We start from the raw sequence: 114,527 nt of genomic DNA, 5'->3' as shown, positions 1-114,527 counted from the left end.
GGGGTGCGGGCCTCGTCGCGGACGATCGCGGTGGCCTCGAACCCGACATAGCTGATGATCGCGAAGAGCAGCCCGATTCCCAGTGACCCGGAGAAGATGGCACTCGGGTTGACGATGCCCGAAGACAGTCCGTGGTCACCGCCATTGGCCACGATCACCAGGTCGAGCACCAGCACGATCGCGATCTCGGCGGTGAGCAGGACGCCCAGCACCCGGCTGGACAGCTCGATGTTGCGGTAGCCGAGGTAGGTGGTGACGGCGAAGGCCGCCGCGGCGAACACCCACCAGGGCAGCCCCGGCCCGCCGGCCAGCTCGACGACACCGGCCCCGGCGGGGCCGAGCAGTCCGTACACACCCGCTTCCAGTGCCACGTAGCTGACCAGTGCCACGAAGGCGATGCCGATGCCGGTGGGCAAGCCGAGCGATTGACGAACATACGAGAAGAAGGCGCCCGCCTCGCCGACGTACGGAGTCATCGCGGTGAAGCCGACCGCGAACAACAGCAGCACCACGGTGGCGGCGATGAACGTGGCGGGGAATCCGGCGCCGTTGCCCGATGCGATCCCCAACGGCACCACGCCCCCGATCACACCCAATGGTGCGGCCGCGGCCACCACCATGAAAACGATCGAGGCCACCCCCAGGTTGCCGCGCAGCTGCCGACCGCCCGGCGGCGGCTGATAGCCCAACGATTCTGGGGCTGTGGTGGTTTCGGACATGCTCGACCGTCCTTGCTGCAGCGTGCGCGTGAATATGACCCGGGGAACATAGGGCCGGGGTGTGCCGGCTCACCAGGTCTGGCGTCATCGTGCGCAAAAGTCGGTTTGTCTACCGGGCTCCCAGGACATCGAGCATTCCCGCCGCCGACCGCGGCCAGGTGAACTGCTCGGCCCGCTGCCGGGCACTGATGCGTCGCAGCGGTTCGGGCCGGCCGATCACCGAGGTGACGGCCCGCGCGATGGCGTGTGCGTCGTTGTCGGCAGTGGCCCCGCTGTCACAGGTGAGGATCTCGGCCAGCGCGGAGGTCCGCGACACCACCGCCGGAGTTCCACAGGCCAGCGCCTCCAGCGCGGCCAGGCCGAAGGTCTCGTGCGGTCCCGGCGCCAGCGCCACGTCGGCCGAGGCCAGAATGGTCGCCACGGTGTCGCGGCAGCCGATATACCCGGTGAAGGCCACCGGCAGCCCGTTGGCCTGGCGCTCCAACCGCGCCCGCAGCGGCCCCTCTCCGACCACCACCAGCCGCGCATCCACTCCCGAATCACGCAGGGCGGCAATGGCATCGATGCTTCGGTGGGCATGCTTCTCGACCGACAGCCTGCCGCAGTGCACCAGGAGAGTCTGTTGTGGCGCGGCCCAACGGCTGCGCATCGCGGCACACCGCCGGCGCGGGTGGAACTGCTCGAGGTCCACCCCGAGCGGCACGGTGGCCACGTTGTCCGCGCCGATCCGCTCGAATTCCTCCCGGGCGAAACCCGTCGTGCACACGACGGCGTCATAGTTGGCCGCGGTGCGTCGGTTGGCGAAGTCCGCCACCATGACCGCAGCCGAACGGGGCAGCACCTGCCCGACCAGCCGGTCCAGGCGCTCGTGGGAGATCATCACAGTGGCGACACCGTGTTTGCGGCCCCACGGACCCAGCGATCTCAGCGTCAGCCGGTCCGATACCTCGATGGCGTCGGGACCGAGCTGTTGCAGCAACGCCGTCACCGGTCCCGGGAGCACCGCGCGGTAGCCACCGGTCAACGGGATGAGCTTGGCAGGCAAGGAGATCCGCACGACGCCGCTGGTGAGAACGTGGCGCTCCGGGTGTGGGCCCGGGACGATGAGGTACACCTCATGGCCCAGGGCGCAGTACTCCGCTCCCAGGCGGTCGACAGCGGTCCGCAGACCTCCCGATCGCGGGCCGTAGAAATTGGCGACCTGGACAACCCGCATGTCACGATCAGAACCGGGCCGCGTGTGCGGTCAACAACGTCGCCGCAACCGAGACTTGAACAGCCGCTGAACATGCCCGGGCAGGTTCAGGCGAGATGGGTCCCGAACCAGCCCTGGATGCGTCGCCACGCATCCGCTGCCGCCGCCGGGTCGTAACGATCGCCGGTGTCGTTGAAGAAGGCATGGTTGGCATCGGGTTCGGTGATCAGCTCATGCACCAACCCGGCCTTCTCCAGTGCCGCACGGACCACCGGTTCGGTGGCATTGACCCGCTGGTCCAGCGCGCCGTAGAAGGCGAGCACCGCGACATCGCGCGAACCGCCGAAATCCGGATCATCGGGCGCCGGACCGTAGAACGGCACCGCGGCAGCCAGCGCGGGGTTACCCGCCGCCAGGAGCCGCCAGACCAGTCCGCCGCCCATGCAGAAACCGACGGCGGCGACCCTGCGTCCGGGAGCGCGCCGTTGCAGCTCCTCGATGCCGGAGCGCAAGTCGGCGATGAACTGCGGCGGTTCGACCTTGCTCAACGCGGCGGTGGCGTTGGCCGGGTCGGCGAATGCGGCGGTACCGCCCTGCGCCGAGAGCAGGTCGATCGCCAGCGCCGAATACCCGATACCGGCGAAGCGCCCCGCCACCGAACGGATGTGGTCGGTGAGCCCCTTGTTCTCGTGGATCACCAGCACCGCGCCCTTGGGTTCCGGCGCAGCGGCCCAGGCACCCTGCAACTCACCGCCGGGACCCGCCCAGCTGACGGCCGTGGTCGGCAGAGCGCCCTGCAGGCCCGGCGGCTGGGGCGGGGCGGTACCGGGGGCCGCGTTGGGGGTCGTGCTCGGGTTCGCCCGCTTCGACTCACCGCACGCGGCGATCAGTGCTGTCGCCGCGGCGGCGCCGATGCCCAGCAGCCCCAATCGACGCAGCGCCTCCCGGCGCGACAAGAGCCCGTCGAGGTGATCGGTCGCGATTTCCTCGGCGATATAGCGCTGCAGTGGAGTCACCTCCGCAAGTATGCGCCGAAATGCCGAACCGCAGCATGAGAACTGCGCGCGGCGGGATACTCATCGGATGGGCTGGACACCGGACCCGGATGCGCTGCGGGGATACATCGCCGTGGTTGCCGGCGCCACTCGCGGCGCGGGACGCGGGATCGCCGCGGCGCTCGGCGAGGCCGGTGCGACGGTCGTGTGCACCGGGCGCAGCAGCCGATGCGGAAACCGCGACTCCGACTATGACCGGCCCGAAACCATCGAGGAAACCGCCGAATTGGTCACGGAGCTGGGCGGTTCCGGCATCGCCGTACAGGTCGACCACCTCGACGTGACGCAGGTGCGCAAACTGGCCGGACGGCTACAGGCCGACTACGGACATATCGACATCCTGGTCAACGACATCTGGGGTGCCGAGGTGCTCAAGGGTCCGCCCGACACCTGGGGCCGGCCGATGTGGCAGCACGATCTCGACGACGGCTTACGGATGCTCCGGCTGGGGCTCGACACACACTTGATCACCTCCCATTGCATCCTGCCGCTGCTCGCCGACCGGCCCGGCGGCCTACTGGTCGAGATCACCGATGGGACAACCGAGTTCAATGCCGAACACCCACGACTCTCGGTGTTCTACGACCTGGTGAAGACCGCGGTGAACCGACTGGCCTTCAGCCACGGGCACGAACTCGCCGCCTTCGGCGCCACCGCCGTCGCGGTCACCCCGGGCTGGTTGCGCTCGGAGATGATGCTCGACAACTACGGCGTCAGCGAGGCGGACTGGCGGTGCGCCCTCGACCTGGCCCGCACCGACGGCTACCCGGCCGCTCCGCCGGGCTTCGCGGAGTCCGAGTCCCCCAGGTTCGTCGGGCGCGGCGTCGCCGCACTGGCCGCCGACCCGGACCGCGCCCTCTGGAACCAGCGGTCCGTGAGCTCGGCCGCCCTCGCCCGCCACTACGGGTTCAGCGACCTCGACGGGCGGGTACCTGACGCCTGGGCCCCGCTATAACCCCAGTTCAGAACACATCCGTCCCACCCAGTAGACATTTTTTCAAATCTGTTCACTGATTTCATTGACACTGGTGTCACCGGCCCTGTTCTATGGCTGGGTGAGCTTCGACACAATCATTCGCAACGGCCGGTGGTTCGACGGCACCGGCGCCCCGTCAGCAGTCCGCAACATCGGAGTTCGCGACGGACACGTGGTTGCCATCTCCCCCGAACCACTCGACGAGACCGACTGCCCGCATGTCATCGACGCCACCGGCAAGTGGGTTCTGCCCGGGATGCTCGACATCCACACGCACTACGACGTCGAGGTGCTCAACGGTCCGTCGCTGTCGGAGTCACTACGCCACGGCGTGACCACCGCGATGCTCGGCTCCTGCTCGCTGTCGACGGTGCACGTCGGCGGGGTCGACGCCGGCGACCTGTTCGGCCGGGTCGAGGCGATCCCGCGCGACCAGGTCATTGCCGCAGTGGACGACAACAAGACCTGGACCGACTGCGACGGTTACGTGGCGGCGCTGGAGTCGCTGCCTCTGGGCCCCAACCTGGCCGCCTTCATCGGGCATTCCGACATGCGGACCGCGGTGATGGGACTCGACCGCGCGACCCGCAAGGACGAGCGGCCGACCGCCGCCGAGCAGGCCCGCATGGAGCAGATGCTCAAGGAGGCGCTTGATGCCGGCTTTGTCGGGATGTCCTCACAGCAGCTGCTTTTCGACAAGATCGACGGCGACACCTGCCGGTCCCGAACCCTGCCGTCCACCTATGCCAGACCGCGCGAGCTGCGCCGGCTCAAGTCGATGCTGCGCCGGGCCGGCCGGGTGCTGCAGTCCGGGCCCGACATCCAGAATCCGCTCAACCTGGCCTCGCAGGTGGCCCAGTCCCTCGGACTGTTCCGCAACCCGCTCAAAACCAGCCTCCTGTCGGCCGCCGACATCAAGGCCAACCCGTACGCGATCTGGATGATGGGTCCGCTGGCCCGGTTGGCCAACGCACTCGGCGGGAACTTCCGGTGGCAGCACCTGCCGGTGCCCTTCGAGGTGTACGCCGACGGCATCGACCTGGTGGTGTTCGAGGAATTCGGTTCCGGCGCAGCGGCTCTGCACCTACGCGAAGAGGTCGAGCGCAACGAACTGCTGCGCGACGAGGAATACCGGCGCAAGTTCCGCAAGGACTACGACAACAGGTTCGGGGTGCGGGTGTGGCACCGGGACTTCTTCGATGCCGAAATCGTGGCCTGCCCTGACGAATCCGTGGTGGGCAAATCGTTCGGCCAGGTCGGGCAGGAGCGCGGTGAGCTCCACCCCGTCGACACCTTCCTGGATCTGGTGCTCGAGCACGGCACCGCGCTGCGGTGGCGCACCACGATCTCCAACCACCGCCCCGAGGTGCTCAAGAAGCTGGCCCGCGATCCCGGTATTCAGCTCGGCTTCTCGGACGCCGGTGCGCACCTGCGGAACATGGCCTTCTACAACATGGGACTGCGACTCCTGCGACATGTTCGCGACGCCGAACGCGCGGGCACGCCGTTCATGTCGATCGAGCAGGCCGTGCACCGGCTCACCGGTGAGCTCGCCGACTGGTACCGGATCGACGCCGGCCATCTGCGCATCGGGGACCGCGCCGACGTGGTGGTCATCGACCCGGAGCGTCTCGACGACTCCCTCGACGCCTACGCCGAGGAGGCCGTCGACCATTACGGCGGGCTGTCCCGCATGGTGAACCGCAACGACGACACCGTCACCGCGGTCCTGGTCGGCGGACGCACCGTGTTCGCCGACGGCCGGCTCACCGACCTGGTGGGGCGCCGGCGCACCGGCCGGTTCCTGCGCGCCGCGCACCACACGCCCGCTTCGTCCACCGAGAAAGGTGAATTGTCCAGTGTCCGTTGAGGAAACCGCCTGCTCCGTCGAGGAGACCGTCCGCGGTATGTGGAAAGCCCTGTCCGACCGCAACTGGGAACTGCTCAAGACCTACCTCTCGGAGGACTGCATCTACCTGGACATGCCGGTGGGGGCCGCCGCGGCCGCCAAAGGCCCGGAGGACATCGTCAAGCGCCTCAAGATCGGTCTGGAACCCTTGGCGTCGTACGAGAACTTCTCCGGGCTGCTGGTAGAGAACGGCATCGACGCGATGTACGAGCACCACGAGGAATGGCACTGGGTCACAGGAGAATCCGCGGTGCTCCAGTTCGTCACCGTGCACCGGGTCGAGAACGGCAAGGTGACCCTGTGGAAGGACTACTGGGACATGGGCGCCCTGGCCAACCACGCTCCGCCGGACTGGCTGGAGAACTTCGCCACCGCCGACATGTCGTGGGTGTTCGACGCCACGGGCCTGGTCTGACCGTGTGACCGCTCAGCCGATGCCCCAGACGAGGCAGAACGGGTGGCCGGCCGGATCCCGGAACACCCGGAAGTTCTCCTCGCCGACGGCGTCGGTGACCCGCGTGGCGCCCAGGGTCAGGACCTGACGCTCGGCCACGTCCGGATCGTCGACCTCGATGTCCAGATGGATCTGCTGAGACCCCCGCGGGTCAGGAAAATCCGGAGGCTCGTGTTCCGGAGAGTACTGGCACGCCACCCGCCGTCCGGACGGATCCGTGACGACCACCCAGGTGTCGTCCTCTTCGGAGACGTCTCCGCCCAGTAGCTCGGCGTAGAACTGCGCCAAGGCCCGCGGATCCCGACCGTCCAGCACGATGGAGCGAAGTCTTCCGATCATCGCGTCCGTATTGCCTTCGCCGACAACGCTCAAACGCTCCAAGCCATGCGGAACCGCTCGGTGAGCTGCTCGGCGTCCAGAGCACCGAAGTTCTCCTGCTCGTAGTTGCGGACCGCGAGCACCGCGTCCACGGACTGATCGCCGAGTATTCCCCGGATCAGGGCCGAAGAGTCCAGTGCGGCGAGGTTGTCGGCCTGGCGGTCGGACAACAGGACGATGCCCCCTTCGGCGCGCTGGGCGTCGCTCAGCGCGGCCGGGTCGACGCGGACTTCGGGGCCCAGCGCCAGCCCGTCGGCGATTCCGCGCTCGGCCAGGCCGAGAATCGTCGCGGTGGCCAGGTACGGGTTGGCCGACGGATCGATGACCTTCACCTCGACGTTGGCGCCGTACGGATTGCTCGGACCGCCGATCAGAAAACGCACCGCGGCTTCCCGATTCTCGGTGCCCCAGCAGTTGTAGGCACCAGACCAGTAGCCCGGCCGCATGCGCAGCCCCGACAGCACCGATCCGCACAGGACACCTTGTGCGGCCGGCAGACCGGCGAGGAGGCCCGCGAGGGCGGACTCGCCCTGAGGCATCATCCCCCGAACTCCGCTTCCGCCCGAGAACACCGGCGCGTCAACCAGGCTCAACGAGAAATGTTGGTGGGCACCGCTACCCACGCCGGTGGCGAACGGCAACGGTGAGAGGCTCACCCTCAGGCCGTGTCGGCGGGCCACCCGCGCGGCGATGATCCGCATGAGCACGAGCTGATCCGCGGCCGCCACCGGCGGCAACGGGGCCAGCGAGATCTCGAACTGATTGGACCCGTACTCGGGATGGAACTGTTCGATGGCCACCCCGGACCGGTTGGCCGCATCGGTGACATCGCGGACGAATCCCTCGAACTCGAGCACCCCGGCCAGCCCGTACTGCGCCCACAGCAGCGACGGCAACCGGCTGCCGTCCGGCCCGACGAGCACGAACTCCACCTCGTGCCCGACCAGCGCCGTCAGATCGGCGGCCGCCAGGCGGTCCTGGACGCGCTGCAGCACCCCCCGGCTGCAGTACGGATCGGGCACACCGTCCTGGTCGTAGAAAGCCGCCGGCGCCCAGGCCAACCCGTCACCGAGGATGCGCAGCGCGCCGAGATCGATCCTGATCCGCTGATCCCCCACCACCCCGATGGCCTCGCTCATCGCGATGCCCGTCTGGTCGATGGTGAAGGCGTGAAACACCGGGCTGGCGCCCAGGCCGGGATCGGCGAAGATCCCCATCCGGCGCAGCGGAACGGTTTTCGCGTGCGTCAACCCGGCCGGGCTGACGACCGTCCCGATCAGCGTCGCGACACCATCCGATTCCAGCTGGGCGATGGCCGCCGCGGCCAGAGGTTGCGCTGGTCGGGATATTCCAGCTGATCCAGCTGTCACAGCCACATTGTGCGCCGGGCCCGCGCGGGCTAGAGGGTGATCTTGCAGGTTTGGCCGATGTCGAGCGTCCGCAACATCCGGCCCATGCCCAGCCACATCGCACAGGACAGAGCCAGATCGGTCAACAGCTCGGCATCGAACTGCTCGCCGGCCCGCTCCCAGAAGTCCTCGTCGTCCCGCAGTCCGGTGTGATCGGCGGCGAAGCGCTCGGCGAACTCGGCGGCGATCCGCTCCTGCGGGCTGTAGCCGGGCCAGGTCCGCCATTGCGCGGCGTGATCGTAGAGATCCTCGTCGACCCCTGCTGCCGCTCCGTCGGAGTCTCGGGTGTTCTGGCACACCACGCATTCGTTGTTGAGCGCGATCACCATTCGGGCGAGCTCGCGCACCCGCAAGGGCAGCCGCCCCTTGGTGTACACCGCGTTGGTGAAGTTGGCCATGGCGGTGCCGATCTCGGGAGACTTGAGGATCCAGCCGGCCACGTCGTCGTCGGGAAATTCTCCGATACGGCTCATAGGCCGAATCGTACGCAAGTCTCAGCAGTTCTGGAACAAGTTCTAGTTTTTTGTTCCCGCGCCGGTCAGCTCCGCCTCTCGGTCGTCACCCCAGTCCCGTTGCACCACGGCCCGGTGGGCGATGCGCTCGAGCGCGGCCTCCACCTGGGCCCGGTCCGGGCGCCCCTCGAACGACGGCGATTCGCCCAGCTTGTCGACGATCCGCCCGACCAGCGCGGCGGACACGCCGTCCACCTGACGTACCCCCCGCTGCGTCAGCCACAGGCTGTCCCCCGTGCGCAACACGTAACCGTCCTGCACCAGCCGGTTGAAGGTCGGCTCGAGAACCTCGAAGGGCACCACGAGCCGGTCGGCGATCTCGGTCAAGCGGGCGGTGCCGAATATCTGCCCGTGCCGGTAGATCTTGAGCAGCGCCCACAGCCCGGCCACGTCCAGCTCGCATCCCGGCCCGCCTGCGACGTTTCGCAGCCGGATCTCGGGTGAACTGCGCATCAACCGGCTGACCACGGTCTCGAGCACCTGGTCTGCGGACTCGGCACTCGGCATGCCGAAGCCCTCCCCGAGATCGGCCGCCATCGTCGCCTCCGCCTCCAGCAGAGGCACCTCCTTGAGGAACAGCGCGACGATCAAGCCGACCAGCGCCACCGGTGCGGCGCACAGGAACACCAGGTCCAGCGCGTTGGCGTAGGCGTTCACGATCGGGGCGGCAACCTCGGGCGGTAGCTCGTGCAGCGCCTGCGGTGAAGCACCCGCGACCGGTGGGGCGCCGCCGGCCGCGATGGCGCCGGGCAGCCGGTCCGAGAGGAATCCGGCGAACAGTGAACCGAAGATGGCGGCACCGAACGAACTCCCGATGGTCCGGAAGAACGTCACCCCGGACGTCGCGACGCCCAGGTCGGCGAAGTCCGCGGTGTTCTGCACGATGAGGACGAGCACCTGCATGCACATGCCGATGCCGGCGCCCAGGATCAGCAGGTACAGCGACTGCAGCGGGATCGGCGTCGCGGCATTCATCCGCGACAGCAGCAGGAAGCCGACGAGCATGATCGCCGTACCGGCGACCGGGTAGATCTTGTAGCGACCGGTGCGGCCCACCAGGCTGCCGCTGACGGTCGAGGTGATCAGCAGGCCGATCACCATCGGCATCGTTCGCAGTCCGGATTCAGATGGCGATACGCCGTCGACGAACTGCATGAAGGTGGGCATGAAGGTCAGCGCACCGAGCATCGCGAAGCCGACCACCAGCGACAGCACACAACACATGGTGAAGACCGGATTCCGGAACAGCCGCATCGGCAGAATCGGTTCGGCTGCCCTGGTCTCGGCCCGTACGAACATCGCCAGGGCCAGGATCGACCCGACCACCAGACCGATGATGGTCGGCGACGTCCAGGCCAGCTCACCCCCGAGACTGGTGGCGAGAGTGAGACCGGAGGCCCCGATCCCGACCCAGACGATTCCGGCGTAATCGATGACCGGACGTTCGGGGCGGGATGTCAGCGCCGGGATGGTCGCGGCGGCGACCACGAGCACCACGAGGCCGACCGGGATGCTGAGCCAGAACGCCCAGCGCCACCCGAGGTGATCGGTGACGAAACCGCCGAGCAGTGGGCCGGCGACGGTCGTGACACCGAAGACCGCCCCGAGCGCACCCTGATAGCGCCCGCGGTCCCGCAGTGGGATGACCTCCGCGATCAGGGCCGAGGAGGTCACCATGATCGCGCCGCCGCCGATCCCCTGCAGCGCCCGCGCGGCCACCAGCATGGCCATCGACCCGGACAGGCCGCTCAGCACCGATCCGGCGAGAAAGCACAGGACCGCCACCTGGTACACGGCTTTGCGGCCGAAGATGTCGCCGACCTTCCCGACGACCGCGGTGATGACGGTCGAGGCCAGCAGGTAGCTGGTCACCACCCAGGCCTGATGGCCGGCGCCGCCGAGGTCGGCCACCACGGTCGGCAGGGCTGTGGCGACGATCGTCTGGTTGAGCGAGGCCAGCAGCATGCCGAGCAGGACGGCGACGAAAACCAGGTTGCGTCTGCGCACGCTCAGCAGGGCCGCACCAGAGGTCTGCTCGGCGGTGGTTGATGGGCTCGACATGACTTCCTTTCACCTGTCTGCCAGTTCAACCACGATATCGTTAGATAAGCTATGAAAGTTACAGCACGAACAAAACCGCCCCGGGTAACCGGCGTCACCGGGCTACCCAGGGCGGCTCGAACCGAAACTGTCGGCGCTACCGGACCTACTGAGGCGGCCGGGACACGCACTGCGCCGCGTAGAGCGCATCGCCCAGCTTCTCCATGAGCTCCAATTGGGTCTCCAGGTAGTCGATGTGACCTTCCTCGTCGGCCAGGATCGTCTCCAGGATCCCCGCCGATGTCGCATCCTGCTTTTCGCGGCACATGATGATGCCCGGTTTCAGCCGCGCAACCACTTCGTACTCGATCGCCAGGTCGGCCTCGAACTGTTCCCGGAGCGTCTGGCCGACCCGCAGCGAAAACAACCGCTGATAGTTGGGCAGACCGTCCAGAAGCAGGATTCGGTCGGTGATGGTCTCCGCGTGCCGCATCTCTTCAAAAGACTCGGAGCGGGTGTGTTCCGCCAGTTCTGTAAATCCCCAATTATCTTGCATCTTGGAGTGCAAGAAATATTGGTTAATTGCGGTGAGTTCGCTCGTCAATTGCTCGTTGAGCAATTTCAGAACATCTGGATCGCCTTGCATCGTGACTCCTAAGCACCCTTGAGGGCTGGTCAAGTGTTGCCGTGTGCCGTGCACATCCAATCTAGTCCAGAAAGCACGGCGCAGCACAATGATTAACGCCGAATTCGGCGTGTTCGTGCGACATTGTCGGACCCGAGGGGGCGGCGAGACCGAGGCGTGGCCACGAGGAGTGGACTGGCTGTCCTAACTAAGGTTAGACTGCGCTAATCTCTTGCGACAGCACGAAAGAAAGGCCGGTAACGAAATGAGTGAGTACGATCTGCACTCGCTCATCCTTTCTTGCGATTTCCGCGTCGACGACGTCGAACAAATGTGGAAATGGATGGAGAAACACCGTTCCGGCCTTTTGTCTATCGGCGCGCATCATGTGGTGCTCTATAAATCAATTTGGGAACCCGGCCGGGTATTGGTGACGATCGGAATACGGCACGCCCGGTCCATCCGCGACGTGTTGCGATCACCGGCCATATTCGAGTGGTTCGATATTTCCGGCGTCGAAGATATTCCGCCGATATTCGGCGGCGAAGTGGTGGAGAAAATCGACCTCACCGAGCCGTCCCCGGAGGGGCACGTGGCCGGCGTGATCGTGGGAGCGGTGGCCACCGTCGACGACGTCTCCACCCTGATGCGCAAGGTGCACGACGGCCTCGACCGCTTCGAGCAGGGTGGCATCCGCAAGATCTGGGTCTACCAGGCGCTCGACGACGGCCAGGAAGTGATGATCCTGCAGGAGGTCTGCGACGAGATCAGCGCCCGCCAGTGGATCGACCACCCCGATGCGGCCGCCGAGTGGATGACCACCGCCGGCTTCGGTGCGTACCCGAGCCTGTTCGTGGGCAAGTTGGCCTACATCATGAACGTCGACGAGCAGGACGACTGATGTTCGTCTGCCTGTGCACCGGGGCGACCAGCCAGGTCGTCAACGAGATCGTCGAGTCCGGCGCCACCACCTCCAAAGAGGTGGCCGAGGCGTGTGGGGCCGGGGCCGATTGCGGACGGTGCCGGCGCACGATCCGCGCCATCATCGCCGCCCATCAGGCGGCCGAGGACCGGCCCTCGGAGTTCAACGGCTGCCCGTCCCGGGCCACCCGCTAGCCCTTGCGATCGGCGAACTGAGCCAGCGCGTCGACGTTGGCCGCCGCACCCACGAGTTCGACGAACAACGCCTTCTCTCGCTCGACCGCCGCCGCGATCTGGTCACGGATCGGCGCCACCATGGCCTGCTTGACCGCGATCAGGCTCGAAATCGGTTTGGCCGCCAGCGTTTCGGCATACCGCCTGGCCTCGGTCAACAGCTCGTCAGGCTCGCAGACCTTCCACACCAGACCCATCTCACGGGCCTCGGCCGCACTCACCCACTCCGAGGACATCAGCAGCCAGGCGGCGTTCTGCCTGCCCACCAGCCGCGGCATCAGATACGAGGAGGCGGCCTCAGGCGCCACTCCCAGGCTGGTGAACGGACACTTCAACCGCGCCGAGGACGACATGAACGCGAGGTCGGCGTACCCCAGGATGGTGGCGCCGATCCCCACGCCGACGCCGTTCACCGCGCAGATCAACGGCTTCGGAAAGTCCGCGATCACCTCGATCATCCCGTAGAACCCGTGCTCGCCCGGGGTGAATTCCGGGTTGGTGATGCGGGTCTGCATCTCGACGAGGTCGTTGCCCGCGCTGAAGGCCCGGCCGGCGCCGGTCAGCAGCACCACGGCAACGTCGGGATCCTCGGCCGCGGCGCGCAGGGCCACCGTCGTCTCGTCATACAGCGCCTCGTTGAACGCGTTGAGCGCCTCCGGGCGGTTGAGGGTCAGGGTGCGAACCCGATTGGTGTCCTCGATCAGCAGGGTCATCTCTCACTCCTCGCGTGCGCGCCGTGACCGCTGCAGCCTAACTAGAACACGTTCCACTATTGCCGGCCGGGTGCCGGAAAACCCGTGGCGAACGGGCTGGAATAGACGTATCGACTGGTCGGCACGGTGTCGATGTTGCTGCTGGCGCCGAAGGCATCCGTGCTGGCCACCATCTTGCGCATGCGATCGGCCAGATCGTCGTCGTCGGCAGCGCCGAAGAACGCGTACAGGTCCGACACCGCCTCCTGACGGAACAGTTCCTCCACGATGCCGTCGATCGCCGGGGCATCCTCCGTCAGGGCACGCACCACGGTGTTCTGCGTGTAGCCGAAAGTGTCCTGGGTTTCGATGGCCACCGAGGTGTGGTCGATGTGCCACCGGTGCAGCCAGGTGGCCTCCTCCAGGTCGGCAGGACGGCGCAGCAGCGCGATATTGGCCAGGCCGTCGGTACGCTCCCCCGCCGCGGTCGGTGGTGCCGTCATCGGAACCGACTCGGTGACCAGATACGCCGCGAGTGAATCACATTCTGCGGCAAGTACTTCCAATGCCCGGTCGGCCTGTTCACCGTAGTACTGCTGGACCCACAGGCTGACCACCGCGACCACCGGCGGATCCAGGGTCGTCAGCGTCATCAACGAATCCCGCACCGCATCGTCGCGGACATTGACCGCCAGGCCCGGGAGCCCGAGTGCCAGCAGCTGGTCGGCGACGACGGTCCGCAGCCGTTCGCACCACCGCTGATCCGAGTGTGCGCCACGTAGCAGAACGATGACTTTCTCCACGATGGGAGAACCTACCGGCGCACCGATCCGCGCCACGCGTGGGTGGTTGTGCCACCGGCGGCCCACCGCGAGTGAGAATGGTGAGGTGCACACGGGTGGACAGGCAGCCGACGCACTCCGGCTGAGTACCCCCGACGCCGGTGCGGTGGCCCGAAGCCTGATCGGCGTCCTGGCGGTGACTGCGGTCGCGCTGGTGTGGGGTTCCGGCGCGACCGCGATGTGGGCGCTGGGCGGTGGCGTGATCGCCGGTGCGATCGCCCTGCAACGCAGCCCCGGCGGCCGGGTTCCCCTGGTGGTCACCGGCTCCGTGGAACTGGCCATCGCGGTGCTGCTCGGAACCCTGGCCGGGGGGCACAGCCCGCTGTTCATCGCCGTGGTGGCGCTGTGGTGTTTCGCCGCGGGCATGCAGTGGTCGCTCGGGGCCAACGCCGGCCTGGTGGCCTCGGCGGCCAGCGCGCTGCTGGTACTGGCACCGCCGACCGGACCGACGCTGGGCCAGTCACTGGCGGCGCCGACCCTGGTGATCCTGGCCGGAGTGGTGCAGGCGGTACTCATCGCCGTCTGGCCGCCGCGGCGCTGGCGGGCCCAGCGCGACGGACTCACCCGCGCTTACCGGTCACTGGCCACCGATTCGCGCAACGTCGCGGCCAACAGCGCCGCCGCCGTCGACGACGCGCCGCTCACCTGGCTGCGTGAGGTGTTCGCCGACAGCCAGGTCAGCCAGCGGCCGCGGGCCTACCACGGCGGATACCGGCTGCCCGAACGCCTTGCGGGCACACTGGCCTCGCTGCGCTCCACCGCCGATCGTGACACTGGCGCCGCCGACGAATCCGCGGCCGACAGCGGGCTGCCGCAACTGCTGACCGCCGCGGCGGTGCTCCTCGACGCCATCGCCGACCACGGGCACACCGCACGACGGGACGCCGAACACGCCCTGGTCCGCGTCCACACCGCCGCGGCCGCCGTCACCGGACCCGAAGCGGCGCTGGCACAACGATTCTGCGAACAGCTGCGCGAGGCCGCGGTACTGCGGTTCGGTCAGCTGCACCGGCCCGACCTGATCGGCTCGCTGGCCTCGGCACCCGCGGTGGTCCGCTCACACCTGACCTGGACTTCGCCCATCCTGCGCCATGCCATCCGGCTGTCGGTGACGACGGCGCTCGCGGTCGCGGCGGCCCGTTACGGCGGGCTCGAGCACGGCTACTGGATGCCGTTGGCCGTCGTGGTGGTGCTGCGGCCGGAAACCGCGCACACCTATACCCGGTGCGCGGGGCGCATCGCCGGCCTGTGCGTCGGCATCGTCGTCGCCTCGATCCTCACGTTCGTGTGGCAACCCGGACCGATCGGTTCGGCGGTGTGCGCGCTGCTGTTCGTCGCACTGGCCTACGGCGTCGCGCAGTTCGGCTACCTCGCGGTCGGCGGGACGGTGGGCGCCATCGTGATGTTCACCATCGGGGTGAGCGCATCCGCGCCATGGTCGGGCAACGCCGACCGACTGCTCGCCGTGCTGATCGGCGGCGGCCTGGCGGTGATGGCGCACGTGGCGCTGCCCGACCACGCCATGATCCGCTTGCGCCAGCGGGCCGGAGAACTGCTGATGACCGAGATCGACTACGCCGCATTGGTGATCAAGGCATTCGTCCACGAAGTCGACCACCCCGCCGAGATCCTGTCGGCGGCCTGGCAGCGGGCGTTCCGCGCGCGGGCCGCGTTCGAGGCGGCCTGGGGTGCCACCAGCCTCGAACCGCCGCTGCTGCGACGCTGGCTGCGGTCCTACCGCACTGCGCTGAATTCGGTGACCAGCGCCTGCACCACACTGGAGAACAGCTTGCCCACGCATCCGTCGTCTGCCCTGCACAGCGAGTTCATCGCTGCCGTAGACGATTACGTCGAGGCGTTGCGCGGCGCGCCGCCGAGCCCCGCGGTGCCGTGGAGCCTGGACACCGCCGAGCTGTCGACCGCACTGCGGCGCGTGCACAACGTGGCCTCGACGCTGTCCGCCGACAACGGCGCGGCACGCATCCTGATCGGCGAATTGACCACGATCACCCGCAGCCTTGAGGACATCGCGATCGATCGCGTCGAGCCGGCGGGAGACTCGCGCTAGCTCACCCGCGCGCCCATTTCGGCAGGATGAAGACCCCTTCGGCTTCGGCGGTGATTCCCTCGGCATCTGAAACATGTCCGGAGGCAAAGGCTTTGATTCCGTCCGTACGGGTGATCCGCCCCTCGGCATGGAGGTCGCCCAGCGGCGTCGCCCGCAGATAGCGAATGGTCAGGGTGCCGGTGAACCGCGGGCGATCCGAGTCGCTGGCAGCCACCTCCCCCAGCACGTGGTCGAGAACCATGGCCACCATGCCGCCGTGCACGTGACCGGGCGGCCCCTCGTAAGGGGCGCCGAGGTGGAAATCGGTGTGGACGCCGCCGTCGTCGTCCTTCACCATCACCAGCGGCGGGGCGATCGGATTGCGGATCCCGATCGCCGGGTTGCCCCACGGCATCCGGTCCCCGTCCGAGGTGAACTGGACCCCGAACGGCCCGTCGATCTGCTTGGCCCGCAACCGCGCGGTCGCGTCGTCGATCTGGGCCCGCACGGCAGCGACCTCGTCGGCGTCGACCTGCGAGCGGATGCTGGCGTCGATCAGTGCCCGCACCGAATCGGCCAGCGGTGCCCACACCTCCCGCAGACGCTGCACGTCCGCAGACCTGAGACCTTCGACATGGGTGTAACCCGGCATTGGTGAACTAGAACATGTTCGGCACGCCGGTGTCGAACCACCCGGGGTAGCGTCACCACCGTGACGGATCCCGCCCAGACCGAACCGTATTACCGGCTCGGGACCTATCACCGGCCGACCGACACCCCCTCGCCGCCGGCGCAGGTGTGGTTCGACCGCGGAATGGTCTGGTCGTATGCCTTCAATCATGAAGAGGCCATCCGGTGCTTCGAGCGGGCACTGCAGCTCGACCCGGACTTCGCGCTCGCCCGCTGGGGAATCGCCTACGCCGTCGGCCCCAACTACAACAAGGCCTGGGACGCGTTCGACCCCACCGACCTGAGCACATCGCTGGCCCGCGCCCGGGCCGAACTCGAGCGCGCCGCCACGGGCCGCGCCTCGGCACTGGAACGCGACCTGATCATCGCTCTGCACAAGCGGTTTCCGACCGCCGATCCCGATGACGCCGAGACCCTGACGGCCGGGCATGCCGACTACGCCGACGCGATGACGGCGCTGGCCGCCGCCCATCCCGAGGACATCGACGTGCAGACGCTGGCCGCGGACGCCCTGCTCAACGTGACCGCGTGGGCGCTGTGGGACGGCCGCACCGGTGAGCCCGCCCCGGGATCTCGTGTGGTGGAGGCGAAAAGGATCCTGGACACGGCACTGGCCAGCACCGCAGGACGGCAACACCCAGGAGCCCTGCATCTGTACATCCACGCGATGGAGATGTCGACGACGCCCCAGGTGGCGCTGCCCGCCGCCGATCTGCTGCGCGGACTGGTACCCGACGCGGGGCATCTGCAACACATGGCCAGCCACATCGACGTGCTGTGCGGCGACTATCGCAACTCGGTGACGGCCAATCTCGCTGCGGTACACGCCGACAGGCGATTCGTCGAACGCGAGGGGGCGCTGAACTTCTATTCGCTGTACCGCGCGCACGACCTGCATTTCGTGGTGTATTCGGCAATGTTCGAGGGCAGTTCGCAGATCGCTCTGGCCGCGGCCGAGGAACTGGCCGCCCAGCTCACCCCCGAGTTGCTCTCGGTCCCCTCACCGCCCATGGCGGACTGGCTGGAGGCCTTCGTGCCCTTGCGGGTGCACGTGCTGGTGCGGTTCGGCCGGTGGGACGACCTGATCGCCGAACCACTGCCCGCCGATCCCGAGCTCTACTGCACCACCACCGCGACCATCCACTACGGCCGCGGCGTCGCCTACGCGGCGACCGGCCGGGTGGAGCTGGCCCGGTCCGAGCGCGACAAGTTCCTCGCCGCGTACCGGCGCATCCCTGACACGCGCTACCTGTTCAACAACACCAGTGTGGACATCCTGGCCATCGCCGAACAGATGCTCAACGGCGAAATCGCGTACCGGGAAGCCGATTTCGACACCGCATTCGCGTACCTGCGCCGGGCCGTCGAACTCGACGACGCCCTGCCCTACGACGAACCATGGGGGTGGATGCAGCCGACCCGGCATGCCTACGGTGCGCTGCTGCTCGAACAGGGGCATGTCGAGGAGGCTGCCCGCGTCTACGCCGCCGACCTCGGTCTCGACCCGACGCTGAGCCGGTCCAGCCACCATCCGAACAACGTGTGGAGCCTGCACGGCTATCACGAATGCCTTCGCCGGCTGGGCCGCGATGCCGAAGCGGTCATCATCGGGCAGCAACTCGAGTTGGCACTGGCGCGCGCGGACGTCGCGGTCGACGCCTCGTGTGCCTGTCGCCTCGAGGTGGCGAAGCCGTGTTGCGGCGGCGACTGAACGTTGGGATCTGGGCCCCGGCGTAAACTCGCCTCCGTGGCCATCAGCGAGAACGACCTCGGTCAGCTGCGCAAATGTGTCGAGTTGGCCCGTGAAGCACTCGACAACGGTGACGAACCCTTCGGATCGATACTGGTCGACCACACCGGGACGACGGTGTTCGCCGACCGCAACAGGGTCAAGGACGGGGACGCCACCCAGCATCCCGAATTCGCCATCGCCCGCTGGGCCGTCGAGCACCTCAGCCCCCAGGACCGGGCCCGCGCCACGGTGTACACCTCCGGTGAGCACTGCCCGATGTGCTCGGCCGCGCACGCCTGGGCGGGCCTCGGCAGGATCGTCTACGCCACCTCCTCGGCGCAGCTGAGCGGCTGGCTGTCGGACTGGGGCGTACCGGCCGCCCCGGTGGCCCCACTGCCGATCACCACCGTGGCCCCGGGCATCGAGGCGGACGGCCCGGCCCAGGAGCTGGCCGAGACCATGCAGGACCTGTATGCGGCGAAGTTCCGTGCCTGAGCCCGAATGGGTCGCGCACGCCATCTGGTGGCAGATCTATCCACTGGGTTTCGTCGGCGCGTTTCCCGCCGACCGGCCACCGTCGACCGACGAGCACCGATTGCGGCGCGTCGTGGACTGGCTGGATCACGCCGTACAACTCGGCGCCTCCGGCATCGCACTCGGGCCGATCTTCGCCTCACGCACCCACGGCTACGACACCACCGACCACTTCCGCATCGACCCGCGCCTCGGTGATGACGACGACTTCGACCATTTGGTGGCCGAGGCCCGGTCGCGCGGGCTCCGGATCCTGCTCGACGGTGTGTTCAACCACGTGGGCACCGACTTCGCGCGGTACCGCGACGGGGATGCGTCATGGTTTCACAAGCGCAGCAACGGTTTCGGCACTTTCGAAGGCCACGATGAGCTGATCACGCTCAACCACGCCAACCCCGAGGTGGTGTCCTACACGGCCGCGGTGATGACGCACTGGTTGGGCCGCGGCGCCGATGGTTGGCGCCTCGACGCCGCCTATGCCGTACCCGACCGGTTCTGGGCGCAGGTGCTGCCGTCGGTGCGCCGGGAGTATCCCGACGCCTGGTTCGTCGGCGAGGTGATCCACGGCGACTATTCCGCCACCGTCCGCGCCGCCACCTTCGACTCGGTGACCCAGTACGAGTTGTGGAAGGCCATCTGGAGCAGTCTGAACGACGGCAACTTCCACGAGCTGGACTGGGCGCTCAAACGGCACAACGATTTCCTCGACACCTTCGTACCGTTGACCTTCGTGGGCAACCATGACGTGACCCGGATCGCCAGCCAGTTGCAGAATGCCGCGCACCTCGAGCACGCCCTGGTATTGCTGCTGACCGCGGGTGGAACCCCCAGCATCTATGCCGGCGACGAGTCGGCCTATCGCGGCGTCAAGGAGGAGCGCCGTGGCGGCGACGATGCGGTGCGACCGGAGTTCACCACTGCACCAGAGGATTCCGATGCGCTGCGGCTGCATCAGTATCTGATCGGGTTGCGCAGGCGGCATCCGTGGCTGCACACCGCCACGACATCGCCGTTGCTGCTGACCAACACGCAGTACGTTTACCGGACCGGCGCAGGCCCCGAGTCGCTGATCGTCGCACTCAACATCGATGACGACGCCCCTCTGCCCGTGCCGCTGACCGATCTCGGGGTGGCATCAGGCCGGGTGATCGCGGGTTCGGGTGCACCACCGCAAGAAGACGTCAGCCACACCGAGGTTCCTCCGCATGGATGGCTGATCATCCAGCCGCACTGAGCATTTCGAGGGTCTTGGGATCTCCGGCGCCGTCATAGAACTTGTCCAGCACAGCCAGGAAGTCGGCTCGCCCAGCCGGATCGGCGGCGGCCTCGGCGAACAACGTCATGCTGGAGCGCACCTTCAGCCAGTCGGGCCGGCCGAAGATCTGCTCGGCTGTCCGTCCGTCGATCTGCGCAACCAGCCGGGTACATTCCCGCAGCCTCGGCCCCAGGGTCGGGTGGGCCAGGTAGGCACACGCCTCCTGGGCGGAGGTGATGCCGTAACGGTCAGCGGTCGGGCTGCGGCCCAGCCCGCGCAGCTGCGGGAAGATGAACCAGATCCAGTGACTGCGCTTGCGCCCGTCCCGCAGCTCGGCGCAAACGTCGCCGTACACGCCGGCCTGGGCGTCGACGAATCTCTGCAAGTCGAACCGGTCGGTCATGACCGAAGTTTGTCGCGCAGCCTCACGCAATACATCGTGACAAGCTAATCTTCGGGATTCAATGACTACAACAGCCGCCGCCGAGCGCGTCGCTCCCACCAGAACTGTGCGTCGACGCGTCATGTCACGGATCAGCATTCAGTCAAAGCTGCTGGTCATGCTGCTGGCGACGAGCATCCTGTCCGCTGCCGTCGTCGGCGCCATCGGCTACCAGTCCGGGAGATCGTCGCTTCGCCAGTCGGTGTTCGACCGGCTGACCGAGGTCCGGGAGTCTCAGACCCGCCAGCTGGAATCGAAGTTCGCCGACCTCGAGGACTCACTGATCGTCTATACCCGGGGCACCACGACCATCGAGGCCGTGGAGGCGTTCTCCGGCGGGTTCGGTCAACTCAACAACGCGGCGATCAATCCGCAGCAGTGGCAGTCGATCGTCGACTACTACAACACCCAGTTCAAGCCGGAGGAAGAGAAGCAGACCGGTGACACCGTGGATGTGGCCCGGTTACTGCCCACCTCCAACGCGCAGAAATACCTGCAGGCGAACTACACGGCGCCGGTCGCCGACCCGGAGAAGTCGATCAGGGTCGACGACGCCCGTGACGGCAGCGCCTGGTCGGCCGCGAATGCCCGGTTCAACGACTACTTCCGCGAGATCGTGGAACGCTTCCAGTTCGAGGACGCGCTGCTACTCGACACTGCGGGCAACGTGGTCTACACCGCCTACAAGGGCATCGACCTGGGCACCAACATCGTCACCGGGCCGTACCGGCAGAGCCTGCTGAAGGACGCCTACGAGAAGACCCTGGCGTCCAACGCCGTCGACTATGTCGGGGTCACCGATTTCGGTGATTACCAGCCGGCCGATGAGCCCACGGCCTGGATGATGGCACCGGTGGGCCCGCCCGGCCGGGTCGAGGGGGTACTCGCCCTGCAATTCCCCATCTCCAAGATCAACCGGCTCATGACGGCCGACAAACAATGGCAGACCGCCGGGATGGGCGCCACCGGCGAGACGTTCGTGGTCGGTCCCGACGGTTTGATGCGGTCGGATTCACGTCTGTTCCTGGAGGATCCGCAGAAGTTCGAGCGCGACGTGATCGACGCCGGAACGCCACCGGCGGTGGCGGAGAAATCACTCAGTCAGCACGGAACCACGCTGGTGCAGCCGGTGGAGACGGCGGCCACCCGGTTGGCCCTGCGGGGACAGAGCGGCACCGTGATCGAGGACGACTACCTGGGCAACGAGACATTGCAGGCCTACGCGCCGGTCAATCTGCACGGGCTGAACTGGTCGATCATCGCCAAGATCGACACCGCGGAGGCCTTCGCGCCGGTCGCGACGTTCACCCGCACCCTGGTGTTGTCGACCGTCGTCATCACCTTCATCGTCTGCCTGGCCGCCATGATGCTGGCGCGCTTGTTCGTCCGGCCGCTGCGCAGGCTGGAGGCCGGCGCACAGCAGATCGGGGCGGGCGACTACGACGTCTCGCTGCCCGTTCAGTCCAGGGACGAGTTCGGTGATCTGACAACAGCATTCAACGACATGAGCCGCAACCTGGCGATCAAGGAAGATCTGCTGGCCGAACAGCGCAGGGAGAACGACCGGCTGCTGCGCACTCTCATGCCCGAGTCGGTGGTGCAGCGGTACCGGGACGGCGAAGAGACGATCGCGCAGGACCACCACAACGTGACGGTCCTGTTCGCCGACACGATCGGGTTGGACGAGTTGACGTCCGAGATGCCATCGGAGGAAGCGCTGGCCATCGTCAACCGCCTGGTGCACCAATTCGATGCCGCCGCAGACGATCTCGGGGTGGAGCGGGTCCGCACCCTGCGCAACGGCTACTGGGCCAGCTCCGGCTTGAGCGTCCCGCGGCTCGACAACGTCCGGCGCACGGTCGATTTCGCGCTGGAGATGCAGCGCATCATCGAACGGTTCAACACCGAGGCCGGGACCGCCCTGGAGCTGCGTGCGGGGATCGACACCGGCGCGGTGAGCAGCGGCCTGGTCGGGCGCTCCAACCTGGCCTACGACATGTGGGGTTCGGCGGTCAACCTCGCCTATCGGGTGCAGCGGGGTTCACCGCAACCGGGCGTGTATGTCACCGAGCGGGTTTTCGAGGTGATGGGCGATACCCGCGACCTCCAGCCGGCGGGCACCGTCCAGGTCGACGGGGCCGAAGAGCCGATCTGGCAGCTTCAGGACCGGCGATGAGCGGCGTGCTGGCCGCTCCCTGGTTTTACTGGGCGGTCGGTGTCGCAATCGGATTTCCGGTGTGCCTGGTTCTGCTCACCGAACTGCACAGCGCACTGCGCCGGCGCGGCAGCTTCCTGGCCGGTCCGGTGCATCTGGTCCGCACCTACATCCTGCCGCTGGGGGCGCTGCTGATCCTGCTGATCCAGGCGATGCAGATCTCCGGGGAAACCACCCCGGTGCGGATCGTCTCGACGGTGTTCGGGTTCGTGGTGCTGGTTCTGTTGCTGTCCGGACTCAACGCCACGCTGTTCCAGGGCGCGCCGGAAGGCAGCTGGCGCAAGCGCATTCCGTCGATCTTCCTCGACGTCGCCCGGTTCGCCCTGATCGCCGTCGGCATCGGCCTGATCTTCGCCTACATCTGGGGCGCCAACATCGGTGGGCTCTTCACCGCCCTCGGTGTGTCCTCGATCGTGCTGGGCCTTGCCCTGCAGAACTCGGTCGGCCAGATCATCTCCGGGCTTCTGCTGCTCTTCGAGCAGCCCTTCCAACTCGGCGACTGGGTCGACGCACCGTCGGCGCGCGGACGCGTCGTGGAGGTGAACTGGCGTGCGACCCATATCGACACCGGCAGTGGCCTTCAGGTGATCCCGAACTCCGTGCTGGCCGGAGCGTCATTCACCAACCTGAGCCGCCCGCCGGGCGCACACACCATAACGGTGATCACGGTGTTCGCCGTCGACGATGCCCCCGACGAGGTCTGCCGCGTACTCAACGAAGTGGGCCACCGACTGCCCCAGCTACGTACCGACGGCGCGGTGTCCACCGTTCCGGCCGGCTCACTGCAGTACAAGACCCTCATCCCGCTGCATTCGCCCGCCGACGATTTCTCCGCCAGATCCACGTTCCTGCGCTGGACCTGGTACGCCTCGCGGCGCGCCGGTCTGCATCTGGACGAGGCCGAAGACGAGTTCGCGACGACCGAACGCGTCGAGCAGACGCTGCGTCTCATCGCACCGACACTCCGACTGAGCCCGGAGGACCAGGGCGAGCTGCTCCCGCACACCCGTCTCACGCGCTACGGCCGGGACGAGGTCATCCAGGTCGTCGGGCAGGTTCCCAAGCGGATGACCTTCATCGTCGCAGGCACGGTGCAATTGGCCGTCACCGGTGCCGACGACCTCTTCGTCCCCGTACTCGCCCTGGAGCAGGGTGACTTCCTGGGCCAGACCGCCCTGACCCGGGAACCGGTCACCACCACGGCATACGCGCTGACCGAGGTCACCGTCGCGCAGTTCGACCGCGACTGTGTCGAGGATCTGGTCGCGCGAAAGCCCGTGCTGCTTCAGGACATTGGCCGTGCGATCGAGGAGCGTCGGGCCAACGTCAAGCAGGCTCTCGCCGCCGCCGCGCGCTGAGTTCTGTCGCCGAGGGTCTCGGCGCCGAGTTCCAACCGTTAGTAAACCGCGATCTGCTCCTGCGGTGTTGTTACGCGTGTGACTGATGTGGCACGTGTTTCACTACCGAGGCAAGCGGCAAACTGCTTGGAACACGTGCAGAAAGGACGGTTGGTTGCCGTTATGAAGTTCCTCAACAAGATTCGCGGAGCGTGGACGCGCCGACTGGCGGCGGGGGCAATGGCAGCCGCCACCCTGCCCGCGCTGATCGGTCTCGCAGGGGGTTCGGCGACCGCTGGGGCATTCTCCCGTCCGGGTCTGCCGGTCGAATATCTCGACGTGTTCTCCCCGTCGATGAACCGCAACATCCGCGTCCAGTTCCAGGGCGGCGGACCGCACGCGGTCTACCTGCTCGACGGCCTGCGCGCCCAGGACGACTACAGCGGTTGGGACATCAACACCCCGGCATTCGAGTGGTACAACGGGTCGGGCCTGTCGGTGATCATGCCGGTCGGCGGACAGTCCAGCTTCTACACCGACTGGTACCAGCCCTCGAAGGGCAACGGTCAGGACTACACGTACAAGTGGGAGACCTTCCTGACCAGCGAGCTGCCGACCTGGCTGGCCGCCAACCGCGGCGTGTCGCAGACCGGCAACGCCGTCGTCGGCATCTCGATGGCGGGCAGCGCCGCGCTGACCTACGCGATCCACCACCCGCAGCAGTTCATCTACGCCGGAACGCTTTCGGGCTTCCTGAATCCGTCCGAGGGCTGGTGGCCGATGCTGATCGGCCTGGCGATGAACGACGCCGGCGGATACAACGCCGAGAGCATGTGGGGCCCGTCGACCGATCCCGCGTGGAAGCGTAACGACCCGATGGTCAACATCAACCAGCTGGTCGCCAACAACACCCGCATCTGGATCTACTGCGGCACCGGAACCCCGTCGGATCTCGACACCGGCACCAACGGCGGCAACCTGATGGCCGCCCAGTTCCTCGAAGGACTGACGCTGCGCACCAACGTCACCTTCCGGGACAACTACATCGCCGCCGGTGGCACCAACGGGGTGTTCAACTTCCCCGCCAACGGAACCCACGCCTGGGGCTACTGGGGACAGCAACTGCAGCAGATGAAGCCCGACATCCAGCGGGTGCTCGGCGCACAGTCGGCCACCTAGAGATCCACCCACCCAGGGAGCCTGTCGTCACCCCTAACGGCAGGCTCCCTTCCTGGTGTCCGGAGTAGGTTGGGTGACGATGACTGAGTCCTCGTCGGGGCCCTCGTTCGAGCCCTCGCCGAACGCGCGGATGCTCGGCGGAATTGCGGCCGCCGCGGTCGCGCTCGGCATCGCCGCGCTGGCAGGCATTCCGTTTGGGGCACCGGCCGATCCACGCAACGCGGTCGGCTCGGCGGTCGTGGACCTGACGCCGGGTCCGGTCAAGGAATGGGTGATCCAAACCCTGGGCAGCCTGGACAAGCTGTTCCTCGCCGTCGTCGTGCTGGCGGTCATCGCCACCATCGCGGCCCTCGCCGCGACGTACGAAACCCGGCACCGTCCGATCGGCAGCGCGATCTTCGTCGTCGCCGGGTTGATCGCATGCGCGGCCGTCCTCTCCCGGCCCGGCGCACGGCTGCTCGACATCGTGCCCACGGTGGTGGGCACCGCATGTGGGGTGGCGGCACTGCAACTGCTCGTGCGGCGGGTCTGGACGGCAAACGACGACGATGCAGAGCACGTCGACACCTCCAGAAGGACCTGGTTGGCCACTGCCGGTGTCCTCGGATTCGGTGCGGCGACCGGACTTCTCGGTTTCGTCGTCACCCGGGTGACGAGTTCGGTCGCGGCCGAACGCGAGACCTCCGTATTACCCCGACCCCGCGTACCGGCAACCCCGGTTCCGCCTGACGTCCAACCGAAAAACGTTGCCCTGCCGAGTTTCATCACCGACAGCGCCGACTTCTACCGGATCGACACCGCACTCAGCGTTCCGCAGCTGAGCCGGGATGAATGGCGGCTACGCATTCACGGCATGGTCGCCCGCGAGATCACCTATGGTTTCGACGACCTTGCCCGGTTCGAGGCTGTCGAGAAGGCCGTCACGCTCACGTGCGTGTCCAATCCGGTTGGTGGCGAACTGATCTCGAACGGGATGTGGACCGGCTACCGACTCGCCGACCTGCTGCGGGCGGCTGGGGTCTCACCCGATGCGGACATGTTGCTGTCGACCTCGGTGGACGGGTTCACGGTGGGCACCCCGGTCGAAGCCCTGAATGACGGCCGGGACGCGTTGTTGGCCATCGGCCTCAACGGGCAGCCGCTGCCGGTCGTACACGGCTACCCGGCCCGGCTGGTGGTCGCCGGACTATACGGCTACGTGTCGGCCACCAAATGGGTCACCGATCTGGAATTGACCCGATTCGATCGGGCCGAGGCCTATTGGACCAGGCAGGGCTGGGCGCCGCGCGGCCCGATCAAGACCGAGTCGCGCATCGACGTACCGAAGCGGGGGCAACAGCTGCCGACGGGGCCGACGACATTCGGTGGTGTGGCCTGGGCGCAGAACCGCGGCATACGTGCCGTCGAGGTCCGAATCGACGACGGCCCATGGCAACGCGCTCAGCTGGGTGCCGCCTACTCCAACCAGACATGGCGGCTGTGGAGCTTGCCCTGGCAAGCCGACGCCCCAGGCCGCCACACCGTCACGGTGCGGGCCACCGACAACACCGGAGCCGTCCAGACGTCAGACGAAGCCCCAACCGTGCCCGACGGTGCCACCGGTTGGCATTCGGTGGATTTCACCGTGACTTGAATCTGCGCCAGCTGAACGCTGCGATCACGACGCCGATCACGGCGGTGATCGGTCCGATGACCGACCAGGTGGTGGTGTTGCTCATCGGGCTGCCCTGCAACACACCGAATCCCTGCAGCGCCCAGATGAGGCCGAACAGCGCCACAAGCACACCGACCGCGAACGCCACGACGTATCCCCTGTTCATGATTGGATGCTACGTCGAGCAGGCGCCGTCGGTCACGGTCGCAGCACCAATTTCCCTCTGGTGTGGCGCTTTTCCAGCTCGGTATACGCGGCCCGGACATCGTCGAGGGCGAACACTCCGGCAATCGGCACGTCGAGCTCCCCGCCGGCCGCGAGATCCGCCAACTCCGCGATGATCGCGATGTCAGCGCCCTCGGCATTTCCGGCACTCTGGACACCGAACTCGTCGATGGCCGGGAAATCGATGATGGTGTCGACGCGTTCGGGAGCGACACCCAACTCGTCGACGGCCAGCTTCACGTATCCGCCGCCGAAGAAATCGAGGAAGGCGTCGACGCGACCCGACGGGGACGCGGCGCGAAGCCGGGCGGCCAGGTCGTCGCCATAGTTGACGGGGACGACGCCGTGCGCTGTCAGCCAGTCGTCGTTGGCCGGGCCGGCGATGCCGAGGACGGTGGCGCCGGCCCGCTTGGCGAGCTGCACGGCGATGGTGCCGACGCCACCCGCGGCACCCGCGACCGCCACGGTGTCCCCGGGTTGCAGCCGAACGGCGCGCACCGCGGCGTAGGCCGTGGCCCCCACGACATACAGCGATCCGGCCACTTCCCACGGCAGTCCGGACGGTTTGGGGGCCAACTGGGCGGCGGGCACGGCCACAAACTCCGCGTGGCTGGCGCGGTCGTCGGTGAATCCGAGCACCTCGTCGCCGACGGCGAACCCGCTCACACCGGGCCCGAGCTCGGCCACCACACCCGCGAGGTCGCTGCCTTGTCCTGACGGAAAGGCGGCCGGGAACCGGTCGTGCAGCGCGCCACGGCGAATCATCGCCTCGCCCGGGTTGATCCCCGCGGCACGGACCTGCACCACCACCTCGCCTGCCGCCGGAACCGGCCTCGGCACGTCACGCACCTGCAGGACGTCGATCCCGCCGTATTCGTCGAATTGGACTGCTTTGGTCATAAGGCGTACGACGAGCCTGCTGCCTGAAACATTCCGGAGTGGCCCGAGGGATTGAGCGCGACCCCGTTGTCTGACAGCAGCCGTTGGGGCACCCCGTGGACGGCGACTGCCTTGTCGAACACGGTGATCGCCGCCTCGGCGGTCTCGCCCCAGGCCACGTGGGAAGCGACCGCGTAACGGGAGTGATCATCGATGAGTTGGAAGATCACACACTTGCGTCCACGAGTCAGCACGTACTCGGTGGCGTCCAGTTGCCAGCACGCATTCGGGGCTGGATATACGAACCGCCGCCACGCCGAGCGGGGCTTTTTCTTCGGCTCGGCCCTGGCAACATCTTCCTGGCGGAAGATCCTGGCCAGCGACGCCACCGAGGGCACGCGGTCCAGCCCCATCGCGCGCATCTTCTCGTGCACGCTGATCGGCCCGTGGTCCAAGCCGGAGGCCTCCAGAGCAACGCGTACCGCCACGGCCTGTTCCTTGACCGCGTCGGTCAGCTTCGACGGACTCGACTTCGGCCGCCGGGTCCGGGGTTCGAGCACTGCGGCCGGCCCGTCGACCTTCGCGCGTTTGCGCAACTCGTAGAACGACTTTCGAGAGATGTCGTGCTCGGCGCAGAACGTCGAGACCGCCCCGCGGGGCGCATCGTCAGGCCACTGCGAGATCGCAAGGCGGACGAGAGGATCGATGGGTTCATGAGCAGCCACCACCCGAACTTTGGGGCAGAAGTGTCACCACCAAAACCACCTGAACCGTCACCGATGTCCTGATGCAGAACTGTCACCGATGTCTTGAGACATAACACCACATTTGTCGTACCCGAGGTGTCTTGAGTCAAGTTTTTGGCAGGTTTTGGCCGTCGAGGTAGGCCTGTTTGGGGGTGCGGTCGCCGAGGGCTTGGTGGGGTCGGATGGTGTTGTAGATGATGCGGAATCGGTGGACTTCCATGTCGAGGGCGTCGCCGTCGCCGATGTAGCCGCGGAACAGATGCTCGTATTTGAGGGTGCCGAAATAGCGCTCGACGACGCCGTTGGTCTGAGGAGATTTCACTCGGGTCCGAACGTGGCGCAGCAGTGGATCGTTGTGGTCGGCGAACAGGGCCTGGAAGTCCTTGCCGCGGTAGCAGGGCCCGTTGTCGGAGACGATCGCGATTGGAGCGGGAATCTGGCCGATGGTGTTTTCGTCGGCGTCCAGCACGTCCATCAGGCCGCGATCTGTGCGTAGATCGGCTAGGTTCAGGATGCGCTGTGCTTCGTCGATGGCCAACTGCACGCAGTGCACTGCGTCGATGCCGCGGCTGGTCGGGGTGACGGTGATGGCCAGGCAGTATTTGGTGGCGTAGTCGATGACCGCGCTGATCCGCCAGATACCACCGTTGGTGGTTTCGAACTCGGAGAAGTCGGTCTGCCAGACCCGGTTGCGTTCGGTGGGCGGGTCACGAAACACTCGGCGGCGTAGCGCCGCCCAGGATTTACGGTCAGCGCGAAATCCCTGGGGCAACAACAACCCTCGCCGCTTCAGTGCGCGTTGCACCGAGGAATTGGTCACGTCGTGGCCGTCGGCGCGCATCAACGCCGCAATTTTGCGATAGCCCCACGCCGGCCACGCTTCGGCGTATTTGGCGGCCAGGGCCTCGATGCGGTCCACGACCGGCGCCGGCCACGGGCCTTTTGTGGACCCACCGCCGCGGAGGCGGGCCAGCCGTCGCCGGTAGGTGCGTTCGGGAATCGCTGCCAGGATGGCGAACCTCGAAACCGGCAGTCCCGCCGCCGCTCTTAGGGCTTCGAGGTCGGCGAAGGGACTTGATCGGCCAACGCGGCACCGCGCTGCCAGATCCGCAACTGCACCGTGGCTTCGGCCAGCGCAAGTTTGAGTTCCTGGTTTTCCTGTCGCAGCCGGCGCTGTTCGGGGGCACCCGCCCGGCCCGCGGGCCCGCTGGGCACTTCTTCGAGCCGCTCAGACCCTGCCTCCAGGAACTGATGCTTCCACCTGGTCATCGTCACCGTGGTGACCCCGCAGCGCCGGGCGGCTTCAGCGCAGGTCATTTCCCCAGCCAACACCGCCAGCACCAACCGGGTCTTGTCCGCGGCGGGGACCTTCGTGCGTCGCGATCGAGCCATCTCCACAACCTTCCAGCCATGGCCGCAGTTATCCACAACCTGCAACCCTGCCAAAAAGAATGAGTCAGTGGAGAGGCGTAGTGTCGAACACATGTTCGAAGCATTCTCGCGTGTTGATCCCGATGCCGGTGAGGCGGCACTGCGGGATCGCATCGCCGAACTCGAACGGCTCAAGTCGGCTGCCGCTGCCGGGCAGGCCCGGGCCACCGCCGCCCTCGACCGCACCCGCCGCGCCACAGAAGCCGCAGCGAGGGTCAGTCCCTCACGCCGTGGCCGCGGACTCGGTTCGGAGATCGGTCTGGCCCGCATGGAGTCACCTGCCCAGGGCAACCGCTACCTGGCCCAGGCCCGCATCCTGGTGCGCGACATGCCGTACACGCTCGCCGCGCTGGAAGCCGGGGTGCTCACCGAATCCCGGGCCCGACTGATCGTGCGTGAAGCCGCCTACCTGTCCCCCGCCGACCGGCGCCGCCTCGACGAACAACTCTGTGCCGACCACACCACGCTGATCGGCCTCGGCGACGCCCGTCTGACCGGAGACGCCAAAACCATTGCCTACCAACTCAATCCGATAGCCGTCATCGAGCGGGCCACCAGGGCACCCGAGGATCGCAACGTCACCTTCCGGCCGGCGCCGGACGCCATGGCCATCGTCACCGCCCTGCTACCCGCGACCGACGCGGCATCCGTACGCTACGCACTCACCGACGCCGCCGACCGCTGCACCGACGGCCGCAACCGCGGTCAGGTCATGGCCGACACCCTGACCGCCCGCATCACCGGCCGCGACACCACCACACCGGTGCCCGTCGCGGTCAACCTCGTGCTCTCCGACGACACCCTGCTCGCCGGCAGCACCCAACCCGCCCACCTCCAAGGCCACGGCCCCATCCCCGCAGCCGCCGCCCGACGCATCATCCGCGACGCCCTCGCCGACGACAACTCCCGGGCCACCCTGCGACGCCTCTACGCCACCCCCGACACCGGAACACTGGTCGCGATGGAATCCCGGTCCCGTCGGTTCCCGAAAGGCCTCGCCCGGTTCATCGCCACCCGAGATCAAACCTGCCGCACCCCCTATTGCGATGCCCCGATCCGACACATCGACCACATACATCCCCACCACCGCAACGGACCGACCACCGCAGACAACGGCCAGGGGTTGTGCGAGCACTGCAACTACGTCAAAGAACACCCCGGCTGGACAGTCCGCACCCGCACCGACAGATCGGGCCGCCACACCACCGAACACATCACACCGACCGGTGCGGTGTACCGCTCCACCGCACCGCCCCTACCCGGAGGTCTGCGGGTACTGACCCGAGAAGTTCACATCGTGACCAACAACGCCGCCGCCTAGGCTCCGTTCACTCACGGCGAACCCGAACGCCGCAATGCCGGGGAACAAACCCGGCGCCACCAAGGTTGAGCGCATCAGACTGAACTTTGGAGGTTTGATGTCCGAATCAAACGCAGTGCCCGTCCTGTTCTTGAGCGAACCGATCGTCCTGCCCGGAATGGTGGTGCCAGTCGAACTCGACGACGCCGCCCGCGCAGCCATCGACGCCGCCCAGGCCAGCGAATCCGGCAAGCTGCTGATCGCCCCACGCCTGGACGACCGCTACCCCACCCACGGTGTGATCGCGTCGATCGTTCAGGTCGGGCGCATGCCCGGGGGTGCGGAAGCCGCCGTCGTCCGTGGTGAGCGCCGCGCCCACATCGGTTCGGGAACCACCGGACCGGGTGCGGCCCTGTGGGTCGAGGTGGAGGAAACCGCCGAGCCCGACTCGGCGACCGACGAGACCAAGGCCCTGGCCGCCGAATACAAGAAGCTGCTGCTGGCGATGCTGCAGCGGCGTGAGGCGTGGCAGATCGTCGACGTGGTCAACAAGATCACCGATCCGTCCGCGCTGGCCGACACAGCCGGTTACGCCTCATACCTGACCGACGTGCAGAAGCGTCAGCTCCTGGAGACCGAGGACGTCAGTCGTCGCCTCAGCCTGCTCGTGGAATGGACCGGTGAGCACCTGGCCGAGGTCGAGGTCAACGACAAGATCGCCGAAGACGTGCGGGCCGGGATGGACAAGCAGCAGAAGGAATTCCTGCTGCGCCAGCAGCTCAACGCGATCCGTAAGGAACTCGGTGAAGGTGAGCCCGAAGGGTCCGACGACTACCGGGCCCGGGTCGAGGCCGCCGATCTGCCCGAGAAGGTCCGTGAGGCCGCACTGCGCGAAGTCGGCAAGCTGGAACGCTCCAGCGAGCAGAGCCCCGAGGGCGGCTGGATCCGCACCTGGCTCGACACCGTGTTGGACCTGCCGTGGAACGTGCGCACCGAGGACTCGACCGACCTCAAGGGCGCCCGGGAGATCCTGGACGCCGACCACCACGGTCTGGACGACGTCAAGGACCGCATCGTCGAGTACCTGGCGGTCCGGGCCCGTCGCGCCCAGCGCGGTATGGCCGTCGTCGGCGGGCGTGGTTCGGGCGCCGTGATGGTGCTGGCCGGTCCGCCCGGCGTCGGCAAGACCTCGCTGGGTGAGTCCGTCGCCCGTGCGCTGGGCCGCAAGTTCGTGCGGGTCGCCCTGGGCGGCGTGCGCGACGAGGCCGAGATCCGTGGCCACCGGCGGACCTACGTCGGAGCGCTGCCAGGCCGCGTCGTGCGGGCCATCGGCGAGGCGGGGTCGATGAATCCCGTTGTGCTGCTGGACGAGATCGACAAGGTGGGCTCCGACTACCGGGGCGACCCGTCGGCCGCACTGCTGGAGGTGCTGGACCCCGCGCAGAACCACACGTTCCGCGACCACTACCTGGAGCTGGACCTGGACCTGTCCGACGTGGTGTTCCTGGCGACGGCCAACGTCATCGAGAACATCCCGTCGGCGCTGCTGGACCGGATGGAGCTGATCCAGCTCGACGGTTACACCGAGGACGACAAGGTCGCCATCGCTCGGGACTACCTGCTCCCCCGGCAGGCCGAGCGTGCGGCGCTGACCGACGCCGAAGTGACGGTGACGGACGCGGCACTGCGCAAGATCGCCGCGGACTACACCCGTGAGCCAGGTGTGCGGCAGTTCGAGCGGTTGCTGGCCAAGGCGCTGCGGAAGGTGACGACCAAGCTGGACTCGACAGAGTCGCCCATCACGATCGACGAGCCGGATCTCGTCGAGTACCTGGGCCGTCCACGGTTCACCCCGGAGTCGAACGAGCGCACCGCGGTGCCGGGTGTGGCCACCGGCCTGGCCGTCACAGGCCTGGGCGGTGACGTCCTCTACATCGAGGCCAACGGGAACGAGGGCGACCCGGGTCTCAAGCTGACCGGTCAGCTGGGCGACGTCATGAAGGAGTCGGCGCAGATCGCGCGGTCCTACGTGCGGGCCCACGCCGAGCAGTTGGGGGTCGACCCGAAGGCGCTGGACCGCCAGATCCACGTGCACGTCCCCGCGGGCGCGGTGCCCAAGGACGGTCCGTCGGCCGGCGTCACGATGGTGACGGCGCTGGTGTCGATGGCCACCGGGCGCCAGGTGCGCGGCGATGTCGGCATGACCGGTGAGGTCACGCTGAACGGCCGGGTGCTGCCGATCGGCGGCGTCAAGCAGAAGCTGCTCGCCGCGCAGCGGGCCGGGCTGAAGACCGTGTTCATCCCGGCGCGCAACGAGCCGGATCTGGACGACGTGCCTGCCGAGGTGCTGGAGGCTTTGGAGGTCAAACCGATGACCGATGTCGCCGACATCATCGCCGAGGCGCTGGAACCGGTCCGCGAGGGCGCGTCGATCGCCGCATAGGAAGCCGGCGGCTCGCCGCCGAGACACCGTCCGCCGTTGTGACACCCCGGGTCGCAACGGCGGACGGTTTATTTGTTCGGAATTCGGGTCAATCTTGCGGCGATGGACGAAAGCGAGCTCGACCAGTGGGATCCCACGGTGACCCGACAGATGAAGACCCTGGCGGGCCCGGTCGCGAAGTGGTGGTTCCGCTCCGAGGTCCACGGTCTGGAGAACATTCCGGGCCACGGCGGTGCACTGGTGGTCGCCAATCACTCCGGCGGCATGCTGACACCCGACGTGCTGGTCTTCGCCCCGGAGTTCTACCGCCACTTCGGATACGACCGTCCGCTGTACACCCTGGCCCATTACGGTGTGCTGCTCGGGCCGACAGGCGATCTGTTCCGGCGACTCGGGGTGGTCCACGCCAGCCGGGAGAACGCCGCGGCCGCCTTGCGGTCCGGTGCAGTCGTGCTGGTGTTTCCCGGCGGAGATTACGACGCCTACCGCCCCACCGCCGAGGCGAACACCATCGACTTCAACGGGCGAACCGGATACGTGCGGACCGCGCTGGCCGCCGGGGTCCAGATCGTGCCGACCGTCTCGATCGGTGCCCAGGAAAGCCAGCTGTTCCTGACGCGGGGCAACTGGCTGGCCAAGCGGCTGGGCTTCCCTCGCTTCCGCCTGGACATCTTGCCGGTGAGCATCGGGTTCCCGTTCGGCCTCAGCGTCATAGTGCCGCCAAACCTGCCCCTGCCGACCAAGATCGTCACCGAAGTCCTGCCTCCGATCGACATCACGGCACGCTTCGGCGCCGACCCTGATGTCGGGGCCGTCGACTCGCACATCCGAGAAGTCATGCAGACGGCCATGAACCGGCTCGCCTCGCAGCGCCGGTTCCCGATCCTGGGCTAGCAGCCTGGGAAATGCCGGGCTGGCTGCAGCCGCCGTCTCCGCGCCTGCAATCCTTCACCGTGTGACGTCAGATACATCCACGGATGAACGGCACCTTTCCCGTCAGCTGTCGAACCGGCACATCCAGCTGATCGCGATCGGCGGTGCGATCGGAACGGGCCTGTTCATGGGCTCCGGCAAAACCATCTCGCTCGCCGGCCCCTCGGTGCTGTTCGTCTACATGATCATCGGCTTCATGCTGTTCTTCGTGATGCGGGCGATGGGCGAGCTGCTGCTGTCCAACCTGCATTACAAGTCCTTCGCCGATTTCGCCGCCGACCTTCTCGGCCCGTGGGCGGGGTTCTTCACCGGGTGGACGTACTGGTTCTGCTGGATCGTCACGGGCGTCGCCGACGTGGTGGTGATCGCCGGGTATGTGGCCTTCTGGTGGCCGGACCTTCCGCTGTGGATACCGGCACTCGCGACGGTCGTGGTGCTGATCGGACTGAACCTGCCGACCGTGCGGGCCTTCGGTGAGACCGAGTTCTGGTTCGCCCTGATCAAGATCATCGCGATCGTGACGTTGATCGTCATCGGCCTGGTCATGATCTTCACCAGCTTCACCGCACCCACCGGCGCCCAGGCCTCGTTCGCCAACCTGTGGAATGACGGCGGCTTCTTCCCCACCGGCCCAATGGGTTTCGTGGCCGGGTTCCAGATCGCGACCTTCGCATTCGTCGGCATCGAGCTGGTGGGTACCACTGCCGCCGAGGCAAAGGACCCCGAACGCAACCTGCCCAAGGCGATCAACTCGATCCCGGTGCGCGTCATGCTCTTCTACGTCGCGGCCCTGACCATCATCATCGCGGTCACACCGTGGCGCGAGATCGATCCGAAACTCAGCCCGTTCGTGGCCATGTTCAGCCTCGCGGGCCTGGGAATCGCCGCATCGGTGGTCAACTTCGTTGTGCTGACCTCGGCGACGTCGTCAGCCAACTCCGGCATCTATTCGACCTCCCGGATGGTCTACGGTCTGGCCGCCGAAGGCGACGCGCCGAGCCTGTTCGGCCGGCTCACCTCGCGGCGGGTGCCCGCCAACGCGTTGTTCCTGTCCGGCGTGTTCCTGCTGTCGGGCGTGGTCATGGTCGCTGCGGGCGACTCCATCGTCGCGGCCTTCACCCTGGTCACGACGATCTCGTCGCTGTGCTTCATCTTCGTCTGGACGATCATCCTGGTCAGCTATCTCGTGTACCGGAAACGCCGGCCCGAACTGCACGAGGCGTCGAAGTTCAAGATGCCCGGCGGCGTCGTGATGTGTTACGTCGTACTCGCCTTCTTCGCCTTCCTGATCGTGGCCTTCGCGTTGAAGGAGGACACCCTGCAGGCCGAGCTGGTGACGCCGGTGTGGTTCCTGGTACTCGGGATCGCCTGGCTGGTACTGCGGCGTCGCCCGCAGCACCTGGAGCGCGAAGCCAACTTCCGCGCCGAACTTGAGTCCACGGATTCCGACTGACGCTCGGTAGGGTGGCGCCATGGTGGATCTTCGTGATCTGAAGCGACGCATCGTCCACGGCGCCCAGCGCCGCATCGTCAACCCGGTCGGGCGCCAGCTGCCCGTCACCATGCTGGAGACTGTCGGCCGCAAGTCCGGGCAGCCACGGCACACCGCCGTGGGCGGCCGGGTGGTCGGCGATCAGTTCTGGATGGTCTCCGAGCACGGCGACCGATCACACTATGTGCTCAACATCAGGGCCAATCCCGCTGTGCGGCTGCGGATCAACGGCCACTGGCGGACCGGCACGGCTCACCTGCTGCCCGACGACGACCCGGTCGCGCGGCTGAAAGAGCTGCCGACGCTCAACAGCGCAGTGGTCCGCACCGTGGGAAGCGATCTGCTCACCCTGCGCATCGACCTCGACTGACATGGCCTTCGATCCGGACCTGGCGGATCGCATCCGCGAGTTGACGGCTTCCGAACGCGGCCTCGACGAGAAACGCATGTTCGGTGGGCTGGCCTTTCTGATCAACGGCAACATGGCCGTCGCCGCGACCCGGGAAGGCGGCCTGATGGTGCGGGTCCCGCGGGACGACGGCGAGACGCTGGCGCAGCGCGACCATGTCGAACCGATGGTGATGGGCGGCCGGGAGATGCGCGGCTGGCTGCGGATCGCCGCGCCGGGCATCAGGACCAAGCGGCAGCTCCAGTCTTGGGTCGCCCGGGGCATCGAATTCGCCAAGGGGCTGCCGCCCAAGTAATTTCCGCCGCGCACGAGAAGAATCACCATTAACATAGAGCGTGCCTGACAACGACGGGGGCCCGCTCACATGTTGACCGCAGTACGCAAGATCCTCGGTTTCCAGATGACCATCGCCGAGTGGATCGGCACCGCCATCATCCTCGCGGTCCCCTACCTGCTCATCGGCCTGGTCTGGTCGCTCACCCACACCAGCCACCTGGCCGGTATGCACGGGGCCGACGCCGTGGTGTCCTTTCTGGGCTCCATCGTCTCCTGGCCGGTTCTGCTGTTCACCAACGTGTGCATGAGCTGAAAGGAGCCGGCGCATGTCCCTGGGCGACACCACCCCCGCCAACCGCATCTCGATCACCCGCCGCACCGCGCGCTGGTCCGACGAGGACGTGACCATCGCCGACGCGATGGACCTGTGGGGCTTCGCCGCCGGGGCGGCCAACGTGATCATGCAGCTGTCCGCGCCGGGCGTGGGCTACGGAGTCGTGGAGAGCACCGTCGACTCCGGCAACCTGCTCAAGCACCCCTGGAAGCGGGCCCGCACCACCCTCAGCTACCTCGCCGTGGCGATCCTCGGAACGCCCGAGGACCGGGCGGCGTTCCGCGACGCCGTGGACACGGCCCACCGGCAGGTCCGGTCAGGGCCGGCAAGTCCGGTGCAGTACAACGCCTTTGACCGCGACCTGCAGCTGTGGGTGGCCGCCTGCCTGTTCGTAGGGCTGGAAGATGTCTACCAACTGCTGCGCGGCGACATGACGGAGGCCCAGGCCGAGCAGTTCTACCGGTCAGCCGCGACGCTGGGCACCACATTGCAGGTCAGCCCGGAGCAGTGGCCTGCGACGCGCGCCGAATTCGACACGTACTGGGACAGCGCCTGCGGCCGGGTAAAGATCGACGACGTCGTGCGGCGATATCTGCAGGATCTGGTCGACCTGCGGATGATCAACCCGCTGCTGCGGATCCCGTTTCGACCGCTGCTGAAATTCCTGACCACGGGTTTCCTCGCTCCGGTGTTCCGTGACGCCGTCGGCTTCGGATGGGGCCGCGGTCGGCAGCGACTGTTCGAATGGCTGTTCCTGGCCGTGGCATTCGGCAACCGCTTCCTGCCGGTGTTCGTCCGCCAAGGCGGCAGTTACCTGCTGCTGGCCGACGTCCGCCGACGGGTGGCAGCCGACAAGGCCCTGATCTGATGAACCGGGTCCGCCGAATCCTGAGCCACCAGGCCAGCGTCGAACAGGTCCTCGAGACGCTGATGTGGCTGGCCCTGCCCTACCTGGTGATCGGTCTGGTCTGGACGTTCTTCCATCCCGAACAGGTACAGCTCGTCGAATCGAGCCTGCTGACCAAGTTCCCGGCCGGGGCCGATCTGGTGGCCTTCGGTCAGGTCACGCTGCTGTGGCCCGTGCTGCTACTGGGCGCCGACGTGTGCGTCGCGCTGTGAGCGCATCAGCCGGGCCGCCACCGCCGCGACGAACAGCCACAACACCGCACCGCTGACCCACGTCGGCACGTAGTTGAACGACTCGGTCTGCACACCGGCGTTGAGGCCCAGGTAGACGGACACCGACAGCACCGACAGGCCGACCCCCGCCGACACCGCCGTCCAGACCCGGTCCCCCATGCCGGCGAAATACCTTGCCAGCGCGAAGCATCCGCAGGTCACGGCCAGGAATCCGAGCCCACCGGCCACTCCGTGGATCTTCGCCGAGGTACTCAGCTGCTCCACCCCCGGAAACCCCTGCGGCGCACCCGGCGGGAACCCGAACCCGGGGTCGGTCGGATTGAGCCCCACCACCACGCCGGCCAGCAACCCGTAGAGCACCACACACACCGCGGCGACCCGGCCGGACAGCACCCCGGATGCCACGCGCCAGATCCCCAGCCCGAAGGCCATCAGCAACAGCCCGCAGACGATGAAGTTGAGCGTCTGAACCCAACCCCAATCCCCAAGTACCAGCATGGAATTGGCGTGGCGGGCAACGTCGAAGCCGGGACGGGTGAACGCCAGGGTCAGCGAAATCGTCGAGATCGACAAACCGGCGGCCACTCCGGCGGCGAGCAACGCCGTGGTGAGCCGGGCAGCTGCAGGCCGCGCATCAGGTGTCACGGAAACTCGACGCTACCGTCCGGGCGGCCACGACGGTTGACTAGGGTCTTGCGTCGTGAAGGCTTGCCTCGTCCGCTGTGCAATCTTTGGAGCCGCCGCCGCTTCGGCACTCGCCGGATGCGCGTCGGGAACCGTCGTCAACACCGACGACGCCGCATCGCCACCGCCGGCGAGCACCACCGCGGCACCACCGTCGTTCGGAACCGCGAACCTGGTCAACGCCGCCGACTACGCGCTCGACGTCAACGGCCGCAAGGCCTATTACTTCAGCACCCCGAGCGGTCGGTGGCAGTGCGCGATCCTGCCCCACGACCGCGCCGGCTGCCAACCCGCCGGCGGTACATCGGCGATGGCCGTGGCGGGAGCGCCCGAGGAGGTGCCCGACGCGACCGGCGGCACCGCGGCTCCGAATGCCCTTGTGGTCGACCGGGACAACGATGCCCAATTCGTCAACCTGGCGCAGCCCGAATTCGCGCAACCGGCCGCCGTGGCGCTGTCGTTCGGGAAGGTACTGGCGGTGGCGGGATTCCGCTGCAACGTCCAGGAGCAGTCCGGGGTGTCCTGTGTGCGGGAGCTGACCGGTCGAGGTTTCACCTTCTCCGCCGAGGGCTACACCCTGCACTACACAGACGTCCCCTAGCGATGGCACATGATCAGGATCGGCACCTCGGGTTGGTCATACGACCACTGGACCGATGTGCTCTATCCCCGCGGCACACCGGCGAAATCCCGACTGGCCCACTACGTGGGCGAATTCGACACGGTCGAACTCAACGGCAGCTTCTACCGCTGGCCCGCTGACACCACGTTCACCGGGTGGCGCGACCAGATGCCCGACGGCTTCACCATGTCGGTCAAAGCGCACCGCGGGCTGACCCACTACCGGCGGCTGCGCTCACCGGAGAGCTGGACGCCACGGTTCGCGGAGTACTGGAAACTGCTCGGCGCGCACAACGAGGCACTCCTGGTCCAGCTTCATCCCGCCCTCGAGCGGGACGACGCACTGCTGGCCGGCTTCCTATCACAACTCCCCCGCCAGATCCGGGTGGCGATGGAGTTGCGCCACCGTTCCTGGCACGAGGAGGCGGTGTATGAGGTGTTGCGCCAGTACGGCGCAGCGTACGTCGTGATGAGCGGACCGGGGCTGACCTGCCGCCCGGTGGTCACCAGCGATCTGGTCTACCTCCGTATGCACGGGCCGGAGGACGACGGCATGTACGCCGGCTGCTATTCCGATGACGAGCTGATCGGGTGGGCAGAGCAGATCCGGCAGTGGGACCGCGACAGCCACCGCGTCGTCGTCTACTTCAACAACGATCTCGGTGGTCATGCGGTACGCAACGCCCGAAAACTGAAGCAGTTGGTATCGGGCGAGTAGGCTGAGTTGGCATGACAACGTCGTCCACATTCGCGATCGTCGGCGGCGGCCTGGCCGGCGCCAAGGCCGCTGAAGCTCTGCGGGACAACGACTTTGACGGTCATGTCGTGCTGTTCGCCGCCGAAGACCAGCTCCCCTACGAGCGTCCACCGCTGTCCAAGGAGTACCTGGCCGGGAAGAAGAAACTCGACGAGTTCACGGTCGACCCGGCGTCCTGGTACCGCGACCACAACGTCGAGCTGAGGCTGGGCACCGAGGTCACCGCCGTCAACGCCGCCGAACACACGCTCGCGCTTCCCGACGGCACCACCGTCGGCTACGACAAGCTGCTGCTGGCCACCGGATCGTCGTCACGCCGGCCACCGATACCGGGTTCGGACGCCGAGGGGGTGCACTATCTGCGCACGATCGACGAGGCAGCAGCACTGAGCGCTGCGCTGACGCCTGGTTCGACGCTGGCCGTCGTGGGAGCCGGATGGATCGGGCTGGAGGTGGCCGCCGGAGCGCGGGGCCGCGACGTCGACGTCACGGTCGTCGAGTCCGCACATCTGCCGCTGCTGGCCGCACTGGGCGCCGAGGTGGGTGAGGTGTTCGCAAACCTGCACCGCGAGCACGGGGTCGATCTCCGGCTGGACCAGTCGGTGCAGGAGATCACCACCGACAACGGCAGGGCCTCCGGACTGCGACTCGCAGACGGCTCCACCGTCGCGGCCGACACGGTGCTGGTCGCCGTCGGCGCGGCGCCGAACATCGGCCTGGCCGAGAAGGCCGGGCTGGCCGTCGGAGACGGCGGGGTACTTGTCGACGCGTCGCTGCGCAGCAGCGATCCCGACATCTACGCCGTCGGCGACATCGCCGCCGCGCAGCATCCGTTCTTCGGGGTGCGAATCCGCACCGAGCACTGGGCCAACGCGCTCAAACAGCCCGCGGTGGCGGTCCAGGGCATGCTGGGCAAAACCGGCGAATATGACGAACTGCCCTATTTCTTCACAGATCAGTACGACCTCGGCATGGAATACGTCGGCCATGCACCCGAATATCAGCGGGTGATTTTCCGCGGCGATGTTGCTGGACGTGAATTCATCGCGTTCTGGCTCGACGACGCGAACCAGGTCCTGGCGGGGATGAACGTCAACGTGTGGGATGTCCTTGACGACGTCAAGGCGCTGATCCGGTCGGCCACCCCGGTCGATCCGGAACGCATCACCGACCCAGATCAGCCGCTGTCGATCGGGTAGCTGCGGGCACCTCAACCACCGTGCGGGCGAAAACCGTGCGGCGCAACAACATTCTCGCGGGGTCACAGGTACGCGCTAACGTGCTTGAGACACGTGCCGGTATCGCCCCGCCCGCGTGCCACACCCACGACGGCAGGAAGGTGAGCATCCGGTGAATGTCGCGCCCGACGAGCTGTCCGGCACCGAGCAGGCGGTCCTGCTGGTATTGATGGCCGAGTCCCGGCCGGTACCCAATGCCGAGCTGGAGCGGCTCGGGCCCAAACTCGACAAGCCGAAGCGCGATCGGCTCAACCGGTTGGGCCTGATCGAGTCCACCGGAACGCGGCCCCTCGTCCACGAGCTGACCGACGCGGGGTGGGCGCTGTGCCGGTCCCTGTTCGGTGCCGCCGCGCCGGCCCGGTCCACCGGACAGGGCAAGGCCCTCTACACGCTGCTGGGCGCGCTGCACCGCTATTTCGAACACGCCGACCTCGTTCCCGCCGATGTGTTCCTGCCTGCCGGAGTGCCCGCCCCGACAGCCGCGCCGGCGACCGACGCCGGTCCCGAGATCCAGCTGCGTACCGCCTATGCCGGGCTGACGCCTCGGCCCGGCGCCTGGGTCAGCCTGCTACGGCTGCGTGAGGCCGTACCCGGGCTGCCCCGACCCACCGTCGACGCCGCGCTGATCAGCCTCTACCAGCAGCCCGGCGTCAGCCTGATCCCCGAGGAGAACCAGAAGGTGCTCACCCCCGCCGACCGCGAAGCCGCGGTGGAGATAGGCAACCAGGACAAACATCTGATCGCGATCGAGTCCTGATGGAGTTACAGCTCCGCGAAGCGCTCAGTGCGCTTCGCCTGACCTGGGCGCCGACCGCCGACGATCTGTGGCATTCGCAGGGTGCGCTGCATGTGCGCGGTCTGCACGACCGGCCGATGGCCGATGTGATGGCCGCCTTCGGCGATGCCGAACGGGAAACCGACTCAAGCCCACTGGGCGTCGTGGTCCGGGGACCGGCCGGATCCGGCAAGACCCACCTGCTCGGCCAGGTGCGCGAACAGGTCCAAACCGGCGGCGGTTTCTTCTTCCTCGTGGAACTTCTGGATGCGGCCAGCTTCTGGCAGTCCGCCCGTGCGGGCATCCTGGAAAGCCTGGGCCGGCCCGGCAGCGAGCGCGAAACCCAGCTCAAAGATCTGCTGTGGGAACTGTCCTCGGTGGCCCATATCTCGCGCGCCAGTCGCCGGGCCGTGATCGGTGACGACGACCTGACTCCGGAGATTCTCAACGATTTCGTCAACTCGCTGCACAAGGTCCACCGCCACACCGTCAAACGTGCGCACCACACCCTGCGCGCCCTGGTGCTGCTGGGCGCCGGGGACCTGGAGCTGCAGGATGTCGGCGAGGCGTTCCTGACCGGCAACGGCGAACGGGAAGCCTGGGGACTGCCGGCGCCGGTGCTCACGCCACAGGAATCGGTACGCGACATCTCCCGGCTGATCGCCCTGGCCGGGCCGTCGGTGCTGGCCCTCGACCAGATCGACACGCTGCTGGCCCAGTCCACCGATCGCACGGACGCCGTCGGCGCTGCGCCGGACAACCGCGATCTCGAGCACATCGCGCACGGGCTGATGTCGATCCGCCAGACCATGCGGCGCACGGTGGGCGTGGTGGCCTGCCTGCCCGCGGCCTGGGAGGCCATCCAGGACCGGGCGACCGCCACCGTGCAGGACCGCTTCCGCACCACCGCGCTGCTGCAGGGTCTGCCGACCCCGGAGGTCGGCCGCGCCATCCTGGAACGGCGTTTCACCGCCAGCTACGCGGCCATCGGATTCACCGCGCCATACCCGAGCTGGCCGATCCTGCCCTCGGCATTCGACGAGGCGACCCAGTACACGCCGCGTCAGCTGCTCAAGCGCGCCGACACCCATGTCCGGCGCTGCCTGGATCGCGACACGCTCGAAGAGCTGTCCCAACTCACCGGTGAGGTGGCCGAACCACACGAACCCGCCGCGGGCGGCACCGCCGCCGGCGACACCGGAGAACTGGACCGGCGCTTCGCCGAGTACCGGCGCCGCGCGGTGACCGTCGCCGCGCTGGACCCCGACGGCGAGGACACCACGATGCCCGGCCTGCTGTCGGCGGCCCTGGATGCGTGGATCACCGAACTCGGCGAGGCCGGGCAGGCGTTCCGCCCCGATCCGCTGCCGGGCCAACGCGTGGTGCTGCACGGGCGGCTGCGCCAGACTCTGGACGCCGCCACCGACGACGAACGGCACTGGGCATTTCGCGCGATCTCGTCAGGCAATGCCGTCGCGGTCCAGAACAGAATTCGAAAAGCCTGGGAAGCAACGGGATTCAATCCTGAGCGGCGCCAGTTGTTCCTGCTGCGCAACACCGGGTGGCCGAAGGGCGCGAAAACCGCGGTGATGATCGCCGAGTTCGAGGCGGCCGGCGGCCGCGTGTTGCCGATGAACGAGGACGACGTGCGCACGATGACGGCGCTGCGCGATCTGATCGACGACAATCACCCCGACCTGCCCGAATGGCTGCGCCGGCGCCGCCCGGCGCACGGGATCGGCTGGCTGCGGGCCGCGCTCGGAGACGTTGCGGGCGATCCGCCGTCACCGGCCCAGATCGATGTGGATGCCGAGCTCGCGACCGGGCCGATCCGTACGCAGCCTGCCGCGCCGGTCATCGAGCACTCGCCCACCGCGGTCACCCTTGGCCTGGACAGCACCGGCGGGCGCCCCGTGTCCGTCGACCTGGCGGCGCTGCGTAAGCACACGGCGATCTTCGCCGGCTCCGGATCGGGCAAGACCGTGCTGATCCGGCGCCTGGTCGAGGAGTGCGCGCTGCGGGGCGTGTCGTCGATCGTGCTCGACCCCAACAACGACCTGTCCCGGCTGGGGGCGCGCTGGCCCGACAGCCCGCCGGGATGGAACCCGGCCGACGACGAACGCGCCGACGCGTACTTCGACAACGCCGAGGTCGTGGTGTGGACGCCGGGCCGGTCGACCGGCCGCCCGCTGTCGTTCCAGCCACTCCCCGACTTCGCCAGCGTCATCGATGATCCCGACGAGTTCTCCGACGCGGTCGAATCCGCCGTCGCCGCACTGGAACCCCGCGCCCTGATCGCCGGCAACACCGCCAAGGCCGAGCGGTCTCGCGCGGTGCTGCGCGAGGCGCTGCGGTTCTACGGTGCGAGCCCCTCGGTGTCCCTGGGCGGCTTCATCGACCTGCTCGGCAATCTGCCCCCGGAGGTCAGCGCACTGAGCGGCGCGCACAAACTGGCCACCGAACTGGCCCAGAACCTGCGGGCCGCGACCGTCAACGATCCGCTGTTCGGTGGCTCCGGGACAGCCGCGGATCCAGGGGTGCTGTTGACACCGTCACCGGGCTACCGGGCCCGGGTGTCGGTGATCAGCATGGTCGGTCTGACCAGCGATCAGCAGCGCGAAGGGTTCGTCAACCAGCTGCAGATGGCCCTGTTCGCCTGGATCAAGCGCAACCCGGCCGGGGACCGGCCACTGGGCGGGTTGCTGGTGATGGACGAGGCGCAGAACTTCGCGCCGTCCGGTCACACGACCGCCTCCACACACAGCACCCTGGCACTGTCCTCGCAGGCGCGAAAGTACGGGCTGGGACTGGTGTTCGCCACGCAGTCCCCACGCGGTCTGCACAACCACATTCCGGGAAATGCCACGACGCAGTTCTACGGTCTGCTGAACTCGCCCGCTCAGATCGCCGTGGCCCGGGAGATGGCCCGGGTCAAGGGCGGCCACGTGCCCGACATCAGCAAACTGCGGTCAGGTCAGTTCTATGTCGCGTTGGAGGGCAATGCCTTTCACAAGATCCAGACTCCGTGGTGCCTGTCCAGCCATCCGCCCAGCCCTCCGACGACCGACGAGGTCCTCGCGCTGGCACAGCGAGAGCCGGTCGCGCGCTGAGCGGTTGATCGAGTCCGAGGCTCAGAGCAGGGTCGCGCTGCCGTCGGCGTGAACCTGCACCCTCGCCCCGGCGATGTCCTCGGACATGGTCGCCGCCGCCTGTGACTCGTCGATGATGCGGGCCAGCGTGCGGCCGTCCTCCGGGGTGCGCACCGCCAGGAAGACCCGCTCGGCGGTGCCGTCGCGACCGACCGGCGTGGTCCAGGATTCCACCGTCCCGGTGCCGGCGAAGTCCACCTGCAGCTGCCGGGTCGGCTCGGCATCCACCTCGGATTGCACGTCCTGCCAACGGAACTCACGGGCCGGCGGCTCGGTGCCGTACACCCCGAAGCTGTGTTTGGTGAGGTAACCGCCATTGGCGGTGATCAGGCCCGTGCTCCCCGGTTTGGCCGCGAGCCGCTCGGCCATGGTGGCGATCGAATGGGACACGTAGTTGTTCCAGGGCCCGCCCGCGAACGTCAGGCCGCCGGTGACCGTCAAGGGTCGCGACGGGTCGGCCAGGGACAGACCGATTTCGGCCGCCGCGACCTGGACCGCCGATGGGAAGCAGGAGTACACGTCGACGAAGTCGACCTCGTCGACACCCACGCCGGCCAGCTCCAGCACCCGGCGCCCGGCGATCCGGATCGCCGGGGAGCGGTAGAGCTCGGCCCGTTCCCCGATGGCATAGGTGTCGTGCGAGTCCGTCCCGGCATACGGGAAGATCCAACGGTCGGTAGGGATTTGAAGATAGGTCGCCTTCTCGACGGTGGTCAGGATCAGTACCGCCCCCTGGTTCACCATGTTGTTGGAGTTCATCAGCTTGGTGTAGGGCCAGCTGATCATCCGGTTGCCCGGGCCCGGCTGCCAGATCTGCTCGGCAGGCACCGCCTCCCGGCTCCAGGCGTGCGGGTTGCCGGCTGCCACGTCGCTGAACCGGGACCACAGTTCGCCGATCCGCCTGCGGTGCTCATCGCTGCTCTCGCCGGCCGCGATCCGCAGCGCCTGTTCGAACATCGGGTACACGTAGGCCGGGCGATCCAGTTTGATCCGGATCTCGGCCTCGCCGGCCATCGGCACACCGTCATGTGCCCCCGGGGCCTCCGGCACGGAGTCGTCCTGATGCGTCCACTCAGGTCTGACCCCGCGGGAGCGCAGCCTGCTGCGGGTACGCCACGTCTCGGCGCCGGCGATGAGCACCACCTCTGCCCGGCCGCCGTGCAGATCCAGGCAGGCTTCGTTCACCAGTGTCTGCGGCACGTTGCCGCCCACCCCGGTGTAGCGCGTCGCGGCCTTGCCGGCCCGGATGCGCTGAGCCAGCAGCAGACCCGGATCGCGGTAGTGCCAGGACAGCAGATTGACGATCCGTACCGAGTCGACCGCTTCCAGCACCCGCGGGTCGGCCGCCGCCCGGGCCGCCTCCACCATGAGATCGACCGGCTCCACCTCCGGCCGTTCCTCCCGTTGGTTGACCTGGCCGTAGCCCACCAATACCGGGGTTCGCGGATTGAGGGTCCCAGGCAGGGTCATGCCCACGAACCTAGCCCAGGCGGTGTACGGCCTCGAGAATCTGACAGGACGGCCGGTCCCCTGGCGCTGATTCGCGACCCGTACCACCGGCTTTCACGGCGGAGATTCTTGTGCCGTTGGTTGACCGGTACGAATTCGGGTACCCGGATCGCGGGCGCCATTCACCGACACCGGCCACTATGGAGATCATGAGCGACGCGACCCTCTCACCGGCACTGACCGACACGGAACTCGACCAGCTCAACGCCTACTGGCGGGCGGCCAACTACCTGTCCGTCGGCCAGATCTATCTACTGGACAACCCATTGCTCAGCGAGCCGCTGAGCGCGGAGGACGTCAAACCCCGCCTGCTGGGGCACTGGGGTACCACCCCGGGGTTGAACCTGCTCTATGCCCACCTCAACCGGATCATCCGCGAGCGCGACGCGAACGTCATCTACGTGACGGGTCCGGGCCACGGCGGACCGGGGCTGGTGGCCAACGCCTATCTCGAGGGCACCTACAGCGAGGTCTACACCGGAATCGGGCAGGACACCGACGGCTTGCGGAAACTGTTCCGCCAGTTCTCGTTTCCCGGCGGGATACCGAGCCACGTGGCCGCCGAGACACCGGGATCCATCCATGAGGGCGGCGAACTCGGGTACGCACTGGTGCACGCCTACGGCGCCGCGTTCGACAATCCCGACCTGGTGGTGGCCTGCGTCGTCGGCGACGGCGAGGCCGAAACCGGCCCGCTTGCCGCCAGCTGGCACTCGAACAAGTTCCTCAATCCGGTCGTCGACGGGGCGGTGCTGCCGATCCTGCACCTCAACGGCTACAAGATCGCCAATCCCACAGTGCTGTCCCGCATTCCGCAAGAAGAGCTCGAATCGCTGTTCTACGGCTACGGCTATCGGCCCATCACCGTCGAGGGTGACGACCCGGCCAACGTGCACCAGCAGCTGGCCGCGGCCATGGACGAGGCGTTCGACCAGATCGCGGCGATCCAGCGCGCCGCCCGCCTCGACGGCGAACCTGGCCGGCCGCTGTGGCCCATGATCATCCTGCGAACGCCCAAGGGCTGGACCGGTCCGCACGAGGTGGACGGGAAACAGGTCGAGGGCACGTGGCGCTCCCATCAGGTGCCGCTCTCGGAGACCCGGACCAACCCGTCGCACATGGCACAGCTGGAGACATGGCTGCGCAGCTACCGGCCCGAGGAGTTGTTCGACGCCACCGGGGCCCTGCGGCCCGAGCTGCGCGCGCTCGCACCCGCGGGCACCCGCCGGATGAGCGCCAACCCGCATGCCAACGGCGGACTACTGCTGCGCGACCTCGACCTGCCGGACTTCACCGACTACGCGGTCGCCGTCGACAGCCCCGGCACTCAGACCGCCGAGGCCACCCGGGTACTCGGCACGTTCCTGCGGGACGTGATCGCCGGCAATCCGGACCGCTTCCGGCTGATGGGCCCGGACGAGACCGCCTCGAACCGCCTGGCCGCGGTGTTCGAGAAGACCGACAAGGCGTGGCAGGCCGAGACCCTGCCCGTCGACGAGAACCTGGCACCCGACGGCCGGGTGATGGAGGTCCTCTCAGAACATCTGTGCCAGGGCTGGCTGGAGGGCTATCTCCTGACCGGCCGGCACGGGTTGTTCAACTGCTACGAGGCCTTCGTGCACATCGTCGACTCGATGCTCAACCAGCACGCCAAATGGTTGTTCAGCAGTTCCCATCTGACGTGGCGCCGGCCGATCGCGTCGCTGAACTATCTGCTGACCTCCCATGTGTGGCGCCAGGACCACAACGGCGCGTCGCATCAGGATCCGGGCTTCATCGACCACGTCGCCAACAAGCGTCCCGAGGTGGTGCGCGTCTACCTGCCGCCGGACGCCAACACGCTGTTGTCGGTGGCCGATCACTGCCTGCGCAGCCGTCAGTACGTGAACGTCATCGTGGCGGGCAAGCAGCCCGCCTTGACGTACCTGACGATGGACGAGGCGGTCGCGCACTGCACCCGCGGGTTGGGGATCTGGGAATGGGCGAGCACGACGACGGGCGAACCCGACGTGGTGCTGGCGTGCGCCGGTGACATCCCGACGCTGGAGACCCTGGCCGCCGCCGACATCCTGCGCCGCAAGCTACCCGACCTGCTGGTCCGGGTGGTCAACGTGGTCGACATCATGCGGCTGCAACCAGAGTCCGAACATCCCCACGGGCTGTCCGACCGAGAATTCGACTCGATCTTCACCACCGACAAGCCGATCATCTTCGCCTACCACGGCTACCCGTGGCTCATCCACCGGCTGACCTACCGGCACAGCAACCACAATCAGCTGCACGTCAGGGGCTTCAAGGAGCGAGGAACCACGACCACCCCGTTCGACATGGTGATGCTCAACGACCTGGACCGCTTCCATCTGGTCATGGATGTGATCGACCGGGTCGAGGGGCTGGGAGCCCGTGCGGCGGGGCTGCGCCAGGAGATGGTCGACGCCCGGTTGGCCGCCCGCCATTACACCCGGGAACACGGCGAGGACGACCCCGCGATCGCCCGGTGGACCTGGGGAGCGGTGTGACCTGGGTAATTGCGCCACGCCGGTACGATTGGCGAGTTATGTCTGATCAGAGCGCCGTGGCCGCGCATCCTCATCCGCTGGTGGCCCAGCTCTCGGCATTGCATCATTTCCGGATCTACGCCGACATCGGGATCGTCATCGTCATCCTGACGGTCACCAACCTGATCGCGCACTTCACCACCCCCTGGGCCAGTATCGCCACCGTTCCGGCGGCAGCGGTCGGTCTGCTGATCCTGGTGCGGGCCCGTGGCCTGGGCTGGGCGGAACTGGGACTGGGCCGCGAACACTGGCGCTCCGGGGTCGGTTACGCGCTGGCGGCGGTGGCCCTGGTCGTCTCGGTGATCGCGATCGGGACCATGCTTCCGTGGACCCGACCGATGTTCATGAACGACAACTACGCCACCATCTCGGGCGCACTGCTGGCCTCGATGGTCATCATCCCGCTCCAGACCGTGATCCCCGAGGAGTTGGCGTTCCGCGGCGTGCTGCACGGAGCCCTCAACCGGGCCTGGGGTTTTCGCGGTGTCGCGGCGGGAGGCTCACTGCTGTTCGGCCTGTGGCACATCGCCAGTTCGCTCGGTCTGACGAGTGAGAACGTCGGTTTCACCAGGCTGTTCGGCGGCGGCATCTTCGGCATGGTCGCCGGTGTGGTGCTGGCCGTCGTGGCCACCGGCATCGCCGGCTTCGTGTTCACCTGGCTGCGCAAGCGCAGTGGCAGCCTGATCGCACCGATCGCCCTGCACTGGTCACTCAACGGGGTCGGCGCCCTGGCTGCCGCCCTGGTCTGGCACCTGTCGACCTAACTGCCTGCGCGTCTGCGCGCACGGAACTCGCGGTTCTTCAGCATGTTCCCGCAGCTGGCCATGTCGCACCAGGTGCCGCCGTGGTTGCGGGACCGGTCGTAGAACGCCCACGTGCACTCGTCGTTCCCACATGCCTTAAGCCGTGACCACGAGCCGTCCCGCTGTGCGTCATGCATCACCAGGAGCAACTCGAGCAGGCGCTCGCCCACACCCTCGCCTGCGGCCGACAACCGTATCTGCCCGTCGGACGCCAGCTCGACCTTCGCGGTCGACGCGTCTGCGAGGGCCTGCAGTGCGGCAAGATCATCGGCCTGCGGCGGTGGACCGCCGCTGTTGTGAATGAGCAGCGCGCGCAACGCTTCGCGGACCCCGCGAAGCCGTTCCAGTTCGGCCGGCGTCGGGCGCGCGCCTGCGGCGAGCAACCCGTTGGCCGCCAGCCAGGGCGCCGCATCGTCGGGATCCGCGAGACGGTCGGTTCCGGCAGGAAGCTCGATCGTGTTGACCAGAGCCTGAATCCGGGCCAGCGGTCCGGGGGCGGGTTTGGTCTCGGAGTCACCGGCCCACGTCGTCGTCATCACTCCAGCGTACCGCCGTGACCACTAAATTGGTTTGACTAGTCATTGATGACCAGCGTACGGTTATAGACAGTCACGATCCACGGACCGGGCATACGGAAAACTACGAGGTATCGCCATGAACGACAACCGAATTTCTGCGACACCAGCGACCACAGTCCGCCATGCACCTGTCCCCTGCCGCCCGTCGATCCGGGCCCGGCTGACCGCCCGGATCCGATCGCGCCGCCTGGACGCCATGCTGGCCGTCGGAGTACCGACTCCGGCAGGCAGCGCTATCGCCGCCCGTGCCGACCGGCTGACGTCGGCCACCGAACGAGCCGCGATCGCCCGCGTGCTGCGCCGCTGCGTGCGCGAGGCCGCAGCCGACAGTGTGTTGTGGTCGTCACGAATCCCATTGCACCGGAAGAATATTGCCGCGGCGGAGGCGACGATCGATGCGATCACCCTGCGGCTGCATTCACCACTACCGGTGAATGCACGCGGTATGGCCCGCCTGAACCGGGTGATCAACGACGGGCTCGGACCGATGTACGCGTTCGGTCATGGCGACCTGGACGGCAGATTGGGCGCTGCGCTCGCCGCGCTCTGACGTACTGCCGGCTACACCTGCAGCACCGCTGCACCCGCGATGCGGCCTGCGCTCAGATCGGTGAGCGCCTCGTCGGCGCGGTCCAGGCCGTACACGGGAGTGCTGACCGCCATCCGGTGTTCACCGGCGAACGCGAGGAAATCGCGCGCGTCGGCACGAGTGTTGGCGGTGACCGAACGAATCTCGCGTTCCTGGAACAGGTGCCGTTGATAGTTCAAGGCCGGGATGTCGCTGAGATGGATGCCGGCGATGGCCAGCACCCCGCCGCGGTCCAGCGCCTCCATCGCGGGCAGCACGAGATCGCCCACGGGCGCGAACAGGATCGCGGCATCCAGCGGCTCCGGCGGCATGTCGGCGCTGCCCTGTACGGACGACGCCCCCAGTGTCAGGGCGAGTTCGCGGGCCCGCTCACCCCGGGTCATCACGTGCACACGGGCTCCCTTCGCCAACGCCACCTGAGCCGTCAGGTGCGCGCTGCCGCCGAACCCATACAGTCCCAGCCGCCCGCCCGGCGGTAGATCCGTGCGCAACAACGCCCGATACCCGATGATCCCCGCACACAACAGCGGAGCCAGTTCCACGTCGGAGTAACCGGTGGGCAGGTGGAGGGCGAATGCCGCCGGGACAGTGGTGAATTCGGCATAGCCGCCGTCGGCGTCCCAGCCCGTATAACGCGAGGACGGGCAGAGATTCTCCCGCCCCCGCAGGCAATAGGCGCAGCGACCGCAGGTGTGGCGCAGCCAGGCCACGCCCACGCGATCACCGGGGGCGAACCCGCCACCCGCATCGGCGCCGACCGCGACCACCTCGCCGACAACCTCGTGCCCGGGTATCACCCGCGGCCGGTGTACGGCCAGATCTCCTTCTGCCACATGCAGATCGGTGCGGCACACCCCGCAGGCCAGAACCTTGACGAGCAGTTCGTCGGGCCCGGGTCGCGGAGCGGGCACGCTGACCCGTTGCAGCGGATGCGAACTCACCGCCCCTGGGGTGACGACCTGCCAGGCCGTCATGCTCCCGGCGGTTCCGGGGTCCATCACCCGCTCCGGTCAGCTGCGGCTACGTACCAGTCCGACGATCCAGAGCAGGATCACCGATCCGAGGATCGCGGTGAAGAGGGTGAACCACCACCCGCCGCCGGCCGTGTCGAGGAAGAAGCTGAGCAGGAACCCGCCGATGAGCGCACCGATCACACCGATGACGATGTTCATCAGAATGCCCTGACCACCGCCGTCGACGATCTTGCCGGCGATCCACCCGGCGATCGCGCCGATGATGATGTAGCCGATCCAGCCGACACTCGTCAGAGTGGAGGAACGCGCCAGGATTTCGGTAGCCGCCATTACGTCCATTGCAGGTCTCCTGCCTGTCACTGGCCATGCCCAGCGGGCTCGCTGAGCCTCACCCCAGGTGTACCTCCCGAACGTAACGATTCGGTTGGCTGTTTGGGAACGATCAACCTTCGCCCATGGGTTTCCCACTGAAGAGACAGGTCATGCCCAGATCCACGGACGAGAATCATCTGGGCCCCAGAAACGCACTACGTCGGCCCTGAACAGGACCGACGTAGTGCAGAAGTTCGGAATCAGGCCGGTGGCTGCATCTCCGGCGGAGCGTTGGTGACCGGAACCGGCACGCCGACACCCGGACGGGCGGGCGGGGCGTTCGGGTCAGCCGGCGGCGGTGCCGCATTGGGATCGCCCGCGGGCGCGGCCGGCGGTGTCCACGGCCGGATGGAGTTGGCCAGTGTCGCGGCGGCAGCCTTGTCCACAGGATGGCTGGCCGATCCCAGCCAGACGACGAACCAGCGTTCCGGCGCGCGCTGCCCGCGTGGAGTTCCCGGGGCAGGCGGCGCACCGACCACACCCGCCCAGATCTGGCCGTTGGGCTTGTTGGTGTCGGTGAACTTCACCTCGTAGTACGAGGCCACGCCGGTGAGCCCATTGGCGTCGAGCGGAACGGTCTCCTGGTTCACCCGGGTCCCGGGGAACGGCATGAAGAACTCACCCATGTCCGAAGCGAGCCGGACGGCCGCCTTGGCGTTGTCCGCCTCGGCACCCGCGAACAGCTTCAGGTCGAGGCGCCCGAGCAGCACGCTGGTGTCGTTCGGCGGCTCAGGAGTGCCCTCCGGCGGAATCTTGGTCAACAACGCCTGCCCGTAAGACAACTGGGTCGCGTCGGACACCTTCCAACCCCCGGGCACGACGTAGCTGAACCCGCCCGCGGCGTTGTCCACCCGGCCGGGCTCCGGTGCGGGAGCGGCCGGGGCAGGAGCCGGGGCGTTCGGGTCGGCCGGCGCGGGAGCGGGCACATTCGGGTCCACGGGGGCCGGAGCCGGCGCAGGAGCCGGGGCGGGCGCGTTGGGATCGACAGGCGCGGCCGGGGCCGGAGCCCCGGGAGCGGGCGCGGGCGCAGGTGCGGCCGGGGCAGGTGCCGGTGCACCGGGCACGGCGGGGGCGGGGGCCGGCGCCGGGGGTGCCGGCACGGGATCCGCATACGCCACCGCCGGCAGCGCAACGGCCGCGGCGGTCGCGCCGGTCACGGCAACCAGTGCCAACTTCTTCGACAGACCTCTGCGCCGCTGTGACATCGCATCCGACTCGTCCATGGGGAAGAAACTACCGTGTTACGGCCGTGACGCAAGTGTGAGTTGCTCTTAGAGTGCTCAAAAGTGCGATTGCGACAGATGGGATAAATCCAGCTGAACGGCAAGAGCGACAGTTGCTGACACGCGAGTGCGCCGGGCGCCACGCCGGACCTGGCAACCGGCCTCCGGTCACCCCCTGTGCCGGGACTCTCACCACGTGATTCGGACCCGGACGCGCCCGTGTTACGCGGGGTGGACGGCAACCTCCTGCGCCTTCACCGAGAAATACACCGTGTCCCCCGGGGCCAGCCGCAGCTCGGCGGCCGACTCCGCGGTCACATCGGCGGCCAGGCCGGGCGCACCGTCGGGTTGCTCATCGGCGCGCACCCGGATGCCGGGCCCCCGGCTGTCGAGCTCGGCCACCGTCACCGCGACGGTGTTGCGCGGACTGCCGTGCGGTTCCTCGCGGTACACCGCGACCGACGCCGGCGAGAACACCGCCACCACCGGCACCCCGGGCCGCACGTCGGCCGCGGGCGTGCCGTGCCAGGTCGCGCCCCACGCGGTGGCCACCACCCCGTCGTCGACGGCAGTGCCGCCGATCAGGTTCACCCCGGCGAACCGGGCCGCGAAATGACTCTTGGGCGTTGCCAACACCTCTGCAGCAGAACCACTTTCGACGATTCGGCCACCGTCCACCACGATCACCCGATCGGCCAGCGTCAGCACGTCGAGCAGGTCGTGGGTGATCAGCACCGTGCACCTGCCGTCGCCGGCCAGGACGCCCCGCAGCACCCTGCGCATCGACGCCGCCACGGCCACGTCCAGCCCCGCCAGCGGTTCATCGAGCAACAGCACGTCGGGTTCGGCCGCCAGCGCCCGGGCGAGCGCGACCCGCTGCGCCTGACCTCCCGACAACCGGCGGGGCCGCCGGTCGGCCATTTCCGTGGCGTCGACCTCGGACAGCCACCGGTGGGCGTGCCGGTAAGCCGTGCGGCGGCCCAGTCCACCCCCGCTGCGCGCACCGAATGCCACGTTGGCCAGCACGCTCAGGTGCGGAAACAGCAGCGAGTCCTGCAGCAGCAAACCGACCCGGCGGGCATGCGTCGGCACCTGCACACCGGCAGTCGCGTCCGTCAGCACCCGGTCTCCCACCTGAATACGCCCGGCATCCAGGCCGACCAGCCCCGCGATCGCGTGCAGCGTCGTCGACTTGCCCGCGCCGTTGGGACCCAGTACCGCCAGCACCTCCCCGGCCGCCACGCCGAATTCCAGGTCCAGACCGCGATTTTCGACGACAGCGCGCACCTGCAGCGTCACGCCCATCCCCCTGCCCGCAGCCGACGACTGCCGAGGCCGATGACCACCACGGCGGCCACCACGACCAACAGCACCGACAACGCCACGGCGGCATCGGCGTCGCTCTCGCGCTGCAGGTAGATCTCCAACGGAAGAGTGCGGGTCACGCCCTGGCGTGACCCCGCGAACGTCAGCGTGGCGCCGAACTCGCCGAGGGACCGCGCGAAGGCCAGCACGGCCCCCGAGACGAGTCCGGGACCCAGCAACGGCAGAGTCACCCGCCACCACACCGTGGCCGGGGATGCGCCCAGCGTCGCCGCCACGACCTCGTAATCGGCCCCGGCGGTACGGGCCGCCCCTTCCAGCGAGATGACCAGGAACGGCAGCGACACGAACGTCTGCGCCAGTACGACCGCCACCGTGGTGAACGCGATCTGCACACCGGCGCTCTCCAGATATCGGCCGACCAACCCGAGCCTGCCGAAGGCATACAGCAGCGCGATACCGCCGACGACCGGCGGCAGCACCAGCGGCAGAAGGATCAACGGACGGACGATGCGGGTGACGGTGCCGTCGGTGCGGGCCAGCACCAGCGCGAGCGGAACCCCGAACAGCACGCACAACACGGTGCTGGCCAGCGAGGTCTCCAGACTGAGCTTCAACGCCGCGGTGGACGACGCGCTGGAGACGAGCGACCCGAACTGTGGCCAGTCGACCTTTGCCACCATCGCGACCAGGGGCAGCACGACGAATATCGCGCCCGCCGCGGCAGGGACGTAGATCCACCGCGGAAGCCGTGGCGGATTCGTCACCATACGGCACCGCCGACCACGTCGACGCAGGTGAGAGCGCTGGGCCGGATCATCCCCGCAACCTTATGCGAGCCGGTTCTTGGCGCGCCGAGTTTCGTGTCCTAGCTACTGTCCAGTAACATTGTCCGTTGGTCGCCCCCGTCCGGCGCGGCGATCCCCAGGTACATGGAGGTACATCATGGCGGAGGTGCTGGTCACCGGCGGCGACACCGAACTCGGCCGCACGATCGCGGCAGGTTTCCTGGACGCCGGCCACAACGTGGTCATCGCGGGTGCCCGTCGCGAAGACCTGGAGCTGGCCGCCAAGCAGCTCGACGTCGCCTCGATCGTGTTCGACAACACCGATCCCTCCAGCCTCGAGAGCGCCCGCGCGCTGTTCCCCCACCATCTCGACACCCTGGTCAACGTCCCGGCCCCGCTGTTCGAGACCAAGGACCCCCGCACCTTCACCTTGACCGACCTGGCCACCGCATGGCGCAACGCGCTGGAGGCCACCGTCGTCACGGCGGTGCTGACCGTGCAGATCGTCGGTGACCACCTGCGTTCCGGCGGCTCCATCATCAACGTCGTGCCCGCGAGCCCGCGTGAGGGCAGCGCCGACGCCGCCGTCAAGGCCGCCCTCGGCGATTGGACCGCCGGCCAGGCCGCGTACTTCGGAACTCGCGGAATCACCGTCAACGCCATCGCCCCCGGCCTGTCCGCCGACCCCGGCTACGACGGCCTCGGCAGCACTCCACCCTCGGTCGCCGACGAGTTCGCCCGTCTCGCAGTGTTTTTGAGCACGCCGGCGGCTCGCCACATCACCGGGCAGACCATGCACGTCAGCCGCGGTACGCTCGCCACCCTGGGATAGCGCGCTATGGTCGGAGAAGTGACAATCCGACTCGGACTCCAGATCCCCAACTTCTCCTACGGCACCGGCGTTTCCGAACTCTTCCCGACCGTCATCGCCCAGGCTCAGGAGGCAGAGGCCGCCGGCTTCGACTCCGTCTTCGTGATGGACCACTTCTATCAGCTGCCCGGCCTCGGCACTCCCGACCAGCCGATGCTGGAGGCCTACACGGCTCTCGGCGCACTGGCGACCGCGACCGAGCGGGTGCAACTGGGAACCCTGGTCACCGGCAACACCTACCGGAACCCGACACTGCTGGCCAAGGCCATCACCACGCTCGACGTGATCAGTCAGGGCCGCGCGATCCTTGGCATCGGCACGGGCTGGTTCGAACTCGAACACGACAGCCTCGGCTACGAGTTCGGCACCTTCACCGACCGCTTCAACAAGCTCGGCGAAGCACTGCAGATCATCCTTCCGATGCTCGCCGGCGAACGCCCGACCTTCAGCGGCAAGTACTACCGCACGGTCGAGGCAATGGCCAATCCCCGCTTCCGCGACCATGTTCCGCTGATGATCGGCGGCAGCGGCGAGAAGAAGACCATCCCGCTGGCCGCCCGGCACTTCGACCACCTCAACATCATCGCGAACTTCGACGAACTGCCCCGCAAGCTCGACGTGGTCAAGCAGGAGTGCGAGCGGATCGACCGCGATCCGGCCACACTGGAGACCAGCATGCTGGTGATCGCCCTGGTCGGGGAACACTTCACTGCCGACGCCATCCCGCCCGACTTCCAGAGTCGCGCCGTGTTCGGCAGCGCCGAGCAGATCGCCGAGCAGCTCAAGACCAAGCTCTTCGACACCGGCGTGAACGGCGTGATCCTGAGCCCGGTGACCATCGGCGGCTACGTGCCCGGCGGCATCACCGACGTTGCCGAGGCATTGAAACCACTGATATCCGGGTAAACATTCGGTTCGGTTGGCCATCTCGCCGCACAGGCGGGAATGGCGCCGACTAACCTAACGGTTATTACGAGTGGCAAACACGTCCGCGAGGAGCAGCAATGAGCCATCCCGGAGCTACGGCATCGGATCGGCATAAGGTAGTCATCATCGGATCGGGTTTCGGCGGTCTGACCGCTGCCAAGACCCTCAAACGTGCCGACGTCGACGTCAAGCTGATCGCCCGCACCACGCACCACCTGTTCCAGCCGCTGCTGTACCAGGTGGCCACCGGCATCATCTCCGAAGGCGAGATCGCGCCGGCCACCCGGGTGATCCTGCGCAAGCAGAAGAACGCCCAGGTGCTGTTGGGCGACGTCACCCACATCGATCTGGAGAACCAGACGGTGGATTCCGTGCTGCTCGGGCACACCTACTCCACCCCCTACGACAGCCTCATCATCGCCGCAGGCGCCGGGCAGTCCTACTTCGGCAACGATCATTTCGCCGAGTTCGCCCCCGGCATGAAGTCGATCGACGACGCACTGGAGCTGCGTGGCCGCATCCTCGGTGCTTTCGAGCAGGCCGAGCGTTCCAGCGATCCGGTTCGCCGGGCCAAGCTCCTCACGTTCACCGTGGTGGGCGCCGGTCCGACGGGCGTCGAAATGGCTGGGCAGATCGCCGAATTGGCCGACCAGACGCTGCGCGGCAGCTTCCGCCACATCGATCCCACCGAGGCGCGGGTGATCCTGCTCGACGCCGCACCGGCCGTGCTGCCGCCGATGGGTCCGAAGCTCGGCAAGCGCGCGCAAGAGCGGCTGGAGAAGATGGGGGTCGAGGTTCAGCTCGGCGCCATGGTGACCGATGTCGACCGCAACGGATTGACGGTCAAGGACGCTGACGGCACGCTGCGCCGCATCGAATCGGCCTGCAAGGTGTGGTCGGCCGGTGTGTCGGCCAGCCCGCTGGGCAAAGACCTGGCCGAGCAGTCCGGGGTGGAGCTGGACCGGGCCGGCCGCGTCAAGGTGGAGCCCGACCTGACCATCCCCGGTCATCCCAATGTGTTCGTGGTCGGTGACATGGCCGCCGTGGACGGGGTTCCCGGTGTGGCCCAGGGCGCGATCCAGGGCGGCCGCTACGCGGCCAAGCTGATCAAGCGCGAGGTCGCCGGCACCAGCCCGAAGATCCGGTCGCCGTTCGAGTACTTCGACAAGGGCTCGATGGCCACGGTGTCGCGGTTCTCCGCGGTGGCCAAGGTCGGCCCGATCGAGTTCTCCGGGTTCTTCGCCTGGGTGTGCTGGCTGGTGCTGCACCTCGTGTACATCGTCGGGTTCAAGAGCCGTCTGGTGACGGTGCTGTCGTGGGGTGTGACCTTCCTGAGCACCAAGCGCGGCCAGCTCACCATCACCGAGCAGCAGGCCTACGCCCGGACCAGGATCGAAGAACTCGAGGAAATCGCGGCGTCGGTCCAGGAAACCGAGAAAGCGGCGTCCTAAGCTTCTGAACCCGCCGCCGGCTGCGGCGGCAGCCGGTCACCCTGCCAGGTGGCCAGGCCGCCGCCGACAGCCAGTGCCAGCACTGTCCCGGGCGCCTCGAATGACGTTGCCGGATAGCGCAGTTCGCTGATGCAGGCCCGAGGCGCGGCCAGTACGTCGTCGCCCACTGCCCCGTGGCCCAGTTCGATGCGATGCCGCAACAACGGCGTCGCGCCGATGTCGGCGTGCAAGGCCGACGACCAGAACCCTTCTCGCTCATGGGATCTGCCGATCTGGACGCGCTCCCGGACGCGCACCTGGGCGGATTCGGCGAGTCGCAGCCGCGTCGAGGTGTGGTGGACCGAGCCGCCGGCCACCACGGTCGGCTGCGGGTCGAGGTCCAACTGCCCGGCCACCTCGAGCTCCCACTGTGCGGCCGATTGCCGCGTGTGGCCGCCGGGCAGCACCATCGTGGCCGCGGCACTGCGAATCCGCAGCCGGGCACCGGGTTCCACCACCAGCCGCACCGTGAGCGTGTCGCCGCCGAGCGGGGTGGCCGCGGTGGAGATCAGATGCACCGTATCGGGACCGGTGCAACGCCCCGCCAGCCCGTCGCGCGCCTCGATCCGGGGCAACCGCCCCGGACAGGCCACGACGACGACGTTCGCATGCATCACGCCGATGACGCCTGCGCGACCTTCAACTGCTCCCGCACCCAGGCCAGCACCGGACCCGACGACGGATCCTCGGTCAGTGAGATGAGCGCCGTCGGCCGATCCTGGCGGACTTTGGCCGCGTCACGGCGCATCACCTCCAGATCGGCCCCTACCAACGGCGCCAGATCGGTCTTGTTGACCACCAACAGATCCGAGAACGTCACGCCTGGCCCGCCCTTGCGCGGCACCTTGTCTCCCCCGGCCACGTCGACGACGAAGATCTGAACGTCCACCAGGCCCGACGAGAACGTCGCGGTGAGGTTGTCGCCACCTGATTCGACGAGGATCAGGTCCAGTGCCGGGTTCGCCTCGATCAGATCGTCGATGGCATCGAGATTGGCGGTGATGTCGTCGCGGATCGCGGTGTGCGGGCATCCCCCGGTCTGGACCGCGGCGATCCGCTCGTCGGGCAGCACCGCATGCCTGCGCAGGAAGTCGGCATCCTCTGTGGTGTAGATGTCGTTGGTCAACACGGCAAGCGACAGCTCCTCGCGCAGCTGTCGGCACAGTGCGGCCACCAGTGCGGTCTTTCCGGACCCGACCGGGCCGCCCACGCCGATGCGCAGCGGCTCGTCGGGCCGGCGTACCCGCTTGGGCCGGTCGACGTGGGTGTGGGGCTCGCCGTCGAGGAAATGCGGTGGCATGGTTGGCCTTTCGAGATCGAACTACAGATTTACGAGACGAACAGCGGCCTGTCGCGTTCGGTGTGCCGCTGCGCCAGGACGTCGAGCAAGGGATCGGACAGGTCGGCCAGTCCGGTGACCGCCTCGGCCGCCACCGCGTCACACAACCCCGACAACTCGAAGGTCAGCGCCGCGACATCGGCCGGGTCGAGCGCGAGCAACCGCTGCGCGGCGGTGGCCGAACCGGTCATGGTGGTGTACACGACCGACAGTGCGGTCTGGCCCGGATCCAGCTCGGCGGCCGCCCCGACCGCGCCGGCCGCCACCGGCAGGTGCGGCCGGGATCCGAGGGCTTCCCACGATTGCTGCGGCCAGACCCGCCGGGCCAGCCGGACCAGTCCGCGCCCCTGGGCACGCGAAGCCTCGCGTGCCGCCGGAGCTGGTGTGCGGGCATCGGTTTCGGCATCGGCGGCCTCGGGGTCCAGGGTCGCGGTGTGGACCGCGGCAGCTATCGAGGCAGCGACGACGCCGTTGGTGCGGATACGCCGGACCAGGTAGGCACGCAACGTGCCGACGTCGGTGAGCAGACCGCTGGTGACCGCCTCCTCGACTCCGCCGGAATGCACGTGACCGCCGGTCGGCAATCGCGAGTCGGCCAGGGTCAGGAGCGTCGTCAGGCTGCTCATCTAGAACAGGAAATATCGCTGGGCCATGGGCAGTTCGACCGCGGGCTGTTCCTGCCACACCTCGCCGTCGATCCGCACGGTGAAGGTGTCCGGTTCGACCTCGATGCAGGGCAGCGCGTCATTGTGCGGCATCTGCACCTTACCGATCTGACGAACATTTTTGACTGCGGCCAACTTTCGGCGCACATCGAGGCGATCGGCAAGGCCGTCCTCGATCGCCTGCGGTGCGACGAAGTGCACAGAGGTGGCGGCCGCGGAGACCGGGGCCGCGCCGAACATCGGTCGCGGCAGTACCGGCTGCGGGGTGGGGATCGAGGCGTTGGCGTCGCCCATCGCCGCCCAGGTGATCATGCCGCCCTTGATCACCGCATGCGGCCGGACCCCGAAGAACGCCGGCTCCCACAGCACCAGGTCGGCGAGCTTGCCGACCTCGACGGAACCGACCTGCTCGTCGAGGCCGTGGGCGATGGCCGGGCAGATGGTGTATTTGGCGACATACCGGCGGACGCGGTTGTTGTCGGCCGGGCCGTCTCCTTCGAGGGCGCCCCGCCTGCGCTTCATCACGTGCGCGGTCTGCCAGGTCCGCAGCACCACCTCACCGACCCGGCCCATCGCCTGGGAGTCGCTGCCGATCATCGAGATGGCCCCGATATCGTGCAGCAGATCCTCGGCGGCGATCGTCGACGGCCGGATCCGGCTCTCGGCGAAGGCCAGATCCTCGGGCACGCTCGGGTTGAGGTGATGGCACACCATGAGCATGTCGAGGTGCTCGTCGAGGGTGTTGACCGTGTGCGGCCGCGTCGGATTCGTTGAGCTGGGCAGCACATTCGGATGTGAGGCGACGGTGATGATGTCAGGAGCGTGGCCGCCACCAGCGCCCTCGGTGTGGTACGCGTGGATGCCACGGCCCTTGATCGCGGCCAGCGTGTCCTCGACGAAACCGGCCTCGTTGAGAGTGTCGGTGTGGATGTTGACCTGCACCCCGGCGGCTTCGGCGACCGTCAGGCAGGCGTCGATGGCCGCCGGCGTGGTACCCCAGTCCTCGTGCAGCTTGAATCCCGCTGCGCCACCGCGCAACTGCTCCCACATCGCCTCGGCACTGACGGTGTTTCCCTTGCCGAGCAGCGCGACGTTGAGCGGCCATGAGTCCAGCGACTCCAGCATCCTGGCCAGATGCCAGGCGCCCGGGGTGACCGTGGTGGCCTTGCTGCCCTCGGCCGGCCCGGTTCCGCCGGCCACGATCGTGGTGATGCCACCGCCCAGGGCCTCTTCCATGATCTGCGGACAGATCAGGTGCACGTGACAGTCGATCGCACCTGCGGTCAGGATCCGACCGTTGCCGGCGATGATCTCGGTCGACGGGCCCACGACCAGATCCGGGTGCACCCCGGTCATGATGTCGGGGTTACCGGCCTTGCCGATGGCCACGATGCGGCCGTCGCGAATGCCGATGTCGGCCTTGATGATTCCCCAGTGATCGATGATCACCGCCCCGGTGATGACGGTGTCGGGCGCCCCATCGGCACGGGTGGCCCTCGACTGCCCCATCGACTCACGCAGCACCTTGCCGCCGCCGAACACCGCCTCGTCGCCGGCCAGGCCGGGGCCGCCGCTGCGGTCCTCGGTGATCTCGACGAACAGGTCGGTGTCGGCCAGCCGGATCCGGTCACCGGTCGTGGGTCCGAACAGCGCTGCATAGCGGGCCCGGGTCAGTTCGGTCATGCGGTTCCCAATCGGCCGGGCGGGTCGAGACTGATGCCGTGCACCTCACGGGTGCCGCCGAGCGGCACCAGTGAAACACGATGGGCGACACCGGGTTCGAATCGAACCGCGGTTCCGGCCGGGATGTCGAGACGATACCCGCGGGCAGCGGACCGGTCGAAATCCAGGGCCGAGTTGGCCTGCGGCAGATGCACATGGCTGCCGACCTGCACCGGCCGGTCACCGGTGTTGACGACGTCGAGAACCAACCGTGGTGCACCTGCATTGAGCGCTATGGCACCGTCACCGAAGATGATTTCGCCGGGCACGACCGATGCGCGATCCGCCTTCGGCTCCTCGCTGGTCATCGCTCAGGCGATCGGGTTGTGGACGGTGACCAGCTTGGTGCCGTCGGGGAACGTGGCTTCGACCTGTACGTCGTGCAGCATCTCGGGCACTCCCTCCATGACCTGCTCGCGGGTCAGCACATCGCGTCCGCTCACCATCAACTCCGCGACGGTGCGACCGTCGCGGGCGCCCTCCAACAGGTGATCGGTGATCACGGCGACGGCCTCGGGATGGTTGAGCAGCAAGCCGCGAGCTTGTCTGCGCCGCGCCAGGTCTGCGGCGTAGGAGATGAGCAGACGATCCTGCTCATGCGGGGTCAAACGCATAGTGCGCGATCCTGCCATGGCGAGCCGGGATCGGCAGCGCTCGCCGTCGCGCCCGGAAGCACTACTCGGGGATGTTCTGCAGCCGCACCTGACCGCGGGCCACCGGCTTGTCGTTCTCGTCGGTGATGGTGATCAGCCAGAGCTGCTGACGGCGGCCTCGGTGGATGGGTTGAGAGATCGCAGTAACCGTCCCTGATCCGATGGCGCGCAAGAAATCGGTGTTGTTGTTGACCCCGACCACGGTGCCGCCGCCGTTCTCCGACAGCCAGATGTGGCCCGACACACTGGCCAAGCTCTCGACGATCGAGCAGTACACGCCGCCGTGCACGATGCCCCAGGGCTGCAACAGCTTGTCGTGGATCTCCAGCTGCGCGCGGCCGCCGTCGGGGGTGAGCTCGAGATAGGTCAGGCCCAGTTCGGTGTCGAAGCCTTTGCCCAAACCTTCGGGGGTATCAGTGGTCACAGCCCTCGTGTCTACACGCCGTATCACCATAAAGATGCGGGCGGGTCCCGCGTATCAAACGCGGAACCCGCCCTCGAGCGGACCGGGGGTCTCTGCAGCCCTCAGGACTCCGGCGCGGTCCGTTAGCCTCGTATCTACATACTAGGCAAGGCTACCCTAATTAAGCAAGACCTTCCCCGCGCGGCCCGAGCCGCGGACCGGCAGGCCGAAGCCCACCAGGGCATCCAGCACCGCCTGGCCGCGCCGCATGCTCACCACCTCGCTGGAGCCGGCCAGCAGCGGAACCTGGGTGGCCGCGCCGACCACCGCCGCCCCGACCATGTGCCACATGGCCGCGACCGACATGGCCCCGTCGCTGATCTCCACCAACCGGGCGAACAGCGGCTCGAGTGCGCGATGGCTGCGGTGAGCCACCCAGGTGGTCAGTGCCGCCTCACTGGGCAGCGCGACGATGCCGTCATGGGAGGCACTGGCGAAGCGAGCGGCCCGGCCGCGATAGTGGGGGTCCTCGGGCAGACCGCGCAGGGTCGGATCGACCACACCGACCCAGTCGATCGCGCCCTCGGAGTCGACATGGACCCACAGGTTCTCCAGGCCGGTGTCCCAGGCCCGCCCTTCCAGCACCAGCAGCGGCACGACCCGGCCGATCACCACATGGGTGAACGTGGCGGCCAACTGCTGGGCGACCGCGGCCCGATTGCCCGTCTCGGCCATCGCAGCGTCGAACATGCCCTGCAGCCGATCCGCGGACAACGCCTCCGCCAGCGGCCACCACCGCCGCCGGGACAGGTCCCCCACCACGGCCACGCCGTAGACCCGCGGACACTCCGGATACAGCTCACGTAGACGCCGACTCGACTCGTGCAGCGGCAGCGTCCGCTCGATAGCCATACCCGCGATCAGCGGATCTTCGATCAAGACCGTCATGTCACCTCCGAAGGCTCCAGTTTGACTTAGGTTAGCCTTACTATAGTCACGTGAAGGATGAGAGCTACCCCCTGTGACTCGATTCACAACAGACCCCATATATGGCGCTGACCTTGACCTAAACCGCTACGGAAGACAGTCGGAGCGCCGTCGCCAAATGCATACGACGCGCGGTAGTAAACCCGTAGTACGCTGGCTTTACTGCTCAGGAGAGTGAACGGAACATGGCCAAAATGACGCGTCTCGGGGAGCTTGAGCGCGAGGTGATGGACCACTTGTGGTCCGCACCCGAACCCCAAACAGTGCGCCAAGTCCATGAGGCGCTGGCCGCCCGCCGCGACTTGGCCTACACCACGATCATGACCGTGCTGCAACGACTGGCGAAGAAGAACCTCGTCGTACAGCACCGCGATGACCGCGCGCACCGCTATGCGCCGACAAATGGCCGCGACGAGCTGGTCGCCGGCCTGATGGTCGACGCCCTCGACCAGGCCGCGGATTCGGGTAGCCGGCAGGCCGCGCTGGTTCATTTCGTCGAACGGGTCGGCGTCGACGAGGCTCAAGCCTTGCGTCGCGCACTGGCCGAACTGGAGAGCAAGCACCAGCTGAGCCCACCGGCTGGCAATTCGGGCACCGCCTGAGAGAGACTTACGGCGTGTCCGCGCTGGCCTTCACTCTCGTCGCGCTGGCCCTGGTAGGACCAGTGCCGGCGGTGTTGGCCCGTGCGGCGTGGCCGTTGCGCGCACCTCGCGCGGCGATCGTGCTCTGGCAGTCGGTGGCGCTGGCCGCCGTTCTCTCGGCGTTCTCGGCCGGGATCGCGATCGCCAGCCGCCTGTTCGTCCCCGGTCCGGACGGCCGTCCGACCGCAACCATCACCAGCGAGATCAAAGCGCTCGGTTGGCCGTTGTGGCTGCTCTACGTCGTGGTCTTCACCCTGACCCTGTTCATCGGGGTGCGGCTGTGCGTGGCCGTGATCCAGGTGGCGGTGGCCACCCGGCGCCGGCGCGCCCATCACCGCATGATGGTCGACCTGCTCGGCAAGTCACGCGACGCGGTGCCGGCCCACCTCTGTACGGCGCACCGCCCGCTCGCCGGCGACGGGCTGCGCATCCTCGATGTCGCACAGCCTCTCGCCTACTGCCTTCCCGGCGTCCGCAGTCGCGTCGTGGTGAGCGAGGGAACGCTGACCACGTTGGCGGACAACGAGGTCGCCGCGATCCTCACCCATGAACGGGCCCACCTGCGCGCCCGCCATGATCTGGTCCTGGAGATGTTCACCGCCGTCCATGCCGCCTTCCCGCGGTTCGTCCGCAGTGCCAACGCCCTGGACGCGGTCCGGCTGCTGATCGAACTGCTGGCCGACGACGCCGCGGTCCGGACCGCGGGTCCCACTCCCCTGGCCCGGGCACTGGTCGCCTGCGCGAGCGGCCGCACCCCCTCGGGTGCGCTGGCCGCCGGCGGGCCGACCACCGTGATCCGGGTACGACGCCTCGGCGGCAAGCCCAACAGCGTGGCCATGGCGGTCACCGCCTATCTGGCCGCGGCCGCCGTGCTGGTGGTCCCCACCGTCGCCGTCGCCGTCCCCTGGCTCACCGAGCTTCACCGCCTGTTTTCCGGTCTCGGATAAAGCTCTGCACGACAGGCGTTCTGCTACAACAAAACAACGAAAGGCTGCTGCATGAGCAAGACCAGCACTTCCGGCACGGCGCAGATCGGAGTCACCGGCCTGGCCGTGATGGGCTCCAATCTGGCTCGCAACTTCGCCCACCACGGCTACACCGTTGCGCTGCACAACCGGTCCATCGCCAAGACCGACGCGCTGCTGGCCGAGCACGGCTCCGAGGGCAACTTCGTGCGCAGCGAGACGATCGCGGAATTCCTCGACGCCCTCGAGAAACCACGCCGGGTGATCATCATGGTCAAGGCCGGCGATCCGACCGATGCCGTGATCAACGAGCTGGCTGACGCCATGGAGCCCGGCGACATCATCATCGACGGCGGTAACGCCCTCTACACCGACACCATCCGCCGCGAGAAGGCCATCCGCGAGCGCGGCCTGCACTTCGTCGGTGCGGGCATCTCCGGTGGCGAGGAAGGTGCGCTCAACGGCCCGTCGATCATGCCGGGCGGCCCCGCCGAGTCCTACAAGAGCCTCGGCCCGCTGCTGGAGGAGATCTCCGCCCACGTCGACGGCGTGCCGTGCTGCACCCACATCGGCCCGGACGGGGCCGGGCACTTCGTGAAGATGGTCCACAACGGCATCGAGTACTCCGACATGCAGCTGATCGGCGAGGCCTACCAGCTGCTGCGCGACGGTCTGGGCAAGTCCGCGCCCGAGATCGCCGACGTCTTCACCGAGTGGAACAAGGGCGACTTGGACAGCTACCTGGTGGAGATCACCGCCGAGGTGCTCAGGCAGGTGGACGCCAAGACGGGCAAGCCGCTGGTCGACGTGATCGTGGACGAGGCCGAGCAGAAGGGCACCGGACGCTGGACGGTCAAGTCCGCCCTGGATCTCGGTGTGCCCGTGACCGGTATCGCCGAAGCGGTATTCGCCCGCGCACTGTCGGGTTCGGTGCCCCAGCGCAAGGCCACCACCGGTCTGGCCTCTGGCGATCTCGGCGAAAAGCCCACGGACGCAGCACAGTTCACCGAAGACATTCGCCAGGCCCTGTACGCCTCGAAGATCATCGCCTACGCCCAGGGCTTCAACCAGATCCAGGCGGGCAGCGCCGAGTACAACTGGGGCATCACTCCCGGCGACATGGCCACCATCTGGCGTGGCGGCTGCATCATCCGGGCCAAGTTCCTCAACCGGATCAAAGAGGCCTTCGACAACAACGCCGACCTGCCCACCCTCATCGTCGACCCGTACTTCCGCGACGCCATCGAGGCGGCGATCGACAGCTGGCGCCGCGTGGTGGTGACGGCCACCCAACTCGGCATTCCGGTCCCCGGTTTCGCGTCGGCACTGTCCTACTACGACGCGCTTCGCACGGAACGGCTGCCCGCCGCACTGACCCAGGGACTGCGCGACTTCTTCGGCGCGCACACCTACGGACGCACCGATGCCGAGCCCGGTCAGAAGTTCCACACCCTCTGGAGCGGCGACCGCAGCGAAGTATCTGCCTGAGTAGATTCGTTGGTGTGAGATTCCTGAGCGGTCACACCCCTCCGTACGACCTGACCTACAACGACGTCTTCGTCGTGCCCGGACGGTCGGATGTGGCATCCCGGTTCGACGTCGACCTGTCCACCTCCGACGGTTCCGGCACCACCATCCCGGTGGTGGTGGCGAACATGACGGCGGTGGCGGGTCGACGCATGGCCGAGACCATCGCCCGGCGCGGCGGCATCGTGGTGCTGCCGCAGGATCTGCCGAGCACCGTGGTCGCCGACACCGTGCAGTTCGTCAAGAGCCGTGACCTGGTGGTGGACACGCCGGTGACGCTGAGCCCGGACGACTCGGTGTCCGACGCCACGGCGTTGCTGCACAAGCGTGCGCACGGCGCCGCGGTGGTGGTGTTCGAGGGGCGCCCGATCGGACTGGTCACCGAGGCCGGCTGCGCGGGCGTGGACCGGTTCGCCCGGATCCGCGACGTGGCGGTGACCGACTTCGTCACCGCGCCGGTGGGCACCGACCCGAGGAAGGTGTTCGACCTCCTCGAGCACGCTCCCATCGATGTCGCGGTGCTCACCGAGGCGGACGGCTCCCTGGCCGGTGTGCTGACCCGCACCGCCGCCGTCCGGGCGGGCATCTACACCCCGGCGGTCGACCCCTCCGGGCGGCTGCGCATCGCGGCGGCCGTCGGGATCAACGGCGATGTCGGCGCCAAGGCCCGCGCGCTGGCCGAGGCCGGGGTGGACCTGCTGGTCATCGACACCGCTCACGGACATCAGCTCAAGATGCTCGAGGCCATCAAGTCGGTGGCGTCGCTGGATCTCGGCCTGCCGCTGGCGGCCGGCAACGTGGTCTCCGCCGAGGGCACCCGCGACCTCATCGAAGCGGGCGCCTCGATCGTCAAGGTCGGCGTCGGACCCGGAGCGATGTGCACCACCCGGATGATGACCGGGGTGGGCCGCCCGCAGTTCTCCGCGGTGGTCGAATGTGCCGCTGCGGCAAAAGAACTCGGTGCACACGTATGGGCGGACGGCGGGGTTCGGCATCCCCGGGACGTGGCGCTCGCGTTGGCTGCCGGCGCCGCCAACGTGATGATCGGCTCCTGGTTCGCCGGCACCTACGAGTCCCCGGGCGACCTGCTGCACGACCGGGACGAACGCCCGTACAAGGAGAGCTACGGCATGGCCTCCAAGCGTGCGGTCGCCGCCCGCACCGCCGGGGACAGCCAGTTCGACCGGGCCCGCAAGGCCCTGTTCGAGGAGGGCATCTCCTCGTCGCGGATGAACCTCGACCCGGGTCGCGGCGGTGTCGAGGACCTGCTCGACCACATCACCTCGGGGGTGCGTAGCACCTGCACCTACGTGGGCGCCACCAACCTCGCCGAACTGCACGAGAAAGTGGTGCTGGGCGTCCAGTCGGCGGCCGGTTTCGCCGAAGGCCATCCGCTGCCGACAGGCTGGTAATCCGCCGAGTCGCGATACTATTGGGGTTCCTGTATACCGAGCGGGCAGTGGCATGTCGCCCTTGCGCCCACTCGGTCAGATCGAACGAAAGGGTTCACGTGCCGCAGGCACCCACCGAGGCCTCCGGTTCTGAACCGGCCTTCCGGGTGGAACACCAGTCACTTCTGAGCGCCGAAGCCGACGACCCCTCTCCTAGTCGGCCGGGCCCCGGGCCCGGCGTAGCTCTGGTGAGGATCTGATGGGCAGCTCGATGGACGTGCTCTTCTCGTTGCTGTCGATATTGGCGATCGTCCTGCTCACCTTGGGCACCGCGGTGTTCGTGGCGGCCGAGTTCTCTCTGACCGCGCTGGAGCGCAGCACCGTCGAGGCCAACGCCCGCACCGGCGACCGCCGCGACCAGCTGGTCCGCCGGGCGCACCGGACGCTGTCCTTCCAGCTCTCCGGGGCCCAGGTCGGCATCTCGATCACCACACTGGCCACCGGTTATCTGGCCGAGCCCGTCGTCGGTGAGCTGATCCGTCCGGGCCTGGACGCCATCGGCATCCCCGCCCGGTTCGCCGGGGGCCTGTCGCTGTTCCTGGCGGTCCTCATCGCGACGTCACTGTCGATGGTGTTCGGCGAGCTCGTCCCCAAGAACCTGGCGGTGGCCCGTCCGGTCCCGACGGCCAGGGCGGCCGCACCCTTCCAGTTGCTGTTCTCGATGCTGTTCACCCCGGTGATCCGGCTGACCAACGGCACCGCCAACTGGATCCTGCGCCGGCTGGGTATCGAACCGGCCGAGGAGCTGCGGTCGGCGCGCTCGGCCCAGGAGCTGGCGTCCCTGGTGCGCAACTCAGCCCGCAGCGGGTCACTCGACGCGTCCACCGCGTTGTTGGTGCACCGTTCTCTGCAGTTCGGTGAGCGTTCCGCCGAGGAACTGATGACCCCGCGCTCCAAGATCGAGGTCCTCGATGCCGGCGATTCGGTCGCCGACCTCATGTCGGCCGCGATCCGCACCGGCTACTCCCGCTTCCCGATCGTGGAGGGCGACCTCGACGAGACCATCGGCGTCGTCCACATCAAGCAGGTGTTCACGATTCCCCGCGAGGACCGGGACAAGACCCGGCTGGCGGCCCTGGCACTGCCCGTGGCGACCGTGCCCTCCACCCTCGACGGCGACGCCGTCATGACCCAGATCCGCGCCAACGGGTTGCAGACCGCGCTCGTGGTGGACGAATACGGGGGCACCGCGGGCATGGTGACGGTCGAGGACCTGATCGAGGAGATCGTCGGCGACGTGCGCGACGAACACGACGACGCCACCCCCGACGTGGTGCCCGCCGGGGCCGGCTGGCAGGTGTCCGGGCTGCTGCGCATCGACGAGGTGGCGACGAGCACCGGATTCCGGGCTTCCGAGGGTGAATACGAGACCATCGGCGGGCTGGTCCTGCAGGAACTCGGCCACATACCGGAGACCGGCGAGTCCGTTGAGCTCGCCGCCTTCGATCCCGACGGAGACCCCGACAAACCGACGCACTGGCTGGCCACGGTGGTGCGGATGGACGGTCGGCGCATCGACCTGCTGGAGTTGACCAGCCTCGGCCATAGGGAGAACAGCCATGGGTGACATCCTCGGCGTGCTCCTGACCGTGCTGCTGCTGGCCGCCAACGCGTTCTTCGTGGCCGCGGAGTTCGCGCTGATCTCGGCGCGCCGGGATCGGCTGCAGGCCCTGGCCGAACAGGGTAAACGCAGCGCCGTCACCGTCATTCGGGCCGGCGAGCACCTGTCGCTCATGCTGGCCGGCTCCCAGTTGGGCATCACGATCTGCTCGATCCTGCTGGGCCGGGTCGGCGAACCGGCCGTCGCGCATCTGCTGGAGAAGCCGTTCGCGTTGGTCGGGGTGTCCGACACGGTGCTGCACACGGTCTCGTTCTTCGTGGCGCTGGCCATCGTGGTGATCCTGCACGTACTGCTCGGCGAGATGGTGCCGAAGAACATCGCCATCGCGGGCCCCGAGACGGCCGCGATGCTGCTGATCCCGCCGTATCTGGTCTACATCCGGGCGGCGCGGCCGTTCATCGCGTTCTACAACTGGTGCGCCAACGCCACCCTGCGGGCGTTCCGCGTCGAACCGAAGGACGAGCTGGAGTCGGCCGTGTCGACCGTGGAGTTGTCGGAGATGATCGCCGAGTCGGTTTCGGAGGGCCTGCTCGACACCGAGGAACACGGCCGGCTGACCCGGGCCCTGCAGACCCGCAGCCGCACGGTCGACGATGTCGCGATGCCGTTGAGCGAGATTCACGCCATCCAGGTCGCCGCGCCGGGGGCGGGGCCGTCTGTGGGCGATGTCGAGCGCGCCCTCACCGAGACCGGCTATTCACGCTTCCCGGTGGCGGATTCGTTCGGCGAGTTCATCGGGTACCTGCACATCAAGGATGTGCTGCCGCACATCAACGACCCCGATGCGGTGCTCGACGTGTCCATGGTGCGTCCGCTGCCGCGGGTCCCGGCCTCGACGCCGCTGCCCGACGCCTTGTCGCTGATGCGGCGCAGCAACAGTCACCTCGCGCTGGTGACCGGACCCGACGACGCCGTGACCGCGATGGTGGCGCTGGAGGACCTGGTCGAGGACCTGGTGGGCACGGTGCGTGACGGCACCCACCGCATCTGAGGCGCCCGGCTATCCCCCGGTTTGATCGAGCAGCCCACGCAGGATCAGGTCGGCCAGATCGGCGGCCGCATGTTCGATCTCCTGCGGATCGTCGATCCCGCGTACGCACACGGCGTACAGGGCCGCCCCGCCGATCGCATCCATGACGGTGTCGACGTCGACCGGGCGACGGACCCGCCCCGCTGAGGCGGCGCCGGTCACGAGCGACGCGAGCTGGATGCGCGCGGCGGCGTCCAGCCGCTCCGTCATGAGCCTGCGGATGTCGGGGTCCGCCCGCAGATCGGTCAACAAACCCGGGATCGATTCGCGGACCGCGGGATCGCAGAACATCAGGAACGCGCCGCGGCACAGCCGGGTGATCTCGGTGGCGATGTCGTCGTTCGGCGCGGCCGGGTCCAGATCCGGGAACACCGCCTCATGGACCAGGAGCGCCTTGGACTTCCACCTGCGGTAGATGGTCGGCCGGCTGACCCCGGCCGTGCCGGCGATCAGGTCGATGGAGGTCGCCGCGTACCCCCGCTGCACCAACAGCCGGCGGGTGGCGCTCAGCACGGCCGCATCGATCGACGGATCGGGCCGTGAGCCCTGCCGCCGATGGCGACTGCCCGCCGAACGCGTCACCACGCGGTCTCCTCACATCGCCGGGCAGGTCAGCCGAGTCTGGCACACGGTGTCCCTGCCACCGGAACTCACTGTTTCCATCATGCCGGATTTGTTGTTACACCGTGTAATAACAAATTCTCCGTGGAGGTGTGGATCAGTGAACGACATTGCCGCCAAACCGATTTCAGCTGAAGCCTGGGTGGCCACCGCCCTCGGCGATCCGGCGAAGGTCCTGGAACGCCAGACCGTCGAGGTGCGCGCGCCCGGGCCCGGTGAGGTGCGGGTCGCGGTGCGCGCCTTCTGCCTGAACTTCAACGACATCGACGTCATCGGTGGCCGGTACACGACCATGCCCCTGCAACCGCCGTTCATCCCCGGCATGGAGGCCGTGGGCTTCGTCGAGAGCGCCGGCCTCGGCGCCGAGCATCTGGTGGGCCGGCGCATCGTGGGCATCCCCTCGATGGCCTTCGGCGGGTACGCCTCCTACGCGATCGTCGACGCCGCGACGGCGCTGGAGCTGCCGGACTGGGTCAGCGACGCCGACGGCGCCGCCCTGCACTACCCGTTCCACCTGGGCTGGTTCGCGCTGCACGAGCGGGGCCGGCTCAAGCCCGGCGAGACCCTGCTGGTGCACGCGGCGGCCGGCGGGACCGGATCGGGTGCGCTGGTGCTCGGCAAGGCAGTCGGCGCCCGCGTGATCGCGACCGCCGGCAGTGACGAGAAGGTCGAGTTCTGTCGCCGGCTGGGCGCAGACCACGCCGTCAACTACCGCAACGGCGACTGGGTGGAGCAGGTCATGGACCTCACCTACGGCCGCGGGGTGGACGTCGCATTCGACGCGGTCGGCGGCAGCGTCACCACCGACACCTTCCGCTGCATGGGCCTGCACGGGCGCCACCTGATGGCCGGATTCGCCGAGGACATCGCGCTGGAGGACGGCGACTACCTCTCGCCGCGCCCCATCGCCTACGGCAACTTCGACGTGTGCGGGGTCTGCCTGGTCTACGTGACCGACCCGCTGGCGGTCCGCCGCACCCTCGGGTTCAACTGGCCCGCCCGTTCGGAGGGCCTCGACGCCCACGTCAAACTGCTCGAAATGCTGCGCACCGGATCCATCCGGACCGTCATCGGCGCCGAGGTCGCGTGGTCGGACCTGCCCGCACAACTGGAACGGATGCAGGCCCGGCAGACCACGGGCCGGCTGGTGGTCAGCACCGGCGCACACGACTGAGCCCGCGACGCCACAGGTAGGCTCGAGCCGCACGGCGGCAGCGGGCCACCCGGTGGAGGAGACATGGAAGGACGCGCGGGATCAGACGCGGCTCTACTGACCCTTCCGGTTGACGCCGAAGCCCACCACGTTCTGGCGGCCCCGGACTGGACGGAACGGGCGGAATCACACCGGCGACGCGCCGACGAATTCCTCACACCGCACCTGCGCCGCCAACACGCCGGTGAACCGCATCCCGTGTGGGATTTCCTGTTCACCTACTACAGCCTCCGGCCCCGGCAGCTGCGGCACTGGCATCCGGGTTTCGGGGTGGTGCTCGCAGGCGAGAAGGCCGGCTCGTACCTGAGCCGTACCGGGTACGGCCCGCACCCGCACGGCGTCACGGTGCGGGCCGACTACCTGAACTCACGCATCGAGACGGTCCGATTCGTCGCCCGGTTGATGCGCGCGACCGCCACGCGCCCACCCCGGATGAACTGCTTCGGGCTGCATGAGTGGGCCATGGTCTACCGAACGCCCCAGCTACGGCACGACCAGGTTCCGCTGCGCCTCGGCACCGCCGGAACCGATGCCGTCGTCGAGTCGATGCCCTTGCGGTGCAGCCACTTCGATGCGTTCCGCTTCTTCACCGACGCCGCCGTCCCCCGCAACGACCGGCAACTGAGCCGGGAGCAGCAGACCGACACCGAGCAGCCCGGCTGCATCCACGCCGCGATGGACACCTACAAGTGGGCCTACAAACTGGGCCCGCTGGTGCCTTCGGAATTGGTGATGGATGCACTCGATCTGGCGGCCGACGCGCGGGCACTCGACATGTGTGCCAGCCCATACGACTTGAAGCGCTATGGTTTCGAGCCGATCGCCATCGAAACACCGGCCGGGCGTGCCGAATACGTCAGGGCCCAACAGCGCATCGCCGAACGGGCGGCTCCGTTGCGGGTCACTCTGGCAAACAGGTGTGAGCTGTTGCTCACCGGGCTGGACGGCTGAAAGGCCGACGTTACCAATGGGTAAGCTGGATAAACGGCAGGCATCGCACGGTGCCTGGAGCCGAGGGAGGAAACGCGCATGACCAATCGCGTGACTGTCGGAAACCTGCGTATCGCGCAGGTGCTGCACGACTTCATCACGAACGAGGCACTGCCGGGCACCGGCGTCGACCCGGACAGCTTCTGGTCCGGCGTGGACAAGGTCGTCGCTGACCTCACCCCGAAGAACCAGGACCTGCTGGCCCGTCGCGACGATCTGCAGGCGCAGATCGACAAGTGGCACCGCGCTCACGTGCTCGAGCCCGTCGACCCCGACGCCTACAAGCAGTTCCTGACCGATATCGGCTACCTGCTGCCCGAGCCCGCCGACTTCACCATCACCACCGCAGGCGTCGACGACGAGATCACCTCGACCTCCGGCCCGCAGCTCGTGGTGCCGATCCTCAACGCCCGGTTCGCGCTCAACGCCGCCAACGCCCGCTGGGGTTCGCTGTACGACGCGCTGTACGGCACCGACGTCATCAGTGAAGACGACGGCGCGGAGAAGGGCACGGGCTACAACAAGGTTCGTGGCGACAAGGTGATCGCCTACGCCCGCAAGTTCCTCGATGAAGCGACGCCGCTGGCTGCCGGCTCCTGGTCCGAGGCCACCGGCCTGAAGATCGACGACGGCCAGCTGCTGGTCGAGTACGGCGACAACCTCTCGAGTGGCCTGGCCACCCCCGAACAGTTCGTCGGCTACACCGGCGAGCTGGGTCAGCCGCAGTGGTCGGTGCTGCTGGCCAACCACGGCCTGCACATCGAGATCCTCGTCGACCCCGACTCCCCCGTCGGCTCCACCGATGCCGCGGGCATCAAGGACGTCGTGCTGGAATCCGCGATCACCACGATCATGGACTTCGAGGACTCCGTGGCCGCCGTCGACGCCGACGACAAGGTGCTCGGCTACCGCAACTGGCTGGGCCTGAATCGCGGCGACCTGGCCGAGGAGGTCAGCAAGGGCGGCAAGAGCTTCACCCGGGTGCTGAACCCGGACCGGGTGTTCACCACGCCGGACGGCGAGGGCGAGCTGACCCTGCCCGGACGCAGCCTGCTGTTCGTGCGCAACGTCGGACACCTGATGACCAACGATGCGATCGTGGATGCGGACGGCAACGAGATCCCCGAGGGCATCCAGGACGCTCTGTTCACCGGCCTGATCGCCATGCACGGGCTGAAGGACGAAGAGGCGAACGGCCCGCTGAAGAACAGCCGGACCGGCTCGGTCTACATCGTCAAGCCCAAGATGCACGGCCCCGACGAGGTCGCCTTCACCTGCGAGCTGTTCGGCCGGGTCGAGGATGTCCTCGGCCTGCCGGAGTCCACCCTCAAGGTCGGCATCATGGACGAGGAACGCCGCACCACGGTGAACCTGAAGGCCTGCATCAACGCCGCGGCCGACCGCGTGGTGTTCATCAACACCGGCTTCCTGGACCGCACCGGCGACGAGATCCACACCTCGATGGAGGCCGGCCCGATGATCCGCAAGGGCGCCATGAAGGCCCAGCCGTGGATCAAGGCGTACGAGGACAACAACGTCGACGTGGGCCTGGCCACCGGCCTGGCCGGTAAGGCCCAGATCGGCAAGGGCATGTGGGCCATGACCGATCTGATGGCCGACATGGTCGAGCAGAAGATCGGCCAGCCGAAGGCCGGTGCCACCACCGCGTGGGTGCCCTCGCCGACCGCCGCCACCCTGCACGCGATGCACTACCACCAGGTGGACGTCGAGGCCGTGCAGAAGGAGCTGGCCGGCAAGAAGCGCGCCACCATCGAAGACCTGCTGACGATCCCGCTGGCGGATTCCTCGTTGACCTGGTCGCCCGAGGAGATCCACGAAGAGGTGGACAACAACTGCCAGTCGATCCTGGGCTACGTGGTCCGCTGGATCGACGCCGGTGTCGGCTGTTCGAAGGTGCCCGACATCCACAACGTCGCGCTGATGGAAGACCGTGCCACACTGCGGATCTCCAGCCAGCTGCTGGCCAACTGGCTGCGTCACGGCGTCATCACCGAAGAGGACGTCAAGGCCAGCCTGCGCCGGATGGCCGCGGTCGTCGACGAGCAGAACGCCGGTGATCCCGACTATCTGGCGATGGCGCCCAACCCGGATGCGAGCATCGCGTTCGGTGCGGCACAGGAGCTGATCCTGTCCGGAGCCCAGCAGCCGAACGGCTACACCGAGCCGATCCTGCACCGGCGCCGCCGCGAGTTCAAAGCGAGCACCGCCGGGAAGTGATTAGACTTCGGCGGGTCCGGATGACTAGTCGGCGCGAGACGTACAGGGGTTAGGAATGGGCAGGCACAGCATTCCCGACCCTGAGGATGCCCCCGACAAGCCCGATCACGGGCCCGTCGAGGACTCCGGGTACTCCGGTGGGTACGAACGTCCCCGCGGCGACCAGTCACGGCGCGCCGGAGACGATTTCGACACGCCCGGGCATCAGGCCGATCGCGGGTACCGGGATGCGCCCGCGTACCGCGACGGGCCCGGCTACCGGGACGACCGGGGGTATCGGGCCGAGCCCGACTACCGCGCACCGCAGTACGCCGACGGTGACGACGACTACGAATCCGACTATCGCGATTCGGAGTACGCCGATTACGAGGAAGCGGACTACGAAGAAGGCGAGTACGCCGAGGAAGACGGTTACGACGACGAATACGTCGACGGCTACCGCGGCAAGTACTCCGAGGCCGACGACGACTATGCCGCGGAGTACTCCGACGAGTATTCCGACGGCGACTACGCCGACGATCAGCCGACCGCGCAGTTCGGTGCCGTCTCCGAACCGCCACCCGCGTCCACCCCGACGAGTCGCCAGCGCGGCGACTGGGACGGTGAGTGGACCGGCAGTCATCGCGCTGTCGAGTCCGGCCGCCGGGGTGTCAGCATCGGCGTGATCGTCGCGCTGTGCACCGTGGTGGCCGTTGTCGGCGCGATGATCCTGTGGAAGTTCTTCGGTGACGTGCTCGCCGGCCGCAGCGACGCCGCGGCCGCGCGCTGCGTCGACGGCGAACTCGGGGTCGCCGTGATCGCGGACCCGACCATCTCGTCGCGCATCGAGGGACTGGCCAACACGTACAACGAGTCCGTCAGCCCGGTGGGTGACCGCTGCGTCAAGGTGCGCGTGCAGTCCGCCGATTCCGACCGGGTGGTCAGTGGCTTCGCCAACGCGTGGCCGAGCGAGCTCGGTGACCGTCCGGCCCTGTGGATTCCGGCCAGCAGCATCGCCGAGGCGCGGCTGGAGGCGACCGCGGGCGCCAAGACTGTCAGCGACAGCCGCTCCCTGGTCACCTCGCCGGTCGTGCTCGCGGTCCGCCCGCAGCTCAAGGACGCACTGGCCCAACAGACCTGGGCCACCCTGCCGCAGCTGCAGAGCAGCCCGGCCGCGATGAACGCGCTCAAGTTGCCCGGTTGGGGCACACTCAAACTCGCACTGCCGACGCACAGCAACGGCGATGCCGCCGCCCTGGCCGCCGAGGCCGTAGCCGCGGCAACCGCCCCCGCGGGGGCACCGGCCACCTCCGGTATGAGCGGCGTCAACAGCCTGCTGCGCGGGCAGCCCAAGCTCGACGACAGCGAGCTGGGGACCGCCCTGGACGCGCTGCTCAACTCCTCCGATGCGGCCACTGCGCCGGTGCACGCGGTGGCCACCACCGAACAGCAGGTCTTCCAGCGGGGCACATCGCTCGACAACGCCAAGTCCTCGCTGGCCGGCTGGCTGCCGCCCGGGCCGACCGCCACCGCCGACTATCCGACGGTGCTGCTGGCCGGAGACTGGCTGGAGAAGGAACAGGTCACCGCGGCCAGCGAGTTCGCCCGCTATCTGCGCAAGCCCGAGCAGCTCGCCGAACTCGCCAAGGCAGGGTTCCGGGCCGAGGGCACGACGCCGCCGTCCAGCGACGTCACCAACTTCTCCCAGCTCGCGGCACCGCTGTCGATCGGTGACAACGCCACGCGGGTGACGCTGGCGAACGCGACGGCCGCGCCGTCGGGGAATCCCGCGGTCACCATCATGCTCGACCAGTCGATGCCCACCGAGGAGGGTGGCAAGTCCCGGTTGGCCAACGTCGTGGCCGCACTCGACAGCCGGCTCAAGGCTCTGCCGGACACCGCCTCGGTCGGCCTGTGGACCTTCGACGGCACAGAGGGCCGTCCCGAGGTCTCGACCGGGCCGTTGGCCGAGCCGGTGAGCGGTCAGCGCCGCGCCGATACGCTGACCTCGACGCTGGACCAGCAGTCCGCGTCCGGCGGCGGCGCGGTGTCGTTCACCACGCTGCGGATGCTCTACAACGAGGCACTGTCGAAATACCGTGACGGCCAGACCAATTCGATTCTGGTGATCACCACCGGACCGCATACCGACCAGAGTCTGGACGGGGCAGGCCTGCAGGAGTTCATCCGCGGCGCATTCGACCCCGCCCGTCCGATCGCGGTCAACGTGATCGACTTCGGCAGCGGGTCCGACCGTGCCACGTGGGAAGCTGTCGCGCAGGCCAGCAGCGGCACCTACCAACACGTATCCAGTTCTGCCTCACCCGAATTGACCACGGCCGTCAATACCCTGCTGGGCTGACCCCGACGAAATTCGTGCAACCGGGCTCCCGTCGCCCGGGTGACAATGTAGTCACCAACTGCAACGAGGGGCGCGATGACGCTGACGGTGTCTCAGGTATTGAGTGCCAAACCTGAAGTCTTGCTCAATGCCGCGGGCGACGTGGGCACCGTCGCCAACCAGCTCGAAGGGAAGATCGCCGATCAGCGATCCCAACTGAGCAGGCTCGCCGGCAGCTGGACCGGTAGCGCATCGGCCGCAGCCCAGAAACAGGGCGCCCAGATGTTGGTCGGCCAGGAGGCCTACCGCGACAAACTCCGTGCCATGCAGCAGGTGATGAGCTCGGGCGGCCAGCAGCTGAGCACCGTCCGCACCCAGCTGCAGAGCCTCGTCGGTGGCAGCATCTCACCGCTGTTGAACGTGGCCGACAACGGCTCGGTGACCCCGGGCCCGGTGCTGCAGCAACTCAGCAGTCTCTCGCCGGTGCTGGGCATGCAGGTCAAACTCAAGTCCCTCGAAGTCGAGACCGCGGTCAAGAAATTGCTCGACGAGTTCGAAACGGTCGACAAAGGAGCCGCCGACGCCCTGCGCAAGTTCCTCGACGAGGGCAACGACGACAAACAGGACACGGACGACAAGCAGGACGACGGGAACAAGCCCGACGACAAACCCCAAACCCCGACCGAAGCACCCCCCGGTCAGAACCCCGCCGACATCGCGAAGGGGTTCCTCGACCGCAACGCCTCGGACCTCAAAGGCAGCGGAGAACTGCCGATGGATCCGAGCGTGCCGAACGACGTGTGCTGCGCGAACTTCGTCACCGCGACCCTGCAGAAGGCCGGCCTGATCGACTGGCACAGCAACGGTGTCGCCGACATGTCTTCACGCCTGCAGGCAGAGGGATGGCGGGTGGTGCCGGCGTCGGAGGCACGTCCCGGTGACGTCGCGGTGATCAACGGCAGCGAGCACACCGAACTTGTCGCAGGCAACAACGGCGGGCAGGTCACCTTGATCGGGTCGAACAACAAGAACGCCGACGGCAGCCAGCGCATCTCCTACGGCAATCCCTACGGCGAGGTGATGTACCTGTCGCCGCCGTGAGCGTGCGGTCAGTCCGCGGGAAGCGCGAACGTCTCCGCCGGGACACCGTATTCGGCGGCCCATCCCTCCCACGCGACATCGGTGGGCCCGACGGCGCTGTCGACCCGCGTCCAGGCCGAGCCGTTGTTGCGGAACAGGCCGGCGTAGGTCGTCGATTTGCCGCCGTTGGCCGCAGCTTCGGCGAATCGCGTTCCGGCATAGTCGAACACGGCCCCGTCAGGGCCCTGGATCTTGCCGTAGACGAATGCCCAATCCCCCACCACGTTGACGGTCTTGACCTTCAACTCCACAGGTTTGCCGAGTTGGGCGCTCAGATCGGCCAGCGCTGGTTGCACGATTGCCCCACCTTCCGCAGAAACCGGATCAGCCGACGCATGCGCCGCGCCGAAGATGCTCAGCCCGAACAAGACTGGGATCAACACCATCCGCTTGACGGTCCCCCACCAGAACATCAGCCAACCGTACCCAGCGCCACCGGGTAAGGGCCAGAGGCCGCCCGATTTTGGTGCACCGGACCCGCGCTCGACGGGCTTAGGCTCATCTAGGGGGGCAGACCTGCCGTCTCACCTGTCCGAGTGCCGGGAGGGAATTCTTCACCGATGGCCGACGCGCTGAACGTCAATCCCTCCGCCCTGCGCGAAGCCGCCTCCGCCTTGAGCAACGTCTCCAGCGGCTTCGGCGGTCCGGGTTCCGTCCTGTCCGCGGCGTCCGGGCCGCTGTCCGGGTTGGACGTCGCGTCGGCGTGCAGCCAGGTCGCCGACTCCATCGACCGGCAGGCAAAGGGGCTGGGCGAGAAGGTGACGACCTTCGCCGACAACCTCACCAGCGCAGCCAAGGCCTACGAGAAGGGCGACCAGGAGTCGGCCGACAAGATCAAGTTCGACGAGCCCGGCAAAGAGGAGGGCGAGCAGAAGGGCAGTGAGGACCCGCCGCAGCCCACCGATCCGAACTACGATCCGGTGACCGTCGAGGAGTTGCGCGAGATCGTGCCCGAACTCAGCCAGGCCAAGGCCGAAGAGATGGTCGGCCCGCTCAACGAGGCGATGCGCGAGGGCGGCATGAACACGCCGCAGCGCCAGGCCGCGTTCCTGTCGCAGATTGCCGTCGAATCCGATCGCTTCAACACCTACGAGGAGTACGCCGACGGCAGTGACTACGAAGGTCGCGAGGATCTGGGCAACACCCAACCGGGAGACGGCACGAAGTACAAGGGCCGCGGCGTCATCCAGATCACCGGACGCTACAACTACACCCAGATGAGCGAGGACCTGGGCGTCGACTTCGTCAACCACCCCGAACTGGCCGCCACACCGGACTACGCCTTCAAGAGCGCGGTCTGGTACTGGAACAACCACGACGGCAACGCCGTGGCCGACGGCGGGAACATCACCGACATCACCCGAATGGTCAACGGCGGCACCAACAACCTTGCCGAACGAACCGACTACTACAACCGAGGATTGCAGGTACTGAGCCGATGAACACCCGCCCGAAACTCGCCGTGCTGTCCGCGTCCTTCTGCCTGGCCCTGGGTGTGAGCGCCTGCGGTACATCGACCGTCACCCAGCCGGCACCCGAAACGTCGCCGGCCGTCCAGTCCCGAACCACCTCGGCCGCACCGGGATCGGCCACGCCGACGGTCGCCCCGGTGGCGACCACCACCCTGCGGCCGAACGTATCGCCCGACGAGGAATGCGCGGGTTCGAAGTTCAGCGTCGCTCAGTTCATCGGAGCCTGGCAGGACGGCCCCGCCGTCACCACGTTGTCCGAACACGGATCGCTGGACTCGAACGTCAACGGCGACAAGCAGTTCGGCACCTGGCAGTTCAAGCCGGCCGGTCAGACGCCTGCCGCCTCGAGCGTGCCGGTGGCCGCCACGTGCGTGCTGTGGTTCCACTGGATGGACGAACCCCAACAGGACGCGTTCTACGTCCCGCTGAAGGTCAGTGACACCAGCCTCCAGTTGAGCTACGTCGGCCGCGGCAACACCATCGTGTGGGAGCGCACCGCAGGATAACGGCGCACTCCGGGCGGATGGCGCGCTACGCGAACGCCTCCACCGGCGGGCAGGAGCACACCAGGTTCCGGTCACCATAGGCGCCGTCGATGCGCCGCACCGGCGGCCAGACCTTGGGACGGAACCCCTTGCCCAACGGGTAGGCGGCCTGCTCGCGGGTGTACGGGTGGTCCCAGTCGGCCACCAGCAGGCACTCGGCGGTGTGCGGGGCGCCGCGCAACGGGTTGTCGTCCACCGGCCACTCCCCCGAACCGACCCGGTCGATCTCGGCGCGGATGGCGATCATCGCGTCGCAGAACGCGTCCACCTCGGTCAGGCTCTCGCTCTCGGTCGGCTCGACCATCAGCGTGCCGGCCACCGGGAAGCTCATGGTCGGTGCGTGGAAACCATAGTCCGCGAGGCGCTTTGCCACATCGTCGACGGTCACGCCGGTGGTCTTGGTGATGCCGCGCAGGTCCAGGATGCACTCGTGGGCGACCATGCCGTTCTCGCCGGTGTAGAGGACCGGGTAGTACTCGTCGAGCCTGCGGGCCACATAGTTGGCCGACGCGATCGCGGTCAGGGTCGCCTCGCGCAGACCTTCGGCGCCCATCATCCGGATGTAGGCCCACGTGATCGGCAGGATCGACGCCGACCCGTAGGGCGCCGACGAGACGGTGTGCTCGTCGGGCAGCTCGTCGGCCAGCGGGTGACCCGGCAGGAACGGGGCCAGGTGCGACCGCACCGCGACCGGCCCGACCCCGGGACCGCCGCCGCCGTGCGGGATGCAGAACGTCTTGTGCAGGTTCAGATGGCTGACGTCACCGCCGAAGCGGCCCGGCCTGGCCAGGCCGACCAACGCGTTCAGGTTCGCGCCGTCCACGTAGACCTGTCCGCCCACGTCGTGCACCGCCGCGCAGATATCGGCGACGTCGTGCTCGTACACCCCATGCGTCGACGGGTAGGTGATCATCAGCGCCGCAACACGATCGGCGTGTTCGGCGATCTTCGCGCGCAGGTCGTCGAGGTCGACGTCGCCGTTCTCGCGGCAGGCCACCACCACCACGCGCATGCCGGCCAGCGCCGCCGAGGCCGCGTTGGTGCCGTGCGCGCTCGACGGGATCAGGCAGAGGTCGCGCTCGGTGTCACCACGTGAGACGTGGTAGGCCTTGATCGCCAGCAATCCGGCGTACTCGCCCTGCGAACCGGCGTTGGGCTGCAACGAGATCTGGTCGTAGCCGGTGATCCCGGTGAGCCAGTCCTGCAGATCGGCGATCAGCTTGCGCAGTCCGGGGTTGTCGGATGCCGGCGCGAACGGGTGCTGGCGGCCGAACTCGGGCCAGGTGATCGGCTCCATCTCGGCGGCCGCGTTGAGCTTCATCGTGCAGGAGCCCAGCGGAATCATGCTGCGGTCCAAGGCGATGTCCTTGTCCGCCAGCGCCCGCAGGTAGCGCATCATCTCGGTCTCGGTGCGGTACTTGTTGAACGCCGGGTGGGTGAGGAACTCAGAGGTCCGCGTCGCAATACCGGCGGACACCGGCTCGGCGGCGGAGACATCGAACGCGTTCAGCACCGAAGCCACATGAGCTTCCGTGGTCGCCTCGTCGCACGACACCGACACGTGATCGGCGTCGACGCGCCACAGGTTGATCCCGTCGGCCTTGGCGGCCGCGACCACCGCGTCGGCGCGTCCGGGAACCCGGGCCAGCACGGTGTCGAAGTACTTGTCGTGCACCAGCGCATCGCCGAGCGCGCCGGCGATCATCGAGGCGTGGCCGTGCACGCGCTGGGCGATCGCGGTCAATCCTTCTGCGCCGTGGTAACTGGCGTACGTCGCGGCCATCACGGCCAGCAGCACCTGTGCGGTACAGATGTTGCTGGTCGCCTTGTCGCGGCGGATGTGCTGCTCGCGGGTCTGCAGTGCCAGCCGGTAGGCCGGTGCACCATCCGCATCGACGGAGACACCGACCAGGCGGCCGGGCAGCTGCCGGGCGTGCTTGGCGTGCACGGCGAGGTAGCCGGCGTGGGGACCGCCGAATCCCATTGGCACGCCGAACCGTTGGCTGGTTCCGAAGGCGACGTCGGCCCCGATGTCGCCGGGCGGGGAGATCAAGGTCAGCGCCAGCAGGTCGGCACCGACGGTGACCAGGGCGCCACGCTCATGGGCTTCACCGATCAGTCCCGCCCAGTCTGTGACCCGCCCGCTCGCCCCGGGCAGTTGCACGATGACACCGAAGAACTCACCGTCGGGAAGTCCCTGACGCAGATCCGCCGTGACGATCTCGATGCCGAGCGGCTCCGCCCGGGTGGCCAGCACGGCCGCGGTCTGCGCGTACACGTCGGTGTCGACCACGAGGCGGTTCGCCTTGGACTTGCTCGCCCGGTGCATGAGCGTCATGGCCTCGGCCGCGGCGGTGCCCTCATCGAGCATCGAGGCGTTGGCCACCTCGAGTCCGGTCAGATCCGAGACCATGGTCTGGAAGTTCAGCAGGACCTCGAGACGGCCCTGGCTGATCTCGGGCTGATACGGCGTGTACGCGGTGTACCAGGCGGGGTTCTCAAGAATGTTGCGGCGCAGCACGGCGGGCGTGAAGGTGTCGAAGTAGCCCTGACCGATCATCGAGACCGCTGTCGTGTTGGAGTCGGCCAACGCGCGGAGCTCGGCCAGTGACTCCTCTTCGGTGGCAGGCGCGGGCAGCCCCTCCAGGCCCGGGGCGACCCCGGCGGACGAGAGCGCGTCGAGGATGCCTGCCGGCAGCGCCTTGGCAGCGAGCTCGTCCAGGGATGCCACGCCGATCACTTCGAGCATGGTGCTGACGGCGGAGGCGTCGGGACCGATGTGACGATCGGCGAAACGCGATTGATGCTGGTCGGACACGACACTCTCCTGAGGCGCAGACGTGCTCAGACGTCGTAGGCGTCCCTCTCCCTCTGTCGTCGGCCCGGTCCGGGCTGCCTGAGAGATTCAGCCCCGGTACGGGACTTTTCCCCATGGGCGGGTGCCCAGCGGGCACCACTTTCCAGAGGCATCGGGGCCTGGCGCGGTCCTGGGTGCCTGAGAGGTTGACGGAGAGGTATTGCTCCTTCGGCGTCCGTGGCTGGCTGTCACGAAACTCTCCCGCACGAGGGCGATGCGTCGACGATTCTACCGGCCGCTCACGCATGTCCGCGAACGGACGCGCAGGTACCCCTCAACGCCGGTCGAGGGGCACCTAGGTGTCTGTTCTAGAGGGAAACTCAGCCGATCTTGCGGTCGCGGCTTTTGCGCCGCGACGCCAGCTCGTCCTCGGGCGATGCGATGGACTCGCCGCCATCGGCGCGCTCACCCGGGAAATCGGCGATGGTGCCGGTCAGCTCACGCATGGCGCCGGATACCGCGATGCCGAACACGCCCTGACCGCCCTGCAGCAGGTCGACAACCTCTTCGGCCGAGGTGCACTCGTAGACGGTGGTGCCGTCGGAGAACAGGGTGATGTTGGCCAGGTCCTGCACGCCGCGCTGGCGCAGGTGATCGACCGCGACCCGGATGTTGTGCAACGAGATACCGGTGTCCAGCAACCGCTTGACGATCTTGAGGACCAGAACATCCTTGAACGAGTAGAGGCGCTGGCTGCCCGAGCCTGCCGCACCCCGGATGGAGGGAACCACCAGAGAGGTACGCGCCCAGTAGTCGAGCTGCCGGTAGGTGATCCCGGCGATCTGGCACGCGCTGGGGCCGCGGTAGCCGACGAGTTCGTCAGGCACCGAATCGTCGGGGAACAGCCCAGCCTGCACGGGTTCGCCGGCCGGCCTGACAGGCGGCTCCGCGCCGCTCCCGGTGGTCAGATCCAACTCTTCCTGCCGTGGCGTGTCACCCACTGTGAATCCTCTCGCCGTTCGAACTCGCCCGCGTCGTACTGCTACGTCCTGTACCGCAGCGACCTGCGCCGCGGCGGTTTGCTGCGCGCTCGAATGTGTCGAGCATACGCTTCCCGCCGGGCCCTGATTGCCCGCTGCAGAGAAAGTATGGCGCCCGAATTCCTGCCCGATTGGCTCCCGCGCCGCGTGTTGACCCCGGTATGCCGACTTGAGACGTATCCGTGATCTGTGCCGGCACAGCGGCGCGGGCGACGGTCATGTGGCCTTGAAGTCGTCCGGTGAAACGCTGTCCAGGAACTCCTTGAACTTCTCGACCTCGTCCTCACGTACGGTGCCTGCGGCCTCTTCGTCGTTCTCGTCGGGAATCAGCAGACCGGCCTCGGCCAGCACCGCCTCCTCCACGTAGATCGGCACGCCGACACGCAGGGCGATCGCCACCGAGTCCGAAGGCCTGGCCGACACCTTGATGTCGCGGTCGAAGATCAGGTCGGCGTAGAAAGTGCCTTCCTGCAGGTCGACGATCCGCACCTCTTTGAGTGAATGCCCAAGGGCGGCAATGACATCTCGGATCAGATCGTGGGTGAGCGGCCGGGCAGGTTCGACGCCCTGCTGTTCCAGCGCGATCGCGGCAGCTTCCGACTGCCCGATCCAGATCGGTAGATAGCGATCACCGTTGGACTCCCGCAAAAGCAGCACGGGCTGGTTCTGCGGCTGTTCCACCCGAATGCCGACCACGCGAACCTCAGCCATCTGTGCCTGCCCTCCGCACCGCCGTGCCGTTTCGTCGAATCTTCGTCCGTCGCACCGTCCGCCATCACCACATTGCCAGGGGTCCCGACTTAGACGAACTGGCCGTCAAATCGAGTCTAGTCCTCAGCGATCCAGAACGTCGCGTACGGCGGACTTGATGAGAGACGTGTGCAACGTGATCGCCAACGCGGCCACTTCACGGGCCAGGTCGTCGGCGCGGTCGCGGGCCCCGGCCTTGCCTGCCTTGCCCACCGGCCCCGCGATCTGGGCGATCAGGTCAGATTGCCGGTCCGCCGCAGAGCGGAACGCCCGCAGGTGTCGGGGTTCGACACCGTAGTCACCGAGGGCGCGCGCGCACTGCGCGATCACCACCGAATGTTCGTCGAAAAACCCGGCCGGCCCGGCGGTGATGATGCCGTTGCGCACCAGCGCCCCCAGCATCTCCTCGTCGATGCCCGACCGGGCCAACAGATCTTCACGGGACAGCCGGACCTGGGTCGGTGCCACCCCGGAAATACCAGCGGCACCGTCCGCCACATCGCCTCCGTGGTCCCCGCCCTCGGACACCGGCACCAGACGCGGCACACCGTAGGCGGATCCCGCCTCCGGCAGCTCACCGTCGGGTTGGGCGTCCAGCTGAGCCTTGATCACCTTCAACGGCAGGTACTGGTCACGCTGCGCGGTCAGGATGAACCTCAGCCGCGCACAGTCGTACGCGGTGAACCGCCGGTACCCCGAAGCGGTGCGCTGCGGTGTGACCAGCCCCTCGGCCTCGAGGAACCGGATCTTGGAGATGCTGACGTCCGGGAAGTCGCCCCGCAGCAGGTCCAGCACTGCGCCGATCGACATCCCGGCCAGTGCAGGTCTGTCGGGGGCAGTCATCGGCTAGCTGGTGGAGCTGCCGTCGTCGTCAGACCGGGGACCGGTGAGGAACACCAGCCGGAACTTCCCGATCTGCACCTCGTCACCGTTGGCGAGTACGGCCGAATCGACCGGCTCGCGGTTGACGTACGTTCCGTTGAGGCTGCCGACGTCGACAACCTGGAACTCGCCACTCTCCAACCGGAACTCGGCGTGTCGCCGGCTCACCGTCACGTCATCGAGAAAAATGTCGCTGTCCGGGTGACGGCCCGCCGACGTGGTCGGCTGATCGAGCAGGAAACGCGACCCGGCGTTCGGTCCGCGCTTGACGACGAGCAATGCCGAACCCGCGGGCAGGCCCTCGACACCGGAAACGGCGCCTTCGGTACCGGCCGCGGCAGGCGCGTCCAGTTCGTTCAAAAAGTCCGCGCGGAAAACCGATGTGGTTTCCACCGTCACGTCTTCCGACTGGTCGGCCCCCAAATTGCTGTCCTTGTCCGTCACCCGCTGCTCCTCACTGGCTGCTGTGGCGTTGCCCGGCGTGGCCCCAGCCCATCGTCGGTCTCACGTCGACCGTACCGCGCATCAGGCATCGTTGGGTCCACCACCGCCGGATCCGATGGGGAAGATATCTGCGCGCCGGGTACGGCCCAACCGGTCTCGGCGACCGGCCCTCGAAACCCTAACAATCCCTCACTCGGTCACGGCGGCGCGGTAGCCGTCCGCGTCGAGCAAACCGGCCAGGGCGTCCTCGAGCGTGCCCTCCTCGAGCCGCAGATCGACCAACCAGCCTTCGCCGTAGGGGTCGGAATTGACCAGCTGCGGACTGCCGTCCAGATCACCATTGACCGCAACGACTTTCGCCGCGACAGGCGCGTACAGGTCCGACACCGATTTGGTGGACTCCACCTCGCCGAACGCATCGCCTGCGGCCAGTTGGGCACCGACATCGGGCAGCTGCACGAACACCACATCGCCCAGGGCGGACTGCGCGTAATCGGTGATGCCGACGCGCACCGTGTCGTCACCGGTGCGCAGTACCCACTCGTGTTCCGAGGTGTAGTACAGGTCGGCTGGGATCTCGCTCACGGCGCTCCTTTGGTTGTCGGGCGATGGGTTGCTGTACTCACTTGACGGGCTGAGCGTATTGGCGTGGTTTCGGTTGCCGCAAGGCGGTGACGTCGACACGCTCGGCTTGTTGTACCACCATCGTGCCGCCGACGCGCTTGACGCTGTCCATTGCCCCGCCGGGAATGTTCATCGCCGCCGCCAGCGTCGGCGGATCCCCTATCGCCAGAACAGAATACGGCGGCCGCAGGGTCGCGTCGTCGACGGTGAGCGCCCCGGGGGCCCCGATGATCCAGGTGTCCAGGCCCACCCGCACGGCGGGCTGCTGATCGCCACCGCGGATCTCGATGGCCTCGGCCCCGGCCGCGCGCAGCTCGTTGATCACATCGAGCATCGTCTCGGCAGGCACCCCCGGCGCGTTGTCCTCTATGGTGAGCGTCACTCCGGGACCCGTCGCGGCCACCGTTCCGATCTGGATGGACAGCGCCTCCAGCCGGGACTGCGCGTTCTCGATCGCGGCCTGATCGCTGCTGCCCGAGGCCTGTAGCTGCTGCAGGGTCCGCTGCAGGTCGGCCACCTCGGTGTTGAGCGAACCCTCACGTTGCTGCAGGGAGTCCAGCAGCACCAGCAGATCCGCCGGCCGCGCAGTCTCCAGCGAATCTCCTGACTCGTTCTGGCGAACCTGTGTGACGATCGCCATGCCCAGCAGAATGCACAACAACACCCCGAGACCGCCGAACACCAGCTGCGTACGGCTGCGGCGCACGATCCTCAGATTCCGGAACCGGCGTGGCGAGACATCCGCGGGCATCTCATGGCGGCCGTGATGTTCGGCCTGATGCTCCGGCTCGCGTTCAGGCTGCGGTTCCGCCTCAGGTGCCGGCTGGTCCGGCTCCGGGGTGCCGGCCGGCTGGTCCGGCTCGGTCGGGGGCGGAGACTCTGGTTCGCTCATGTCAGGCGCCGAACAACCTGCGCCGCAGCGCTGCGGCGTTGCCGAAGATCCGGATGCCCAGAACCACGATGATCGCCGTCGACAACTGGGTACCGACCCCCAGTTGATCGCCGACGTAGACGATCAGCGCCGCCACCAACACGTTGAACACGAACGACACCACGAACACCTTGGCGTCGAATATCCGCTCCAGATAGGCCCTCAACCCGCCGAAGACCGCGTCGAGCGCCGCCACCACGGCGATCGGAAGGTAGGGCTCGACGAACTCGGGAACGCTCGGGTGGAAGATCAACCCGAGCACGATCCCGACGACCAGTGCGACGATCCCGATCATCTAACGGTCAATCCTGTGCACGTCAGGCCTATCCAATCTGTTTGGCGAAGTTGACATCTCGTACCGACACCGCGGGCACGGTCAACCCGTCGCCCGCACTCACGCTCACCCCGACCCCGTAGGACGTCTCCAGCAACCGCAGCCGCTGCAGACCCGGAGTGCGATCGAACGTATCGGCCATGCCCTTGGGCGGTCCGATGGCCACAATGGCATACGGACTCGTGATCGGCTGGTTGTCCACCAGAATCCCCCCGCCCGCCTGCCGGATCGTGACACCGGCACCGACCCGCACACCGCCCACCGAAACCGCCTCTGCCCCACTGGCCCACAGCGAGTTCACCACCAGCTGCAGATCCCGGTCCAGGATGATCTGCTGACCACCGGCAACCCGTTGTTTGGACACGTCGCTGAGGTCCTTGGACAGGCCGGGATCGGTGACCGTGACGGTCAGCCCGGGACCGATCATGGCAATGGCCGCGGCTTCGATGTTGGCCGTGTCCAGACTGCCGAGCAGATGCTGGCCGTTCTCGTCCATGCCGAGCCTGCTGCGCCGCTCGGCGTCCACCTGATCCACGAGCGCGTCACGCTCGGAACTGGCGTCGTCAGCACCGATCTGAGCCGCCCGAACCCGCCCGGCCAGCGTGTGCTGGGCTTCCCGGGCGGCCGGGGCCGCGGTCTGGGCCTGCCCGGCCGCTACGGCGAACACCGTCGCGATCGCGCCGGCGCCCACCAACAGCCACCCGAAATCGCTGACCCGCCTGCGCGGCCGGTCGCCGGCGTCACGTGCGGCGGCGGCCGCGGCGTAACCGGGATCGAGGTGGTCCGTCAGCAACGACCGCAGCAGCGAGGGCAGCGGAATGCGCTTGGGAGCGTGGGCCTCATGGTCGTTGAGCCCGGCGCCCGACTCGTAGCCGCCCAGGGTGCTCATGACCGGAGCGGGAGTTGTCGCACCACCATCGTCACCTGGATCAGATACAGCACCGCCGACCACAGATACAGCGCCACACCCCACAGCAGGAACGCCCAGCCGCAGGCCAGGGCCACCCGGCTCCACGTCGCGTCCCACTGGCCGAGCAGCACCCACGGGAATCCCGACATCAGCGCGAAGGTGGCGGCCTTACCCAGGTATGTCACCGGCAGCGCGGTCAGTCCCCTGCTGCGCAGCAGCGGCAGCGTCGCCGCCAGCAGCACGTCGCGGCCCAGCAGGGTCAGCACCAGCCACCACGGCACCACGCCGTACAGCGCCAGTGCGACCGGGACCGTGACCATGTAGATCCGGTCGACGAACGGATCGAGCAGTTCGCCGAGCCGCGACGACTGGTTGTCGACCAGGCGCGCGATCTTGCCGTCGGCCCAGTCGGAGAAGCCGCTGAACATGAGGACCGCGACGGCCCACCCGTTCGCGTGCAGGCCGAACAGCAGCCACAGGAACACCGGCACCAGCACGAGGCGCAGCACACTGAGCGCGTTGGGCACGGTCAGCACCCGGTCCGGCCCGGGTGGGGTGGCCCGACCCGTAGCGCTCCTGCCCTCAGGAGCAGGCGCGTGTTCCATGTCTAAAACCTAGCGGAACACACCCGGCAGACTCAGCGCCGACATGGTGTCGTCGTTGAGCGGGTTGTCGTGGACCATGTAGGTCCACGTCGACGTCGGCCGGGCGAGCTTGGACAGGTCGACGCCCGGTTCGTCCTCGATCGAGTCGGCGGTGTCGAAGGTCTGCTGGGCGGCCTCGATGGCATCGGCGGCCAATGAGGCGAACGCGTCGACGGCCATCCGGTGGAACTCGTCGAGCGGATTCTGGCGGCCCAGCGCCCGCAGGTGGATGCTCTCCCGGATGTCGGCGAGGAAGGCCAGGTGGTCGCACCAGCCCCGGTCCAGGTGGTACAGCATGATCAGCCGGCAGATCTTCTCCAGCTTCTCCTCGCCGTCCTCCCCCAGTTCCTCGGCCAGCTCGGCGTAGCGCTCGGGTGAACGGTCCTTCAGCTCCTGGCGTGCGGTGTCGGTGCGCAGCAGGGTTTCGCGACGGTCCACGATGATGGCGCGCTGCTGGGCGATCAACTGGTTGTAGCGCCACGTGTTGGCGTGCACGTCGAGCAGCCGGCCCTCGGCGACCCGCTGCGCGTGGTCGAGCAGACCGGCCGCCTTGGGCGCCAGGATGCGGCCGTCCTCGTCGGTCTCGGTCGGCAGCTTGGTGTCGTCGAGGTGCGACGCCACGACCTCGTCCTCCCAGCTGGAGAAGAACACCGTCGAACCGGGGTCGCCCTGACGGCCCGCGCGCCCGCGCAGCTGGTTGTCCAGTCGTTCGGTGTGGTGACGGCCCGTGCCGACGACGTGCAGCCCGCCCAGCTCGGCCACCTTCTCCTTCTCCGCCGAGTCGTCGCCGGCGTCGGATCCGCCCAGCCGGATGTCGGTGCCGCGGCCGGCCATCTGGGTGGACACCGTCACCGAGCCCAGCTTCCCTGCCTCGGCGATCACGGCCGCCTCTTCGGCGTCGTTCTTGGCGTTGAGCACGACGGCGGGGACACCGGCCTTGACCAGCCTGCGGTGCAGGTCCTCGGACTCGGCCACGTCGTGGGTGCCGACGAGCACCGGCTGACCGGTCTCGTGCACCTCGGCGATGTGCTCCACGATGGCATGGTTCTTGGCCGCCTCGGTGAGGTACACCCGGTCGGTCTCGTCCTCGCGGATGTTGGGCTTGTTCGGCGGGATGGGCGACACGCCGAGCTTGTAGAACTGGCGCAGCTGCTCGCCGGCGGCCAGCGCGGTACCGGTCATGCCGCACACCGTCGGGTACCGGTTGACCAGCGCCTGCACCGTGATGGTGTCGAGCACCTCACCGGTCTCGGTGGTCTCGATGCCCTCCTTGGCCTCGACGGCGGCCTGCAGGCCGTCCGGCCAGCGCTGCAGCGAGGCGATCCGCCCGCGGGACGCGTTGATCAGGTGGACCGCACCGTCGCGGACGATGTAGTGCACGTCGCGCTGCAACAGCACATGCGCGTGCAGTGCGACGTTGACCTCGGTGAGCGTGGTGGCGACGTGCTCCTCGGAGTACAGGTCGATGTTGCCGAGCTTGGATTCGAGGCGCCGCGCACCCGCTTCGGTGAGGTGCACGTTGCGGTTGTCGTCGTCGGTCGCGAAGTTCTCGTGCGAGTCGGGTCCGCTGATCAGGTCGCCGACCATCCGGATGACCTCGACGCGCGGCTGTTCACGGTGGCTGGTGCCGGCCAGCACCAGCGGCACCAGCGCCTCGTCGACCAGCACCGAGTCGGCCTCGTCGATCAGGGCCACGTCGGGATTCGGGGACACCAGGTCGGCGACGTCGGTGACCAGCTGGTCGCGCAGCACGTCGAAACCGATTTCGTTGACCGAGGCATAGGTGACGTTGCACTCATAGGCAGCCCGGCGCTGCTCGGCCGTGGAATCGGCGGTGATCCAGCCGACCGTGAGCCCCAGCGCCTCCAGCAGCGGGGTCATCCACTCGGCGTCGCGACGCGCCAGGTAGTCGTTGATGGTGATGACGTGGACGTGCCTGCCGCCGATGGCATAGCCGGCCGCCGCGATCGCCCCGGCCAGCGTCTTGCCCTCACCGGTGGCCATCTCGACCACGTCGCCGGCGAGCATGCGCAACGCCGCGAGCAACTGCACATCAAAAGGACGCAGACCGGTGGTGCGTTCGGCGGCTTCCCGCGCCAGCGCCAGGAACTGCGGCATGTCCGCGGACGCAGCCAGGTCATCCAGCTCAAGCAGCTTGGCGGCCTTGGTGAGCTGTTCGTCGTCGAGTCCGGCGGCCTTGTCCTCGAATTCGGCCGCACCCTTGACCTCTGAGAGCGACCGAGCCTGGTTCCGCTCGGTACTGGCCCCCAATAGCTTCCAGAACTTGCTGCTCACGCGGCCCGGTTTGGCGCTGGACGTCTTCGGCACATGTTCACGGTACGCGGGCGCGCGGAGTGTCCCGGAAACCGGATCGGCGCAGCCCCGCCTGGAGGTGTCCGGCCGGGCTCATGCCAGCTGATGGGGGTACTTTGCCCGCATGGAGATGTTCACCCCGACCCTGGACTGGGGCAACGAGCTCGGGACATCGCTGGTGTGGATCGCCAAGGGCTGGCTGATCGCTGCCGTGTGCACTTTGGTGATCCTGGTGCTGCTCGCCAGGGTCACCGCCTGGGGCAGGCAGTACTGGCGGATCACCAGCGGGTATTTCACCGGGCGCGACAGCGTGATCGTGTGGGCCTGGCTGGGTGCGATGCTGCTGTCGGTGATCGCCGGGGTGCGACTGGCGGTGCTCTTCAGTTATCAGGGCAACGACATGATGACCAGCTTCCAGGTGATCGCCGGTGGCATCTCCAGCGGCAACGAGGCCGTGAAGGTCTCGGGTAAAGACGGGTTCTGGCTGTCGCTGGGCGTCTTCGCGCTGCTGGCAGGGCTTCACATCGCCCGGATCATGCTCGACATCTACATGGCGCAACGGTTCATGCTCCGTTGGCGGGCCTGGCTGACCACCCAGCTCACCGGTGACTGGCTGGACGGCAAGGCCTACTACCGGACGCGCTTCATCGACGACACCATCGACAATCCGGACCAGCGCATCCAGGCCGACATCGACACTTTCACCGCGGGCATCGACTCACTGCCGAACCGTCCCAGCGCCAGCTCCACGAACACCCTGTTGTTCGGCTCCGTCTATTCGGTCGCCTCGATGATTTCGTTCACCGCGATTCTGTGGAACCTGTCCGGCGAAATCACCTTGCCCCTGGTCGGCATCGACCTGCCCCGGGCCATCTTCTGGATCGGCATCGTCTACGTTCTGTTCGCCACGGTCGTGGCGTTCTGGCTCGGCCGGCCGATCATCCAGCTGGCCTTCAACAACGAGAAGTACAACGCGGCCTTCCGCTATGCGCTGGTGCGGCTGCGTGACGCTTCCGAAGCGGTGGCCTTCTACCGCGGCGAGATCGCCGAACGCACCGGGCTGCGGAAGCTGTTCGCGCCGGTGGTGTCGAACTACCGGAACTACATCAACCGGATGGTCAAGTTCCTGGGCTGGAACAACTCGATCGACCAGGCCCAGGAGCTCATCCCGTACATCGTGCAATTTCCGCGGTTCTACAGCGGAGAGATCACGCTGGGCGCGCTGAACCAGACCGCCAGCGCCTTCCGAAGCCTGCTCGACGGGTTGTCGTTCTTCCGTAATGCCTACGATCAGTTCGCCGGCTACCGGGCCGCCATCATGCGCTTGCACGGGCTCGTCGTGGCCAACGAGCAGGCCAGGGCGCTTCCGGAGGTGACCACCCTGCCGTGTGTGGACGGCACGGTGAAGCTGACCGACGTCGAGGTTCGTACGCCCGACGGCAGGCAACTCATCAACCCGCTCGACCTGCACCTGCAGGTGGGTGACACGTTGGTGATCACCGGGCCGTCCGGCAGTGGCAAGACCACGCTGCTGCGCAGCCTCGCCGAACTGTGGCCGTTCACGTCGGGCACTCTGACCCGCCCGTGCGGGCCCAACGAGACGATGTTCCTGTCGCAGTTGCCCTATGTGCCGCTCGGTGATCTGCGTGCCGTGGTCACGTATCCCGGCGAAGAGTGCTCTGTCGACGACGAGACACTCAAGCGCACCCTGGATGAAGTAGCCCTCGCGCATCTGGCCAACCGGCTGGACGAGGTTCAGGACTGGGCGAAGGTGCTGTCTCCCGGTGAGCAACAACGGATCGCGTTCGCCCGGATCCTGCTGGTCAAGCCAAAGGTGGTGTTCCTGGACGAGTCCACGTCGGCGCTCGACGAAGGCCTGGAATTCATGCTGTACCAGCGGGTTCGCACCGACCTGCCGGACACCATCCTGGTCAGCGTCAGCCACCGCACCACGGTCGAGCAGCACCACACCCACGAACTCGAGCTGCTCGGTGACGGCGAGTGGCGACTCGGCCGGACCGAGGACGACGCGGCCGACCTGGTCAAGCAACCCTGATCAGGGGGTAGTTCCCGGTAGCTTCCGGGGGTATGGAGATGTTCACCCAGTCATTGGACTGGGGCAACGAAATCCTTGCATCGCTGGTCTGGGTCCTCAAGGCGTGGGCGATCGGCGCGGTGGCGCTCGTGGCCGTCCTTGCCGTGCTGGCCCGCATCACCACATGGGGGCGTCAGTTCTGGCGCGTCACAGGTGGTTATTTCATTGGGCGCCAGAGCATTCCGGTGTGGGCTCTGCTCGGTGTGCTGCTCCTGTCGGTGATGCTCTCGGTGCGCATGGACGTGTTGTTCAGCTACTACCTGAACGACCAGACCACGGCGCTGCAGGTGGCGTTCTCCGGGGCCGGTTCGGGCGACGAAGCGGTGCGGCGCTCGGGAATCGACGGTTTCTGGCAGTCGATCCTGATCTTCGCGATGTTGGTGACGGCGGACATCACCCGCACCCTGCTGGACCTGTATCTGATGCAGTACTTCATCGTTCGGTGGCGGGTCTGGTTGACCCACCGGCTCACCGGCGACTGGCTGGATCAACGGGCCTACTATCGCGGCCGGTTCGTCGGCGGCTTCGGCGGTACCCCGATAGACAACCCGGATCAGCGCATCCAGCAGGACATCGATGTCTTCACCACCGGAACCGGGCCCGAGACGAACACGCCGACCGTCGCCACCGCGCAAACGCTGCTGTTCGGATCGGTGTACTCGATCGTCTCGGTCGTCGCGTTCACGCCGATCCTGTGGAATCTGGCCGGGCCGTTGACGATTCTGGGGATCACGGTGCCGAAGGCCCTGTTCTGGATCGCGCTGCTGTGGGTGGCGGTCACGACGGTCGTGGCAATCTGGATCGGCAGGCCGATGATCCGGCTGACCTTCCGCAACTCGCTGACCAACGCCGCGTTCCGCTACGCCCTCGTGCGTGTCCGTGACGGCGCCGAGGCGGTCGGCTTCTATCGCGGTGAAAACACCGAACGCGCCACGCTCACAGACCGGTTCGCCCGGGTCATCGCCAATTACCGCAGGCTCGTGCTGCGCGGTGTCGCATTCCTGGGCTGGAACCGCTCCATCAACCAGATCATCGACCCGCTCCCGCTGATCATCCAGGCGCCGCGCTTGTTCGCGGGTCAACTGACGTACGGCGATGTCCTGCAGTCGTCGAGCGCCTTCAACCGGGTGCAGAGCTCGCTGAGCTTCTTCCGCTCGGTGTACGACGCATTCGCCGGCTACCGGGCCGCCATCATCCGCCTGGACGGTCTGGTCACCGCCAACGCACAGGCAAGGGCGCTACCGCGACTGGACACCGGCGTGAGCACCAACGGCGGAGTCGAACTCGAGGACGTCGAAGTGCGGTCGCCCGACGGCGCCCTGCTGCTGCACGACCTCGACATGCAACTTGCTCCCGGTGATTCGTTGGTCATCACCGGACCGTCCGGTACCGGCAAGACCACGCTGCTGCGCAGCCTGGCCCGGCTGTGGCCGTACGGCTCCGGCACGGTGCGGTATCCCGAGCAGGGTGGGGTCATGTTCCTGTCCCAGCTCCCCTATGCCCCGCTCGGTGATCTGCGGACGGTGGCCTGCTATCCCTCACCGGCGGGCGCCTACGGCGACGACGAGATCCGGGCAGCCCTCGACGCGGTCGCCCTGGGAAACCTGACGTCTCGTCTGGACGAGGATGCCGATTGGGGAAAGGTGCTGTCCCGGGGGAACAGCAACGGATCGCGTTCGCCCGGGTTCTGCTGGCCAAACCGTCGGCGGTGTTCCTCGACGAGGCCACCTCCGCGCTCGACGCCGGTCAGCAGCACGCGTTGTACACGACGCTGCGCGCCGAGTTACCCGACTGCATCGTGGTCAGCATCAGCCATCGCGACAGCGTCAACCGGCTCCACGACCGTCGCCTGGAACTGCTCGGCGACGGCCGGTGGAACCTCGCGCCGGTCGGCTTGCCGACCTGACGGCGAAGCCGGCTCAGCGCGCCGCGGCGTGGGTCCCGGCGCGGCGCCCGAAGAACGATCCTTCGCCGAGCTGCACACCGCTGGCGTACCCCTTGCCGTCCTGGGCGATGTTGGACGCGCAGGCGCCCGCCGCGTACAGGCCGGCGACGACGCTGCCGTCCTCCCGCAGCACCTCGCCGTCGATCGACACGGTCAGCCCGCCCATGGTGAATCCGGAGTACATCGCGATGCCCAGAGACAGGTCGAACGCCGCATACGGACCCGTGCGCTGGACCGCGATGTAGTCGGGGTTCTTGTGGAAATCGGGGTCTTCGCCGTTGGCCGCGTTCTCGTTGTAGCGGTCCAGGGTGGCGGCCAGGTTCCCGGCCGGAATACCCAGCGCCTCTTCGACTTCGGCGATCGTCTCGTAGCCGTCGATGAACTTGATCAGCGGCATGGCGGGCATCTCCATGTGCTCCTCGTCCACGATCAGATACGCCTGCTGCTCGGGCTGCTCGAGGACGTACGCCGAGGTGCGCGAGTGGTAGGAGTCCTCGGCGACGAAGCGTTGCCCCTGGTTGTTGACGATGACGCCGGTCAGCAGGATCTCCGGCGGGTAGGCCGCGGCGGTGATGAACAGCTGGTCCATGCCGTTGGCCACGCCGCCTGCCGAGACACCCATCCGGATGCCAAGGCCGTCGTCGTTGGGGTTGCCCAGGATGTAGGGCTCCACCTCGCCGTGGTGCTTGGTGCGACGCTTCTTGCCGAGCGCCGGGGTGTACTCGGCGACCATCTCGGGGTTCATCGCGAATCCCCCGGCGGTGATGATGACCGATTTCGCTTTGATACAACCGGTTTCGCCGAAGTGCTTCCACTTCACCCCGACCACGGGGCGGTCATCGGCACCGCCGTCGACGATCAGGTTGGTGGCTCCCACCTCGTAGCGGATCGTGACACCCAGTGTCTCAGCGCGTTTCAGCAGGAGCTCGATCACCATCGCGGCGCCGCCCAACTCCCCCGGCACAGGCACCGAGTGCCCGCGCGGGGCCGGCTTGGCCTGCTCGGTGAACGGCCACACCTTCTCGTTGCCGGTGTAGGACAGCCCCTCGGTGCCCGGCGGCACCACCACCTTGCCCGGGTAGAAGCTGCGCTCGAACTGGAAGCCCAGCGCCTCAAGCCAATTGAAGTGCTCGACACTGCCGTCGCTGTAGGCGCGGATCTTGTCCAGATCGGGTTCGCGCGAGACGGCGACCAGGTACTTGTACATCTCGTCGGCGGTGTCGGGGTGCCCCGTCGCCACCTGGACGGCGGTGCCACCACCGAGGTAGAAGTGCCCACCGGCCATCGCGGTGGTACCGCCGGCCGCCGCCGCCTTCTCCAGCACCAGGACGCGGGCGCCCTGCGCTGCGGCACTGACCGCCGCGCAGCCTCCGGCGATACCGAACCCGACCACCACGACGTCGAACTCGTCGGACCAGGATTCGACGTCCGCTGCCACTAGGACTTCGGGGACCTCGGGGATTTCCTTCACTGCTGCTCCTGTTTCACATACTCGAAGAACGCCCGGATCTCGGGCGGTATGTAAGCGATCTCCAGATACGGCACCCCGGCCCCGGCGGCCGACAGGTAGGCGAATTTCATGCCCCCGGGCATCTCGCCCTGGCAGACAACCGGTGTCCCGCCGGCCTCGGCGTCGCGCAGTTTCGCCTCGAACGCCTCGGGGTCGGTCGCCTCGACGCAGATGTGGTGTAGGCCGGCGGCCCCGTGCCGGTCGAGGAACTCGGTGTAGACACTCTCGCCGCGCACCGGTGCGATGAGCTCGAGCTGGGTGTCGCCCGCGTAGCTCAGCGAGATGTCGGCCACGAAATCGGCCGGCCGGCCGCGGTGGCTACAGGCCTCTGGGCTGAAATGCACCGCGGGCATCCGCACCCACCGGCGCGCCCCCAACAGGGTGGTCAGCGTCTGTTCGGTGGCATCCAGATCGGTGGTCACCCAGGCAACCTGGACAGGTGTCTGATTAAGCATCGCCATGAGAATATCGCCCGCCCGGCGCGAAAGCTAGAACGTGTTCTAGTTCCGCGATTCGCCCGAGTCCATGGCGAACACCCGGCGCGTGCGCGAGGGGTGCGGGTCAGGGCTGCCCGACGAGATTCGACACCTCGCCGGCGAGGGGCGCCCCGTCACTGCGCGCCTGGCCACTGGCGTTCTGCCACGATACGGCGGCCGGATAGTTGCCCCACGTGCTGTTGAACATCCCCACGATGGCGGCCCGGCCGTCCGGCGTGACCACGTACACCGGGCCACCGGAATCGCCCTTCTGGCTGACCACGCCGTTGGCCATGGTGAACCAGCCGTTGTTCACGGCCTCGACGGTGCCGCAGGTCTCCCCCGTCACCACACCGAAGTGGCAGACCGGGGCCCCGGCCGTCGGCACCACGGCGGGATCCTCCACGAGCATCCGCCCTCCCGGCAGGATGTTGTTGACCACGACGTCGCCGGCCAGCTGGATGGTCTCCCAGTCGGAGATCATCTGGTTGGTGTCGACGGTGGCCCCGTCGGGCGTGTTGTCCCGGAAAGAACCCATGTGCCCGATGAAATTGCCGTCGCGGTCGTTCACCGGTCCGGCGCCGCGGCAATGCCCCGCGGTGAATCCGACCCGGCTCACCGGGTCCACGAAGCCCAGCGTGCACAAGTTGGTGCCCTGCCGGATCTCCATCCCGGGATACACCAGCGAACCTGCCGCTGCCGCGGTCGGGACCGGACATACCAGCAGCCCCGCCACCGGCACCCCCGCCATCGCCCGCATCGCCCCACCAAGCCAACTGTTCATCGCCGGCCTCCCTCGTTTTCGGACGTGGTGAACGTCACCCTACCGACATCAATATCGGCCAGACGGCAACTTCGTTACCGCGGGTACCCGCATCCATGGCCCGAAAACGACGACGGCCCGGACCGTGAAGGTCCGGGCCGTGCATCTGTCCCAGGTCAGGGAATCGTCAGAACCTGGCCCGGGTGGATCAGGTCAGGGTTGGCGACGCCGCTGGCATCGGCGATCTGCTGGTACTTGTTGCCGTCCCCGTAGAACCGCTCGGCGATCGCCCACAGGGTGTCACCGGAGACCACGGTGTAGGTCCGCGGCTCGGGTGCCGGCGGGGGTGGCGGCGGCGCGGCCGGCTCGGGCGCGGCAACCGGCTCCTCGACAGCGGCCGGGGCAACCTCGGCCTCGGGCGCGGCGGCCTCGGGGGCAGGTGGCGGCGGCTCGGAGGTCTCGGTCTTGGACGACCACGCGGGTCCGTCCGCGGCGTACAGCACCAGGTTGCGGTCATCCTGGAGAACGAGCTTGACGTCCTTCTTGCCCTTGGTGTCGGTGTGCCACACCGGCTTCTCGGACGTGTACAGCACGAAGTTGCCGTCGGTCTGCACCTCGGCGCGCACCACGTCCTGGCCGTTGGTGGAAGTCGACCAGACCGCTTGGCCGCGTGCCTCCAACACGAGGTTGCCGTCATCCTGCAACGTCAGCGTGTATGCGCCGTTGTTGGAGGTGAGCGACCCGCCCTTCTCCAGCTTCTGCCCTTCGGTCAGTGTGTCTCCCACGCATTGCCCCTTTCTGGACGTGATCCGGGTTGTCCACCCGGTTCTGTCGACCTTACTGACTTGAAGTTTGCTTTGGTGCCATTCGGCTCGGCCCGAATTCAAACGTCACACGAACACTGGGGAACACTGGGAATTTCGACGCCGGAAGCCTCAGGTCAGCCGGTCGCGGCGGGTCGCCCATCGCGCCCCGGAGGGGATGGCTCCGGCGTGTCGGGACCGGTGCAGCGCGAATAGTAAGGCGCGTCAATTCCCGTGCCGGCCAACGGTTCTGGCGGAGCCCGCAGGCCGGCGCCAAGGCGGGTGAGTCAGCCGACGGGTTGGGATTCGGAAACCTCGGCGGGCTGCCAGCCCGGCGGCCCGAAGACGTAGCCCAACCGGTCGCGCAGTCGGGCGGCCTGTCGCACATCGCGGGCGATCGCCACGTATTCGTGGGTCTGCAGCTTCCAGATGTTGAACGTGTTCACCGGTTTGGTCAGCCCGTAGTGCGGCCGGAACACCTCCGGCTGGAATGTGCCGAACATCCGGTCCCAGATGATGAGGATGCCGCCATAGTTGCGGTCGAGGTACAGCTGGTCGCGGCCGTGGTGCACACGATGGTGCGACGGCGTATTGAAGATGAATTCGATTGGCCGCCACAACTTTCCGACACGCTCGGTGTGCACCCAGAATTGATAGACGAGGTTCACCGAGAAGCTGGCGAACACCAGCCACGGCGGGACGCCGAGCAGCGGCAACGGAATCCAGGCCAGAATCTCACCGCTGTTGTTCCACTTCTGCCGCAGTGCGGTGGCGAAGTTGTAGTACTCGCTGGAGTGATGGGCCTGATGCGTCGCCCAGATCAACCGCACCCGGTGCGCGATCCGGTGGTAGGCGTAGAACAGCAGATCCACCCCGACGATCGCGATGACCCAGGTGTACCACCGGTTTCCGGGCAGATGCCAGGGCGCGAGGTAGGCGTAGATGGCGGCATAACCCAACAGCGCGAGCAGTTTCCAGCCTGCGGTGGTGAGGATCGAAACCAATCCCATCGAGATGCTGGCCCACGCGTCGCGTGTCTGAAACGCACCGGCGGGTGCCCGCTCGGATTCGATGTGCTCCAGACGGCGGGCCGCGACCCATTCCACGGTCAACAGCACCAGGAAGAACGGGATCGCGAAGAACACCGGGTCCCGCATCGGCGGAGGGAGGAAGTCCAGAACGGACCTGATCATGTCCATGGCAGCAGTCTTTGTCTCAGCGGGCTCGGTCTACCGGAAATTGAGTATCTGGCTTCCCCAGGCCGCGTGCAGATCGCGGTCCAGGTCGGCAACGGTCTTGTCCTGTTTGTCGATCACCAGGGCGGCCCGGTCGTCGCGGCGGTAGGGCCGCCACACCGGTTCGCCCAGGGCACCCGAGGGTTGCCCGGTGGCCGCGAAGTTGACCCACCGCCGACGCACCCGCTGCGAGACCGCACGTCCATGCTTGAGCCCACCCAGCTTGAATGTCGGATCCTTCGGTCCGGCAACGAGATTGCCCCACACGTAGGGCAGCTCGGTGGCGTGGGCGGCACCGAGCCGCAGCAGGCGCAGCATCGGGGTGGTGAAGTCGAAGCGGTACAGGTGCACCGGGGCGACGGCGCTGTGTCCCTCGGCGAACCACAGCGTCGGCATGCGGAATCCGATGTCGCGCGCCATGCCGAGTCCGATCGCCTTGGGACGTAGACCCGCATAGGCGGAGGTGATCTGAGCTTCGGTCGGCAGTTGCAGGCCGGGTTGCTCGGCCGCGATGGCGGCGAACATGGACCGCAACGCACCGGGGGTGATCGGCATCAGCGGTGACTTCATCCAGCGGAACACCGTGGCTTCGTGCTCGTTGGTCCCGATGATCAGCGGCACCGGGTGGGTTCGCCCCTCCCTCGCGGCCACCACCGGGTAGTCGGGGACGACATCGCCGTCGACGACGGGCGCGAATGCCAGCAGGCCGGGTGTCTGGGTCGGAACCGCGTCGAACACCTCCTTGGCCGCCGCCAGGATGCTGGGCACCGGCGCGCCGGACAGTCGCCCGACCTCGTCACCGTCGACGCCAAGGCGCTCGAGGAACTGGGCCGCCACGGAGCGGGATCGCTCGACGTCATAGACCGAGGTCGCGGGGGAACTCTGCGCGATCGCGGCGGTGAACAGCCCCTCGGCGGGCGGGCTGGACAGCAGGGTGGTGACGATCCCGCCGCCGGCCGACTCCCCGAACAGGGTCACCCGCTGCGGGTCGCCACCGAATGCGGCGATGTTGTCCCGTACCCAGTGCAATGCGAACAACACGTCGCGCAGGCCGAGATTGGTGTCGAACCGCAGGCCTTTCGCACCGGGCCGCCCGTTGAAATGCGACAGGTCCAGGAAGCCGAACGGGCCCAGCCGGTAGTTGACCGTGACCACCACGGCGTCACCCTCGGCGGCCAGGACCGACCCGTTGTAGAGCGGCTGACTTCCCGAGCCCAGGACATAGGCGCCGCCGTGGACCCACACCATGACCGGCCTGCCGTCGCCGGCCTCGGTGCCGCTTGGCGCCCAGACATTGAGCACCAGACTGTCCTCGCCCTGGCGGCCGCCGAGGTCGAGTGGGAGCCGCGGATCGGTGATCTGCGGGCACACCGGCCCGGCCGCGGTCGCGTCGGCGACGTCCTGCCGGTGCCCGGGAGGTTGCGGTGCCCGCCAGCGCAACTCACCGACCGGCGCGGCCGCGTAGCGAATCCCCAGCCACTGCTTGACCGTTCCGTCGTCGCTCCCGCGGACCGGGCCGTACGCGGTGTCGACGACCGGACCGGCCCTGGTGACGGCGCGCGTCGGATCGGTCATGCGGGGCTCCTCGGTGAATCTGGGCGAACTCCCCCACGGTACTCACCCGTTAACCAACGCCGGAAAATATTCGGCTGGGGCTGGTGCTCTGAGCAGGCCCGCAACGACCGCGACACCGCACCGAGGCGAGCTCGGCTAGGTTTGTCCGGTGCGGACCTGGGCGTTGTTGATCGCGGCCGTCGCCACCGAAGTCAGCGCCACCCTGTCGCTGCGCGCGTCCCAGGATCATGCGGGGTGGCTGGCGCTGGTGGTATCCGGCTATCTGGCCGCGTTCGTGCTGTTGACCCTGGTGCTGCGGGCCGGCATGCCCGTCGGCGTCGCCTACGGCATCTGGGGCGGCCTGGGCACCGCGGCGACGGCCGTGCTGGCCGCGGTGCTGTTCGGGGACCCGTTCACCTGGCCGATCGTGGCCGGCATCGGTTTGATCATCGCGGGTGTGCTGCTGGTCGAGCTCGGATCGCACCCGCGTGAGGTCGAATCGTGATGTGGCTGGCACTGGCCGGGGCGATCCTGGTCGAGGTGTTCGCCACCCTCGCGCTGCGGGCATCGGACGGATTCCGCCGCAAGGTCTGGGTCGCGCCGGTGATCGCCGGGTACGTGCTGTCGTTCTACCTGCTGTGGCTGGCCCTGGCGTGGGGGGTACCGGTGGGGATCGCCTACGGCATCTGGACCGCGTGCGGGGTCGCCCTGGTCGCGGTCATCGCCAAGTTCCTGTTCAAAGAACCGCTGACACCGGTCATGATGCTGGGCATCGCGCTAATCGTGTCGGGTGTGTTCACGATCGAGCTCGCGGGCGTCGGGCCCACGCACTGAGTCGGGTACCGGCGCCGGTCGTCGCGGGAGCACCCCGGCCAGCAGGGCGGCGATCACCCCGGCCACCGGTACGGCCAGCAGACCGACCCGCAATCCCGCGGCATCGGCGACGAACCCGACCAGCAACGGGGCCCCGAAGAAGCCGACCCGCATGAGCCAGGTCACCACGGTCAGACCCGTGCCGGGTCGCAGGCCGGGCAACTGGTCGGCGCCGTGCATGGCGGCGGGCACCAGCGTGGCCACGCCCAGGCCCGCGAGTGCGAACCCGGCGATCGTGGTGGCGATGCTCGGGAATGCCAGCGCCGCACCCATCCCCGCCGCGGCGATCACGCCACCGGTCCGCGCCACGGTGGCCTCGCCGAACCGGTCGACCAGCCGGTCGCCGGTCAGCCTGCCGATGAACATGAACCCGACCAGTGCGATGTATCCGAAGACCGCCAGCGCCGGCGGCGTGTGCAGGGAATCGCGCAGGTACAGCGTGGCCCACGAGCTACCGGCATCCTCGACCGTGGCACCGGCGATGGCGATCAGCACCATGGCCAGCAGGATCAGGTAGGTCCGCGGCCCGGCCTTGGTTTCCGCCGCCGCCGCGTGTGCGGCCGGGTGGTCGGCATGGTCGGGCCCGGGCAGCAGGTAGCGGTAAGCGATCAGGGCCACCGCACTCAAGAGCACCCCGACCACCGGGAGGTGGATTCCGCGCGGTATCCCGAGCGCGATCGCACCAGCGCCGGTGAGCCCGCCGAGGATCGCCCCGGCAGCCCAGACCGCGTGCAGGGAGTTGATGATCGAGCGGCCGTGTCGGCGTTGCAGCCGTAGCCCGTGTGCGTTCTGTGCGACATCGACCACCGAATCGCATGCCCCGGCCAGAAACAGGGCGGCGGCGAACATGACCGGGGTCGCCGCGACACCGGCTGCGATGACGAAAACGGACAGCGCGACGGTGCCGATCACCGCGACCCGCGCGCTGCGGAACCGCCGGATCAACATCGCCGCGGTCAGTCCCGCGACCAGTGCCCCACCGGAGAACGACGCGACCGCGGCGCCGTAGACCGCGTTGCTCAGGTGCAGGTCGGTCTTGATCTCCGGATAGCGCGGCAGCAGATTGGCGAAGATCGCCCCGTTGGTCAGGAACAGCGCTCCCACCGCGATCCGGGCCCGGCGCAACGCGGCGGTGCCGCTTTGTTCCGAGACCGACCTGGACGCCACCGAGGCGACACTACTGCGCCCCGCCGAAGCTAGCCGACCGCCGACACCAACCGATCGCTGACCTGCCACAGATCGGCGGCCAGGGCCGGGTCGTACGAATCGCGCGAGGATCGGATCCGGCGGGTTCCTTCGAAGTACTCGCCCGTGACGCCGTCGAGGGCGGGATCGTCGACCAGCGCGGCGAGATTGGCCCCGGAACGTCTGGTGCTGTTCACATTGGGCAGGATTCGCAGGGCCGGCATGAACAGGCGCCAGGCCAGTCGCTGGGCACTGCCGTAGTCCCTGGCCAGCCCTGACCCGGGCATCAGGCCCGGGTCGAATGCGTTGACCGTGATGCCGCGGGCTCCGTGCCCCAGCTGCCGGTCCAACTCATAGCTGAAGAGCATGTTGCATAGCTTGGAGGTGGTGTACCGACGCCTGCCCTCTTCGCCGGTCAACCCGCCGGCCGGCGGCCGCAGCAGTTCTTCAGCTGAATTATATTGCGGTGCAGGCATACCCGTGAATTTGTCCAGATCGTGGGTGCCGCTGCTGACCACCACGATCCGGGCCGGGGCGGTCAGGGCGCCGAGCATGTGCCGGAATGACCGAGATGGTTGACTCCGAACGTCAACTCGTAACCGTCGGCCGTCGTCGGCGAACCCGAGACGACCTGCAGCCCGGCGTTGCACACCAGCGCGGCCGGCGGCGGAACCTCCAGGCCGGGCAGTCTGTCGGCGAAGTCGCGCACCGACCTCAGCGATGCCAGGTCGAGTTCACCGACCGTGGTGCGGCCGGGACAGTCGAGCCGGGCTGCCGCATCGGCGCCGCGCTGGGTGTCGCGTACCGCCAGCAGCACATGCCACCCGGGATCTGACGCCAGCAGCGCCCGGGCGCATTCGAATCCCAGCCCGGTGTTCGCGCCGGTGATGATCGCGGTCTTGCCGGTCACTTTTCCTCCAGGAGTATCGGGATGAGGGCGGTGACGGCTTGCCACAGCCGCTGGTACATGCGCGCCACGTCGGTGCCGTCGGGTTCGAGGTGTCCGGCGAAGAACACGCCGTCGGACTGTGCGACAGCGAATGCCGTGAGTTCGGCGACCACCCGGCCCGCACGGCGCGGCGGCACGCCTTCCGGCAACTGACCACGGACTGCGGCGGAGAAGCGCGAGAGGGCGGTGTCCCGCACGCGGCGGACCACCGCCGTCACCGTCGGATCATCGCTGCGTTCCAGGGACAGTAGGTAGAGGATGCGGAGGAACTCGGGGCGCTGCGATTGCTGGTCCGCCAGGACCGCCAACTGGTCGTCGATGCTCCCGTCGCGCGGGATGGCCGCGAAGAAGCGGTCGGCTCCGCGTTCCATCACAGCCGCGAGGACGCCGTCCTTGGACCCGAAATGCCAGTAGATCGAGCTGGCCGGAAGGCCGCAGGCCTTGCGGATGTCGCTGATCGAGGTGGCGGCATAGCCCCGCGTGGCCATCAGGCGCTCGGTGGCGTCGAGGATCTGTTCTCGAGAATCCGCGCCCTGCTGCTGTCGCCTGGTGGATGCAGTGGTCACCTGGAACCGCCTCTGTAAGGATCGTTACAGACAGACTAACACCGCTCGCGGACACCATGCCGGTGGCACGCTGAACCGGTGACGATCAGCAAGACCGCCGCCGACGATCTGATCGGCCTGTTTCCGCCGGGAACACAGCAGGACGGCGATGGCACCCTGATGGTCGGCGGCTGCCGGTTGGATGCGATCGCCGAGCAGTTCGGCACGCCGGCGATCGTGGTGGACGAAGGCGCCCTGCGGCAGCGGGCCGCCGACTACCTCGGGGCCTTCCGCGGGCGTTGGCCGAACAGCGATGTCGCCTTCGCGTCGAAATCCTTCCCGTGCACCGCGGTTCAGCGGGTGATGGTGTCCGAGGGCCTGCATCTCGATGTCGCGGGCGGAGGCGAGATCCTGTCGGCGATCAAGGCCGGTGCCGACCCGGCCCGGATGGTGCTGCACGGCAACGCCAAGACCGACGAGGAGCTCACGCTGGCCGTCGGGCACGGCGTGGGCCTGGTGGTGGTCGACAATTTCGACGACATCGACCGGCTGGAGCGGATCGTGCCCGCCGGCCACACCCAACCGTGTCTGGTCCGGGTGATTCCCGGGGTGGAGGCTGCCACGCACGCCTCGCAGGCCACCGGCCACGCCGGGTCCAAGTTCGGTCTGATGCCCGCGGATGCCCGCAGGGCCATCGCGCGTATCGGGGCCGGCATGCGACTACGGATGGACGGCGTGCACACCCACGTGGGATCGCAACTGCTCGATGCCGAACAGCTGGCCGCGGCGGTGGCGCCGATCGCCGCGCTGGGCACGTTCGACGTCTACGACCTCGGCGGCGGACTCGGGGTGCGCTACACCTACGACGAGCACCCGCCGAGCCTGGACGACTACGCCGAGGCGATGGTGGCCCGGGCCCGTGACCTGTTGCCGCCCGACAGCCGGATCATCGTCGAACCCGGGCGCAGCATGGTGGCGACCAGCGCATGCACGCTGTACCGCGTCACCACGGTCAAGCGCGGGGTGATCACCCATGTGGCGGTGGACGGCGGGATGGGCGACAACCTGGAGGTGTCGCTGACCGGGCAGCGGTTCGAGGCCACCATTGCCGATCGGGTCGGCGGCGGAGAGACGGTCAGCGTCGTGGGTAGGCACTGCGAGTCCGGCGATCAGCTCATCGGCGCCGTGGCGCTACGTGACCCGAAAGTCGGCGACCTGCTGGCGGTACCGGTCACCGGCGCGTACTGCTACACCATGTCGAATCAGTACAACGGCGCCCGTCGGGTACCGGTTGTGTTCGCGCACAACGGAACTGCCCGGCTGGTGGTCCGCCGTGACTCCTGGGCGGACCTGCTGTCCCGCGATGTCGACTGACACGATCGCGTTCTGGGCACCAAGATTGTCACCATGACCTCTTCGTCATCGGCCCTACTGGAGTTGGCCCACCGCTACGGTGTGGCCGCCGAGTTCGACGACTGGACCGGCCGGCGCACCGCGGTCCCGGAGTCCACGCTGGTGGACGTGCTCGAAGCGCTCGGCGTGCCGGCCGGCACCGAGCAGGAACGAGCCGACGCCCTGGCCGCCCACGACCGCCGGTACTGGCAACGCTGCCTGCCACCCATCGTGCTTGGCCGGGCCACCGTCACGTCGAGTTTCTGGGTGCATGTCACCCACGGGCATCCGGTCGACCTGACGCTGTTGCTCGAGGACGGAACAGAACGCAGCGGCCTGCGACAACTGGAGAACAACCGGCCCCCGTACGACCTCGGGGACCGGCTGGTCGGAGAGGCCACCTTCGAATTGCCTGCCGACCTGCCGCTGGGCTATCACCGGCTGCGGTTGCGCGTCGAAGAAGGGCACTGCACCGAGACGGCAGTGGTGATCTCCCCCGCCACGCTGGAACTGCCCACCCGGCTGGGCCGGCGCCGAGCCTGGGGCCCGGCCGTCCAGCTCTACAGCGTGCGCTCGAAGAGCTCTTGGGGCACAGGCGATCTCACTGATCTGACCGATCTGGCGGTGTGGTCGGCGGCCGAGCACGGCGCCGGGTTCATCCTGGTCAACCCGCTGCATGCGGCCGCGCCCACCGCACCGATGGAGCCCTCGCCGTATCTGCCCACCTCCCGGCGCTTCGGGAGTCCGCTCTATCTGCGGGTGGAAGCCATTCCGGAGTTCGCCTCGGTCCGGCACCGCGGCCGCATCCGCGCGCTGCGCACAGCGCTCAACAGGCGAGCCGACCGCAGCCCGACCATCGACCGCGATGCGGCCTGGCAGGCCAAACGCGCCGCGCTGGAACAGGTGTACCGGGTCGAACGATCGGCGGGCCGCGAGCTCGCGTATGCCGCCTATCGGACCCGGCAGGGGCGCAGCCTCGACGATTTCGCGATCTGGTGCGCGCTGGCCGAACAGTACGGGGGCGACTGGCACGGCTGGCCCCACGCGCTGCAGCATCCGGCGAACCCGGAGGTGGCCGCATTCGCAGCGGCCAATACGCACGCCGTCGACTTCCACCGCTGGTTGCAGTGGCTGCTCGACGAGCAGCTCACCGCCACGCAGGCCACCGCGGTGCAGGCCGGGATGGAGCTCGGCGTCATGAGCGACCTCGCGGTCGGCGTCGATCCCGATGGTGCCGACGCCTGGGCCCTGCAGGATGTGCTGGCACTGGGGGTCACGGCGGGCGCACCGCCGGATGAGTTCAATCAGCTCGGCCAAGACTGGTCGCAGCCGCCGTGGCGACCGGACCGCCTCGTCGAGCAGGCCTATGAACCGTTCCGGGCAGTGGTCAACATGGCGCTGCGGCATTCCGGCGGGGTGCGCATCGACCACATCATCGGCATGTTCCGGCTGTGGTGGATCCCGAAGGGGGCCGCTCCGACCGAAGGCACGTATGTGCGCTACGACCACGACGCGATGATCGGCATCATCGCGCTGGAGGCGCACCGGGCCGGCGCCCTCGTGGTCGGCGAGGATCTGGGCACGGTCGAACCGTGGGTACGGGACTACCTGCGCGAGCGGGGCCTGTTCGGCACCTCGATCCTGTGGTTCGAGTCCCACCAATCCGATGGCCCCCCGGGAAAGCCATTGCCCGCCGAACGCTGGCGCGAGTACTGCCTGTCCTCGGTGACCACGCACGACCTGCCCCCGACACCGGGGTATCTGGCCGGCGAGCACGTGCGATTGCGGGAACGGCTGGGGCTGCTCACGCGGCCGGCCGATCAGGAGCTGGCCGCGGACCGCGCCGCGCAGGAAGCGTGGCTCGACGAGCTTCGCCGGGTCGGGCTGCTCGGCCTTGATCCGGATACCGATCAGGTCGTGTCGGCGCTCTACCGCTATCTGGGCCGCACTCCCTCCAAATTGCTGGCGCTGTCACTGGCCGACGCGGTCGGCGAGGTGCGTACCCAGAATCAGCCAGGAACCACCGACGAATACCCGAACTGGCGGATCCCGCTGGCGGGTCCCGACGGACGGCGGATTCTGCTCGAGGAGGTGTTCGAGGATCCGCGCGCGGCGGCATTGTGCGACGTGATGGCCTCGATCACCGCCCGCCCGGGCCTGGCCGGGATGTAACGCGCGGGGCGTCTGCTCCGGTTTCACATTCGTCACAGCTGCGATATGTTCGCAACCGCACCCGACTGACGGAGTTCACGTGAAGAAGCTTGTTGCGCTCGGCGGCGGTCTGCTCGCCGCCGGTTCGATCGCCCTGCTGGCCGCAGGCACCGCCACCTCACAGCCCAGCGCGGCCTCGGTCAACGTCGTCGGTGAGCCCTACATGAAGGCGTTGGCGATCCTGAAGAGCCAGGGCATCAAGGCCACCTTCGGTGGTTCCTTCGGCAGTGCCCTGCCGCAGTCCGAGTGCCTGGTCGATTCCCAGAAGGTCAACTCCAGCGGCAAGATGATCCTGATGCTCGACTGCAGCGAGGCAGCCGCCGACCAGGGCGCCGAGGCAGCCGTCCCGGGCGGTCCGAGGGTCGGCAGCAACGGTGTGACAACGGTGACGCCGACACCGGTGGTCCCGATCGCCGGAGCACCCGGCGCGGGCACCCCGCCACCGGCCTGACGCGATCCCCGATTCACCCAAACAGGTAACCCGGTACCGCTGTTCCCACCTAAATCCGTACACTGCTGAGAGTCCACTCATCCCAGGGAGGCTCTCGATGTTGCGTCCGTTGCGGTTCGACAATGAGATCGACCCGGGCCCGGTACAGATCCAGGCCCGGAAAGTGCACTTCGATCTCGACGGCATCCCGTTGCACTGGATCCCCGGCCACCCCGTGGCCGCGACGATGGTCAACCTGTTCAACGTGGTGCTGCCGATGGCCGAACACTGGTTCGTCGCGACGTTCAACGAAGCACTGCCCTATGTGCGCGATCCCAAGCTCGCCGATGACATGCGTGGCTTCATCGGCCAGGAGGCCACCCACGCCGAGACCCATGATCAGGTGCTCGACGAGTTCCTCACCGCCCACGGTGTCGACTACCAGCCGCTGATGGCCATGGTCGAGCACGTCTTCACCAAGATGCTGGGCCCGACCGAGTCCACCGACCCGCGCCGCCGGCTGTCCAACCTGTGCGACCGGCTGTGGCTCATCGCCGCCATCGAGCACTACACGGCCGTCCTGGGCGACTTCGTGCTGAACTGCACGTGGGAGGACTTCGACGCCGACCCGACGATGACCGATCTGTTCCGCTGGCACGGCAGCGAGGAGGTCGAGCACCGCAGTGTCGCCCACGATGTCGCGGTCTACTTCCAGGACAGCTACTTCAGCCGGGTACGGGCCATGTCGATCGCGGCGACCGCCGTCTACATGTTCTTCCAGCGCGGCTGCTGGGCCATGGTCAAGAGCGATCCGACCCTCGACATCGGCTGGTGGCGGATGAACCGGTTGCGAATGCGCGACTCCAAGCTGGGGCTGCTGCCCAAGTTCTCCCGGATGTTCGGTTCCAACACCCTGGCCTACTGCCGGCCCGGTTTCTCCCCCGAGGAGATGGGCTCGACAGCCCAGGCGGTGGCGTACCTGGCCAGCTCCCCCGCGGCGCGGGCAGCCCACCTGTGAGGGCCGCGGCGATGTCGCCTCTGCTGTCCCGCTACCGGCAGTTGCCCCCGAGCGCGTCGGGGCGGTTCCGGCACGATCCCATGCTCGGTTTGGCCGAGGTGTCCATCGCCACGATGTGGGGGGTGAGCCGCTTGCTCCGGCGGCCCTCGCCCCCACCGGAACTCGACCGCACGATCACGCTGACCGTGACGGACCGACAGGTGGTGGCCCACGATCAGGACGTCATCGCGCTGACCCTGGCCGCGGCCGACGGCGGGAAGCTGCCGCAGTGGTATCCGGGTGCCCACATCGACCTGCACCTGGCCAGCGGCCGGGTGCGGCAGTACTCACTGTGCGGGGACCCCACGGTGAACGACAGTTACCGAATCGCGGTGCGGCGCATCCCCGATGGCGGCGGCGGGTCGGTCGAGGTGCACGACAGCCTGCAGGTCGGCAGCCGGGTGAGCAC

The 114,527-nt window shown here is 67.8% G+C and carries 107 protein-coding genes, 3 pseudogenes and 1 riboswitch (2 of these 111 only partly in view); of the genes and pseudogenes, 55 read left to right on the top strand and 55 right to left on the bottom strand.

Features of this window, described 5'->3' with window-relative positions; translation table 11 throughout:
• From ACNQR1_RS20050 to ACNQR1_RS20040, 3 genes are all read right to left on the bottom strand, one after another.
• Positions 1 to 719 carry the 5' portion of an APC family permease gene (locus tag ACNQR1_RS20050; protein ID WP_418047589.1) on the bottom strand. 712 nt of this gene lie to the left of the window's left edge, so 719 of the gene's 1,431 nt are visible here — the first part of the coding sequence; the start codon lies at positions 717 to 719; its stop codon lies beyond the left edge, outside the window.
• Positions 720 to 828: 109 nt separating this feature from the next.
• Entirely contained in the window at positions 829 to 1,935 is a 1,107-nt protein-coding gene (locus ACNQR1_RS20045) for a glycosyltransferase (protein WP_418047588.1), read from the bottom strand.
• An 86-nt stretch (positions 1,936 to 2,021) separates the two neighbouring features.
• Entirely contained in the window at positions 2,022 to 2,930 is a 909-nt protein-coding gene (locus tag ACNQR1_RS20040; RefSeq protein WP_418047587.1) for a dienelactone hydrolase family protein, read from the bottom strand.
• 67 nt (positions 2,931 to 2,997) lie between these two features.
• On the opposite strand from ACNQR1_RS20040, the gene ACNQR1_RS20035 reads away from it, so the two are divergent.
• From ACNQR1_RS20035 to ACNQR1_RS20025, 3 genes are all read left to right on the top strand, one after another.
• Positions 2,998 to 3,924, top strand: coding sequence for an SDR family oxidoreductase (locus ACNQR1_RS20035; protein WP_418047586.1), 927 nt, complete (start codon positions 2,998 to 3,000; stop codon positions 3,922 to 3,924).
• Between the two features lie 100 nt (positions 3,925 to 4,024).
• Positions 4,025 to 5,815: an N-acyl-D-amino-acid deacylase family protein gene (locus tag ACNQR1_RS20030; protein ID WP_418047585.1), complete on the top strand. Its 1,791-nt coding sequence runs from the start codon at positions 4,025 to 4,027 to the stop codon at positions 5,813 to 5,815.
• A 37-nt stretch (positions 5,816 to 5,852) separates the two neighbouring features.
• A complete protein-coding gene (locus ACNQR1_RS20025; protein ID WP_418050423.1) occupies positions 5,853 to 6,269 on the top strand; it encodes a nuclear transport factor 2 family protein in 417 nt (138 codons plus the stop codon).
• Positions 6,270 to 6,281: 12 nt separating this feature from the next.
• On the opposite strand, the gene ACNQR1_RS20020 is transcribed toward ACNQR1_RS20025, so the two are convergent.
• From ACNQR1_RS20020 to bfr, 5 genes are all read right to left on the bottom strand, one after another.
• The gene (locus ACNQR1_RS20020) at positions 6,282 to 6,647 is read right to left on the bottom strand and encodes a VOC family protein (RefSeq protein ID WP_418047584.1); all 366 of its coding nucleotides are present in this window, start codon (positions 6,645 to 6,647) and stop codon (positions 6,282 to 6,284) included.
• A 29-nt stretch (positions 6,648 to 6,676) separates the two neighbouring features.
• Positions 6,677 to 8,056 (bottom strand): glutamine synthetase, encoded by a 1,380-nt coding sequence (locus ACNQR1_RS20015; RefSeq protein ID WP_418047583.1) that lies wholly within the window; start codon positions 8,054 to 8,056, stop codon positions 6,677 to 6,679.
• Positions 8,057 to 8,085: 29 nt separating this feature from the next.
• Complete coding sequence (locus ACNQR1_RS20010) at positions 8,086 to 8,568, bottom strand: carboxymuconolactone decarboxylase family protein (RefSeq protein ID WP_418047582.1); 483 nt, start codon at positions 8,566 to 8,568, stop codon at positions 8,086 to 8,088.
• Positions 8,569 to 8,610: 42 nt separating this feature from the next.
• A complete protein-coding gene (locus ACNQR1_RS20005) occupies positions 8,611 to 10,668 on the bottom strand; it encodes a DHA2 family efflux MFS transporter permease subunit (protein ID WP_418047581.1) in 2,058 nt (685 codons plus the stop codon).
• Between the two features lie 145 nt (positions 10,669 to 10,813).
• Positions 10,814 to 11,293 (bottom strand): bacterioferritin, encoded by a 480-nt coding sequence (bfr, locus tag ACNQR1_RS20000; protein WP_328818830.1) that lies wholly within the window; start codon positions 11,291 to 11,293, stop codon positions 10,814 to 10,816.
• Positions 11,294 to 11,537: 244 nt separating this feature from the next.
• On the opposite strand from bfr, the gene ACNQR1_RS19995 reads away from it, so the two are divergent.
• Positions 11,538 to 12,173, top strand: coding sequence for a fatty-acid--CoA ligase (locus ACNQR1_RS19995; protein WP_418047580.1), 636 nt, complete (start codon positions 11,538 to 11,540; stop codon positions 12,171 to 12,173).
• Positions 12,173 to 12,388 (top strand): (2Fe-2S)-binding protein, encoded by a 216-nt coding sequence (locus ACNQR1_RS19990; RefSeq protein WP_418047579.1) that lies wholly within the window; start codon positions 12,173 to 12,175, stop codon positions 12,386 to 12,388. The genes ACNQR1_RS19995 and ACNQR1_RS19990 overlap by 1 nt, the downstream gene beginning before the upstream one ends.
• Here the strand turns inward: ACNQR1_RS19990 and ACNQR1_RS19985 are convergent.
• Together ACNQR1_RS19985 and ACNQR1_RS19980 are read right to left on the bottom strand one after the other, a co-directional pair.
• A complete protein-coding gene (locus ACNQR1_RS19985) occupies positions 12,385 to 13,140 on the bottom strand; it encodes an enoyl-CoA hydratase/isomerase family protein (RefSeq protein ID WP_418047578.1) in 756 nt (251 codons plus the stop codon). The two genes, ACNQR1_RS19990 and ACNQR1_RS19985, sit on opposite strands and share 4 nt — an antisense overlap.
• Positions 13,141 to 13,196: 56 nt before the next feature.
• A complete protein-coding gene (locus ACNQR1_RS19980; protein WP_418047577.1) occupies positions 13,197 to 13,922 on the bottom strand; it encodes a hypothetical protein in 726 nt (241 codons plus the stop codon).
• A gap of 85 nt (positions 13,923 to 14,007) precedes the next feature.
• On the opposite strand from ACNQR1_RS19980, the gene ACNQR1_RS19975 reads away from it, so the two are divergent.
• Complete coding sequence (locus ACNQR1_RS19975; protein ID WP_418047576.1) at positions 14,008 to 16,029, top strand: FUSC family protein; 2,022 nt, start codon at positions 14,008 to 14,010, stop codon at positions 16,027 to 16,029.
• Position 16,030: 1 nt separating this feature from the next.
• On the opposite strand, the gene ACNQR1_RS19970 is transcribed toward ACNQR1_RS19975, so the two are convergent.
• Positions 16,031 to 16,660, bottom strand: a complete 630-nt coding sequence (locus ACNQR1_RS19970; protein ID WP_418047575.1) for a PaaI family thioesterase — start codon at positions 16,658 to 16,660, stop codon at positions 16,031 to 16,033.
• 144 nt (positions 16,661 to 16,804) lie between these two features.
• Here ACNQR1_RS19970 and ACNQR1_RS19965 point away from each other — a divergent pair, with 144 nt between their 5' ends.
• The 3 genes from ACNQR1_RS19965 to ACNQR1_RS19955 are packed head-to-tail and all read left to right on the top strand — an operon-like array spanning position 16,805 to position 20,198.
• Positions 16,805 to 18,409, top strand: a complete 1,605-nt coding sequence (locus ACNQR1_RS19965; RefSeq protein ID WP_418050422.1) for a tetratricopeptide repeat protein — start codon at positions 16,805 to 16,807, stop codon at positions 18,407 to 18,409.
• Positions 18,410 to 18,445: 36 nt separating this feature from the next.
• Positions 18,446 to 18,925: a nucleoside deaminase gene (locus tag ACNQR1_RS19960; protein ID WP_418047574.1), complete on the top strand. Its 480-nt coding sequence runs from the start codon at positions 18,446 to 18,448 to the stop codon at positions 18,923 to 18,925.
• Positions 18,918 to 20,198: an alpha-amylase family protein gene (locus ACNQR1_RS19955; RefSeq protein ID WP_418047573.1), complete on the top strand. Its 1,281-nt coding sequence runs from the start codon at positions 18,918 to 18,920 to the stop codon at positions 20,196 to 20,198. Before ACNQR1_RS19960 ends, ACNQR1_RS19955 begins: the two co-directional genes overlap by 8 nt.
• On the opposite strand, the gene ACNQR1_RS19950 is transcribed toward ACNQR1_RS19955, so the two are convergent.
• Complete coding sequence (locus ACNQR1_RS19950; RefSeq protein WP_418047572.1) at positions 20,182 to 20,622, bottom strand: DUF1810 domain-containing protein; 441 nt, start codon at positions 20,620 to 20,622, stop codon at positions 20,182 to 20,184. The genes ACNQR1_RS19955 and ACNQR1_RS19950 overlap by 17 nt on opposite strands.
• Before the next feature lie 61 nt (positions 20,623 to 20,683).
• Here ACNQR1_RS19950 and ACNQR1_RS19945 point away from each other — a divergent pair, with 61 nt between their 5' ends.
• From ACNQR1_RS19945 to ACNQR1_RS19930, 4 genes are all read left to right on the top strand, one after another.
• A complete protein-coding gene (locus tag ACNQR1_RS19945) occupies positions 20,684 to 22,837 on the top strand; it encodes an adenylate/guanylate cyclase domain-containing protein (RefSeq protein ID WP_418047571.1) in 2,154 nt (717 codons plus the stop codon).
• Positions 22,834 to 24,234 (top strand): mechanosensitive ion channel family protein, encoded by a 1,401-nt coding sequence (locus ACNQR1_RS19940; RefSeq protein WP_418047570.1) that lies wholly within the window; start codon positions 22,834 to 22,836, stop codon positions 24,232 to 24,234. The genes ACNQR1_RS19945 and ACNQR1_RS19940 overlap by 4 nt, the downstream gene beginning before the upstream one ends.
• A gap of 162 nt (positions 24,235 to 24,396) precedes the next feature.
• The gene (locus ACNQR1_RS19935) at positions 24,397 to 25,392 is read left to right on the top strand and encodes an esterase family protein (protein ID WP_418047569.1); all 996 of its coding nucleotides are present in this window, start codon (positions 24,397 to 24,399) and stop codon (positions 25,390 to 25,392) included.
• Between the two features lie 79 nt (positions 25,393 to 25,471).
• Positions 25,472 to 27,025, top strand: a complete 1,554-nt coding sequence (locus ACNQR1_RS19930) for a molybdopterin-dependent oxidoreductase (RefSeq protein WP_418047568.1) — start codon at positions 25,472 to 25,474, stop codon at positions 27,023 to 27,025.
• Here the strand turns inward: ACNQR1_RS19930 and ACNQR1_RS19925 are convergent.
• The 5 genes and pseudogenes from ACNQR1_RS19925 to ACNQR1_RS19905 all read right to left on the bottom strand — a co-directional run bounded on the left by ACNQR1_RS19925 (position 27,012) and on the right by ACNQR1_RS19905 (position 30,288).
• Positions 27,012 to 27,212, bottom strand: coding sequence for a hypothetical protein (locus ACNQR1_RS19925; protein ID WP_418047567.1), 201 nt, complete (start codon positions 27,210 to 27,212; stop codon positions 27,012 to 27,014). The genes ACNQR1_RS19930 and ACNQR1_RS19925 overlap by 14 nt on opposite strands.
• Before the next feature lie 32 nt (positions 27,213 to 27,244).
• Complete coding sequence (locus ACNQR1_RS19920; RefSeq protein WP_418047566.1) at positions 27,245 to 28,171, bottom strand: NADP-dependent oxidoreductase; 927 nt, start codon at positions 28,169 to 28,171, stop codon at positions 27,245 to 27,247.
• A pseudogene (locus ACNQR1_RS19915) lies at positions 28,171 to 28,833 on the bottom strand (DDE-type integrase/transposase/recombinase); the annotation flags it as partial. The gene ACNQR1_RS19920 and the pseudogene ACNQR1_RS19915, both read right to left, overlap by 1 nt.
• A 169-nt stretch (positions 28,834 to 29,002) precedes the next feature.
• Positions 29,003 to 29,815: a transposase gene (locus ACNQR1_RS19910; RefSeq protein WP_418047565.1), complete on the bottom strand. Its 813-nt coding sequence runs from the start codon at positions 29,813 to 29,815 to the stop codon at positions 29,003 to 29,005.
• A 128-nt stretch (positions 29,816 to 29,943) separates the two neighbouring features.
• Positions 29,944 to 30,288 (bottom strand): transposase, encoded by a 345-nt coding sequence (locus tag ACNQR1_RS19905; protein WP_418043378.1) that lies wholly within the window; start codon positions 30,286 to 30,288, stop codon positions 29,944 to 29,946.
• 91 nt (positions 30,289 to 30,379) lie between these two features.
• Between ACNQR1_RS19905 and ACNQR1_RS19900 the strand changes: the two genes are divergently transcribed.
• The 9 genes from ACNQR1_RS19900 to ACNQR1_RS19860 all read left to right on the top strand — a co-directional run bounded on the left by ACNQR1_RS19900 (position 30,380) and on the right by ACNQR1_RS19860 (position 38,633).
• The gene (locus tag ACNQR1_RS19900) at positions 30,380 to 31,648 is read left to right on the top strand and encodes an HNH endonuclease (protein WP_418047564.1); all 1,269 of its coding nucleotides are present in this window, start codon (positions 30,380 to 30,382) and stop codon (positions 31,646 to 31,648) included.
• A gap of 97 nt (positions 31,649 to 31,745) precedes the next feature.
• Positions 31,746 to 34,070, top strand: a complete 2,325-nt coding sequence (lon, locus tag ACNQR1_RS19895) for an endopeptidase La (RefSeq protein ID WP_418047563.1) — start codon at positions 31,746 to 31,748, stop codon at positions 34,068 to 34,070.
• Positions 34,071 to 34,172: 102 nt separating this feature from the next.
• Positions 34,173 to 34,964, top strand: a complete 792-nt coding sequence (locus ACNQR1_RS19890; protein WP_418047562.1) for a lysophospholipid acyltransferase family protein — start codon at positions 34,173 to 34,175, stop codon at positions 34,962 to 34,964.
• A 61-nt stretch (positions 34,965 to 35,025) separates the two neighbouring features.
• Complete coding sequence (cycA, locus tag ACNQR1_RS19885) at positions 35,026 to 36,456, top strand: D-serine/D-alanine/glycine transporter (protein ID WP_418047561.1); 1,431 nt, start codon at positions 35,026 to 35,028, stop codon at positions 36,454 to 36,456.
• 19 nt (positions 36,457 to 36,475) lie between these two features.
• Positions 36,476 to 36,865: a nitroreductase/quinone reductase family protein gene (locus ACNQR1_RS19880; RefSeq protein ID WP_418047560.1), complete on the top strand. Its 390-nt coding sequence runs from the start codon at positions 36,476 to 36,478 to the stop codon at positions 36,863 to 36,865.
• A gap of 1 nt (position 36,866) precedes the next feature.
• Entirely contained in the window at positions 36,867 to 37,199 is a 333-nt protein-coding gene (locus ACNQR1_RS19875) for a TfoX/Sxy family protein (RefSeq protein WP_418047559.1), read from the top strand.
• Between the two features lie 69 nt (positions 37,200 to 37,268).
• Positions 37,269 to 37,493 carry a hypothetical protein gene (locus ACNQR1_RS19870; RefSeq protein WP_418047558.1) on the top strand — a complete coding sequence of 75 codons (225 nt, stop codon included), beginning with the start codon at positions 37,269 to 37,271 and terminating at the stop codon, positions 37,491 to 37,493.
• Between the two features lie 13 nt (positions 37,494 to 37,506).
• Positions 37,507 to 38,382: an oxygenase MpaB family protein gene (locus ACNQR1_RS19865; protein WP_418047557.1), complete on the top strand. Its 876-nt coding sequence runs from the start codon at positions 37,507 to 37,509 to the stop codon at positions 38,380 to 38,382.
• Positions 38,382 to 38,633 (top strand): hypothetical protein, encoded by a 252-nt coding sequence (locus tag ACNQR1_RS19860; protein WP_418047556.1) that lies wholly within the window; start codon positions 38,382 to 38,384, stop codon positions 38,631 to 38,633. The genes ACNQR1_RS19865 and ACNQR1_RS19860 overlap by 1 nt, the downstream gene beginning before the upstream one ends.
• Here ACNQR1_RS19860 and ACNQR1_RS19855 read toward each other — a convergent pair.
• Positions 38,601 to 39,299 (bottom strand): DUF998 domain-containing protein, encoded by a 699-nt coding sequence (locus ACNQR1_RS19855; protein WP_418047555.1) that lies wholly within the window; start codon positions 39,297 to 39,299, stop codon positions 38,601 to 38,603. The genes ACNQR1_RS19860 and ACNQR1_RS19855 overlap by 33 nt on opposite strands.
• A gap of 55 nt (positions 39,300 to 39,354) precedes the next feature.
• Here ACNQR1_RS19855 and ACNQR1_RS19850 point away from each other — a divergent pair, with 55 nt between their 5' ends.
• From ACNQR1_RS19850 to ACNQR1_RS19830, 5 genes are all read left to right on the top strand, one after another.
• A complete protein-coding gene (locus ACNQR1_RS19850) occupies positions 39,355 to 39,939 on the top strand; it encodes a hypothetical protein (RefSeq protein WP_418047554.1) in 585 nt (194 codons plus the stop codon).
• Between the two features lie 9 nt (positions 39,940 to 39,948).
• Positions 39,949 to 40,677 carry a DUF72 domain-containing protein gene (locus tag ACNQR1_RS19845; protein ID WP_418047553.1) on the top strand — a complete coding sequence of 243 codons (729 nt, stop codon included), beginning with the start codon at positions 39,949 to 39,951 and terminating at the stop codon, positions 40,675 to 40,677.
• A gap of 11 nt (positions 40,678 to 40,688) precedes the next feature.
• Entirely contained in the window at positions 40,689 to 41,915 is a 1,227-nt protein-coding gene (locus tag ACNQR1_RS19840) for an NAD(P)/FAD-dependent oxidoreductase (RefSeq protein ID WP_418047552.1), read from the top strand.
• A gap of 151 nt (positions 41,916 to 42,066) precedes the next feature.
• Positions 42,067 to 42,711 carry a hypothetical protein gene (locus ACNQR1_RS19835; RefSeq protein WP_418047551.1) on the top strand — a complete coding sequence of 215 codons (645 nt, stop codon included), beginning with the start codon at positions 42,067 to 42,069 and terminating at the stop codon, positions 42,709 to 42,711.
• Positions 42,711 to 45,839 carry a helicase HerA domain-containing protein gene (locus ACNQR1_RS19830; RefSeq protein WP_418047550.1) on the top strand — a complete coding sequence of 1,043 codons (3,129 nt, stop codon included), beginning with the start codon at positions 42,711 to 42,713 and terminating at the stop codon, positions 45,837 to 45,839. Before ACNQR1_RS19835 ends, ACNQR1_RS19830 begins: the two co-directional genes overlap by 1 nt.
• Positions 45,840 to 45,860: 21 nt before the next feature.
• Here ACNQR1_RS19830 and ACNQR1_RS19825 read toward each other — a convergent pair whose 3' ends face one another.
• Positions 45,861 to 47,348 (bottom strand): acetyl-CoA acetyltransferase, encoded by a 1,488-nt coding sequence (locus tag ACNQR1_RS19825; RefSeq protein WP_418047549.1) that lies wholly within the window; start codon positions 47,346 to 47,348, stop codon positions 45,861 to 45,863.
• A 188-nt stretch (positions 47,349 to 47,536) separates the two neighbouring features.
• On the opposite strand from ACNQR1_RS19825, the gene ACNQR1_RS19820 reads away from it, so the two are divergent.
• On the top strand, positions 47,537 to 49,906 hold the full coding sequence (locus ACNQR1_RS19820; protein WP_418047548.1) for a phosphoketolase: 2,370 nt from the start codon (positions 47,537 to 47,539) through the stop codon (positions 49,904 to 49,906).
• 38 nt (positions 49,907 to 49,944) lie between these two features.
• Positions 49,945 to 50,709, top strand: a complete 765-nt coding sequence (locus ACNQR1_RS19815; RefSeq protein ID WP_418047547.1) for a CPBP family intramembrane glutamic endopeptidase — start codon at positions 49,945 to 49,947, stop codon at positions 50,707 to 50,709.
• Here ACNQR1_RS19815 and ACNQR1_RS19810 read toward each other — a convergent pair.
• Entirely contained in the window at positions 50,706 to 51,284 is a 579-nt protein-coding gene (locus tag ACNQR1_RS19810; RefSeq protein WP_418047546.1) for a CGNR zinc finger domain-containing protein, read from the bottom strand. The genes ACNQR1_RS19815 and ACNQR1_RS19810 overlap by 4 nt on opposite strands.
• 118 nt (positions 51,285 to 51,402) lie before the next feature.
• Here ACNQR1_RS19810 and ACNQR1_RS19805 point away from each other — a divergent pair, with 118 nt between their 5' ends.
• A complete protein-coding gene (locus ACNQR1_RS19805; protein ID WP_418047545.1) occupies positions 51,403 to 51,876 on the top strand; it encodes a hypothetical protein in 474 nt (157 codons plus the stop codon).
• An 11-nt stretch (positions 51,877 to 51,887) separates the two neighbouring features.
• Here ACNQR1_RS19805 and ACNQR1_RS19800 read toward each other — a convergent pair whose 3' ends face one another.
• The 5 genes from ACNQR1_RS19800 to ACNQR1_RS19780 all read right to left on the bottom strand — a co-directional run bounded on the left by ACNQR1_RS19800 (position 51,888) and on the right by ACNQR1_RS19780 (position 56,574).
• On the bottom strand, positions 51,888 to 52,916 hold the full coding sequence (locus tag ACNQR1_RS19800; protein WP_418047544.1) for a zinc-binding alcohol dehydrogenase family protein: 1,029 nt from the start codon (positions 52,914 to 52,916) through the stop codon (positions 51,888 to 51,890).
• A gap of 9 nt (positions 52,917 to 52,925) precedes the next feature.
• Entirely contained in the window at positions 52,926 to 53,228 is a 303-nt protein-coding gene (locus ACNQR1_RS19795; RefSeq protein ID WP_418047543.1) for a GlsB/YeaQ/YmgE family stress response membrane protein, read from the bottom strand.
• 233 nt (positions 53,229 to 53,461) lie between these two features.
• Positions 53,462 to 54,484: an APA family fibronectin-binding glycoprotein gene (locus ACNQR1_RS19790; RefSeq protein WP_418047542.1), complete on the bottom strand. Its 1,023-nt coding sequence runs from the start codon at positions 54,482 to 54,484 to the stop codon at positions 53,462 to 53,464.
• A 222-nt stretch (positions 54,485 to 54,706) separates the two neighbouring features.
• The gene (locus ACNQR1_RS19785; RefSeq protein ID WP_418047541.1) at positions 54,707 to 55,789 is read right to left on the bottom strand and encodes a sulfate/molybdate ABC transporter ATP-binding protein; all 1,083 of its coding nucleotides are present in this window, start codon (positions 55,787 to 55,789) and stop codon (positions 54,707 to 54,709) included.
• Positions 55,780 to 56,574 carry an ABC transporter permease gene (locus ACNQR1_RS19780; RefSeq protein WP_418047540.1) on the bottom strand — a complete coding sequence of 265 codons (795 nt, stop codon included), beginning with the start codon at positions 56,572 to 56,574 and terminating at the stop codon, positions 55,780 to 55,782. Before ACNQR1_RS19780 ends, ACNQR1_RS19785 begins: the two co-directional genes overlap by 10 nt.
• Before the next feature lie 178 nt (positions 56,575 to 56,752).
• On the opposite strand from ACNQR1_RS19780, the gene ACNQR1_RS19775 reads away from it, so the two are divergent.
• From ACNQR1_RS19775 to ACNQR1_RS19765, 3 genes are all read left to right on the top strand, one after another.
• A complete protein-coding gene (locus ACNQR1_RS19775) occupies positions 56,753 to 57,427 on the top strand; it encodes an SDR family oxidoreductase (protein WP_418047539.1) in 675 nt (224 codons plus the stop codon).
• 18 nt (positions 57,428 to 57,445) lie between these two features.
• A complete protein-coding gene (locus ACNQR1_RS19770) occupies positions 57,446 to 58,372 on the top strand; it encodes an LLM class F420-dependent oxidoreductase (RefSeq protein WP_418047538.1) in 927 nt (308 codons plus the stop codon).
• Positions 58,373 to 58,470: 98 nt separating this feature from the next.
• Positions 58,471 to 59,844, top strand: a complete 1,374-nt coding sequence (locus ACNQR1_RS19765; RefSeq protein ID WP_418047537.1) for an NAD(P)/FAD-dependent oxidoreductase — start codon at positions 58,471 to 58,473, stop codon at positions 59,842 to 59,844.
• Here the strand turns inward: ACNQR1_RS19765 and ACNQR1_RS19760 are convergent.
• The 8 genes from ACNQR1_RS19760 to ACNQR1_RS19725 form a co-directional block, all read right to left on the bottom strand.
• The gene (locus ACNQR1_RS19760; protein WP_418047536.1) at positions 59,841 to 60,497 is read right to left on the bottom strand and encodes an urease accessory protein UreD; all 657 of its coding nucleotides are present in this window, start codon (positions 60,495 to 60,497) and stop codon (positions 59,841 to 59,843) included. The genes ACNQR1_RS19765 and ACNQR1_RS19760 overlap by 4 nt on opposite strands.
• Entirely contained in the window at positions 60,497 to 61,183 is a 687-nt protein-coding gene (ureG, locus tag ACNQR1_RS19755) for an urease accessory protein UreG (protein WP_418047535.1), read from the bottom strand. The genes ACNQR1_RS19760 and ureG overlap by 1 nt, the downstream gene beginning before the upstream one ends.
• Positions 61,184 to 61,212: 29 nt before the next feature.
• Positions 61,213 to 61,848 carry an urease accessory protein UreF gene (locus ACNQR1_RS19750; RefSeq protein WP_418047534.1) on the bottom strand — a complete coding sequence of 212 codons (636 nt, stop codon included), beginning with the start codon at positions 61,846 to 61,848 and terminating at the stop codon, positions 61,213 to 61,215.
• On the bottom strand, positions 61,849 to 63,570 hold the full coding sequence (locus tag ACNQR1_RS19745) for an urease subunit alpha (RefSeq protein ID WP_418047533.1): 1,722 nt from the start codon (positions 63,568 to 63,570) through the stop codon (positions 61,849 to 61,851).
• Entirely contained in the window at positions 63,567 to 63,917 is a 351-nt protein-coding gene (locus ACNQR1_RS19740) for an urease subunit beta (RefSeq protein WP_418047532.1), read from the bottom strand. The genes ACNQR1_RS19745 and ACNQR1_RS19740 overlap by 4 nt, the downstream gene beginning before the upstream one ends.
• Before the next feature lie 3 nt (positions 63,918 to 63,920).
• Positions 63,921 to 64,223 (bottom strand): urease subunit gamma, encoded by a 303-nt coding sequence (locus ACNQR1_RS19735; protein WP_066897631.1) that lies wholly within the window; start codon positions 64,221 to 64,223, stop codon positions 63,921 to 63,923.
• 61 nt (positions 64,224 to 64,284) lie between these two features.
• Positions 64,285 to 64,686, bottom strand: coding sequence for a PaaI family thioesterase (locus ACNQR1_RS19730; protein WP_418047531.1), 402 nt, complete (start codon positions 64,684 to 64,686; stop codon positions 64,285 to 64,287).
• A 156-nt stretch (positions 64,687 to 64,842) separates the two neighbouring features.
• On the bottom strand, positions 64,843 to 65,613 hold the full coding sequence (locus ACNQR1_RS19725; RefSeq protein WP_418047530.1) for an iron reductase: 771 nt from the start codon (positions 65,611 to 65,613) through the stop codon (positions 64,843 to 64,845).
• Between the two features lie 224 nt (positions 65,614 to 65,837).
• Between ACNQR1_RS19725 and ACNQR1_RS19720 the strand changes: the two genes are divergently transcribed.
• The 6 genes from ACNQR1_RS19720 (at position 65,838) to ACNQR1_RS19695 (ending at position 72,848) form a co-directional block, all read left to right on the top strand.
• Complete coding sequence (locus ACNQR1_RS19720) at positions 65,838 to 66,254, top strand: BlaI/MecI/CopY family transcriptional regulator (protein WP_418047529.1); 417 nt, start codon at positions 65,838 to 65,840, stop codon at positions 66,252 to 66,254.
• 14 nt (positions 66,255 to 66,268) lie between these two features.
• Positions 66,269 to 67,240: a M56 family metallopeptidase gene (locus ACNQR1_RS19715; RefSeq protein WP_418047528.1), complete on the top strand. Its 972-nt coding sequence runs from the start codon at positions 66,269 to 66,271 to the stop codon at positions 67,238 to 67,240.
• 51 nt (positions 67,241 to 67,291) lie between these two features.
• A complete protein-coding gene (gene gndA, locus ACNQR1_RS19710) occupies positions 67,292 to 68,746 on the top strand; it encodes an NADP-dependent phosphogluconate dehydrogenase (protein ID WP_418047527.1) in 1,455 nt (484 codons plus the stop codon).
• A gap of 14 nt (positions 68,747 to 68,760) precedes the next feature.
• The gene (locus ACNQR1_RS19705) at positions 68,761 to 70,197 is read left to right on the top strand and encodes a GuaB1 family IMP dehydrogenase-related protein (protein WP_418047526.1); all 1,437 of its coding nucleotides are present in this window, start codon (positions 68,761 to 68,763) and stop codon (positions 70,195 to 70,197) included.
• A gap of 250 nt (positions 70,198 to 70,447) precedes the next feature.
• Entirely contained in the window at positions 70,448 to 71,803 is a 1,356-nt protein-coding gene (locus ACNQR1_RS19700; RefSeq protein WP_418050421.1) for a hemolysin family protein, read from the top strand.
• Positions 71,796 to 72,848 carry a hemolysin family protein gene (locus tag ACNQR1_RS19695; RefSeq protein WP_418047525.1) on the top strand — a complete coding sequence of 351 codons (1,053 nt, stop codon included), beginning with the start codon at positions 71,796 to 71,798 and terminating at the stop codon, positions 72,846 to 72,848. The genes ACNQR1_RS19700 and ACNQR1_RS19695 overlap by 8 nt, the downstream gene beginning before the upstream one ends.
• Positions 72,849 to 72,857: 9 nt before the next feature.
• Here the strand turns inward: ACNQR1_RS19695 and ACNQR1_RS19690 are convergent, their stop codons facing one another.
• Positions 72,858 to 73,472, bottom strand: a complete 615-nt coding sequence (locus tag ACNQR1_RS19690; protein ID WP_418047524.1) for a TetR/AcrR family transcriptional regulator — start codon at positions 73,470 to 73,472, stop codon at positions 72,858 to 72,860.
• A gap of 136 nt (positions 73,473 to 73,608) precedes the next feature.
• Between ACNQR1_RS19690 and ACNQR1_RS19685 the strand changes: the two genes are divergently transcribed.
• From ACNQR1_RS19685 to ACNQR1_RS19665, 5 genes are all read left to right on the top strand, one after another.
• Positions 73,609 to 74,682 (top strand): zinc-binding dehydrogenase, encoded by a 1,074-nt coding sequence (locus ACNQR1_RS19685; RefSeq protein ID WP_418047523.1) that lies wholly within the window; start codon positions 73,609 to 73,611, stop codon positions 74,680 to 74,682.
• A 63-nt stretch (positions 74,683 to 74,745) separates the two neighbouring features.
• Positions 74,746 to 75,672 carry a 3-methyladenine DNA glycosylase gene (locus ACNQR1_RS19680; RefSeq protein WP_418047522.1) on the top strand — a complete coding sequence of 309 codons (927 nt, stop codon included), beginning with the start codon at positions 74,746 to 74,748 and terminating at the stop codon, positions 75,670 to 75,672.
• A gap of 78 nt (positions 75,673 to 75,750) precedes the next feature.
• Positions 75,751 to 77,949, top strand: a complete 2,199-nt coding sequence (locus ACNQR1_RS19675; RefSeq protein WP_418047521.1) for a malate synthase G — start codon at positions 75,751 to 75,753, stop codon at positions 77,947 to 77,949.
• Between the two features lie 55 nt (positions 77,950 to 78,004).
• On the top strand, positions 78,005 to 80,290 hold the full coding sequence (locus tag ACNQR1_RS19670; protein WP_418047520.1) for a substrate-binding domain-containing protein: 2,286 nt from the start codon (positions 78,005 to 78,007) through the stop codon (positions 80,288 to 80,290).
• Between the two features lie 75 nt (positions 80,291 to 80,365).
• Entirely contained in the window at positions 80,366 to 81,370 is a 1,005-nt protein-coding gene (locus ACNQR1_RS19665) for a WXG100 family type VII secretion target (protein ID WP_418047519.1), read from the top strand.
• Between the two features lie 8 nt (positions 81,371 to 81,378).
• On the opposite strand, the gene ACNQR1_RS19660 is transcribed toward ACNQR1_RS19665, so the two are convergent.
• Positions 81,379 to 81,822, bottom strand: coding sequence for a hypothetical protein (locus ACNQR1_RS19660; RefSeq protein ID WP_418047518.1), 444 nt, complete (start codon positions 81,820 to 81,822; stop codon positions 81,379 to 81,381).
• A 147-nt stretch (positions 81,823 to 81,969) separates the two neighbouring features.
• Between ACNQR1_RS19660 and ACNQR1_RS19655 the strand changes: the two genes are divergently transcribed.
• The gene (locus ACNQR1_RS19655) at positions 81,970 to 82,851 is read left to right on the top strand and encodes a glycoside hydrolase family 19 protein (protein WP_418047517.1); all 882 of its coding nucleotides are present in this window, start codon (positions 81,970 to 81,972) and stop codon (positions 82,849 to 82,851) included.
• On the top strand, positions 82,848 to 83,387 hold the full coding sequence (locus ACNQR1_RS19650; RefSeq protein ID WP_418047516.1) for a hypothetical protein: 540 nt from the start codon (positions 82,848 to 82,850) through the stop codon (positions 83,385 to 83,387). Before ACNQR1_RS19655 ends, ACNQR1_RS19650 begins: the two co-directional genes overlap by 4 nt.
• A gap of 25 nt (positions 83,388 to 83,412) precedes the next feature.
• On the opposite strand, the gene gcvP is transcribed toward ACNQR1_RS19650, so the two are convergent.
• The 11 genes from gcvP to secA2 form a co-directional block, all read right to left on the bottom strand.
• Positions 83,413 to 86,244 carry an aminomethyl-transferring glycine dehydrogenase gene (gcvP, locus tag ACNQR1_RS19645; RefSeq protein WP_418047515.1) on the bottom strand — a complete coding sequence of 944 codons (2,832 nt, stop codon included), beginning with the start codon at positions 86,242 to 86,244 and terminating at the stop codon, positions 83,413 to 83,415.
• A gap of 154 nt (positions 86,245 to 86,398) precedes the next feature.
• Positions 86,399 to 86,497: riboswitch (glycine riboswitch) on the bottom strand.
• 106 nt (positions 86,498 to 86,603) lie between these two features.
• Positions 86,604 to 87,224: a MerR family transcriptional regulator gene (locus ACNQR1_RS19640; protein WP_418047514.1), complete on the bottom strand. Its 621-nt coding sequence runs from the start codon at positions 87,222 to 87,224 to the stop codon at positions 86,604 to 86,606.
• A 255-nt stretch (positions 87,225 to 87,479) separates the two neighbouring features.
• Entirely contained in the window at positions 87,480 to 87,974 is a 495-nt protein-coding gene (locus ACNQR1_RS19635; RefSeq protein ID WP_003882030.1) for a bifunctional nuclease family protein, read from the bottom strand.
• A gap of 123 nt (positions 87,975 to 88,097) precedes the next feature.
• On the bottom strand, positions 88,098 to 88,856 hold the full coding sequence (locus ACNQR1_RS19630; RefSeq protein ID WP_418047513.1) for a MerR family transcriptional regulator: 759 nt from the start codon (positions 88,854 to 88,856) through the stop codon (positions 88,098 to 88,100).
• 3 nt (positions 88,857 to 88,859) lie between these two features.
• Entirely contained in the window at positions 88,860 to 89,339 is a 480-nt protein-coding gene (gene garA / locus ACNQR1_RS19625; protein WP_418047512.1) for a glycogen accumulation regulator GarA, read from the bottom strand.
• A 189-nt stretch (positions 89,340 to 89,528) separates the two neighbouring features.
• A complete protein-coding gene (gene gcvH, locus ACNQR1_RS19620) occupies positions 89,529 to 89,924 on the bottom strand; it encodes a glycine cleavage system protein GcvH (RefSeq protein WP_036449745.1) in 396 nt (131 codons plus the stop codon).
• A gap of 37 nt (positions 89,925 to 89,961) precedes the next feature.
• Positions 89,962 to 90,714: a DUF881 domain-containing protein gene (locus ACNQR1_RS19615; protein ID WP_418050420.1), complete on the bottom strand. Its 753-nt coding sequence runs from the start codon at positions 90,712 to 90,714 to the stop codon at positions 89,962 to 89,964.
• Between the two features lie 142 nt (positions 90,715 to 90,856).
• Entirely contained in the window at positions 90,857 to 91,189 is a 333-nt protein-coding gene (locus tag ACNQR1_RS19610; protein WP_418047511.1) for a small basic family protein, read from the bottom strand.
• Positions 91,190 to 91,217: 28 nt separating this feature from the next.
• A complete protein-coding gene (locus ACNQR1_RS19605) occupies positions 91,218 to 92,117 on the bottom strand; it encodes a DUF881 domain-containing protein (protein WP_418047510.1) in 900 nt (299 codons plus the stop codon).
• Complete coding sequence (locus tag ACNQR1_RS19600; protein ID WP_418047509.1) at positions 92,114 to 92,743, bottom strand: CDP-alcohol phosphatidyltransferase family protein; 630 nt, start codon at positions 92,741 to 92,743, stop codon at positions 92,114 to 92,116. Before ACNQR1_RS19600 ends, ACNQR1_RS19605 begins: the two co-directional genes overlap by 4 nt.
• Before the next feature lie 9 nt (positions 92,744 to 92,752).
• Positions 92,753 to 95,110: an accessory Sec system translocase SecA2 gene (gene secA2, locus ACNQR1_RS19595; RefSeq protein ID WP_418047508.1), complete on the bottom strand. Its 2,358-nt coding sequence runs from the start codon at positions 95,108 to 95,110 to the stop codon at positions 92,753 to 92,755.
• Positions 95,111 to 95,219: 109 nt separating this feature from the next.
• On the opposite strand from secA2, the gene ACNQR1_RS19590 reads away from it, so the two are divergent.
• The gene (locus tag ACNQR1_RS19590) at positions 95,220 to 97,151 is read left to right on the top strand and encodes an ABC transporter ATP-binding protein/permease (RefSeq protein ID WP_418047507.1); all 1,932 of its coding nucleotides are present in this window, start codon (positions 95,220 to 95,222) and stop codon (positions 97,149 to 97,151) included.
• A gap of 32 nt (positions 97,152 to 97,183) precedes the next feature.
• A pseudogene (locus ACNQR1_RS19585) lies at positions 97,184 to 99,096 on the top strand (ABC transporter ATP-binding protein/permease).
• 13 nt (positions 99,097 to 99,109) lie between these two features.
• On the opposite strand, the gene ACNQR1_RS19580 reads toward ACNQR1_RS19585, so the two are convergent.
• The 6 genes from ACNQR1_RS19580 to ACNQR1_RS19555 form a co-directional block, all read right to left on the bottom strand.
• Complete coding sequence (locus tag ACNQR1_RS19580; protein WP_418050419.1) at positions 99,110 to 100,597, bottom strand: FAD-binding protein; 1,488 nt, start codon at positions 100,595 to 100,597, stop codon at positions 99,110 to 99,112.
• 5 nt (positions 100,598 to 100,602) lie between these two features.
• Positions 100,603 to 101,100: a VOC family protein gene (locus ACNQR1_RS19575; protein WP_418047506.1), complete on the bottom strand. Its 498-nt coding sequence runs from the start codon at positions 101,098 to 101,100 to the stop codon at positions 100,603 to 100,605.
• A gap of 106 nt (positions 101,101 to 101,206) precedes the next feature.
• Positions 101,207 to 101,905, bottom strand: a complete 699-nt coding sequence (locus tag ACNQR1_RS19570; protein ID WP_418047505.1) for a hypothetical protein — start codon at positions 101,903 to 101,905, stop codon at positions 101,207 to 101,209.
• A 155-nt stretch (positions 101,906 to 102,060) separates the two neighbouring features.
• Positions 102,061 to 102,669 carry a LysM peptidoglycan-binding domain-containing protein gene (locus tag ACNQR1_RS19565; protein ID WP_418047504.1) on the bottom strand — a complete coding sequence of 203 codons (609 nt, stop codon included), beginning with the start codon at positions 102,667 to 102,669 and terminating at the stop codon, positions 102,061 to 102,063.
• Positions 102,670 to 102,974: 305 nt separating this feature from the next.
• A complete protein-coding gene (locus ACNQR1_RS19560; protein ID WP_418047503.1) occupies positions 102,975 to 103,886 on the bottom strand; it encodes a sterol desaturase family protein in 912 nt (303 codons plus the stop codon).
• Between the two features lie 30 nt (positions 103,887 to 103,916).
• The gene (locus ACNQR1_RS19555) at positions 103,917 to 105,497 is read right to left on the bottom strand and encodes a carboxylesterase/lipase family protein (protein ID WP_418047502.1); all 1,581 of its coding nucleotides are present in this window, start codon (positions 105,495 to 105,497) and stop codon (positions 103,917 to 103,919) included.
• 148 nt (positions 105,498 to 105,645) lie between these two features.
• Between ACNQR1_RS19555 and ACNQR1_RS19550 the strand changes: the two genes are divergently transcribed.
• Both ACNQR1_RS19550 and ACNQR1_RS19545 read left to right on the top strand, forming a co-directional pair.
• Complete coding sequence (locus ACNQR1_RS19550; protein WP_418047501.1) at positions 105,646 to 105,981, top strand: DMT family transporter; 336 nt, start codon at positions 105,646 to 105,648, stop codon at positions 105,979 to 105,981.
• The gene (locus ACNQR1_RS19545; RefSeq protein ID WP_418050418.1) at positions 105,981 to 106,310 is read left to right on the top strand and encodes a DMT family transporter; all 330 of its coding nucleotides are present in this window, start codon (positions 105,981 to 105,983) and stop codon (positions 106,308 to 106,310) included. The genes ACNQR1_RS19550 and ACNQR1_RS19545 overlap by 1 nt, the downstream gene beginning before the upstream one ends.
• On the opposite strand, the gene ACNQR1_RS19540 is transcribed toward ACNQR1_RS19545, so the two are convergent.
• From ACNQR1_RS19540 to ACNQR1_RS19530, 3 genes and pseudogenes are all read right to left on the bottom strand, one after another.
• Complete coding sequence (locus tag ACNQR1_RS19540; RefSeq protein ID WP_418047500.1) at positions 106,254 to 107,516, bottom strand: MFS transporter; 1,263 nt, start codon at positions 107,514 to 107,516, stop codon at positions 106,254 to 106,256. The two genes, ACNQR1_RS19545 and ACNQR1_RS19540, sit on opposite strands and share 57 nt — an antisense overlap.
• Before the next feature lie 29 nt (positions 107,517 to 107,545).
• Positions 107,546 to 108,444: pseudogene (locus ACNQR1_RS19535) on the bottom strand (SDR family NAD(P)-dependent oxidoreductase).
• A complete protein-coding gene (locus tag ACNQR1_RS19530) occupies positions 108,441 to 109,049 on the bottom strand; it encodes a TetR/AcrR family transcriptional regulator (protein WP_418047499.1) in 609 nt (202 codons plus the stop codon). The pseudogene ACNQR1_RS19535 and the gene ACNQR1_RS19530 overlap by 4 nt, the downstream one beginning before the upstream one ends.
• Positions 109,050 to 109,127: 78 nt before the next feature.
• On the opposite strand from ACNQR1_RS19530, the gene lysA reads away from it, so the two are divergent.
• The 5 genes from lysA to ACNQR1_RS19505 form a co-directional block, all read left to right on the top strand.
• Positions 109,128 to 110,402, top strand: coding sequence for a diaminopimelate decarboxylase (lysA, locus tag ACNQR1_RS19525; protein WP_418047498.1), 1,275 nt, complete (start codon positions 109,128 to 109,130; stop codon positions 110,400 to 110,402).
• A gap of 33 nt (positions 110,403 to 110,435) precedes the next feature.
• Positions 110,436 to 112,592 carry a 4-alpha-glucanotransferase gene (gene malQ / locus ACNQR1_RS19520; protein ID WP_418047497.1) on the top strand — a complete coding sequence of 719 codons (2,157 nt, stop codon included), beginning with the start codon at positions 110,436 to 110,438 and terminating at the stop codon, positions 112,590 to 112,592.
• Positions 112,593 to 112,671: 79 nt separating this feature from the next.
• The gene (locus tag ACNQR1_RS19515) at positions 112,672 to 113,082 is read left to right on the top strand and encodes a hypothetical protein (RefSeq protein WP_418047496.1); all 411 of its coding nucleotides are present in this window, start codon (positions 112,672 to 112,674) and stop codon (positions 113,080 to 113,082) included.
• A gap of 97 nt (positions 113,083 to 113,179) precedes the next feature.
• Positions 113,180 to 114,079, top strand: a complete 900-nt coding sequence (locus ACNQR1_RS19510; RefSeq protein WP_044518848.1) for a metal-dependent hydrolase — start codon at positions 113,180 to 113,182, stop codon at positions 114,077 to 114,079.
• A gap of 11 nt (positions 114,080 to 114,090) precedes the next feature.
• Positions 114,091 to 114,527 carry the 5' portion of a PDR/VanB family oxidoreductase gene (locus tag ACNQR1_RS19505; protein ID WP_418047495.1) on the top strand. 673 nt of this gene lie beyond the right edge of the window, so only the first 437 of its 1,110 coding nucleotides appear in the window; its start codon is at positions 114,091 to 114,093; the stop codon falls past the right edge of the window.

It is taken from the genome of Mycobacterium sp. 48b (genome assembly GCF_048282725.1).
GTDB lineage: Bacteria > Actinomycetota > Actinomycetes > Mycobacteriales > Mycobacteriaceae > Mycobacterium.
This window is presented reverse-complemented; position numbering and strand designations above follow the sequence as displayed.

Excerpts from the sequence above, each read along its gene's own strand:
- ACNQR1_RS20045 (WP_418047588.1), bottom strand. The coding sequence starts at position 1,935 with ATGCGGGTTGTCCAGGTCGCCAATTTCTACGGCCCGCGATCGGGAGGT.
- ACNQR1_RS20035 (WP_418047586.1), top strand. The coding sequence starts at position 2,998 with ATGGGCTGGACACCGGACCCGGATGCGCTGCGGGGATACATCGCCGTG.
- ACNQR1_RS20025 (WP_418050423.1), top strand. The coding sequence starts at position 5,853 with ATGTGGAAAGCCCTGTCCGACCGCAACTGGGAACTGCTCAAGACCTAC.
- ACNQR1_RS20020 (WP_418047584.1), bottom strand. The coding sequence starts at position 6,647 with ATGATCGGAAGACTTCGCTCCATCGTGCTGGACGGTCGGGATCCGCGG.
- ACNQR1_RS20010 (WP_418047582.1), bottom strand. The coding sequence starts at position 8,568 with ATGAGCCGTATCGGAGAATTTCCCGACGACGACGTGGCCGGCTGGATC.
- ACNQR1_RS20005 (WP_418047581.1), bottom strand. The coding sequence starts at position 10,668 with ATGTCGAGCCCATCAACCACCGCCGAGCAGACCTCTGGTGCGGCCCTG.
- bfr (WP_328818830.1), bottom strand. The coding sequence starts at position 11,293 with ATGCAAGGCGATCCAGATGTTCTGAAATTGCTCAACGAGCAATTGACG.
- ACNQR1_RS19995 (WP_418047580.1), top strand. The coding sequence starts at position 11,538 with ATGAGTGAGTACGATCTGCACTCGCTCATCCTTTCTTGCGATTTCCGC.
- ACNQR1_RS19990 (WP_418047579.1), top strand. The coding sequence starts at position 12,173 with ATGTTCGTCTGCCTGTGCACCGGGGCGACCAGCCAGGTCGTCAACGAG.
- ACNQR1_RS19985 (WP_418047578.1), bottom strand. The coding sequence starts at position 13,140 with ATGACCCTGCTGATCGAGGACACCAATCGGGTTCGCACCCTGACCCTC.
- ACNQR1_RS19970 (WP_418047575.1), bottom strand. The coding sequence starts at position 16,660 with ATGCCGGGTTACACCCATGTCGAAGGTCTCAGGTCTGCGGACGTGCAG.
- ACNQR1_RS19950 (WP_418047572.1), bottom strand. The coding sequence starts at position 20,622 with ATGACCGACCGGTTCGACTTGCAGAGATTCGTCGACGCCCAGGCCGGC.
- ACNQR1_RS19945 (WP_418047571.1), top strand. The coding sequence starts at position 20,684 with ATGACTACAACAGCCGCCGCCGAGCGCGTCGCTCCCACCAGAACTGTG.
- ACNQR1_RS19940 (WP_418047570.1), top strand. The coding sequence starts at position 22,834 with ATGAGCGGCGTGCTGGCCGCTCCCTGGTTTTACTGGGCGGTCGGTGTC.
- ACNQR1_RS19935 (WP_418047569.1), top strand. The coding sequence starts at position 24,397 with ATGAAGTTCCTCAACAAGATTCGCGGAGCGTGGACGCGCCGACTGGCG.
- ACNQR1_RS19930 (WP_418047568.1), top strand. The coding sequence starts at position 25,472 with ATGACTGAGTCCTCGTCGGGGCCCTCGTTCGAGCCCTCGCCGAACGCG.
- ACNQR1_RS19925 (WP_418047567.1), bottom strand. The coding sequence starts at position 27,212 with ATGAACAGGGGATACGTCGTGGCGTTCGCGGTCGGTGTGCTTGTGGCG.
- ACNQR1_RS19920 (WP_418047566.1), bottom strand. The coding sequence starts at position 28,171 with ATGACCAAAGCAGTCCAATTCGACGAATACGGCGGGATCGACGTCCTG.
- ACNQR1_RS19905 (WP_418043378.1), bottom strand. The coding sequence starts at position 30,288 with ATGGCTCGATCGCGACGCACGAAGGTCCCCGCCGCGGACAAGACCCGG.
- ACNQR1_RS19900 (WP_418047564.1), top strand. The coding sequence starts at position 30,380 with ATGTTCGAAGCATTCTCGCGTGTTGATCCCGATGCCGGTGAGGCGGCA.
- lon (WP_418047563.1), top strand. The coding sequence starts at position 31,746 with ATGTCCGAATCAAACGCAGTGCCCGTCCTGTTCTTGAGCGAACCGATC.
- ACNQR1_RS19890 (WP_418047562.1), top strand. The coding sequence starts at position 34,173 with ATGGACGAAAGCGAGCTCGACCAGTGGGATCCCACGGTGACCCGACAG.
- ACNQR1_RS19880 (WP_418047560.1), top strand. The coding sequence starts at position 36,476 with ATGGTGGATCTTCGTGATCTGAAGCGACGCATCGTCCACGGCGCCCAG.
- ACNQR1_RS19875 (WP_418047559.1), top strand. The coding sequence starts at position 36,867 with ATGGCCTTCGATCCGGACCTGGCGGATCGCATCCGCGAGTTGACGGCT.
- ACNQR1_RS19870 (WP_418047558.1), top strand. The coding sequence starts at position 37,269 with ATGTTGACCGCAGTACGCAAGATCCTCGGTTTCCAGATGACCATCGCC.
- ACNQR1_RS19865 (WP_418047557.1), top strand. The coding sequence starts at position 37,507 with ATGTCCCTGGGCGACACCACCCCCGCCAACCGCATCTCGATCACCCGC.
- ACNQR1_RS19860 (WP_418047556.1), top strand. The coding sequence starts at position 38,382 with ATGAACCGGGTCCGCCGAATCCTGAGCCACCAGGCCAGCGTCGAACAG.
- ACNQR1_RS19845 (WP_418047553.1), top strand. The coding sequence starts at position 39,949 with ATGATCAGGATCGGCACCTCGGGTTGGTCATACGACCACTGGACCGAT.
- ACNQR1_RS19840 (WP_418047552.1), top strand. The coding sequence starts at position 40,689 with ATGACAACGTCGTCCACATTCGCGATCGTCGGCGGCGGCCTGGCCGGC.
- ACNQR1_RS19830 (WP_418047550.1), top strand. The coding sequence starts at position 42,711 with ATGGAGTTACAGCTCCGCGAAGCGCTCAGTGCGCTTCGCCTGACCTGG.
- ACNQR1_RS19825 (WP_418047549.1), bottom strand. The coding sequence starts at position 47,348 with ATGACCCTGCCTGGGACCCTCAATCCGCGAACCCCGGTATTGGTGGGC.
- ACNQR1_RS19820 (WP_418047548.1), top strand. The coding sequence starts at position 47,537 with ATGAGCGACGCGACCCTCTCACCGGCACTGACCGACACGGAACTCGAC.
- ACNQR1_RS19815 (WP_418047547.1), top strand. The coding sequence starts at position 49,945 with ATGTCTGATCAGAGCGCCGTGGCCGCGCATCCTCATCCGCTGGTGGCC.
- ACNQR1_RS19810 (WP_418047546.1), bottom strand. The coding sequence starts at position 51,284 with ATGACGACGACGTGGGCCGGTGACTCCGAGACCAAACCCGCCCCCGGA.
- ACNQR1_RS19805 (WP_418047545.1), top strand. The coding sequence starts at position 51,403 with ATGAACGACAACCGAATTTCTGCGACACCAGCGACCACAGTCCGCCAT.
- ACNQR1_RS19795 (WP_418047543.1), bottom strand. The coding sequence starts at position 53,228 with ATGGACGTAATGGCGGCTACCGAAATCCTGGCGCGTTCCTCCACTCTG.
- ACNQR1_RS19790 (WP_418047542.1), bottom strand. The coding sequence starts at position 54,484 with ATGGACGAGTCGGATGCGATGTCACAGCGGCGCAGAGGTCTGTCGAAG.
- ACNQR1_RS19785 (WP_418047541.1), bottom strand. The coding sequence starts at position 55,789 with ATGGGCGTGACGCTGCAGGTGCGCGCTGTCGTCGAAAATCGCGGTCTG.
- ACNQR1_RS19775 (WP_418047539.1), top strand. The coding sequence starts at position 56,753 with ATGGCGGAGGTGCTGGTCACCGGCGGCGACACCGAACTCGGCCGCACG.
- ACNQR1_RS19765 (WP_418047537.1), top strand. The coding sequence starts at position 58,471 with ATGAGCCATCCCGGAGCTACGGCATCGGATCGGCATAAGGTAGTCATC.
- ACNQR1_RS19760 (WP_418047536.1), bottom strand. The coding sequence starts at position 60,497 with ATGCATGCGAACGTCGTCGTCGTGGCCTGTCCGGGGCGGTTGCCCCGG.
- ureG (WP_418047535.1), bottom strand. The coding sequence starts at position 61,183 with ATGCCACCGCATTTCCTCGACGGCGAGCCCCACACCCACGTCGACCGG.
- ACNQR1_RS19750 (WP_418047534.1), bottom strand. The coding sequence starts at position 61,848 with ATGAGCAGCCTGACGACGCTCCTGACCCTGGCCGACTCGCGATTGCCG.
- ACNQR1_RS19745 (WP_418047533.1), bottom strand. The coding sequence starts at position 63,570 with ATGACCGAACTGACCCGGGCCCGCTATGCAGCGCTGTTCGGACCCACG.
- ACNQR1_RS19740 (WP_418047532.1), bottom strand. The coding sequence starts at position 63,917 with ATGACCAGCGAGGAGCCGAAGGCGGATCGCGCATCGGTCGTGCCCGGC.
- ACNQR1_RS19735 (WP_066897631.1), bottom strand. The coding sequence starts at position 64,223 with ATGCGTTTGACCCCGCATGAGCAGGATCGTCTGCTCATCTCCTACGCC.
- ACNQR1_RS19725 (WP_418047530.1), bottom strand. The coding sequence starts at position 65,613 with ATGACGGTCTTGATCGAAGATCCGCTGATCGCGGGTATGGCTATCGAG.
- ACNQR1_RS19720 (WP_418047529.1), top strand. The coding sequence starts at position 65,838 with ATGGCCAAAATGACGCGTCTCGGGGAGCTTGAGCGCGAGGTGATGGAC.
- gndA (WP_418047527.1), top strand. The coding sequence starts at position 67,292 with ATGAGCAAGACCAGCACTTCCGGCACGGCGCAGATCGGAGTCACCGGC.
- ACNQR1_RS19700 (WP_418050421.1), top strand. The coding sequence starts at position 70,448 with ATGGACGTGCTCTTCTCGTTGCTGTCGATATTGGCGATCGTCCTGCTC.
- ACNQR1_RS19695 (WP_418047525.1), top strand. The coding sequence starts at position 71,796 with ATGGGTGACATCCTCGGCGTGCTCCTGACCGTGCTGCTGCTGGCCGCC.
- ACNQR1_RS19680 (WP_418047522.1), top strand. The coding sequence starts at position 74,746 with ATGGAAGGACGCGCGGGATCAGACGCGGCTCTACTGACCCTTCCGGTT.
- ACNQR1_RS19675 (WP_418047521.1), top strand. The coding sequence starts at position 75,751 with ATGACCAATCGCGTGACTGTCGGAAACCTGCGTATCGCGCAGGTGCTG.
- ACNQR1_RS19670 (WP_418047520.1), top strand. The coding sequence starts at position 78,005 with ATGGGCAGGCACAGCATTCCCGACCCTGAGGATGCCCCCGACAAGCCC.
- ACNQR1_RS19665 (WP_418047519.1), top strand. The coding sequence starts at position 80,366 with ATGACGCTGACGGTGTCTCAGGTATTGAGTGCCAAACCTGAAGTCTTG.
- ACNQR1_RS19660 (WP_418047518.1), bottom strand. The coding sequence starts at position 81,822 with ATGTTCTGGTGGGGGACCGTCAAGCGGATGGTGTTGATCCCAGTCTTG.
- ACNQR1_RS19655 (WP_418047517.1), top strand. The coding sequence starts at position 81,970 with ATGGCCGACGCGCTGAACGTCAATCCCTCCGCCCTGCGCGAAGCCGCC.
- ACNQR1_RS19650 (WP_418047516.1), top strand. The coding sequence starts at position 82,848 with ATGAACACCCGCCCGAAACTCGCCGTGCTGTCCGCGTCCTTCTGCCTG.
- ACNQR1_RS19635 (WP_003882030.1), bottom strand. The coding sequence starts at position 87,974 with ATGGCTGAGGTTCGCGTGGTCGGCATTCGGGTGGAACAGCCGCAGAAC.
- ACNQR1_RS19630 (WP_418047513.1), bottom strand. The coding sequence starts at position 88,856 with ATGACTGCCCCCGACAGACCTGCACTGGCCGGGATGTCGATCGGCGCA.
- ACNQR1_RS19615 (WP_418050420.1), bottom strand. The coding sequence starts at position 90,714 with ATGCCCGCGGATGTCTCGCCACGCCGGTTCCGGAATCTGAGGATCGTG.
- ACNQR1_RS19610 (WP_418047511.1), bottom strand. The coding sequence starts at position 91,189 with ATGATCGGGATCGTCGCACTGGTCGTCGGGATCGTGCTCGGGTTGATC.
- ACNQR1_RS19605 (WP_418047510.1), bottom strand. The coding sequence starts at position 92,117 with ATGAGCACCCTGGGCGGCTACGAGTCGGGCGCCGGGCTCAACGACCAT.
- ACNQR1_RS19600 (WP_418047509.1), bottom strand. The coding sequence starts at position 92,743 with ATGGAACACGCGCCTGCTCCTGAGGGCAGGAGCGCTACGGGTCGGGCC.
- ACNQR1_RS19590 (WP_418047507.1), top strand. The coding sequence starts at position 95,220 with ATGGAGATGTTCACCCCGACCCTGGACTGGGGCAACGAGCTCGGGACA.
- ACNQR1_RS19575 (WP_418047506.1), bottom strand. The coding sequence starts at position 101,100 with ATGCTTAATCAGACACCTGTCCAGGTTGCCTGGGTGACCACCGATCTG.
- ACNQR1_RS19570 (WP_418047505.1), bottom strand. The coding sequence starts at position 101,905 with ATGAACAGTTGGCTTGGTGGGGCGATGCGGGCGATGGCGGGGGTGCCG.
- ACNQR1_RS19560 (WP_418047503.1), bottom strand. The coding sequence starts at position 103,886 with ATGGACATGATCAGGTCCGTTCTGGACTTCCTCCCTCCGCCGATGCGG.
- ACNQR1_RS19555 (WP_418047502.1), bottom strand. The coding sequence starts at position 105,497 with ATGACCGATCCGACGCGCGCCGTCACCAGGGCCGGTCCGGTCGTCGAC.
- ACNQR1_RS19545 (WP_418050418.1), top strand. The coding sequence starts at position 105,981 with ATGTGGCTGGCACTGGCCGGGGCGATCCTGGTCGAGGTGTTCGCCACC.
- malQ (WP_418047497.1), top strand. The coding sequence starts at position 110,436 with ATGACCTCTTCGTCATCGGCCCTACTGGAGTTGGCCCACCGCTACGGT.
- ACNQR1_RS19510 (WP_044518848.1), top strand. The coding sequence starts at position 113,180 with ATGTTGCGTCCGTTGCGGTTCGACAATGAGATCGACCCGGGCCCGGTA.